Source organism: Variovorax sp., from assembly GCF_035634955.1.
Taxonomy (GTDB): domain Bacteria; phylum Pseudomonadota; class Gammaproteobacteria; order Burkholderiales; family Burkholderiaceae_C; genus Variovorax.
In genome coordinates this window covers 55,820-167,397 of record NZ_DASQBZ010000027.1, presented here as the reverse complement: position 1 = coordinate 167,397, position 111,578 = coordinate 55,820, and the positions used below count along the sequence as shown (strand labels likewise).

Annotated in this window: 110 protein-coding genes and 1 pseudogene (2 of these 111 running past the window's edge); 63 read left to right on the top strand and 48 right to left on the bottom strand. The window is 69.1% G+C overall.

The genetic code is table 11. From position 1 onward, the window contains the following. From VES41_RS18960 to VES41_RS18925, 8 genes are all read left to right on the top strand, one after another. Nucleotides 1–416: the 3' portion of an ABC transporter permease subunit gene (locus VES41_RS18960; protein ID WP_324820226.1), read on the top strand. It extends 487 nt beyond the left edge of the window; only the last 416 of its 903 coding nucleotides appear in the window; its start codon lies off the left edge, out of view; it ends in the stop codon at nucleotides 414–416. Between the two features lie 143 nt (nucleotides 417–559). Then, a complete protein-coding gene (locus tag VES41_RS18955; protein WP_324820224.1) occupies nucleotides 560–883 on the top strand; it encodes a hypothetical protein in 324 nt (107 codons plus the stop codon). Nucleotides 884–1,137: 254 nt separating this feature from the next. Then, a complete protein-coding gene (locus VES41_RS18950; protein ID WP_324820222.1) occupies nucleotides 1,138–1,725 on the top strand; it encodes a sigma-70 family RNA polymerase sigma factor in 588 nt (195 codons plus the stop codon). Further along, a complete protein-coding gene (locus VES41_RS18945) occupies nucleotides 1,725–2,738 on the top strand; it encodes a FecR family protein (RefSeq protein WP_324820220.1) in 1,014 nt (337 codons plus the stop codon). Before VES41_RS18950 ends, VES41_RS18945 begins: the two co-directional genes overlap by 1 nt. 196 nt (nucleotides 2,739–2,934) lie before the next feature. Then, nucleotides 2,935–5,451, top strand: a complete 2,517-nt coding sequence (locus VES41_RS18940) for a TonB-dependent siderophore receptor (protein ID WP_324820218.1) — start codon at nucleotides 2,935–2,937, stop codon at nucleotides 5,449–5,451. 40 nt (nucleotides 5,452–5,491) lie between these two features. Then, a complete protein-coding gene (locus tag VES41_RS18935) occupies nucleotides 5,492–6,682 on the top strand; it encodes an efflux RND transporter periplasmic adaptor subunit (protein ID WP_324820412.1) in 1,191 nt (396 codons plus the stop codon). Next, nucleotides 6,679–8,637, top strand: coding sequence for an ABC transporter permease (locus VES41_RS18930; RefSeq protein ID WP_324820216.1), 1,959 nt, complete (start codon nucleotides 6,679–6,681; stop codon nucleotides 8,635–8,637). The genes VES41_RS18935 and VES41_RS18930 overlap by 4 nt, the downstream gene beginning before the upstream one ends. Before the next feature lie 7 nt (nucleotides 8,638–8,644). After that, on the top strand, nucleotides 8,645–10,105 hold the full coding sequence (locus VES41_RS18925; protein ID WP_324820214.1) for an efflux transporter outer membrane subunit: 1,461 nt from the start codon (nucleotides 8,645–8,647) through the stop codon (nucleotides 10,103–10,105). A gap of 6 nt (nucleotides 10,106–10,111) precedes the next feature. Here the strand turns inward: VES41_RS18925 and VES41_RS18920 are convergent, their stop codons facing one another. The 8 genes from VES41_RS18920 to VES41_RS18885 all read right to left on the bottom strand — a co-directional run bounded on the left by VES41_RS18920 (nucleotide 10,112) and on the right by VES41_RS18885 (nucleotide 17,232). Beyond that, nucleotides 10,112–10,450: a DUF3325 family protein gene (locus tag VES41_RS18920; protein ID WP_324820212.1), complete on the bottom strand. Its 339-nt coding sequence runs from the start codon at nucleotides 10,448–10,450 to the stop codon at nucleotides 10,112–10,114. After that, nucleotides 10,443–12,125 carry a PepSY-associated TM helix domain-containing protein gene (locus VES41_RS18915; protein ID WP_324820210.1) on the bottom strand — a complete coding sequence of 561 codons (1,683 nt, stop codon included), beginning with the start codon at nucleotides 12,123–12,125 and terminating at the stop codon, nucleotides 10,443–10,445. Before VES41_RS18915 ends, VES41_RS18920 begins: the two co-directional genes overlap by 8 nt. Before the next feature lie 12 nt (nucleotides 12,126–12,137). Then, the gene (locus VES41_RS18910) at nucleotides 12,138–12,419 is read right to left on the bottom strand and encodes an iron uptake protein (RefSeq protein ID WP_324820208.1); all 282 of its coding nucleotides are present in this window, start codon (nucleotides 12,417–12,419) and stop codon (nucleotides 12,138–12,140) included. A 108-nt stretch (nucleotides 12,420–12,527) separates the two neighbouring features. Beyond that, nucleotides 12,528–13,088: a hypothetical protein gene (locus tag VES41_RS18905; RefSeq protein ID WP_324820205.1), complete on the bottom strand. Its 561-nt coding sequence runs from the start codon at nucleotides 13,086–13,088 to the stop codon at nucleotides 12,528–12,530. 99 nt (nucleotides 13,089–13,187) lie between these two features. After that, a complete protein-coding gene (locus VES41_RS18900; RefSeq protein ID WP_324820203.1) occupies nucleotides 13,188–14,036 on the bottom strand; it encodes a fumarylacetoacetate hydrolase family protein in 849 nt (282 codons plus the stop codon). A gap of 33 nt (nucleotides 14,037–14,069) precedes the next feature. Next, on the bottom strand, nucleotides 14,070–15,053 hold the full coding sequence (locus tag VES41_RS18895; RefSeq protein ID WP_324820201.1) for a tripartite tricarboxylate transporter substrate binding protein: 984 nt from the start codon (nucleotides 15,051–15,053) through the stop codon (nucleotides 14,070–14,072). Further along, on the bottom strand, nucleotides 15,050–16,414 hold the full coding sequence (locus VES41_RS18890; RefSeq protein ID WP_324820199.1) for a Rieske 2Fe-2S domain-containing protein: 1,365 nt from the start codon (nucleotides 16,412–16,414) through the stop codon (nucleotides 15,050–15,052). Before VES41_RS18890 ends, VES41_RS18895 begins: the two co-directional genes overlap by 4 nt. After that, nucleotides 16,408–17,232 carry a hydroxypyruvate isomerase family protein gene (locus tag VES41_RS18885; RefSeq protein WP_324820197.1) on the bottom strand — a complete coding sequence of 275 codons (825 nt, stop codon included), beginning with the start codon at nucleotides 17,230–17,232 and terminating at the stop codon, nucleotides 16,408–16,410. The genes VES41_RS18890 and VES41_RS18885 overlap by 7 nt, the downstream gene beginning before the upstream one ends. Before the next feature lie 87 nt (nucleotides 17,233–17,319). On the opposite strand from VES41_RS18885, the gene VES41_RS18880 reads away from it, so the two are divergent. Then, nucleotides 17,320–18,216: a LysR family transcriptional regulator gene (locus tag VES41_RS18880; protein ID WP_324820195.1), complete on the top strand. Its 897-nt coding sequence runs from the start codon at nucleotides 17,320–17,322 to the stop codon at nucleotides 18,214–18,216. Nucleotides 18,217–18,271: 55 nt separating this feature from the next. Here the strand turns inward: VES41_RS18880 and VES41_RS18875 are convergent, their stop codons facing one another. Beyond that, entirely contained in the window at nucleotides 18,272–18,661 is a 390-nt protein-coding gene (locus tag VES41_RS18875) for a YkvA family protein (protein ID WP_324820193.1), read from the bottom strand. A 105-nt stretch (nucleotides 18,662–18,766) separates the two neighbouring features. Between VES41_RS18875 and VES41_RS18870 the strand changes: the two genes are divergently transcribed. From VES41_RS18870 to VES41_RS18855, 4 genes are all read left to right on the top strand, one after another. Then, nucleotides 18,767–19,696, top strand: a complete 930-nt coding sequence (locus tag VES41_RS18870) for a sensor histidine kinase (RefSeq protein ID WP_324820191.1) — start codon at nucleotides 18,767–18,769, stop codon at nucleotides 19,694–19,696. Continuing rightward, entirely contained in the window at nucleotides 19,693–20,340 is a 648-nt protein-coding gene (locus VES41_RS18865) for a response regulator transcription factor (RefSeq protein WP_324820189.1), read from the top strand. Before VES41_RS18870 ends, VES41_RS18865 begins: the two co-directional genes overlap by 4 nt. 113 nt (nucleotides 20,341–20,453) lie before the next feature. Next, entirely contained in the window at nucleotides 20,454–23,012 is a 2,559-nt protein-coding gene (locus VES41_RS18860; protein WP_324820187.1) for a TonB-dependent receptor, read from the top strand. Between the two features lie 52 nt (nucleotides 23,013–23,064). Further along, nucleotides 23,065–24,990 carry a S9 family peptidase gene (locus VES41_RS18855; protein ID WP_324820185.1) on the top strand — a complete coding sequence of 642 codons (1,926 nt, stop codon included), beginning with the start codon at nucleotides 23,065–23,067 and terminating at the stop codon, nucleotides 24,988–24,990. Here VES41_RS18855 and VES41_RS18850 read toward each other — a convergent pair. Genes VES41_RS18850 through VES41_RS18800 form a run of 11 tightly spaced genes read right to left on the bottom strand, consistent with a single transcriptional unit; the run spans nucleotide 24,933 to nucleotide 35,182 of the window. After that, on the bottom strand, nucleotides 24,933–25,949 hold the full coding sequence (locus tag VES41_RS18850) for a vWA domain-containing protein (protein WP_324820182.1): 1,017 nt from the start codon (nucleotides 25,947–25,949) through the stop codon (nucleotides 24,933–24,935). The two genes, VES41_RS18855 and VES41_RS18850, sit on opposite strands and share 58 nt — an antisense overlap. Then, nucleotides 25,946–26,503 (bottom strand): MxaK protein, encoded by a 558-nt coding sequence (locus tag VES41_RS18845; RefSeq protein ID WP_324820180.1) that lies wholly within the window; start codon nucleotides 26,501–26,503, stop codon nucleotides 25,946–25,948. Before VES41_RS18845 ends, VES41_RS18850 begins: the two co-directional genes overlap by 4 nt. Further along, on the bottom strand, nucleotides 26,494–27,537 hold the full coding sequence (locus VES41_RS18840) for a vWA domain-containing protein (RefSeq protein WP_324820178.1): 1,044 nt from the start codon (nucleotides 27,535–27,537) through the stop codon (nucleotides 26,494–26,496). Before VES41_RS18840 ends, VES41_RS18845 begins: the two co-directional genes overlap by 10 nt. Nucleotides 27,538–27,595: 58 nt before the next feature. Further along, nucleotides 27,596–28,498 carry a hypothetical protein gene (locus VES41_RS18835; protein WP_324820176.1) on the bottom strand — a complete coding sequence of 301 codons (903 nt, stop codon included), beginning with the start codon at nucleotides 28,496–28,498 and terminating at the stop codon, nucleotides 27,596–27,598. A 7-nt stretch (nucleotides 28,499–28,505) separates the two neighbouring features. Beyond that, nucleotides 28,506–29,363, bottom strand: a complete 858-nt coding sequence (locus VES41_RS18830) for a DUF58 domain-containing protein (protein ID WP_324820174.1) — start codon at nucleotides 29,361–29,363, stop codon at nucleotides 28,506–28,508. A 25-nt stretch (nucleotides 29,364–29,388) separates the two neighbouring features. After that, nucleotides 29,389–30,411 carry a MoxR family ATPase gene (locus VES41_RS18825; RefSeq protein ID WP_324820172.1) on the bottom strand — a complete coding sequence of 341 codons (1,023 nt, stop codon included), beginning with the start codon at nucleotides 30,409–30,411 and terminating at the stop codon, nucleotides 29,389–29,391. A gap of 17 nt (nucleotides 30,412–30,428) precedes the next feature. Further along, on the bottom strand, nucleotides 30,429–31,424 hold the full coding sequence (locus VES41_RS18820; RefSeq protein WP_324820169.1) for a tripartite tricarboxylate transporter substrate binding protein: 996 nt from the start codon (nucleotides 31,422–31,424) through the stop codon (nucleotides 30,429–30,431). Then, complete coding sequence (locus VES41_RS18815; protein ID WP_414719183.1) at nucleotides 31,421–32,296, bottom strand: ABC transporter permease; 876 nt, start codon at nucleotides 32,294–32,296, stop codon at nucleotides 31,421–31,423. Before VES41_RS18815 ends, VES41_RS18820 begins: the two co-directional genes overlap by 4 nt. Beyond that, entirely contained in the window at nucleotides 32,278–33,444 is a 1,167-nt protein-coding gene (locus VES41_RS18810; RefSeq protein WP_324820167.1) for a branched-chain amino acid ABC transporter substrate-binding protein, read from the bottom strand. Before VES41_RS18810 ends, VES41_RS18815 begins: the two co-directional genes overlap by 19 nt. Continuing rightward, the gene (locus VES41_RS18805) at nucleotides 33,441–34,436 is read right to left on the bottom strand and encodes a PQQ-dependent catabolism-associated beta-propeller protein (protein WP_324820165.1); all 996 of its coding nucleotides are present in this window, start codon (nucleotides 34,434–34,436) and stop codon (nucleotides 33,441–33,443) included. The genes VES41_RS18810 and VES41_RS18805 overlap by 4 nt, the downstream gene beginning before the upstream one ends. Beyond that, on the bottom strand, nucleotides 34,433–35,182 hold the full coding sequence (locus VES41_RS18800; protein WP_324820408.1) for an ABC transporter ATP-binding protein: 750 nt from the start codon (nucleotides 35,180–35,182) through the stop codon (nucleotides 34,433–34,435). The genes VES41_RS18805 and VES41_RS18800 overlap by 4 nt, the downstream gene beginning before the upstream one ends. Nucleotides 35,183–35,582: 400 nt before the next feature. Between VES41_RS18800 and VES41_RS18795 the strand changes: the two genes are divergently transcribed. The 10 genes from VES41_RS18795 (at nucleotide 35,583) to VES41_RS18750 (ending at nucleotide 43,937) form a co-directional block, all read left to right on the top strand. Beyond that, nucleotides 35,583–37,403: a methanol/ethanol family PQQ-dependent dehydrogenase gene (locus VES41_RS18795; protein ID WP_324820163.1), complete on the top strand. Its 1,821-nt coding sequence runs from the start codon at nucleotides 35,583–35,585 to the stop codon at nucleotides 37,401–37,403. 145 nt (nucleotides 37,404–37,548) lie between these two features. Continuing rightward, entirely contained in the window at nucleotides 37,549–37,938 is a 390-nt protein-coding gene (locus tag VES41_RS18790) for a cytochrome c (protein WP_324820161.1), read from the top strand. Then, nucleotides 37,935–38,804 carry a quinoprotein dehydrogenase-associated putative ABC transporter substrate-binding protein gene (locus tag VES41_RS18785; protein ID WP_414719181.1) on the top strand — a complete coding sequence of 290 codons (870 nt, stop codon included), beginning with the start codon at nucleotides 37,935–37,937 and terminating at the stop codon, nucleotides 38,802–38,804. Before VES41_RS18790 ends, VES41_RS18785 begins: the two co-directional genes overlap by 4 nt. A gap of 24 nt (nucleotides 38,805–38,828) precedes the next feature. Beyond that, entirely contained in the window at nucleotides 38,829–39,566 is a 738-nt protein-coding gene (locus VES41_RS18780) for a hypothetical protein (RefSeq protein WP_324820159.1), read from the top strand. A 27-nt stretch (nucleotides 39,567–39,593) separates the two neighbouring features. Further along, nucleotides 39,594–40,010, top strand: coding sequence for a hypothetical protein (locus VES41_RS18775; protein ID WP_324820157.1), 417 nt, complete (start codon nucleotides 39,594–39,596; stop codon nucleotides 40,008–40,010). Between the two features lie 9 nt (nucleotides 40,011–40,019). Continuing rightward, nucleotides 40,020–41,066: a quinoprotein relay system zinc metallohydrolase 2 gene (locus VES41_RS18770; protein ID WP_324820155.1), complete on the top strand. Its 1,047-nt coding sequence runs from the start codon at nucleotides 40,020–40,022 to the stop codon at nucleotides 41,064–41,066. Beyond that, nucleotides 41,063–41,914 carry a quinoprotein dehydrogenase-associated SoxYZ-like carrier gene (locus VES41_RS18765; protein WP_324820153.1) on the top strand — a complete coding sequence of 284 codons (852 nt, stop codon included), beginning with the start codon at nucleotides 41,063–41,065 and terminating at the stop codon, nucleotides 41,912–41,914. The genes VES41_RS18770 and VES41_RS18765 overlap by 4 nt, the downstream gene beginning before the upstream one ends. Nucleotides 41,915–41,954: 40 nt before the next feature. Next, on the top strand, nucleotides 41,955–42,419 hold the full coding sequence (locus VES41_RS18760) for an SRPBCC family protein (protein WP_324820151.1): 465 nt from the start codon (nucleotides 41,955–41,957) through the stop codon (nucleotides 42,417–42,419). Nucleotides 42,420–42,433: 14 nt separating this feature from the next. After that, entirely contained in the window at nucleotides 42,434–43,447 is a 1,014-nt protein-coding gene (locus tag VES41_RS18755; protein WP_324820149.1) for an MBL fold metallo-hydrolase, read from the top strand. A 118-nt stretch (nucleotides 43,448–43,565) separates the two neighbouring features. Then, the gene (locus tag VES41_RS18750) at nucleotides 43,566–43,937 is read left to right on the top strand and encodes a hypothetical protein (RefSeq protein ID WP_324820147.1); all 372 of its coding nucleotides are present in this window, start codon (nucleotides 43,566–43,568) and stop codon (nucleotides 43,935–43,937) included. A 12-nt stretch (nucleotides 43,938–43,949) separates the two neighbouring features. On the opposite strand, the gene pqqE is transcribed toward VES41_RS18750, so the two are convergent. From pqqE to pqqA, 5 genes are read right to left on the bottom strand one after another with little or no spacing between them, the layout of a single operon-like run. Next, nucleotides 43,950–45,098: a pyrroloquinoline quinone biosynthesis protein PqqE gene (pqqE, locus tag VES41_RS18745; RefSeq protein ID WP_324820146.1), complete on the bottom strand. Its 1,149-nt coding sequence runs from the start codon at nucleotides 45,096–45,098 to the stop codon at nucleotides 43,950–43,952. Nucleotides 45,099–45,103: 5 nt separating this feature from the next. After that, a complete protein-coding gene (gene pqqD / locus VES41_RS18740; RefSeq protein ID WP_324820145.1) occupies nucleotides 45,104–45,379 on the bottom strand; it encodes a pyrroloquinoline quinone biosynthesis peptide chaperone PqqD in 276 nt (91 codons plus the stop codon). Continuing rightward, nucleotides 45,376–46,104 carry a pyrroloquinoline-quinone synthase PqqC gene (gene pqqC / locus VES41_RS18735; RefSeq protein WP_324820144.1) on the bottom strand — a complete coding sequence of 243 codons (729 nt, stop codon included), beginning with the start codon at nucleotides 46,102–46,104 and terminating at the stop codon, nucleotides 45,376–45,378. Before pqqC ends, pqqD begins: the two co-directional genes overlap by 4 nt. Before the next feature lie 8 nt (nucleotides 46,105–46,112). Then, nucleotides 46,113–47,033, bottom strand: coding sequence for a pyrroloquinoline quinone biosynthesis protein PqqB (gene pqqB / locus VES41_RS18730; RefSeq protein WP_324820142.1), 921 nt, complete (start codon nucleotides 47,031–47,033; stop codon nucleotides 46,113–46,115). A gap of 34 nt (nucleotides 47,034–47,067) precedes the next feature. Beyond that, the gene (gene pqqA / locus VES41_RS18725) at nucleotides 47,068–47,142 is read right to left on the bottom strand and encodes a pyrroloquinoline quinone precursor peptide PqqA (protein WP_324820405.1); all 75 of its coding nucleotides are present in this window, start codon (nucleotides 47,140–47,142) and stop codon (nucleotides 47,068–47,070) included. A gap of 190 nt (nucleotides 47,143–47,332) precedes the next feature. Here pqqA and VES41_RS18720 point away from each other — a divergent pair, with 190 nt between their 5' ends. From VES41_RS18720 to VES41_RS18710, 3 genes are all read left to right on the top strand, one after another. Next, nucleotides 47,333–48,703 carry a HAMP domain-containing protein gene (locus VES41_RS18720; RefSeq protein ID WP_324820140.1) on the top strand — a complete coding sequence of 457 codons (1,371 nt, stop codon included), beginning with the start codon at nucleotides 47,333–47,335 and terminating at the stop codon, nucleotides 48,701–48,703. After that, nucleotides 48,700–49,329, top strand: a complete 630-nt coding sequence (locus VES41_RS18715) for a response regulator transcription factor (RefSeq protein WP_324820138.1) — start codon at nucleotides 48,700–48,702, stop codon at nucleotides 49,327–49,329. Before VES41_RS18720 ends, VES41_RS18715 begins: the two co-directional genes overlap by 4 nt. A gap of 126 nt (nucleotides 49,330–49,455) precedes the next feature. After that, nucleotides 49,456–50,661, top strand: a complete 1,206-nt coding sequence (locus tag VES41_RS18710; RefSeq protein WP_324820136.1) for an SMP-30/gluconolactonase/LRE family protein — start codon at nucleotides 49,456–49,458, stop codon at nucleotides 50,659–50,661. A gap of 42 nt (nucleotides 50,662–50,703) precedes the next feature. On the opposite strand, the gene VES41_RS18705 is transcribed toward VES41_RS18710, so the two are convergent. Together VES41_RS18705 and VES41_RS18700 are read right to left on the bottom strand one after the other, a co-directional pair. Further along, nucleotides 50,704–51,594: an alpha/beta fold hydrolase gene (locus VES41_RS18705; RefSeq protein WP_324820134.1), complete on the bottom strand. Its 891-nt coding sequence runs from the start codon at nucleotides 51,592–51,594 to the stop codon at nucleotides 50,704–50,706. Between the two features lie 102 nt (nucleotides 51,595–51,696). Beyond that, the gene (locus VES41_RS18700) at nucleotides 51,697–52,104 is read right to left on the bottom strand and encodes a hypothetical protein (protein WP_324820132.1); all 408 of its coding nucleotides are present in this window, start codon (nucleotides 52,102–52,104) and stop codon (nucleotides 51,697–51,699) included. Between the two features lie 400 nt (nucleotides 52,105–52,504). Here VES41_RS18700 and VES41_RS18695 point away from each other — a divergent pair, with 400 nt between their 5' ends. Both VES41_RS18695 and VES41_RS18690 read left to right on the top strand, forming a co-directional pair. Next, nucleotides 52,505–54,109 carry a ThuA domain-containing protein gene (locus tag VES41_RS18695; RefSeq protein WP_324820130.1) on the top strand — a complete coding sequence of 535 codons (1,605 nt, stop codon included), beginning with the start codon at nucleotides 52,505–52,507 and terminating at the stop codon, nucleotides 54,107–54,109. A gap of 95 nt (nucleotides 54,110–54,204) precedes the next feature. Beyond that, entirely contained in the window at nucleotides 54,205–55,398 is a 1,194-nt protein-coding gene (locus VES41_RS18690) for a thioredoxin domain-containing protein (protein ID WP_324820128.1), read from the top strand. A gap of 46 nt (nucleotides 55,399–55,444) precedes the next feature. On the opposite strand, the gene VES41_RS18685 is transcribed toward VES41_RS18690, so the two are convergent. Beyond that, nucleotides 55,445–56,167: an IclR family transcriptional regulator gene (locus tag VES41_RS18685; RefSeq protein WP_324820126.1), complete on the bottom strand. Its 723-nt coding sequence runs from the start codon at nucleotides 56,165–56,167 to the stop codon at nucleotides 55,445–55,447. Nucleotides 56,168–56,383: 216 nt separating this feature from the next. On the opposite strand from VES41_RS18685, the gene VES41_RS18680 reads away from it, so the two are divergent. The 16 genes from VES41_RS18680 to VES41_RS18605 are packed head-to-tail and all read left to right on the top strand — an operon-like array spanning nucleotide 56,384 to nucleotide 71,683. Next, complete coding sequence (locus VES41_RS18680; RefSeq protein WP_324820124.1) at nucleotides 56,384–57,868, top strand: aldehyde dehydrogenase; 1,485 nt, start codon at nucleotides 56,384–56,386, stop codon at nucleotides 57,866–57,868. An 11-nt stretch (nucleotides 57,869–57,879) separates the two neighbouring features. Beyond that, entirely contained in the window at nucleotides 57,880–59,082 is a 1,203-nt protein-coding gene (locus tag VES41_RS18675) for a CaiB/BaiF CoA transferase family protein (RefSeq protein ID WP_414719189.1), read from the top strand. A gap of 1 nt (nucleotide 59,083) precedes the next feature. Continuing rightward, on the top strand, nucleotides 59,084–59,926 hold the full coding sequence (locus tag VES41_RS18670; RefSeq protein ID WP_324820120.1) for a citryl-CoA lyase: 843 nt from the start codon (nucleotides 59,084–59,086) through the stop codon (nucleotides 59,924–59,926). An 18-nt stretch (nucleotides 59,927–59,944) separates the two neighbouring features. Continuing rightward, the gene (locus VES41_RS18665; protein ID WP_324820119.1) at nucleotides 59,945–61,705 is read left to right on the top strand and encodes a thiamine pyrophosphate-binding protein; all 1,761 of its coding nucleotides are present in this window, start codon (nucleotides 59,945–59,947) and stop codon (nucleotides 61,703–61,705) included. Further along, nucleotides 61,689–62,129 (top strand): type II secretion system major pseudopilin GspG, encoded by a 441-nt coding sequence (gene gspG / locus VES41_RS18660; protein WP_324820116.1) that lies wholly within the window; start codon nucleotides 61,689–61,691, stop codon nucleotides 62,127–62,129. The genes VES41_RS18665 and gspG overlap by 17 nt, the downstream gene beginning before the upstream one ends. 5 nt (nucleotides 62,130–62,134) lie before the next feature. Further along, nucleotides 62,135–63,322: a type II secretion system F family protein gene (locus VES41_RS18655; protein ID WP_324820115.1), complete on the top strand. Its 1,188-nt coding sequence runs from the start codon at nucleotides 62,135–62,137 to the stop codon at nucleotides 63,320–63,322. A gap of 2 nt (nucleotides 63,323–63,324) precedes the next feature. Then, the gene (locus tag VES41_RS18650) at nucleotides 63,325–64,992 is read left to right on the top strand and encodes a GspE/PulE family protein (RefSeq protein ID WP_414719188.1); all 1,668 of its coding nucleotides are present in this window, start codon (nucleotides 63,325–63,327) and stop codon (nucleotides 64,990–64,992) included. Then, nucleotides 64,973–65,770: a hypothetical protein gene (locus VES41_RS18645; protein WP_324820111.1), complete on the top strand. Its 798-nt coding sequence runs from the start codon at nucleotides 64,973–64,975 to the stop codon at nucleotides 65,768–65,770. Before VES41_RS18650 ends, VES41_RS18645 begins: the two co-directional genes overlap by 20 nt. 1 nt (nucleotide 65,771) lies before the next feature. Then, a complete protein-coding gene (locus tag VES41_RS18640; protein ID WP_324820109.1) occupies nucleotides 65,772–66,293 on the top strand; it encodes a PilN domain-containing protein in 522 nt (173 codons plus the stop codon). Next, nucleotides 66,290–66,826: a hypothetical protein gene (locus VES41_RS18635; RefSeq protein ID WP_324820107.1), complete on the top strand. Its 537-nt coding sequence runs from the start codon at nucleotides 66,290–66,292 to the stop codon at nucleotides 66,824–66,826. The genes VES41_RS18640 and VES41_RS18635 overlap by 4 nt, the downstream gene beginning before the upstream one ends. Before the next feature lie 3 nt (nucleotides 66,827–66,829). Then, nucleotides 66,830–67,588, top strand: a complete 759-nt coding sequence (locus tag VES41_RS18630; protein ID WP_324820105.1) for a hypothetical protein — start codon at nucleotides 66,830–66,832, stop codon at nucleotides 67,586–67,588. 11 nt (nucleotides 67,589–67,599) lie between these two features. Further along, entirely contained in the window at nucleotides 67,600–69,819 is a 2,220-nt protein-coding gene (locus tag VES41_RS18625; RefSeq protein ID WP_324820103.1) for a secretin N-terminal domain-containing protein, read from the top strand. After that, a complete protein-coding gene (locus tag VES41_RS18620; RefSeq protein ID WP_324820100.1) occupies nucleotides 69,816–70,289 on the top strand; it encodes a type II secretion system protein in 474 nt (157 codons plus the stop codon). The genes VES41_RS18625 and VES41_RS18620 overlap by 4 nt, the downstream gene beginning before the upstream one ends. 7 nt (nucleotides 70,290–70,296) lie before the next feature. Then, the gene (locus VES41_RS18615; RefSeq protein WP_324820098.1) at nucleotides 70,297–70,683 is read left to right on the top strand and encodes a type II secretion system protein; all 387 of its coding nucleotides are present in this window, start codon (nucleotides 70,297–70,299) and stop codon (nucleotides 70,681–70,683) included. Next, nucleotides 70,655–71,185, top strand: a complete 531-nt coding sequence (locus VES41_RS18610) for a type II secretion system protein (protein ID WP_324820096.1) — start codon at nucleotides 70,655–70,657, stop codon at nucleotides 71,183–71,185. Before VES41_RS18615 ends, VES41_RS18610 begins: the two co-directional genes overlap by 29 nt. Before the next feature lie 36 nt (nucleotides 71,186–71,221). Continuing rightward, entirely contained in the window at nucleotides 71,222–71,683 is a 462-nt protein-coding gene (locus VES41_RS18605; protein WP_324820094.1) for a hypothetical protein, read from the top strand. A gap of 93 nt (nucleotides 71,684–71,776) precedes the next feature. On the opposite strand, the gene VES41_RS18600 is transcribed toward VES41_RS18605, so the two are convergent. Further along, nucleotides 71,777–74,203 (bottom strand): PQQ-binding-like beta-propeller repeat protein, encoded by a 2,427-nt coding sequence (locus VES41_RS18600; protein ID WP_324820092.1) that lies wholly within the window; start codon nucleotides 74,201–74,203, stop codon nucleotides 71,777–71,779. A gap of 364 nt (nucleotides 74,204–74,567) precedes the next feature. Beyond that, on the bottom strand, nucleotides 74,568–75,050 hold the full coding sequence (locus tag VES41_RS18595) for a hypothetical protein (RefSeq protein WP_324820090.1): 483 nt from the start codon (nucleotides 75,048–75,050) through the stop codon (nucleotides 74,568–74,570). A 257-nt stretch (nucleotides 75,051–75,307) separates the two neighbouring features. On the opposite strand from VES41_RS18595, the gene VES41_RS18590 reads away from it, so the two are divergent. From VES41_RS18590 to VES41_RS18575, 4 genes are all read left to right on the top strand, one after another. Continuing rightward, on the top strand, nucleotides 75,308–76,327 hold the full coding sequence (locus VES41_RS18590) for a TRAP transporter substrate-binding protein (protein ID WP_324820088.1): 1,020 nt from the start codon (nucleotides 75,308–75,310) through the stop codon (nucleotides 76,325–76,327). 146 nt (nucleotides 76,328–76,473) lie between these two features. Further along, nucleotides 76,474–77,037: a TRAP transporter small permease gene (locus VES41_RS18585; protein ID WP_324820086.1), complete on the top strand. Its 564-nt coding sequence runs from the start codon at nucleotides 76,474–76,476 to the stop codon at nucleotides 77,035–77,037. A 1-nt stretch (nucleotide 77,038) separates the two neighbouring features. Continuing rightward, entirely contained in the window at nucleotides 77,039–78,319 is a 1,281-nt protein-coding gene (locus VES41_RS18580) for a TRAP transporter large permease subunit (RefSeq protein WP_324820084.1), read from the top strand. 108 nt (nucleotides 78,320–78,427) lie between these two features. Next, complete coding sequence (locus VES41_RS18575) at nucleotides 78,428–79,492, top strand: hypothetical protein (protein ID WP_324820082.1); 1,065 nt, start codon at nucleotides 78,428–78,430, stop codon at nucleotides 79,490–79,492. A gap of 39 nt (nucleotides 79,493–79,531) precedes the next feature. Here VES41_RS18575 and VES41_RS18570 read toward each other — a convergent pair whose 3' ends face one another. Next, on the bottom strand, nucleotides 79,532–80,164 hold the full coding sequence (locus VES41_RS18570) for a dihydrofolate reductase family protein (RefSeq protein WP_324820080.1): 633 nt from the start codon (nucleotides 80,162–80,164) through the stop codon (nucleotides 79,532–79,534). Between the two features lie 212 nt (nucleotides 80,165–80,376). Here VES41_RS18570 and VES41_RS18565 point away from each other — a divergent pair, with 212 nt between their 5' ends. Continuing rightward, a complete protein-coding gene (locus VES41_RS18565; RefSeq protein WP_324820078.1) occupies nucleotides 80,377–80,547 on the top strand; it encodes a hypothetical protein in 171 nt (56 codons plus the stop codon). A 6-nt stretch (nucleotides 80,548–80,553) separates the two neighbouring features. On the opposite strand, the gene VES41_RS18560 is transcribed toward VES41_RS18565, so the two are convergent. Next, a complete protein-coding gene (locus tag VES41_RS18560) occupies nucleotides 80,554–81,156 on the bottom strand; it encodes a hypothetical protein (protein ID WP_324820076.1) in 603 nt (200 codons plus the stop codon). Between the two features lie 31 nt (nucleotides 81,157–81,187). Continuing rightward, nucleotides 81,188–81,676, bottom strand: coding sequence for a PA2169 family four-helix-bundle protein (locus VES41_RS18555; RefSeq protein ID WP_324820074.1), 489 nt, complete (start codon nucleotides 81,674–81,676; stop codon nucleotides 81,188–81,190). Between the two features lie 165 nt (nucleotides 81,677–81,841). Here VES41_RS18555 and VES41_RS18550 point away from each other — a divergent pair, with 165 nt between their 5' ends. The 3 genes from VES41_RS18550 (at nucleotide 81,842) to VES41_RS18540 (ending at nucleotide 84,090) form a co-directional block, all read left to right on the top strand. Next, complete coding sequence (locus tag VES41_RS18550) at nucleotides 81,842–82,258, top strand: CopG family transcriptional regulator (protein ID WP_324820072.1); 417 nt, start codon at nucleotides 81,842–81,844, stop codon at nucleotides 82,256–82,258. A gap of 23 nt (nucleotides 82,259–82,281) precedes the next feature. Next, nucleotides 82,282–83,442: a PHB depolymerase family esterase gene (locus VES41_RS18545; RefSeq protein ID WP_324820070.1), complete on the top strand. Its 1,161-nt coding sequence runs from the start codon at nucleotides 82,282–82,284 to the stop codon at nucleotides 83,440–83,442. A 156-nt stretch (nucleotides 83,443–83,598) separates the two neighbouring features. Further along, nucleotides 83,599–84,090, top strand: coding sequence for a GNAT family N-acetyltransferase (locus VES41_RS18540; RefSeq protein WP_324820403.1), 492 nt, complete (start codon nucleotides 83,599–83,601; stop codon nucleotides 84,088–84,090). A gap of 54 nt (nucleotides 84,091–84,144) precedes the next feature. Here VES41_RS18540 and VES41_RS18535 read toward each other — a convergent pair whose 3' ends face one another. Continuing rightward, nucleotides 84,145–84,537, bottom strand: a complete 393-nt coding sequence (locus VES41_RS18535; protein WP_324820401.1) for a carboxymuconolactone decarboxylase family protein — start codon at nucleotides 84,535–84,537, stop codon at nucleotides 84,145–84,147. A 111-nt stretch (nucleotides 84,538–84,648) separates the two neighbouring features. On the opposite strand from VES41_RS18535, the gene VES41_RS18530 reads away from it, so the two are divergent. Beyond that, a complete protein-coding gene (locus VES41_RS18530; RefSeq protein WP_324820068.1) occupies nucleotides 84,649–85,539 on the top strand; it encodes a LysR family transcriptional regulator in 891 nt (296 codons plus the stop codon). Between the two features lie 113 nt (nucleotides 85,540–85,652). Next, on the top strand, nucleotides 85,653–87,533 hold the full coding sequence (locus tag VES41_RS18525; protein ID WP_324820066.1) for an integrin: 1,881 nt from the start codon (nucleotides 85,653–85,655) through the stop codon (nucleotides 87,531–87,533). Nucleotides 87,534–87,582: 49 nt separating this feature from the next. Here VES41_RS18525 and VES41_RS18520 read toward each other — a convergent pair whose 3' ends face one another. Beyond that, the gene (locus VES41_RS18520) at nucleotides 87,583–88,560 is read right to left on the bottom strand and encodes a hypothetical protein (protein WP_324820064.1); all 978 of its coding nucleotides are present in this window, start codon (nucleotides 88,558–88,560) and stop codon (nucleotides 87,583–87,585) included. Nucleotides 88,561–88,714: 154 nt separating this feature from the next. On the opposite strand from VES41_RS18520, the gene VES41_RS18515 reads away from it, so the two are divergent. Continuing rightward, a complete protein-coding gene (locus tag VES41_RS18515; protein WP_324820061.1) occupies nucleotides 88,715–89,275 on the top strand; it encodes a dihydrofolate reductase family protein in 561 nt (186 codons plus the stop codon). Between the two features lie 8 nt (nucleotides 89,276–89,283). On the opposite strand, the gene VES41_RS18510 is transcribed toward VES41_RS18515, so the two are convergent. Then, on the bottom strand, nucleotides 89,284–89,922 hold the full coding sequence (locus tag VES41_RS18510; RefSeq protein ID WP_324820059.1) for an NAD(P)-dependent oxidoreductase: 639 nt from the start codon (nucleotides 89,920–89,922) through the stop codon (nucleotides 89,284–89,286). Further along, nucleotides 89,922–90,317, bottom strand: coding sequence for a DoxX family protein (locus VES41_RS18505; RefSeq protein ID WP_324820057.1), 396 nt, complete (start codon nucleotides 90,315–90,317; stop codon nucleotides 89,922–89,924). The genes VES41_RS18510 and VES41_RS18505 overlap by 1 nt, the downstream gene beginning before the upstream one ends. Before the next feature lie 89 nt (nucleotides 90,318–90,406). On the opposite strand from VES41_RS18505, the gene VES41_RS18500 reads away from it, so the two are divergent. Continuing rightward, nucleotides 90,407–90,844 carry a helix-turn-helix domain-containing protein gene (locus VES41_RS18500; RefSeq protein ID WP_324820055.1) on the top strand — a complete coding sequence of 146 codons (438 nt, stop codon included), beginning with the start codon at nucleotides 90,407–90,409 and terminating at the stop codon, nucleotides 90,842–90,844. Nucleotides 90,845–90,848: 4 nt separating this feature from the next. Here the strand turns inward: VES41_RS18500 and VES41_RS18495 are convergent, their stop codons facing one another. After that, nucleotides 90,849–92,453 (bottom strand): hypothetical protein, encoded by a 1,605-nt coding sequence (locus VES41_RS18495; RefSeq protein ID WP_324820053.1) that lies wholly within the window; start codon nucleotides 92,451–92,453, stop codon nucleotides 90,849–90,851. Between the two features lie 204 nt (nucleotides 92,454–92,657). Between VES41_RS18495 and VES41_RS18490 the strand changes: the two genes are divergently transcribed. From VES41_RS18490 to VES41_RS18475, 4 genes and pseudogenes are all read left to right on the top strand, one after another. Further along, complete coding sequence (locus VES41_RS18490; RefSeq protein WP_324820051.1) at nucleotides 92,658–93,773, top strand: helix-turn-helix transcriptional regulator; 1,116 nt, start codon at nucleotides 92,658–92,660, stop codon at nucleotides 93,771–93,773. A gap of 233 nt (nucleotides 93,774–94,006) precedes the next feature. Then, the gene (locus VES41_RS18485) at nucleotides 94,007–97,945 is read left to right on the top strand and encodes an autotransporter outer membrane beta-barrel domain-containing protein (RefSeq protein ID WP_324820049.1); all 3,939 of its coding nucleotides are present in this window, start codon (nucleotides 94,007–94,009) and stop codon (nucleotides 97,943–97,945) included. A 171-nt stretch (nucleotides 97,946–98,116) separates the two neighbouring features. After that, entirely contained in the window at nucleotides 98,117–99,208 is a 1,092-nt protein-coding gene (locus VES41_RS18480; RefSeq protein ID WP_324820047.1) for a DUF1254 domain-containing protein, read from the top strand. A gap of 18 nt (nucleotides 99,209–99,226) precedes the next feature. Continuing rightward, nucleotides 99,227–99,568: pseudogene (locus VES41_RS18475) on the top strand (DUF1214 domain-containing protein); the annotation flags it as partial. Between the two features lie 85 nt (nucleotides 99,569–99,653). Here VES41_RS18475 and VES41_RS18470 read toward each other — a convergent pair. From VES41_RS18470 to VES41_RS18445, 6 genes are all read right to left on the bottom strand, one after another. Then, complete coding sequence (locus VES41_RS18470) at nucleotides 99,654–100,370, bottom strand: HAD family hydrolase (RefSeq protein WP_324820045.1); 717 nt, start codon at nucleotides 100,368–100,370, stop codon at nucleotides 99,654–99,656. After that, nucleotides 100,367–101,191, bottom strand: coding sequence for a formylmethanofuran dehydrogenase subunit C (locus VES41_RS18465; RefSeq protein ID WP_324820043.1), 825 nt, complete (start codon nucleotides 101,189–101,191; stop codon nucleotides 100,367–100,369). The genes VES41_RS18470 and VES41_RS18465 overlap by 4 nt, the downstream gene beginning before the upstream one ends. 55 nt (nucleotides 101,192–101,246) lie before the next feature. Beyond that, nucleotides 101,247–102,170: a formylmethanofuran--tetrahydromethanopterin N-formyltransferase gene (gene fhcD / locus VES41_RS18460; RefSeq protein ID WP_324820041.1), complete on the bottom strand. Its 924-nt coding sequence runs from the start codon at nucleotides 102,168–102,170 to the stop codon at nucleotides 101,247–101,249. Next, nucleotides 102,167–103,828 carry a formylmethanofuran dehydrogenase subunit A gene (locus VES41_RS18455; RefSeq protein WP_324820039.1) on the bottom strand — a complete coding sequence of 554 codons (1,662 nt, stop codon included), beginning with the start codon at nucleotides 103,826–103,828 and terminating at the stop codon, nucleotides 102,167–102,169. The genes fhcD and VES41_RS18455 overlap by 4 nt, the downstream gene beginning before the upstream one ends. Next, nucleotides 103,825–105,120, bottom strand: coding sequence for a formylmethanofuran dehydrogenase (locus tag VES41_RS18450; protein ID WP_324820037.1), 1,296 nt, complete (start codon nucleotides 105,118–105,120; stop codon nucleotides 103,825–103,827). Before VES41_RS18450 ends, VES41_RS18455 begins: the two co-directional genes overlap by 4 nt. Nucleotides 105,121–105,319: 199 nt before the next feature. Next, nucleotides 105,320–106,093, bottom strand: a complete 774-nt coding sequence (locus VES41_RS18445; RefSeq protein WP_324820035.1) for a HisA/HisF-related TIM barrel protein — start codon at nucleotides 106,091–106,093, stop codon at nucleotides 105,320–105,322. A 32-nt stretch (nucleotides 106,094–106,125) separates the two neighbouring features. Here VES41_RS18445 and VES41_RS18440 point away from each other — a divergent pair, with 32 nt between their 5' ends. Genes VES41_RS18440 through VES41_RS18430 form a run of 3 tightly spaced genes read left to right on the top strand, consistent with a single transcriptional unit; the run spans nucleotide 106,126 to nucleotide 108,764 of the window. After that, nucleotides 106,126–107,094: an ATP-grasp domain-containing protein gene (locus VES41_RS18440; RefSeq protein ID WP_324820033.1), complete on the top strand. Its 969-nt coding sequence runs from the start codon at nucleotides 106,126–106,128 to the stop codon at nucleotides 107,092–107,094. After that, on the top strand, nucleotides 107,087–108,160 hold the full coding sequence (locus VES41_RS18435) for a hydantoinase/oxoprolinase family protein (protein WP_324820031.1): 1,074 nt from the start codon (nucleotides 107,087–107,089) through the stop codon (nucleotides 108,158–108,160). Before VES41_RS18440 ends, VES41_RS18435 begins: the two co-directional genes overlap by 8 nt. A gap of 7 nt (nucleotides 108,161–108,167) precedes the next feature. Continuing rightward, nucleotides 108,168–108,764, top strand: a complete 597-nt coding sequence (locus tag VES41_RS18430; protein WP_324820029.1) for an aspartate kinase — start codon at nucleotides 108,168–108,170, stop codon at nucleotides 108,762–108,764. Here the strand turns inward: VES41_RS18430 and VES41_RS18425 are convergent. The 4 genes in view from VES41_RS18425 to VES41_RS18410 are tightly spaced (each overlapping or abutting the next) and all read right to left on the bottom strand, a layout consistent with a single transcriptional unit that may run on beyond the window. Continuing rightward, on the bottom strand, nucleotides 108,701–109,435 hold the full coding sequence (locus VES41_RS18425; RefSeq protein ID WP_324820027.1) for a (5-formylfuran-3-yl)methyl phosphate synthase: 735 nt from the start codon (nucleotides 109,433–109,435) through the stop codon (nucleotides 108,701–108,703). The genes VES41_RS18430 and VES41_RS18425 overlap by 64 nt on opposite strands. Beyond that, nucleotides 109,432–110,028 carry a DUF447 domain-containing protein gene (locus VES41_RS18420; RefSeq protein ID WP_324820025.1) on the bottom strand — a complete coding sequence of 199 codons (597 nt, stop codon included), beginning with the start codon at nucleotides 110,026–110,028 and terminating at the stop codon, nucleotides 109,432–109,434. Before VES41_RS18420 ends, VES41_RS18425 begins: the two co-directional genes overlap by 4 nt. Then, nucleotides 110,025–111,389: a DUF6513 domain-containing protein gene (locus VES41_RS18415; RefSeq protein ID WP_324820024.1), complete on the bottom strand. Its 1,365-nt coding sequence runs from the start codon at nucleotides 111,387–111,389 to the stop codon at nucleotides 110,025–110,027. Before VES41_RS18415 ends, VES41_RS18420 begins: the two co-directional genes overlap by 4 nt. Then, a protein-coding gene (locus tag VES41_RS18410; RefSeq protein WP_324820399.1) for a flavoprotein crosses the window boundary here: on the bottom strand, nucleotides 111,368–111,578 show its 3' end. It continues 422 nt past the right edge of the window; the window shows 211 of its 633 coding nt (coding positions 423–633); its start codon lies off the right edge, out of view; it ends in the stop codon at nucleotides 111,368–111,370. The genes VES41_RS18415 and VES41_RS18410 overlap by 22 nt, the downstream gene beginning before the upstream one ends.

The following is a 111,578-nucleotide window of genomic DNA, read 5'->3' as shown; positions in this document are numbered from 1 at the left end:
GGTTCGGCATCGACGAGACGCCGAAGATCCTGCTGATCTACCTGAGCTGCTTCGCGCCACTGGCCCTGGCCGCGCGCTCGGGCATGCGCAGCGCGACGCAGGAACAGATCAACTGCGCGTATTCCATGGGCGCGAGCTACACCCAGGTGATCCGCCACGTGATCCTGCCCTCGGCACTGCCCGACATCCTGGTGGGCATGCGCATCGCGATCGGCTTCGGCTGGACCACGCTGGTGGCCGCCGAGATGGTCGCGGCCAACACGGGCCTGGGCCAGATGGTGCTCAACGCATCCAACTTCCTGCGCACCGACATCGTCGTCATGGGCATCGTGGTGATCGGTGTGGTGGCCTACCTGTTCGACCTGCTCATGCGCTGGATCGAACGCGTGGTGGCCCCATGGAAGGGGCGCATGTAGCAGCGTGCGTGCGCGGCATCGCCTACACGCACACGACCAGGCGTCAGCCCGGCGGCGCGCCGCTCTCCTACGCCCGCCGGACGGCCGCGCGACGAAGCTAGGGACTCCCAGGCTCAAAAAGCCCTCATCCAAAGGAGATCCCTATGCGCAAGCTTCTCTCTCTCGCCATGGCCGGCCTTTTCGTGACGGGCGCTGCCTATGCCCAGACGAATCCGCCCGGTTCCGCTGCACCTCCGCATACGCCGGGCATGTCGAACAGCCAGGCGCAGCAGGCCGGTGAAATGCACAAGAACATGCGTAGCGACCAGCCGGTGAACCCGCCGGGCGGCGACATGCCGAAGTCGCCGGAGGCCGGCAAGGTGCAGCCCGACAAGGCAGAGTCCAATGCCGATCAGCGTGTGATGAAGCGCGATCAGATGAAGCCGGGTGAACCTGCGCCGATGCAGGGCGGCACGCCCAAGCAGTAAGCACACAAGCTCTCCGTCACAGAAGCCGCCCTTGCGTTGCGAGGGCGGCTTTTTCTTTTCCGGGCATGCAATTCAAGTCAAGACGCACTGGCCCCCGCGACCTTTCACGGCTCCTACTGTAATTGCGAATAATTCGCATTACAATCGCCCTCCTTCGAGGTCCGATGAACGATGCCGCACTCTTGCTTTTCGACGTACAGCACTGCGACGCCTAGGCCGGGCCCGGTGCCGGGCCAGCGCCATCGGAACCGGGTATGAAGTGCGGCTATCCCGGGCAAGACCCGGAAGACTTCGCACGCGCCTACTTGCGATGGCGTGGCCCGCTGCTGCAGTTCCTGCGACGCCGCCTGGGCAACAGCAGTGACGCCGAGGACGTGGCGCAAGAGTCCTTCGCCCGGCTCGTCGCGACGCCCGCCGGCCCCCTGCCCGACAAGCAGGGGCCTTACATCTATCGCATCGCCGTCAACCTGCTGCGCGACGAGCACCGCAAACGCTCGACCGGCGGTCGTGTCGCGATGAATGCCATGGAAGACGAATGCGACGACGTCGACCGCACGCCCGACCACGCCGGCTGCTGTGCCACCGTCGTCGAGCATCGTCAACGCCTCTCCAGGCTGGAAGCGGCGTTGGCCGAACTGCCCGATCGCCAGCGCGAAGCCTTTGTGCTGTATCGCTTCGATGGCCTGACCCAGGCCGAAGTCGCCGAGTGCATGGGCATCTCGCGCAGGATGGCCGTCAAGCACCTGGGCCGCGCGCTCGCCTACTGTGAGCAGCGGGTCCGGTATTCGAGCGCGCTGCAGATGAAGCAGCACCTCGCCATCAGCGAGGCAACCGAAGCATGATGGACGCCCCGCTCTCCGATGCCCTGGTCGAGGCAGCAGCTGACTGGTACGTGCGGCGGCAGGACGCCGGTTGGACCAATGCTGACGAGCGCGAATTCGACGCCTGGACGCGGGCCGATGCGCGCCATGCGCAGGTCTACCGGCAACTCTCGCGCACCTGGGCCGATTTCTCGCACGTCAGCAGGCCCGATTCTGTCTCGGCGGCGCCGGCATCGGCTCCGACATCGACGCAGCCGGCCTGCGCGGGTGGCCGCGCCAGGCGGCACGAGCGGCCCCGCTTCGGCACGGCCTTGTCGTGGCGCCCCCTTGCCGCGGCGTTGTGCACCTTCTGCTTGTTCCTCGCCGGCGCATGGTATGCCTACGACCACACGCCGCGCTACCGCGTTGACCTGTCCACCGCACGCGGCGAGATCCGCGTGGTAAGCCTGCCGGACAGTTCGCGCATCACCTTGAACGCCGCAAGCCGGCTGCAGATCGCGTATTACCCGCGCCGGCGCCAGGTGGTGCTCGAACGCGGCGAGGCATTCTTCGAGGTGGCGCGCGACCCTTCCCGTCCGTTCACGGTGGCCGCCGGCGAAAACGCGGTGCGCGTGCTCGGCACGGTATTCGACGTGCGCGCGCAGCCGTCGAGCTTCCAGGTCGAGGTCGTCGAGGGTCGCGTGGAAGTGCAACCGGGCAAGGACGCCACCGGCGTCGTCCTGACGGCGCAGCAAGGCCTGCGCATGGACGCGGGCGGGCGCCCGCAGGCACTGCGGCCCGATGCGCAAGCCATCGGCGCATGGCGCAGCGGGCAGCTCGTGTTCCGGCGCACGCCACTGCCGGACGCGGCGCAGGAACTCTCGCGGCACCTCGGCGCCCCGGTCACGCTGTCAGGGCCCGGCCTCGGGGGCTTGACGGTCTCGGGCTTCGCATCCATCAGTGCCCCGCAGGCCTTCCTGGAATCCCTGCCTGATGTGATCCCCGTGCGCGTGAGCAAGCAGGGAACGGCGGGCTACGTGGTGACGGCGCGCTAGCGTCTCCGATCTTTTTTTGCGTCGCAAGCCTTCTCGCGGGTTCCCACTTTTCCCGCAACTTCGTCTTAGGTAGTGCAGGCCCGCGATCCGCAGGCTGCACGGCAGCCAGGCCATTCGCGCAGCTTCGAGCGACGCGATGCGGGCCCGGCCTTCGCCGGACATTTCAATGAACAACAGCACGGAACGAGGAATTGCAATGCACTGGGGCAAATTGAGCGGGGCCATGACGGCCATGCAGTTGGGTCGCGCGCGACATTCGCTCCGGCCCGTGGCGCTGGCGGCGATGGCATCGTCGTGCATGGTGATCGCCGTTCCGGCCGCGATGGCACAGCAGTCGCAGGTGCGGTTCGACATCCCGGCCCAGCCACTGGATGGGGCCCTGCGCGCCTTTGCACTGCAGTCGGGACAACAGGTGCTGTTCGACGAGTCGGTGGTCGCCGGACACCGGGCGCCTGCGCTCAATGGCGATTTCGCGCCGCGCGAGGCACTGGGCCGGCTGATCGAGGGATCCGGCATCACGGTGGCGACCTCGCGGCCGGGCGTCTACACCTTGCGGGCCGCCACGCCCGGCGCCCCGGGTGCTGCAGGTGCCGCCGCGGGCGCGGCCGGCGCGGCTGCCGCGCCCGCCACCCTGCCGAGCGTGGTGGTCGAGGCCGATGCGGACCGCAGCGGCACCACCGAGGGCACCGGCTCCTACACCACGCGTGCGATGAGCACGGCAACCCGGCTCGATCTGTCGGTGCGCGAGACGCCGCAATCGGTGAGCGTCATCACACGCAGCCAGATGGACGACCAGGGCATCACCGACCTGGGCGACGTGGTCAAGCAGGCCCCCGGACTGACTTTCGACCAGTCGGGCGACGTCGGCTCGGACTCGTCCGTCATCTATTCGCGCGGCTTCGAGATCGACAACTACATGGTCGACGGTGTCCCCATGCTCTACAGCAACTACAGCGGCGTCTTCCAGACGACCGACATGGCGCTGTACGACCGCGTGGAGGTGGTGCGTGGCGCCACCGGCCTGATGAGCGGGGTCGGCTCGCCCGGCGGCACGATCAACCTGGTGCGCAAGCGACCCACGCCGCAGTTTCAGGCCAATGCGAAGGTCGAGATCGGCTCCTGGGACTACTACCGCGCCGAGGCCGACATCTCGACGCCGCTGAACGAATCCGGCAGCGTGAGAGGCCGGCTGGTGGCCGCCTACCAGGACAACGACACGTCCATCGACAGGCAGCACGAGCGGCGCAGCATCCTGTACGGCGTCGTCGAGGCCGACCTGACGCCAAGGACCCTGGCCACCTTCGGCTTTACCGTGCTCGACGAGGATCTGACCGCCCATGCCCGCTCGGGCCGGCCGTTGTACTTCTCCGATGGAAGCCGCGCCATCTGGGCACGCTCGGACAGCGCCGCTGCCGACTGGGCCTACTCGAAGCGCAAGAGCAACGTCCTGTTCGCATCGGTCGAGCATCGCTTCGATTCCGACTGGATGCTCAAGGGCACGTTCAATCACTACCGCACCGAGTACGACGAGGTACTGGGCTATGCCGCCGGCGGCTACGCCGACCCGGCGACGGGCGCGGGCATGAACCTGTATGCCGGCCGCTGGGCGGGACAGCCCACGCAGGACAGTTTCGACATCTACGCCCGCGGCCCGTTCACGCTGGGCGGCCGCAGGCACGAACTGGTCGTCGGCGCGACCGCCTCGCGCACCACCGACGACACCCTGAACTACAACCTCTGGTGGTTCGACGACTGGGACAGCTCGATCCCCAACATCTTCACCTGGCAAGGCAGCATTCCGGCCCAACCCGTCAACCCTGCGACGGGTGACTGGCAGGACAAGGAGCGCACGCTCAGCGCCTATGCCACCACGCGGCTGAAGCCGACCGACGCACTGTCCGTGATCCTGGGCGCCCGCGTGACGAGTTGGCGCGAGGAACGCAGCACGTTCACCTATGCCACCGGAGAGTCGACCTACCAGAAGCGCGAGGCGGACGGCGAGGTCACGCCCTACGCCGGCTTGGTCTACGACATCGGCAGGAACTGGTCGGTCTACGGCAGTTTCACCAACATCTTCAAGCCGCAGAGCAAGAAGGACGCAGGCGGCAGCTACCTGGACCCGGAGGTCGGCGACGCCTACGAACTGGGCACCAAGGCCGCCTTCTTCGACGACCGCCTCAACTTCTCCGCGGCGGTCTACAAGGTGCAGCAGGACAACTTCGGGGTCGCCATCCCCAACACCTACGCGCCCGACGGTTCGCAGGCCTACGAACCCGCGTCCGGCACAAAGACCAAGGGCTTCGAGCTGGAGCTCGCCGGCCAGGTCACGCGCCAATGGCAGGTGGGCACCGCGTTCTCGCGCAACCTGATCCACGACAGCGAAGGCGAGCCGCTCAACACCAACCTGCCGCAGAACACGTTCAAGCTGTTCACCAGCTACCGCCTGCCCGAAGTCGGCAACGGCCTCATCCTCGGCGGCGGGTTGCGCTGGCAAAGCGGCATCTACAGCGACGGCATGGGACCGGGCGGCGTGCGTTTCGAGCAGGACGGCTATGCGGTGGTGGACCTGATGGCGCAATACGCCATCACACCGAAAGTGACCGCGGCCCTCAACCTCTACAACGTCACCGACAAGACCTACTACACCAGTGCCTGGTCGTCCTACTACGGTGCGCCGCGCAGCGCGCGCCTGAGCGTGAACGTGGCCTTCTGATGCGGCGGATCGACGCGGCGGGGGGCCACCTCCAATGCCAATGAAGCGAAGCGGGCGACGGGGCGTGATGCTGGCCGCCCTGGCGGTGCTGGGCGCCGCCGGCGCCCTGTTCCTTTTCAACCTGCAACCGGATACCGTCTACGACACGACGCCGGTCTCGCGCACCCGAATCGAGGCCAACGTCACTGCCATCGGCACATTGCAGCCGCTCCGCTACGTGGACGTAGGCGCGCAGGTCTCGGGCCAGATCACGCGCCTGCACGTGCAGCCGGGGGCGCAGGTGAAGAAGGGCCAGTTGCTGGTGGAGATCGACCCGAGCGTGCAGCAGGCCACCGTGGACGCTTCCCGCGCGGCGCTGGCCGGCTTGCGTGCGCAGCTGGCCGACCAGCGTGCCCAGCATCGCCTGGCCGAACAGCAGCATGCGCGCCAGCTGCAAATGGACCGCGACGGCGCCACGCGGCAGGAAGACCTGCAGACCGCAGAAGCCAATCGCCTTTCCGCGGGCGCGCGCATCGACCTGCTCAAGGCACAGATCGCGCAGACGCAGGCCACGCTGCAGGCCGACGAGGCGCGACTGGGCTACACCCGCATCTTCGCACCCATGGCCGGCACCATCGTCTCGCTGGCGGCGCGCGAAGGGCAGACACTCAATGCCACCTACCAGACGCCGCACATCCTTCGGGTGGCCGACCTGTCCGGAATGACCGTGTGGACCGACGTGTCCGAGGCAGACATCCGCCGCGTCAAGGCCGACATGCCGGTCTACTTCACCACGCTCGGAGGCCACGCCGACGAGACCCCGCGCCGCTGGCACAGCCGCGTGCGCCAAGTGCTGCCGGCGCCGCCGATGAACGAGGCGCCCGGCGCATCCGAGGGCAGCGCCAAGGGAAGCGCCTCGGCCGCCAGCAAGGCGGTGGTCTACACGGTGCTGTTCGACGTCGACAACGTCGATGGCGAGTTGATGCCGCAAATGACGGCGCAGGTGTCCTTCGTCACCGCGCTCGCCGCCGACGCACTGGCAGTTCCCCTGGCCGCGCTGACGACCGACCCGGCCCGGCCCGGCAGCGCCACCGTGCGCGTGCTCGCCGCCGACGGCCGGCCGGTCACGCGGGCGCTTCGCACCGGCGTGCGCAACCGCCACCTCGTCGAGGTGCGCGAGGGGCTGGCCGAAGGCGAGCGCGTCGTCACCGGGGAACGTCCGCGCAACCGGATCCGGAGCTTCACGCTTTGACAACGGTGCCGGCACTCATCGAGCTGATCGACGTCAGGAAGCGCTACGGCGGCAACGGAAAGCCCAAGGTCGAGGTGCTGCGCGGACTGTCGCTGCGCATCGACGCCGGGGAGTTCGTCGCCATCGTGGGCGCCTCCGGCTCGGGCAAGTCGACGCTGATGCACATCCTGGGCTGCCTGGACAGGCCCAGCGCCGGCCGTTACCTGCTCAACGGGCGCGACGTCGCCGAACTCGACGCCGACGATCTGGCCTGGCTGCGTCGCGAGGCGTTCGGCTTCGTGTTCCAGGGCTACCACCTCATCGCCAGCGACAGCGCGCGCGAGAACGTGGAGGTGCCGGCCATCTATGCCGGCGTGCCCGATGCCGAACGCGGCGCGCGAGCCACCTCGCTTCTCGAACGCCTCGGCATGGGCGACAAGCAGGACAACCGCCCGCACCAGCTTTCCGGCGGCCAGCAGCAGCGGGTGTCGATCGCGCGCGCGCTGATGAACGGCGGCTCGATCATCCTGGCCGACGAACCCACCGGCGCGCTGGACAGCCGTGTCGGCGCCGAGGTGATGCGCCTGCTGCGCGAGTTGGCGGAGGCCGGCCACACGGTGATCCTGATCACCCATGACCACGGGGTGGCGTCGCAGGCGAGCCGCACGATCGAGATCATGGACGGCCGCATCGTCGCGGACCGCGCCACCGAGGCGCGCAATGCCGAACCCGCGCTGGCGGCGCCGGTAGTCTGTGCGACCGGCGCGCGCCAACAGCACGCGAGCCTGTGGGCCGACCTGCAGGAGGCGGCCCGGACCGCATGGCGCGGCATGCGCCAGAACCGGGCCCGCACCGGCCTGACCCTGCTGGGCGTCATCATCGGCGTCGCATCCGTCATCGTGATGCTCGCCATCGGCGAGGGCGCGCGCCAGCGCGTGGTCGAGCAGATGGGCACCATGGGTACCACCGTCATGTACCTGGGCAGTACGCAACCGTCCAGCGGCGGCCCGATCGGCACCATCACGCCAGAAGACCTGGAGGCGCTGGCCGGCCTGCCCCAGATCAATCGCGTGATGCCCGTCATCGGCGATCCGATACCGGTGCGACAGGGCAGCGCCGAGAAGCTCATCTATGTCTTCGCGGCCGGCGAGGCCATGCCGCTCATCCACCACTGGCCACTGGCGCAGGGCCGGTTCTTCACCGATGCGGAAGATCGCGACCTGGCGCCGCTGGTCGTGCTGGGCCACAAGGCAGGCCGTCATTTCTTTCCCGACCACCCCGACCCGGTCGGGCGCCACCTGCTGATCGGGCAAGGGCCCTTCGAGGTCGTGGGCGTGCTGGCCGAGCGCGGCGCCGACTCCGGCGCGCAGGACTATGACGACATGGTTTTCATTCCTTACCACGCGGGGCGCGCACGGGTGTACCGGACGCAGACGCAGCCCGACTACGTCGTGATCGAAGCGGCGTCGACCGATCAGGTGCAGGCCGCGGAGGCCGCCATCCGGACATTGCTTCGCGAACGTCATGGCCGCGAGGACTTCAGCATCGGCAATGCCGCCGCCAAGCTGCAGGCCGAAGCCGCCACGCGCGGGACGATGGCCATGATGCTCGGCCTCGTCGCGGCGGTCTCGCTGGTGGTCGGCGGCATCGGCGTGATGAACGTGATGCTCATGACGGTGCGCGAACGCACCCGCGAGATCGGCATCCGCATGGCCACCGGTGCCCGTCAGCGCGACATCCTGCGCCAGTTCCTGACGGAGGCGGTGCTGGTGACGGTGCTGGGCGGCGCCGCAGGCGTGTGTGCCGGGCTGGCGGTGGGCGCGACATTGATCGCGTTCGACGTGCCGGTGATCTTCTCGCTGACGGCCATGCTCGGCGCCTTCACCTGTGCGGTGGCGACCGGGCTGGTGTTCGGCTACATGCCGGCTCGGCGCGCCTCCGCGCTCGACCCGGTGGTCGCGTTGACGTCCGAGTAGGCTGACGATGGGCTCGATCTTCCACGACTACCGGCGCAAGGTCGGACAGCGCCTCGCGCTCGCGATGATGACGCCGGCGTGCGCTTGGCTTGCCGGTTGCGCCAGCCCCCAAGAAGCGTCCCAGGTGCCGGACCCTGTGACGCCAGGCACCTGGTCGCAGCCGGCACCTGCGACTGCGGCGCCCCCTCCCCCTGGCGTTGCGCTTCCCACGGTCGATGCGGCATGGTGGAGCCGCTTCGGCAGTCCGGAACTCGACAGCCTGGTCGAGCGCGCGCAGCGACAGAGCCTGGACCTGGCCGCGGCCGTCGCCCGCGTGCGCCAGGCACAGGCTGTCGCGCACGCGGCCGGCGCGGCGCTGCTGCCGGAACTGCAGGCAGGCCTCGACGCGCAGCGCGAAGACCGCCTGCGGGACTCGGCGGCGCTGGTGGAAGGCGCGCGCTTTGGCGCCACCCTCGCCGCGAGCTACGAGGTCGACTTCTGGGGCGGCAACCGCGCCGCGCGCGATGCCGGGCTGGCGACGCTGCAGGCCAGCCGTTTCGATCGCGACACGGTTCGCCTCGCGCTCACGGCCGCTGTCTCGTCGGCGTGGCTGCAGGCCGTGTCGGCCCGCGAGCGCCTGGACATCGCACAACGCAACCTCGCAAGCGCACAGCAGGTGCTGTCCATCGTCGAAGCCAGGCGCCGCGCCGGCGCCGCAGTGGCGCTGGAGGTGGCGCAGCAGCGCGGGCTGGTGGCCGCGCAGCGGCGCGCACTGGCCGCCGTGCGGCAGGAGGATCGGGACGCCCGCGCGACCATCGCGCTGCTGCTGGGCCAGATGGAACCAGTGGAACTGCAGGCCGATTCGTTGCGATCGGTGCGTACGCCGTCGATCGGGCCCGGCCTGCCCAGCGAACTTGTCGCGCGGCGCCCCGACATCGCGCGTGCCCAGGCGCGCCTGGCCGCCGCCGACGCCGACGTCACGGCCGCGCGCGCCGCGATGCTGCCGAGCGTGCGGCTGGGCGCCGGGATCGGCACCGGCGGCGATCGCTGGCGCGCCGTGCTCGACGACCCGATCTACAGCGTTGCAGCCGCACTGGTCGCGCCGATCTTCGATGCCGGCCGCCTGGCGGCGGGACATGCCCAGGCACAGGCGCGCCGCGAGGAACTGCTGGCCGACTACCGCGGCGCCATCGTGGCCGCGTTCGACGACGTGGAGCGGGCGCTCAATGCGCTCTCCGGTGCGCGCGCCGAGGCCGCAGCACAGGCAGATGAACTGCAGCAGGCGCGCCATGCGCTGGACCTGGCCGAGGCACGCTATCGCGCCGGGGCCGAGCCGATGCTGACGTTGCTGGACGCACAGCGCACGCTGTACGCGGCGCAGGACCTGGCGGTGCAACTGCACCAGCGCGAACTGCAGTCCGCTGTCGCGCTCTACCGTGCCCTTGGCGGCGGCTGGTCGGCCGAAGCGACGGAACTGTCGGCCCGGTAAGCGAGACTACTCACCCGGCCGGCCGCCGCGCATCGGCATCCACGCCAGCAACGGCCGCAGTGCGGCCGGGCGCCAGGCCAGCGTGAAGGCCACCGTGGCCGCCGCCACCGCCAGCGTCATGACCCATACGAGCGCGGCCATCGAAGGATGGTCGGCGTACAAGCACAACGCCAGGGCAGCCATCAGGCCGAGACTGCCGATGAACCTCAGCAGGGCGGCGCGTTTGCCGCCGAGCGGTTCGCTGCCGCGGATCTGCTCCCAGTGCGCCTCCAGCGAAAGTGCCAGCCAACCGGCACCGGCGAGGTTGGCCAGAAGCGCCGCAAGTTGAAGCCAGCCATCATGCATGGGCAGCTTTCACAGGGTTCGGTGCAGCCCGCACGCCGGCGGACTGCGCAGCGGCGCGTTCACGCCGGAGCAGGCGCCGCGCGGCCAACATCGCGAGGCCGGCACTGGCGAGCAGGGCCAGGTCGAGCCCGGCTACCGGCCAGTAGCCCTGGATGAGCGTCTTCGCGAGGTGGTCGCCCGTGGTCACCCAGTTGAGCACGACCGCCGCCAGTGCCAGCACCGCCAGCGCCCAGCACTGTTCGCGCCAGGCTGGCGCGATGCGCCCTGCCGCCACCGGCGCGCTGCGCCATGCAGCATGCGCAAACGCGAACAGCCACGCCCCCCAGAAGATGCCCTTCTCCCAGTCGGCGCGATGCGCCAGTGCATCCGGCAGCACGCGATTGGCCACCAGCATCGACACCATGGCCAGCAGCATGCCGGTGACTGTCGTCACGGCCAGCGCGTCGACCCAGCGCGCCCCGCCGTGGCCCTGGCGCACATGCTGGGCCTTGCGCTTCTCGACGAAGAACAGGAAACCGGTCGCGATGCAGACGCAGCCGGCCAGCCCGCCGAACACGTAGAACCAGCGCAGCAGCCAGTGCTCGAAGTGCTGCAGGTGCAAGCCGGTGAGAAAAGTGTTGATGCTCGACACCACCGTCGGCGGCGGCTCCTCCAGGATCACCCTGCCTGTAGCGGCCTCGAAGTGCACCGCCTGGCCCACCAGCGCGACGCGGTCGCTGCCGGCGCGGTAGATGCTGACGTAGCCATTGGCGTCGCCCACGTGGTTGACCTGCAGGAAGCCGACCTCGCCAGGCATGTCGCGCGCGGCCCAGCGGCGCTTGGCCTCCAGCACCATGGCGTCCACCGAGGCCATGGTCGCCGGCACGCCCGAGGGCTTGAAGGCCAGGCCCTTGGCCTGCGCCTGCGCCATTTCGTGCGCCTGTGCCTGCGGCTTGAGCATGGTCTCGGACACCGGCAGGTAGATGCCGGCAAAGATGGTCAGGCCTGACAGGGCGAAGATGAAATGGAACGGCAGGGCCACCACGCCCGTCAGGTTGTGCAGGTCCAGCACGCTTCGGCGGATGTGCTTGCCGGGACGGAAGGTGAACATCTCGCGGAAGATCTTGCGGTGCATCACCACGCCGCTGACCAGCGCCGCCAGCATCACCAGCGCCGCCAGGCCGACGATCCAGTACCCGAGGCTCTGCCATTCCAGGTGCAGGCTGTAGTGCAGCGGGTAGAAGAACTCGCTGCCGATCTTGAGCTGGTCGTGCGGCAGAACCTTCCCATTGCGCGGGTCGATGGTCACGTGGCCGTGCACGTGGTCGTCCGGGTCGTTCGGGTTGTTGGTCACCGCGTACTCGGCGTACATCTGCAGCACAGGGTCGCGGTGCGTGGTGTAGGCGCTCCAGTTCATCAGCGGCAGCGCAGCCGGCAGCGGACCGCCGACGCGCTCGCGCGCCGCCTCGAGTTCTTCCTCTTCCGGCTCGATGGCCTCGAAGATGGGCTTGAGCATGTGGTCGAACGACGGCATCACCTGCGGCGCGAAGCGCGTCTGCGGGATCGCCCAGCGATCGATCTCGCGATCGAACACCGACACGGCGCCGAAGAAGAACGCGATCATCAGCACGTAGCCGAGCACCAGCCCGAACCACGTGTGCAGCCACGCCATCGAGAAGCGGAAGGAAGAAAACACGCCGCCCCCGGTTCAGTTCGTTGCGCGCAGGAGCAACCACGCCAGCGTCGTCATCGCGGCGCCACCGCCCGCGAGCACGCCCCACACCCGCGCCAGGCTTGCCGGCACGTACGCCCAGCAGAAGCACGCCAGGAACACCAGGAATGCAAGCAGGAAGCACAACGTGCGGGCATCGTCATAGGGCATGCCGGCCAGCAGGAGGATGGCGATGCCCAGCGTGGCAAACCCCCAGACGAAGGCGTAGCCACCCAGCAGGCTGGCGGCCACGCGCGAGGCAATGTGAAACGGGCTCATGGGAAATCTGCAAGCCTCGCAGCGCGGCGCGCACCCTCGGGGGCGGCCTGCCGAAGCTCATGCCTTGGTGAATGCGTTAGGAATGATTCGCATTCTAGATGGACGAGCCTAGGCGCGGACGGCCTGCATCACCGGATGGAACATCGCCGTCGAATAAGGAGCGCACGTGCAGTTGCGCGCCAGCACCTCGTTGGGGTCCTCGGATACGGCAAAGTGCTTCCCGTCGTTGGCACGGCACCAGGCGCACTCGTCGCCGGTGCCCACCAGCGCGAGCATCATGCCGCCGCAGAACTGCCGCATCTGCAAGACGGCGTCGTGGCGCGCCTTCTGAAGCGTGGCATCCCGGTACAGTTCGCCGGCGAAGGTGGACAGCGTCCGGCGCGGCGCCAGTGGCGCGCGCAGCAGTTCCGCCGCGCGGATGTCCAATGCCGCATCCGCGAGTTCCTTGGCGCGGCGCCGGCCCTCGTCGAGCGGCTGGCCCGGCACCCGACCGTGCTGCCGGAGATAGTCCTCGACAGTGGCCTGCCCGCGTGGCGTCAGCGCACGGCTGCGGCGCACGGCCAGCGCGAGGTACTGGTCGAAGGGACGCTCTTGCGGCTCGGCGCCAGGGATCGGCGATTGAGGTCGGGCGGAGGCCTCGTTCCCCGACAGAAAACTGAAAAGCTTCATCGTGCCCACCAAAGATCAGTAGTTCCTTGGTAGTACATGATGCCAGGGATTTCGCCCGCCGTCGCCCCTCGTGCCGCGAGTGGCGCGGAGGGCGATGCCTCATTCGCGCCGCACCGGGTTGACCAGCGTCCCGACCCCTTCGACCTCGACCTCCACGACGTCACCCGGCCGCATGAACAGCGATGGCTGCCGCTTGAATCCGACACCTCCCGGCGTGCCGGTCACGATCACATCGCCCGGCTCGAGGGAAGTGAACGTCGAGATGTAGCTGATCAGCCGGGGAATCGGGAAGATCAACTGCGCGGTGGTGGCGTGCTGGACCACTTGCCCGTTCAACCGCGTGCTCAGCGCGAGCTCCTGTCCGTCCGCGACCTCGCCTCGCGTCACCAGCCAGGGACCGAAGGCCCCGGTGGCGGGAAAGTTCTTGCCCGGCGTCCATTGGGTCGTGTGGGCCTGCCAATCGCGTATCGATCCGTCGTTGTATGGCGCGTAGCCGGCCACGTGCTCCCACGCCGCGTCTTCGCCGATGCGGCGCCCCGCCTTGCCGACAACGACGGCGATCTCTCCCTCGTAGTCGAGCGAACCGGATTCCCGCGGAAGGACGATCGGTTGCCGGTGCCCGACCTGCGACGAGGCCACGCGCAGGAACACCGTGGGTTGGGCGGTGGTCTCCCGCCTGGCCTCGATCCGATGCTCGTCGTAGTTCAGCCCCACGCAGAAGATACGGGTCGCATCCGGAATCACGGGCAGATATTCGACCTCTTCGAGGCCGACGGTCGCGGCCCGGGAGTTCACGAACCCCTCGATTTCATGCAGCTCCATTCGCGCCAGAGCGCTTCGAAGCGTGGGGTGGCGCCCTTCGGTGGCCGCCTGCAGGTCGACGATGCGCTCGCCGGAGACGGCACCCCAGCTCGGGGCGCCCAGGTGGGAATAGCTCAGAAGTTTCATGTGTGTTCGCAATTCGGCCCGCTCGGCGGCCGATCAGTCGATGGTGATGCCCGCTGCCTTCACGATCTTTCCCCACTTGTCGTACTCGGAGCGGAAGAACCGCTGGAACTGCTCCGGCGTTCCACCACGCACGGCTGCGCCTTGGGACGAGAGGACGTCACGCACGCTCGCCTCCTGAAGGGCCGCGTTCGTGGCCTTGGAAAGCGCATCGACGATCGGCTGGGGCGTGTTGGCCGGAGCAAGCAGGCCGAACCAGGTCCCGGCCTCGAACCCTGCGACGCCTGCTTCCTGCATGGTCGGCACCTGTGGGAACTGGGGCGAACGCTCGGTCGACGTGATGGCGATCGCACGCAGTTTTCCGGCCTTGACCAGCGGCGCCGAAGTGCTGAACACGTCGAACATCACGTCGATCTGTCCGGCCACGAGGTCCACCAGCGCGGGCCCGCTGCCTTTGTAGGGGACGTGGACCATGTCGACGCCGGCGAGGCTCTTGAAGTATTCGCCGGCAAGATGCGCCGCGCTTCCGTTGCCGAACGAACCATAGGTCAACTTGCCCGGCCGTGCCTTTGCCTCGCGCACGAGGTCGCCGACGCTGGCGATCTTCAACGCCGGATTGGCCACCAGCAGCAGCGGCTGGGTCGCCACCAGCGTTATCGGTTCGAGACCGTTCACGGGGTCGTACCCGAGCTTGGGGTAGGTGTGGGGCGTCACCGTCAATGGGCCGGCCGCGCTGAACAGCAGCGTGTAGCCGTCCGCCGGTGCCTTCGCCACGAACTCGTGGCCGATGGCGCCGCCGGCGCCGGCACGGTTCTCGACCACGACAGGCTGGCCAAGCCGCTCGGTCAGCGACTTCGCCAGCAGCCGCGCCGTGGCATCGGTCGAACCGCCGGCGGCATAGGGAACGATCAGCTTGACAGGCTTGTCCGGGTATCCCTGGGCAAATGCACCGGTCGCGACGACCAGTGCCAGGGCGGCAAGCGCCAGGTTGCGTCGCCAATGAACCAGAGTCGAAATCATCGTGTTGTCTCCTTGTCGATCTGTCTGGGAACGCTTGCACTCGTCGCGCCCGCCGTCGCGTTGGACCCGATTCGGCCGAACGGGTCGCCGAAGCGCTCCAGCATCACCTGCTCGAAAGGCACGCCTTCAGAGGCGAACCAGCTGCCCGACCGCAAGGTGTAGGCGTCGTGCCTCAGCGGCGCCTGCGGTTCGGTTCCCGCCGCCAGCGCCTTCGCGCCGGTCAGCACGGCGCGGCGGAACCGCACCACCGCCGCGTCGGACGCGGACAGGTGCTCCTGCGTGCGATCGGCGATGCGTCCCTGGCTGTCCTGGATCATCGCGTCCTGCTCGGCGACGCCGCGAACGCCGGTGAAGCTGATGTGCTTCTGGTGCTGCCGGTCGATGAGGTACTCGTTCGCCCTGTTGCGGATCGGAATGAAGTTCGCATCGACTTCCGCGACCACGCCGTGGCCGCCGCTGAACTTGCTCACCTCGTCTTCGGTCAACGGGCGGTCGGGATTCCAGGCATAGGTATAGATCCAGCAGTTCTCGTCATCGATCGGCACCCAGGTGTAGCCGAAATGGGTTTCGCCGGGCAGCGTCGAAGGCGTCGTGCTGTGGGCCGGAAGCGCGTACTGGGCACTGCGCCAGTAGCGAACGCCGTCGTCGGCCCGCCGCGCGCCACCGACGACGAAGCCGACTTCGTGCTCGAGGATGGAGAACTTCGGCAGGGGATCCTCCCGGATCCAGCGCAGGCGCTTCTCGTCCGCCGGCGCGTCCGGATTGGCATTGGACGGAACGCCCGGCGCAGGCATGTGAAGAAACGAGAAATGCGAAGTGTCGAGCGCGCCTTCGATGGACTGCGCCCAGTTGCATTCCTGAAGCTTCTTGGTGACGAAGCGGTGCGAGGCAGGCAACGCGCCGAACTCGAGGCGCGGCACTTCCGGAAGCGCTCTCTCCCAGGGGTCCGGGCCAAGGTAGGCCCAGACGATGTCCCCGTACTCGCGCGTCGGATAGGCCTTCAGCCGCAGCGAATCGTGGTAGCTCGCACCCGGTGGCACGTTGGGGAGTTCGAGCGGTCGTCCTTGAACGTCGAACTGCCAGCCGTGGAACACGCAGCGAATCGCGCAGTTCTCGTTGCGCCCGAAGTACAGGTCGGCCCCGCGGTGCGGGCATTTCGACGCGACCAGGCCCACGACGCCGTCGCTGTTTCGAAAGGCCACCAGCTTCTCGCCCATGACGTTGACCCGCATGGGTGCACCGTCGCGCTCCGGCAACTCGCGCGACAGCGCGATCGGCTGCCAGAAGCGGCGAAAGAACTGGCCCATCGGCGTGTCCACACCCGTGCGTGTGAGCAACTCATTGTCGGCGGCACTCAGCATGTTGCCTTCTCCCGGGTGGTTGCCAACGACTTTCGAGGGTCGCGAATGCCGTACGGCGCACCCCACCCGATCGTGTCCAGGGTCTCGCCGGAAGGCTCGTACTCGCAGCCGATCCAACCTTGCCAGCCCAGCGCCTCGATGAGCTCGAACAGATAGGGGAAATGGATCTCGCCCGTCCCGGGCTCGTGCCGGCCCGGCACGTTGCCCACCTGGATATGTCCGATGTGCGGCCAGGCCGAGCGCATGCGGTCGGCGATGGCGCCCTCTTCCATCTGGATGTGGAAGGTGTCGAAGCACAGCTTCACGTTGTCGCGGCCGAGCGCCTCGACGACTTCGACGCCCTCGTCGATGCGGTGGTACAGAAAGGCGGGAAACCGTGCGCGGCAGCAGGGCTCGAGGATGAGCGTCAGGCCGTGCGCGCCTGCCTCGTCCGCTGCCCAGGCCAGGTTTTCCAGGAACAGGCCCATGCAGCGCCCGCGGTCCAGTTCCGCGCCGATGTTGCCCGGCATCACGTGGATGTTCGGGCCGCCGATCTGCACGGCATAGTCCACAGCCGCATGAATGCTCGCCCTGAAGTCCTTCTCGCGGCCCGGCAGCGCGGCGAGCCCGCGTTCTCCCGCGTTCCAGTCGAACGGCGAAAGGATCTGGACCATCGACAGGTCGTTGTCGCGAAGCCGGGCGGCGATCTCCCGCGCCGGGTACTCGTAGGGAAATGCGACCTCGACTCCCTTGAACCCGGCCTCCGCGGCCGCCTGGTACCGCTCGAGCATGGGAAGGTCGGTGAACAGCCACCGCAGATTGGGATCGAATCGCAACATCGTGAGGTCTCCTTGTTGCGGTCAATCCTAGGATCGGCTTATTGTTGAGGCAAGCCAGCAATTCTTAGCACTGATTGAGTTTTTCTTATGAATATCGGGAACGTCTCGCTGCGCCAGGTGCGGGCCTTCGTCGCGGTCGCGGATGCCGGCGGATTCGCAGCCGCCGCGCGGCGCCTGCATCTCACGCCATCGGCGCTGAGCCTGCTCATCAAGGAGCTCGAGACGAACATCGAAGTCCGCCTGTTCGATCGGAGCACGCGCACGACCGAACTCTCCATTGCCGGCAGCGAGTTCTATCCGCTGGCCCGCAAGGTCCTCATCGATCTCGAGCAGGCGCTGGTGAGCACACAGGACCTGCAGCAGAAGCGGCGCGGCACGGTGCGCATCGCCTGCACCCCTCTGTACGCGGCCACCACCGTTCCGGAACTGATCCGCCGGTACCGGCAGAGATTTCCGGCAGTGACCGTCTACGTCCTCGATTCGTTGAACCAGCAGGCGCTGGCGCGCGTCGCCACCGGCGAGGCGGACATCGGCGTCGCCCCACAGCGGCAGGCGCCGCCCGAACTCGAACAGCACAGCCTGATGCAGGACCGCGTGTGGATGGTCTGCAGGCCGGACCATCCTCTTGCCGCGCACAAGCGCGTGAGCTGGGCGCAGGTCCTCAGGCACCCCTTCGTCAGCCTGACACCCGATTTCACCAAGCGCCTGCAAGCCGACCTGTTCCAGTATTCCTCCACGCTCGTTCTCAATCCCGCGCACGAGGTTTCATTCATCACCACCGCGCTCGGCATGGTGCAAAGCGGCTTCGGTGTAACGGCCCAGCCGAGCCGTTCCCTGTCGCTTCTCCCGGCCTTCGGCCTCGTCGCGCGCCCCCTGATCTCCCCTGTCGTGAACCGGCACCTGTCCCTCTTCTGCCTCGGCGGCCGGGATCTTTCGCCGGCAGCCGACAGCCTTCGCTCGTTCCTGCTCGAAGAGTCGGTATGAGGCAGCGCCCTGGAGCCTATGAAGCGGCGGCAGACGCCCTGCGCGCTGCGGCACCTCAGCGCCGCATGAACCACCACAGCCCCAGCGCAAGCGCCGCCAGCCACACCGCCACCACCAGCGCGGCACCCAGGCGGCTGCGAGGCCGGGCGCGCTGCGCGTGCAGCCACGCGTCGGCCTGCGCGCGGCACTGCGCGAGGACGTCCGGCGGCAGCAGGCGCACGGCCAGCCAGACCAGGCCGGGCAGCAGCACCAGTTCGTCGAGGTAGCCCAGCACCGGAATGAAGTCCGGGATCAGGTCGATCGGGCTGAGGGCATACGCCGCCACCACGATCCCGATGGCCTTGGCGTACCAGGGCGTGCGAGGGTCCTTGACGGCGAAGCCGAGCGCGACGCCATCGCGTGCGATGCGCCGGGCCCAGTTCTTGAGCGTCCCGCCGAGCTTCATGGAAGCGCGAGCATGCCAAAAAGCGGCGGGCTCGCCGGCGGCGCGTTTGGTCCCTAATATCGGCGTTCCCGTGCCCGCCTGCGAACCGACCCCGGAATTCACGCCATGAAACCTCCCGGTCCCTCTGCGTCGCCTGCCCGCCCAGCCGCTGCCAGCCGCAGCGACCTGCTGTGGGTCGTCCTGCTGCCCGTAGCGGTGTTCGCGCTGTCGACGCACTTCGAGCTGCACGAGCGCCTGTCGTCGCTCACCACGCCGCTGGAGCGATGGCAGGTCGACGAGTTGCCGCTGGCGCTGCTGGCACTGTCTGTCGGCCTCGCCTGGTACGCCTGGCGCCGGCGCGGCGAGGCGGCGCGGCTGCTGGAGCGCAACCGCGAGCTCACGCGCCAGCTGATCGCCGTGCAGGAGCGCGAGCGCGTGGCGCTGGCGCGCGAGCTGCACGACGAGCTCGCCCAGCATTGCACCGCGATCCGCATCGAGGCGACCTACATCCAGCGCGCGCAGGCGCTCGACCAGATCGGCGCCGCCGCCCGCCGGGCCGCCGCCTCGGCCGAACTGCTGCAGGCCGGCGTGCGGCGGCTGCTGCGGCGCCTGCGGCCGGCCGACCTGGACGAGCTGGGCCTGGTGGCGGCCATGCAGTCGCTGTGCGACGACTGGGCGGCCCGCAGCGGCGTGGCCTGCCGCTTCCATCCGCAGGGCGCCCTGCGCGATTGCGGCGAGGCGATGGACACGACCATCTACCGCGTGGCACAGGAGGCGCTGGTCAACGTGATGCGCCACGCGCAGGCGACCCAGGTCGAGATCGCCCTGGTGGCCAGCCCCGGCACCGTCGTGCTGCACATCCAGGACGATGGCCGCGGCCTGGCCGCGGACGCGCCCGCGCAGGGCTTCGGCTTGCTCGGGGCGACCGAGCGCGCGGCCGCGCTGGGCGGCAGCCTGGAGACGCGCAGCGCCCCCGGTTGCGGCACCCAGGTGCGCATGTGCCTGCCGCTCGGCACGGCCGGCGTGGCGGCCACCAACGAGCTGGCCGCAGCATGATCCGGCTGCTGCTGGTCGACGACCACCCGGTGGTGCGCACCGGCTACCGGCACCTGCTCGAACAGGACGGCGACATGACGGTGGTGGCGCAGGCCGGCAGCGTCGACGAGGGCTACGCGCTGTTCGCCGCTCACGAGCCCGACATCACCATCACCGACGTCGCCATGCCCGGCAGCAGCGGCCTGGACCTGATCCACCGCCTGCGCGAGCGCTCGGCGCAGGCGCGCACGCTGGTCTTCAGCATGCACGACAGCGAGACGCTGGTGCACCGGGCCTTCGAACTCGGGGCGCTGGGCTTCGTCTCCAAGAGCTGCGCGCCCGACAGCCTGATCGAGGCGGTGCACAGCGCGCTGGCCGGCCGCCGCTACCTCAGCCCCGGGCTGCCGCAGCACTGGCTGCACAGCGCGGCGCGGGCGCCGGCGTTCGCGCAACTCACGCCGCGCGAGTTCGAGGTGTTCCGGCTGCTGTCGCGCGGCGAATCGCCCGCCGAGTGCGCGCGCCTGCTGCACCTGAGCCCCAAGACCGTCTCCAACCTGCAGAGCCAGATCAAGGAAAAGCTGGGCACCGGCACCAGCGCCGCCATGGCGCACCTGGCGATCCGCCACGGCCTGATCTCGCCCGCGAGCCCTCCAGGGAACCCCTGAGTCACGGCGGGAAATCTTCCCTGTCGAACGCCGGGTCGCGCCTGTAGCTTGCGCATGGCGCCGCGCGGCCGTCATGCGCGCGCTCCTGCACGAAACAACGAGAGGGAACCGCCATGCCACGCTCGCCCCGCGCACCCGCCGTCGCCCACCGGACGGCGCCCGTCGCCGCCGCTGCCCTGTTGCTGTGCCACATGCTTGCGGCCCGGGCACAGGCGCCGGAGCCACCGCCCCCCGCCGCCGTCAGCGAACTGCCCACCGTCCAGGTGATCGAGGCGGCCCCGCTGCCCGGTCTGGAACTGCCGCGCGACCAGGTGCCCGGCAACGTGCAGACCGCGACCGACGCCGACATGGAGCGCATGCACGCGCCCGACCTGACGAACTTCATGTCACGCGCCATGGGCAGCGTCACGGTCAACGAGACCCAGGCCAACCCGTTCCAGCCCGACGTGAACTACCGCGGCTTCACCGCCTCGCCCCTGCTGGGCACGCCGCAGGGGCTGTCGGTGTTCCTCGACGGGGTGCGGCTGAACCAGCCCTTCGGCGACGTGGTGAGCTGGGACCTGTTCCCGCGCAACGCGATCTCCTCGCTCACCCTGGTGCCGGGCAGCAACCCGCTGTTCGGCCTCAACACGCTCGGCGGCGCCCTGTCGCTGCAGACCAAGGACGGCATCCACAATCCCGGCACGATGGTGGAGATCCTGGGCGGCCAGTACGGGCGCGTGGGCGCCCAGTTCGAGACCGGCGGGCACAGCGAAAGCAACGGCATGCACTGGTACGTGACCGGGAACGCCTACCACGAGGACGGCTGGCGCACCGCGTCGCCATCGGACCTGCGCCAGCTGTTCGCCAAGGTCGGGCAGCGCACGGGCAATGGCGACGTCTCGCTGTCGATGGCGCTGGCCGACAACGACCTCACCGGCAACGGCTCGCAGGAAGCCGGCGCGCTGCAGCGCGACTGGTCCAGCGTGCGCACCATCCCCGACGAGACCAAGAACCGAGCCCTGTTCCTCAACCTCGCCACCACGCAGGCGCTGAGCGACAGGCTCAGCTTCTCGGGCAACGCCTACTACCGCGACATCAAGACCAACACGTTCAACGGGGACATGAACGACGAGTCGCTCGACCAGGCCATCTACCAGCCCAACGCCGCCGAGCGCGCGGCGCTGGCAGAGGCCGGCTACAGCGGCTTTCCGACCAGCGGCGAGAACGCCGGCAACACGCCCTTCCCCAAGTGGCGCTGCATCGCGAACATCCTGCTCAACGACGAACCGAACGAGAAGTGCAACGGCCTCGTCAACGAGACCCAGACACGGCAGAAGAACTACGGTCTGGCCGGCCAGTTCTCGCTCGACGCCGTCACCGGCAGCATCGGCCACAAGCTGGTTGCCGGCGCCGCCTACGACGCCAGCCGGGTCAGCTTCACGCAGGGCGCGCAGTTCGGCTACATCAACCCCGACCGCTCCATCGCCACCGTGGCCGGCCCCGGCGCCTTTGCCGACGGCACGCAGGAATCCGAGGACGCGTTCGATGCGCGAGTGGACCTGTCGAGCCGCTCGCACACCGGCAGCCTCTACCTGAGCGACACCATGGCGCTGCGTCCCGACACGCACCTGACGCTGGCCGGACGCTACAACCACACCACGGTGCGCAACGCCGACGCGCTCACGCCCGGCGGCGGCCCCGGCTCGCTCGACGGCGAACACACCTTCAGCCGCTTCAACCCGGCCGTCGGCATCACCTGGGCGCCAAGCGAATCGGTCACCTTCTACGGCGGCGCCAACCAGGGCAGCCGCGCCCCCACCGCCATCGAGCTGGGCTGCGCCGATCCGGAAAGCCCCTGCAAGCTGCCCAACGCCTTCGCCGGCGACCCGCCGCTCAAGCAGGTGGTCACCACCACCTTCGAGGCCGGCCTGCGCGGCGCGGTGGCCGGTCAGGTGCTGTGGAACTTCGGCGTGTTCCGCTCCGACAACAAGGACGACCTGCTCTTCGTCAGCGATGACTCGAGCGGCTTCGGGTACTTCAAGAACTTCGGCAAGACGCGGCGCCAGGGCATCGAGATGGGCCTGCACGTCAAGCCCGCGGCCGCCTGGACCGTGGGCGGCAACCTCAGCCTGCTGGACGCCACGTACCGCACCGCCGAGACCGTGGGCGGCACCGGCAACAGCAGCAACAGCGCAGCCGCGGACGGCGCGCCGGGCACCGAGGGCACCATCGATATCCGGCCGGGCGACCGTATCCCGCTGCTGCCGCGCCAGGTGCTCAAGCTCTATGTCGACTGGGAGCCCACCGCCTTGTGGCACGTCGGGCTCGACATGACCGCCGCCAGCGGCACCGCGGTGCGCGGCAACGAGAACGGGCAGGATGCGCCCGACGGGCTCTACTACACCGGCTCGGGCCGCACCAGCGGCTACGCGGTGTTCAACCTCGGCGTCGACTACAAGCCCAGGCCCGGTTGGAAGGTGTTCCTGCAGGTCACCAACCTGTTCGACCGGAAGTACGCCACCGCCGGCCAGCTCGGGGCCAACGGCTTCACCTCCGACGGCGCCTACATCGCCCGTGCGCTGCCCGCCAACGCCAACGGCGACTACCCGGTACCGCAAGGCACCCTCTACTCGCCCGGCGCGCCGCGCACCGCGTGGGTGGGCCTGCGCTACACCTACAAGGGAAGCTAAGCCCGCGCGGCGTGCCATCATCCGGTCCCTCACCACGAGGAGCGCCGCGAGAATGAGCACCCCCGCACCGTACGGCACCTGGCAGTCGCCTCTCGGCGCCGACCGGGTGTCGACGTCGATGGTCGAACTGCTCGACGTGCAGTTCGACGAAGGCGGCGCCCCCTACTGGATCGAGGGCCGGCCGCAAGAGGGCGGACGCCACGTGCTGGTGCGCCAACCGGCCGCGGGCGACCCGGTCGACGTGTTGCCACCCGGCTTCTCCGCCCGCACGCGCGTGCACGAATACGGCGGCGGCGCGGCCACGTTCGGGGCCGGCGCGATCTGCTTTGCCGATTTCGAGGATCAGCGCCTGTACCGCCAGGCGGGCAGCGGCCCGCCGCAGGCGCTGACGCCGCCCGGGCTGCGCTATGCCGACGGCCGCATCGACACCGCCCGCCGGCTCTGGCTCGGCGTGCGCGAGGACCACCGCGAAGCGGACACCCAGCCCCGCAACACGATCGTCGCCGTCGCGCTCGATGCCCCAGGGCCGCAGCCGGGCACGGTGCTGGTCGAAGGCGACGACTTCTACGCCGCGCCACGGCTGAGCCCGGACGGCCGGCGGCTGGCCTGGCTGGCCTGGCGCCATCCCCTCATGCCGTGGGTCGGCACGCAGCTGTGGGTGGGCGACTTCGACGGCGGCGCGGTGCACCACGCACGACGGGTGGCCGGCGGCGAGCAAGAATCGGTGTTCCAGCCCGAATGGGCGCCGGACGGCACGCTGTACTTCGTGTCCGACCGCACCGGCTGGTGGAACCTGTACCGGCTCGACGACAGCGGCGCGGCCATCAACGTCTGCCCGCGCGCGGCGGAGTTCGGCCGCGCGCAATGGCGCCTGGGCATGTCGACCTACGCCTTCCTCAGCGCCCGCCAGGCCGTGTGCGCCTACACCGAGGGCGGCACCGGCACCCTGGCACTGCTCGACCTGGAAAGCGGCGCGCTCGCACCGCTGGCGCTGCCGTTCAGCGACTTCGCCTCGGTGCGGGCGCACGGCGGCAAGGTGGCGTTCATCGGCGGCTCGCCTGTCGCCTCCAGTGCCGTGGTCCTGTTCGACCCGCTCACCCGCGCCGCCACCGTGCTGCGCCAGGCTACGGCCGTCGCCGACGACCCGGCGCTGCGCAGGCACCTGTCGGCGCCGCAGCCGATCGAGTTTCCGACGGCGAACGGCCGCACCGCGTTCGCCCTGTACTACCCGCCCGCGAATGCCGACTTCCATGCCGACGCCGCCGAGCTGCCGCCGCTGCTGGTGCGCTGCCACGGCGGCCCCACGTCGTCGGCCACGCGCGCGCTCGACCTGCGCACGCAGTTCTGGACCAGCCGGGGCATCGCGGTGGTCGACGTCGACTACGGCGGCAGCACCGGCTACGGGCGCGCCTACCGCGAGCGCCTGCACCAGGCCTGGGGCATCGTCGACGTGGAAGACTGCGCCGCCGCCGTGCGGCACCTGGTGGCGCGCGGGCTGGCCGACCCGGCGCGCACGGTGATCAGCGGCGGCAGCGCCGGCGGCTTCACGGTGCTCAGCTGCCTGACGAGTGCCGACGCCGCGGTGCGCGGCCTGTTCGGCGCCGGCGCCAGCCACTACGGCGTCAGCGATCCACAGGCCCTGGCGCGGGACACGCACAAGTTCGAATCGCGCTATCTCGACTGGCTGATCGCGCCGTCGGACTGGGCCGAACGCTCACCGGTGCGCCATGCCGACCGGATGTCCGCGCCGGTGGTCTTCTTCCAGGGCGCGCAGGACCGGGTCGTGCCCCCGAGCCAGACCGAGGCGATGGTGTCGGCCCTGCGCCGCAAGGGCATCACCGCGCAGTACACGCTGTTCGCAGGGGAACAGCACGGCTTTCGCCAGGCGGCCAACATCCGGTGGGCGCTGGACGCGGAGTTCTACTTCTTCGACACGCTGGTCTTTCGCGCCGGGCGGCGCAGCCACGGCAACGCATAGCGCGCCGCCAGCAGGCACAGGGCGAGTGCCGCCAGCGCGGCGCGGCCGCTGGCGTGCGCCGGCAGCGGCCGGGCCAGCGCCGGCGCCGTCAGCGCCCGCGCCAGGTCTTCGGGCGCCTGCAGTCGCAGGTAGGCCATGCCCTGCTCGCCGGCCAGGCGCTGCAGGTACCCTTCGCGCAGCGCCGACAGGTGCTCCATGCCGGGCGTGGCGCCCAGCGCAGGCGCGGCCGCGACGCCGTCGGCCGGGCCGTCCACCATCTTCTCGCCCTGCACGCTGGCGCCGCGGCCCAGGCTGTGCGGGTCGGTCTGCATCACCTCGTCGGCGCGCCAGAACCCCAGCGGCCGGCCCTGCGGATCGCGCTTGGGAATCGGCGACGGCACGCGGTCACCCACGCCGACGATCAGCCCGGGCACTTCGCCGGGCTTGTCGTCGAACCTGGGCCGGTACGACGGGCTCAGCGGCGGCGCCTCGTGCCCGTCGGTGACGAACACCAGCGTGGGCTTCTCGGGCAGGTCGCGGGCAATGCCGATCGCGCTGTGCAGCCCCTTGGCCACCTCGCTGTTGCCCGACCACGCCATGCGCGAGTCGATGCGCGCCAGCGTCGCGCGCAACTCGTCCAGGTGGCCGCAGACCTCGATCGGGGCGAACAGCAGCAACGACCGGTACTCGGTGAAGATCGCCCACCCGACCTTGGAGCCGCATGGCAGGCGCAGCAACGCACCGCGCAGCGCATGCCTGGCGAGATCGAGGCGCGACACCGGACGGCCGTCGATCTGCGCGTCGGTCACGTTCATGCTCTGCGTCACATCCAGCACCACCACGTGGTCGAAGCGGTCGCGTTCCATCGTCACGCCCGGATCGAACAGCGCGGCCGCCAGCAGCAAGGCCGCGGCGGCGAGCAGCCAGCGCCCGCCGCCGGGCCGCCACCACGCGCGCGGGCCGTCGCCGGGCGCGGTCATGGCAAGCCCGGCGAATAGCCGCGCATGGTGGTGGCGGCGCGCTCGGCGTTGCGCTGGACTTCCGGCGGCGCCGCGTCCAGCTCCTCGGGGTCGGCGAGCAGCCGCTGGGCCCGCTCGAGGTTGTAGCGCGCGTCCCAGTGCTGCGGATCGACGCGCAGCACGTTGCGGTAGCCCTCCTTGGCCAGCTCGATCAGCGCGATCGCCTTGCCCGGCTCGCCGCCGCCCTGCACCGCGATGGCCTGGCGCATCAGCAGGTTGGCGCTGTTGAAGCGTGCCGCCTGCCCCAGCGGCGAATCGCCCTCCAGGCTGCGGTACAGGCGCAGCGCGGCGTCTTCGCGCGCCGCGTCGGCGCCGCCTGCGGCCAGCGCGCGCGCCCGCGCGAACATCACCTGCGGCGGCGCGCGCCTGTCGTCTGCCGGGAAGGTGCCGGACGCGATCACCTCGTTCCAGCGCGTCTGCCGCGCCAGGAACACGCCGTCGATGGCGGCCGCCGCGCACACCAGCGCCAGCAGCGCCATCGCGCCGAGCGTCAGCCGCCGCGCATTCAGGCCCATCGCCGGATCTCCGCCAGGCTCGCCGCCAGCAGCAGCACGACAGCGCCGAGCGCGACGCCGAACATGTGCCCCGACAGGTCGCGCCGCGGCATGGTGTCCAGGTAGGTGATGGGCAGCTTCTCCAGGCGGTCCACCTCGTCGATGGCCCGCTTGAGCGCCTCCGGGTCGCTGGCTTCGTAGGCGCGGTAAGGCGTCTCGAGCGATCCGAAGAAGCGGTGCAGCGCGTACTCGGGCACCGTGTCCACGCTGGCGGCCGCCTCGCCTTGTTCCAGTACCAGGCCCGGGCTGTTGGCCGAGCGCAGGTAGATCCAGTAGATGGCCACGCGGTGCTTGCGCGCCAGGTAGGCGATGCGCTCGCGCGCGCCCGGGTCGAGGCGGTCGCCGCCGTCGGACACCAGCATGACGATGCGCGAGCCGGCGTAGGGGCGCTCGGCGAAGGAGCCCAGCGCTTCCTCCAGCGCCAGGCCGATGTTGGTCTCCGACAGGCCCCGGCCGACGTCGCCGGCGGCAATGGCGGCCTGCACCGCGTCGCTCTTCTGGGTGAACTCCAGCACGCGGATCGGCAGCGTGCTGAAGACGATCACGCCGAAGCGGTCGTCCTTGCGCCGGCTGACGAATTCGGACAGCAGCTCGCGCGCGACCTTGCCCTTGGACTCGCGCTGCCGGCCCGGCGAGCGGCCCATGTAGTAGTCGATCACCTCGGGTCCCGTGCCGCGCGCAAGCGCCGGCGGCGGGCGGGCGCCGGCAAAGCCCTGGTCCATGCTGCGGCTGCGGTCGAGCACCAGCACGATCTCGGCGCCCCGCCCGACACGCTCGACGCCGTATTCCGGCCGATACGGACCCGCCAGCCCGACCACGAGCGCCGCCAGCGCCAGGACGCCGACGATGCGCAGCCCCCACGCCAGCAGCGCCGAAGCGCGGTCGCGCGGCGCCAGCGCCACCCAGGCGTTGCCGAACGCGAGGCCGGGCTCGCGCAGCAGCGGCAGGGCCGCCAGCGGCAGCAGCCAGAGCCAGCGCGGGTCGTCGAAGCTCATGGCGCAGGCCTCGCGCGGCGCGCTGCAGCATTGCCTTCGGGGCACCCGGCCGCGGGTTTCATGCCGCACCCCTTTCGGCATCGCGGCAGCGGCGGCAGAACTCGACCAGCCAGCGCCGGTCGGCCGGGCCCCGGCCCTCGCCGAAGAACTCGTGGCGCGAGGCCTGGAAGAAGGCGGCCAGCTCGCCGCGCAAGGGCGCGAACTGCGGACGCCGGCGCACGAAGCGGTCGATGTCCTGCTCGAAGAACACCTCGCCCATGCTCCTGTCCAGCGCGCCATGCACTTCGCGCAAGGCCTGCTGCCACTGGCCCGGCGGCGTGTCCGGCGCCAGCGTGCGCACCTGGCGCCAGGCCATGGTGAAGGGCCGGTGCCTGCGCGTCCACCACGGCAGGCCGACGTACACGTGCGCGAGCCAACCCAGCAGCAGCAGCGCCGCGACGCCGTAGCCCGCCAGTCTCAGCCTGGCCGGCCGGGTGTCGAGCAGCGGCGGGGCCGCGTCGGGGCGCAGTTCGCCCAGGCCGCGCCGGCTCGGCGCGTCCGCCGGCACCAGCGGCGACACCGTCACGGGCCAGGCTTCGACCAGCAGTTCCTGCGCCCGCGGCTGCCCCTGGAAGCGCAGGCGGAAGCTGGGCATCTCCAGCACGCGCGGCTCGCGCGGCGACAGGAAGACCTGGTAGGCCAGCCTCAATTCGTGGCGCCGCCCGCCGTCGATCCCGCCGTCGAGCCGCGTGACGCTGCGCAATTCGAGGGCGCGCCCCCGCGCGCCGGGGCGGGGCACGCTGTCCTCGTCGAGCACCAGTCCGTCCGGCACGTCGACCGTGACGGTGCGCGCCACCACGTCGCCGAGCTGCCAGCCGAAGGCGCGCGGCTCCTGCGTGCGCAGGTCCAGCTGTGCCGCGCAGGCGGCCGCGGCCAGCCAGCCCGGCAAGGCGGCCCAGCAGGTGCGCGCGCCGGCTTTCATGTGCGTCCTAGGTGTGGAAATGGCGCGTGAGCGCGTCGGCGTCATAGGCGCCCTCGATGAAGTGGGCCCTGCGCCGGTATTTCTCGAAGACCTGCAGCAGCGCCGCGCGGCGGGCGTCTCTCGCGGCCTGCCACTTCTCGCGCAGCCAGGGGCGCCACCACACCAGCCTGGGCGCCCCGCCTTCCGGGTCGCGCACGCGCACCAGTCCGCTGCGCGCATGAAGGTCGAATTCCACCGGGTCCCACAACACCACCGGCACCAGTTCGTGATGGGCCAGCGACGCCAGCACGGCCTCCACACGCGGCAGCGGCAGGTGGAAGTCGGACACCAGGAACACCAGCGAACGCTGCCGTCCCAGGTGCACGGCAGCCAGGGCCAGCGCGTCGGCCGACGTGCCTTGCAGATCGAGCGCGCGCAGCCGGCCCGCCAGCGCGGCACCCACGCCGCGCACGCGCGTGGGCGGCTGCAGCAGGTCCTCGCGCACCTCGCCGTCGCAGCCGATGAAGCCGAAGCTGTCGCCCTGGCGCCAGGCCGACCAGGCCAGGCTGTCGACAAGATCGGCCATCACGTCCAGCTTGCGGCGCGTGGCGGCGAAGCCCATCGACGCCGACAGGTCGGCCACCAGCACCACCTGGATCGCCTTGCGCTGGCTGTAGACGCGGACCACCCATTGGCCGAAGGGATCGCGCAGGCTGGCGTGCAGGTCGAGGCGCCGCGCGTCGGGCACGTCGAGCAGCGGCGCATGCCCGCGCAACTCGAAGCCGCCCTCGCCCCGCGTGCTGCGGTGCGACCCGGGGAAATGGCCCGGCGCCGGCGAACCCATGCGGTAGTGAAGCTCCTGCGGCACCGATGGCGGCTGCATCATCGCGGGTCTCCTCGCATGGCCGGGCTCACGGCGCCGCAACGCTCGACACGATGGCGCGCATCAGGCGCGGCGAGATGTCCTGGCGGCGCATCTCGTACACCGGCTGGTAGCACAGGCGATGCGCGATGGCCGGCTCGAACACGGCCTGGACATCCTCGGGCGTGACATGCCCGCGCCCGTCCAGCCAGGCGGCCACCCGCGCTGCGCGCAGCAGCAGGCTCATGCCGCGCGGGCTGGCCCCGGCCAACATCAGTTGCGCGGTATCCAGATCCGGCAGGCGCACGCCGAAGTCGGCCGGCGCCGCCGTCGCGCTCCACAGGTGCAGGGCATAGGCCTGCAATGCCTCCGACGCCTGCACGCCACGCTGGATCAGCTCGCCCACCTGGTTGAGCTCGCGGTGGTCGACCAGCGCGCCGCCCAGGTCGCCGATGAGCCGCTCGGTGTCGTGAAAGCGCGGCTCCACCATGAGCGTGCGGCGCTCGGCGTCGCCGGCCGGCGCGTCGATCGCCACCTCGAGCATGAAGCGGTCGCGCGCGGCGGCCGAGATCTCGAAAGTCTCCTCGCGCTCGACCCGGTTGCGGTCGGCAAAGACCGTCAGGTGCGGGAAGCGGAACTCGCGGTTGAACGCGGACACGCTGCGCTCGGCCATCACGCGCAGCAGCAGCGAATGCACCTGCGGGCGCGCCCGGTTGATCTCGTTGAAGAAGAAGATCGCCAGGCTCTCGCCGTGCCGGATCAGCGGCCCAGGCTCGACCGCCGGCTTGCCATCGGCGCTGATGTAGGTGTAGTAGACCAGGTCGCCGGGCATCAGGTCGATGGTGCCCTCGATGCGGGCGAAATCGCCGCCCAGCACCTGCGCGAAGGCGCGCAGCAGCGTGGTCTTGCCCACCCCCACGTCGCCCTGCAGCAGCACGTGGCCGCGCGCGAACACGGCGGTATTGATCAGGCGGATGGCCCGCGCCTGGCCGACCACCGCCCTGGCGACCTCGGCCTCGAGCCGCAGCGCGCGCGCCCGCCAGTCGCTCATCAGGGCATCGTCACGGTTCATCGGTGTCTCCGGTGTCGTCAACTGCCCGTGCTGCGGGTGTTCTTCATGCGCTCGGCCGCCGCCCGCTCGCGCTCGTACTCTTCGCGGCAGGCCCGCGCGTAGTCGTGCGGCCCGAGGTAGGTGACCTCCTGGTCGTAGCGCGCCAGGTCCTCGATGAAGCGCGGGTCGAACATCGCCTGCCTGAAGGCGTCGTGCAGCACCTTCACCACCTCGTCGGGCAGCCCCCGCGGGCCGGACAGGCCGTAGGGCGACATGGCGACGATGCCGTAGCCCAGCTCGCGCAGCGTCGGCACCTGCGACCAGCGCCGGGAGCGCTCCTGGCCCAGCGTCGCCAGCAGGCGCAGGCGCCCGGCGTCCACCTCGGGCCCGAAGCCGGTGGAGTTGACGCCCACCATGACCTGCCCCGACTCGACCGCCAGCGTCAGTTCGGACGTGCCCTTGTAGGGCACGTGGATGTAGCGCAGCCCGCGCTCGGTGAACAGGGTCTCGAGCACCAGGTGCGGCGTGGTGCCGATGCCGTTGGTGGCGATGGTCAGCTCGCCCGGGCGCGAGCGCGCGAAGGCGAACAGCTGGTCCATGGCGCGCAGCGGGCTGGCGGCGCGCACCAGCACGCCGAAGGTCACGCCCGAGACCTGGATGATCGGCGTAACGTCTCGCACCGGGTCCCACAGCACCTTGGTGACGAACGGGGCGCGGAAGACCGGCTGCGGCATCTGCGCGATGGTGTAGCCGTTGGGCTCGGCCTGCGTCAGCACCGGCATGGCCAGCGTGCCGCCGGCGCCGGGGCGATTGGCGACGATCACCGGCTGGCCGAGCGCCGGCGCCGCCAGTTCGGCCAGCAGGCGCAGCGACAGGTCGGTCGCCCCGCCCGCGGCCCAGGGCACCCACATCGTGACGGGGCGTGACGGAAAGGGCTCGCCGGTCCACGCGCCCACCGGCGGCCCGAGCGTCACGCCGCCCAGGGCCAGCGCTGCCGCGCCGCCGGCCAGCCAGCGGCGCCGGTCGCGGTTCACGGGCCGCCCCGCCTGGTCAGGCCGCCGAAGCCGCGCTGCGGGTCGTAGCCCCAGCAAGCCAGCAGGAAGAAGGCCGCCAGGCAGCCCAGCACGATCCACGGCGCCGCGCCCGGGTCCTTGCCGTAGAGCGCGAAGCGCATCCACTCGACCGCCTGGGTGAACGGGTTGAAGCGCGCGAGCTGATAGACCCATTCGGCGCCCGACTCCTGCAGCTTCCATAGCGGATAGAGCGCCGTGGACATGAAATACATCGGGAAGATGACGAAGTTCATCGTGCCGGCGAAGTTCTCCAGCTGCTTGATGTAGACCGACAGCAGCAGGCCCAGCGCGCCCAGCATCAGGGCGCCGCAGGCCAGCGCCAGCAGCGCGTGCAGACCGCCCAGCGTGAACACCGGCAGCTCGGTGCCCAGCAGCGCGGCGACCAGCACGAACGCCAGCGCTTGCAGCACCGACAGCAACGCGGTCGCGCAGAGCTTGCAGAACAGCAGCCAGGCGCGCGGCAGCGGCGCGGTGAGCAGCAGCCGCATCAGGCCCATCTCGCGGTCGTACACCATGGCCAGCGACGACTGCATGCCGTTGAACAGCAGCACCATGCCCACCAGGCCCGGCGCGATGTAGACGTCGTAGGGAATGTAGGTGTCGTACGGCTCGACGATCGCGACGCCGAACACGTTGCGAAAGCCGGCCGCGAACACCGCCAGCCACAGCAGCGGCCGCACCAGCGCAGACACCAGCCGGCCGGTCTGCTGCGAGAACTTGAACAGCTCGCGCACGACGATCGCCCGCATGCCCTGCAGGGCGTGCGGCAGCGCGGCGCGGCGCGCGGGCTGCGCCGGCACGGCCGGCGGCTGGATCAGGGCATCGTCTTGCACTTCTTCTCCGGGGCGTCGGCGCCCAGCGTGTCCAGCACGTTGCTCGGGTGCAGCAGGCCTTCGACGGGCGCCTGCGAGATCACGCCCTGCCCGTCGGTGAGCAGCAGCGTCTGGCGCAGCTGCCCGTCCCACGGCCGAAAGCTCAGCGAGGTGCCCTTGGATCCGTCCAGCGGGGTCGCGCCGAGCGCCTTGGCCCAGGCCGCCGCAGGCCCCTTGGGCGCCGCGGTGGCGACGGCGACCAGCGCCTTGCCGGCCATCCAGGCGGCCCAATCGTTCGCCGTCATGGGCCGGCCGACGGCCTTGGCGAAACGGCGCGACACCTGCGGCGCGCCATAGCGCTCGAACTGCGCATGCCAGGCCAGCGCCACCAGCCCCGCGTCGCCCACCACGGGACGCGGCAGCACGGTGCGGTAGGGCAGCCCGCGCGCGAACTCGCCGTCGCTGTCGACCACCCACACCGCGTCGTAGGTGCTGCCCGCCGTCAGCAGCAGCGGATTGGCCAGGTCGCGCTCGCGCGGGTCGCCCGAGAGCTTGAACGACTTGCTGGCCACCACCTGCAGGCCGTAGCGCTTGAGCGAGGCCTGCGCAGCGGCCGCCCGAAGCTGGTCCTGCGGGCTCGGGCCGACCAGCAGCAGCACCTTGGTCCACTTGCGCGAGACCAGGGTCTGCGCCAGCGCGTCGGCGCGCATGCGTTCGCTGGGCAGGATGTGAAACAGCTGCGACCGGCAGTCCTGCTCGCGCAGGCGGTCGGCGGCCTCGCCGACGTTGAGCACGGGCACCTTCACGGCGTCGGCCGCGGCCAGCGTCCAGTCGGCCGGAAGGTCCGTCACCAGCACCGCCGCGCCCGCCTTCTCGGCCGCCTGCGCCGCGCTGCGCGCCGCCGCGGCCGAATCGGCCGTCTTCGTCTCCAGCTCGACGGCGGCATCGACCGCCTGCAGCTCGAACTGCCCCTCCTCCAGCGCCACCTGCAGGCCATCGCCGGCCGGGCCGCCGGAGTGGCCGAGGTAATGGCGCTCCAGGCGCGAGCGGTCCATCCGCGCATCCGGGTCCGGCACGAGCAGCGTGGCCTTCAGCGTGGCGGCCGCGGCGAACGCCACCGGCCCCAGCGCCAGCAGCGCCGACGCCGCGCAACGGGCCGTACGGTTCATTCGACCACCACCAGGCCGTAGGGCACGCGCCCGACCGGAATGCTCTTGATCGGCTTGGCGGCCGCGACGTCGACGACCGTGACGTCGTCGCTCAGGCCGTTGACCACGTACAGCCGCGCCTCGGCCTTGTCGAGCGTCACGTTCCAGGCCCGCTTGCCCACCAGCACCAGGTCGGTGACCTTGCGCTGCGGCACGTCGACGAAGGCGACGTGGTTGGCCCGCCCCAGCGCCACGAACGCGCGCTTGCCGTCGCGCGACATCTGGATGCCCACCGGCGTGATGTCCTCGCTGCGCGCACCCTTGACCTGGAACTTCAGCGTGCCGGTCACGGCCCGGGTGGCGGTGTCGATGATGCTGACGCTGGCGTCGAGCTCGTTGCTGACCCACAGCTCCTTGCCGTCGGGCGTGAAGGCCATGCGGCGCGGGCGTTTGCCGACCTTCACGTTCTTCACCACCTTGGCGCTGGCCACGTCGATGACGTGCACCAGGCTCGCCACCTCGGAGGTGACGTACAGCGTGCCGCCGTCCGCGCTGACCTTGACACCTTCGGGCTCCTGGCCGACCTTGATGGTCTTGAGGACCTTGCCGTTGGCCGAATCGATGAAGCTGACCGCGCCCTCGTCCTCGTTCGACACGTAGATCGTCCTGCCGTCCGGCGACAGGTCGAAGGCCTCGGGCTCGTCGCCCAGCGGAATGCGCCGCACCGACTTGCCGGTGGCCGGGTCGATCACGTCTGCCGCATTGGATTCGGTACAGGCCAGCATGATCTGCCCCTGCGCCGTCAGCTGGATGTGGCGGCCCCGCTTGCACGTGGGAATGGTGCCCTTGACGGTCAGCGTTCCCAGGTCGATCAGCGTGATCGCCGGATCCTTCTCGCTGGAGACGTACGCCGTGCCCTGCCCCAGCGCCGCCCCGGCCAGGCACAGGCCGCCCAGCATGGACGCGGCCAGGCGCACCGCGCGCGATGCAGGTCGTTTCCTCGTTGTACTCATGTCACGGTCTCCTTGTTCCTGGCGTTGCGTTCGTCGCTCGTGCGCGCGATGAAGCCGGCCTCCAGCGTGGGCCCGCCCAGCGCCTCGGTCACCTGCGCCGGCGTGCCGTCGGCCAGCAGCGCGCCCTTGTGCAGCACCAGCACCCGGTCGGCTCCGCCGGCCTCTTCGACCATGTGCGTCGCCCACAGCACGCAGACGCCGCGCTCGCGCACGTCGGCGTGGATGGCGCGCAGCAGGTCCTGGCGCGAACGCGGGTCCAGCCCCACCGTGGCCTCGTCCATGAGCAGTACCGACGGCTGGTGCAGCCAGGCGCGCACCAGCTCCACCTTGCGCCGGTTGCCGCCGGACAGTTCGCGCACGCGGCGATCGAGGTCGGCCTCGATGCCCAGGCGCGCGCAACCGGCCTGGATGCGCTCGGCGGCGAGCCGGCGCGGCAGCCCGTGCAGGTCGGCCTGGAACAGCAGGTTTCGGCGCACGCTCAGGTCGAGGTCGAGCGACAACTGCTGGAACACCACGCCGATATGGCGCAGTGCCGCGGTAGCCGCACGCGCCATCGAATGGCCGGCTACCTCCACCTCGCCCTCGTCGGCCGCGAACAGCCCGGTGAGCACCTGGAACAGCGTGGACTTGCCCGCGCCGTTGGGGCCGAGCAGCGCCACGAACTGCCCCGCCGACAGGCTGACCGACAGGTTCTGCAACGCCGCCCGCGCGCCGTAGCGCTTGGTCAGGCCGGCGGTGCGCAGCATGGTCGTCGGTTCGGGCGTCAATGGCATGAGATGGAGCCGATCAAGCAATAGACGGGCCGCGAGTCACGCCCGTGGGACAGCGTGTCCGGGACGTGTGCCAGGCGGCCTGCCGGTGAAACACTCTGTGTCGAAAGTGGTTGCCACAAATCCGGCGCAGCAACCCCTACGAGAGCGCGGAACCCGGTGCGGTGTCAAGGGAAAACCGCCCGTGGCGCAACCGTCCGCGAAGGCCCGACGTTCATCGCGCCGATGCACGTCTTCAATAGGGTTTCCACCTAACGCGGCGCGGGCGCGCAACTTGCATTTGGGGCAGATGCCGGCGCCCTCACCGGGGCGCGGCGGTCGCCCTTTCGGCGCTTCCGCGCGGGCGGGCTGTTGGCTTCAGAACAAGGAGACTTCCATGCGAATTTGCGGGCTATTCCGGGCGCGCCCATGGCGTTGGCTTGCCGGGGCGTTACTCGTGGTTCCGACGCTGGCCTTGGCCAATGCGGATGTCGAGAAGAACATCGCCGACTCGAAGAACTGGGCTGTGCAGGCTGGGGACATGTACAACCAGCGCTACAGCAAGCTCGATCAGATCAACGCCGGCAACGTCGGCAAGATGCAGGTCGCGTGGACGTTCTCCACCGGCGTGCTGCGCGGGCACGAAGGCTCGCCGCTGGTCATCGGCGACATGATGTACCTGCACTCGCCGTTTCCCAACAAGGTCTTCGCGATCGACCTGAACACGCAGAAGATCGTCTGGAAATACGAGCCCAAGCAGGACCCTGCCGTGATCCCGCAGATGTGCTGCGACACGGTCAACCGCGGCCTGGCCTACGCCGAAGGCAAGATCATCCTGCAGCAGGCCGACAGCAACCTGGTGGCTTTCGATGCCAAGACCGGGAAAGTGCTGTGGACAGTCAAGAACGGCGATCCGAAGCTCGGCGCCGTGAACACCAACGCGCCGCACGTCTTCAAGGACAAGGTCATCACCGGGATCAGCGGCGGCGAGTGGGGCGTGCGCGGCTTCCTGGCCGCCTACGACCTGAACTCCGGCAAGCAGGTCTGGAAGGCCTTCAGCACCGGCCCCGACGCCGAGATGCTGATGGACCCCGACAAGACCATGACCTGGACCGACGGCAAGATGGCGCCGGTGGGCAAGGACTCGTCGCTCAAGACCTGGAAGGACGACCAGTGGAAGATCGGCGGCGGCACCACGTGGGGCTGGTTCAGCTACGACAAGGAGCTCAACCTCGTCTACTACGGCACGGGCAATCCGTCGACCTGGAACCCGGCGCAGCGTCCTGGCGACAACAAGTGGTCGATGACCATCTTCGCGCGCGACGTCGACACCGGCATGGCCAAGTGGGCCTACCAGATGACCCCGTATGACGAATGGGACTTCGACGGCGTCAACGAGATGATCCTGGCCGACATCGACGTCAAGGGCAAGCCGACCAAGGCGCTGGTGCACTTCGACCGCAATGGCTTCGGCTACACGCTCGACCGCGTGTCCGGCGCGCTGCTGGTCGCCGAAAAGTACGACCCGCAGGTCAACTGGGCCACCCACGTCGACATGAAGACCGGCCGCCCGCAGGTGGTGGCCAAGTACTCCACCGCCAAGGGCGGGCCGGACGTCAACACCAAGGGCATCTGCCCGGCCGCGCTGGGCACCAAGGACCAGCAGCCGGCGGCGTTCGACCCCGAGACCAAGCTGTTCTACGTGCCGACCAACCACGTGTGCATGGACTACGAGCCGTTCAAGGTCGAGTACACCGCCGGCCAGCCCTACGTGGGCGCCACGCTGTCGATGTTCCCTGCCCCGGGAAGCCACGGCGGCATGGGCAACGTGATCGCCTGGGACGCGGGCAACGGCAAGATCGTGCAGACGAAGCCGGAGAAGTTCTCGGTCTGGAGCGGCGTGCTCAACACCGCCGGCGGGCTGTCCTGCTTCGGCACGCTCGAGGGCTACCTCAAGTGCGTCGACAAGAAGGACATCAACAAGGAACTGTTCAAGTTCAAGACGCCCTCGGGGATCATCGGCAACGTGTTCACCTACGAGCACAAGGGCAAGCAGTACATGGGCGTGTTCTCGGGCATCGGCGGCTGGGCCGGCATCGGCATGGCGGCAGGCCTGGACAAGGACACGGACGGCCTCGGCGCCGTGGGCGGGTACCGCGAACTCAACCAGTACACCGAACTCGGAGGATCATTGACCGTCTTCGCCCTGCCGAACTGAAAGCGTCAGGAGACAAGTGCGCGTGCCGGACAGCCCACTCCGGCACCCGCATTCCAGCGCCGGGTTTGCGCCGGCCTGATCCGGGGAGACGGCATGCCTCACGCAAGCCGTCTGCCATTCCTTCAATAACATGGATCAAGAACCGATGAGTTGGAAAAAGGCATTGCTGGGTGCTTGCGCGATCTTTTGCATTGCAGGCGCCGCACATTCAGAGGACAAGGCGAAAGTGGTCGACGGCTACAAGGTCGACAGCGAGACGATGAAGGGCTTCCGGGCCTGGCGCGCGGCGGCGTGCGACCGCTGCCACGGCGCCAACCAGGAGGGCCTGGTCGGTCCGTCGCTGGTCAACAGCCTCAAGACGCTGTCCAAGGACGACTTCATCAAGACCGTTCGCGACGGGCGGCTGGAGAAAGGCATGCAGAGCTTCGGCAACAGCCCCGTGGTGATGCAGAACATCAACCAGCTTTACATGTACCTCAAGGGCCGCTCGGACGGCACGATCACCCGGGCGAAGGTCGAAGAACTACCCCAATGACTGCCTCAGCAACCCGTTGCGCCCGCGGCGCCATGGCCCTGGCGCTGGCGGCCGCTGCGTGGAATGCGGCGGCGCAGCAGGAAGCGCCGGCGCCGCGCACGGCGCTGCGCGTCTGCCAGGACCCGAACAACCTGCCCTTCTCCAACACGAAGGGCGAGGGCATCGAGAACCGGATCGCCGAGGTGTTCGGCAAGTCGATGGGGCTGCCGGTGGTGTACTACTCCTTCCCGCAGCGCCTGGCCTTCATCCGCAACACGCTGCGCTTCAAGCTGCCGGGGCAGGACTACCCCTGCGACATCGTGATGGGCGTGCCGGCCGGCTACGACCAGGTTTCGGTCACCAAGCCCTACTACCACTCCACCTACGCGCTGGTGTTTCCCCAGGGCAAGGGTCTCGACGGCGTCAGGTCGGGCGAGGACTTCCTCAAGCTCGACCCGGCCGTGCTCGCCAAGCTGCGCATCGGGTTGTACGACGCTTCGCCCGCATCGGCGTGGCTCAACAAGCACAACCTGGTCGATCGGGGCGTGCCCTACAAGATCATGAACGCCGACCCGGCCCAGTACCCGGGTCAGATCATCGAGAACGACCTGGCCAGCGGCAAGCTCGACGCCGCCATCGTCTGGGGCCCGATCGCCGGCTACTACGCCAGGCGCGTCAAGTCGCCCGCGCTGACGGTGGTGCCGCTCAAGTCCGAGCGCGGGGTGCAGTTCGACTACCAGATGGCAATGGGCGTGCGCTACGGCGAGCGCGAATGGAAGCAGCAGGTCGAGGGCCTCATCGAGGCCAACCGCGCGCAGATCCAGGCCATCCTGGCCGAGTTCGCCGTGCCGCAGGTCGATGCGTCCTTCGAGACGCCCAGGCAGTAGGCACGGGCTGCAACCGCGCGCGCGATGACCATTGCCGCCTTCGACTTCCGCCGGGCAACCGCGTCGCTGCTCGCCGGGCCGGCGCTGGCCGCGGCATGGCTGCTGGCGTGCACGCCTGCGGGCGCGGCCAACGACTTCTCGGAGGCCGAGAAGGCGCTGTTCCTGGGCACGCCGCTGGTCACGCTGCACCCGCCGTTGACGCTGGACTACACCTTCCGCAAGAGCGGCACGCTGGAAGCCCCGTTCGACGACAGCGTGAAGCTCGACCTGAAGGCCCGCGAGGACGGGCAATGCTGCGCGGTGGCCGCACGCTTTCTCGGCGGCGATCGCGCCCTCAAGCTGCCGGAGGTCGACAACGCCCAGGGCAACCCGGCGCTGATGTATTTCCTGGAGCGTGACATCCGCGAGATGCAGCGCCTGACGGGCGGCCAGCCGAACTACTTTCGCAAGCGCATCCGCATGGCCGTCTACCAGGGCGCCACCATGCGCGCGCTGACGCTGCCCTACCGGGGCGCCAACGTCGCGGTCCGGGAATTCACCATCGCGCCCTACGCCGACGATCCGAACCGCGCACGCTTCGAGAAGCTGGCCGGCAAGCACTACGCCTTCTACATGTCCGATGCGGTGCCCGGTGGCCTGTATGCCATCCGCGCGCGCATCGACGCCGCCGGCGGCAATGCCGCGCCGCTGATGCAGGAGGAAATGCTGATCGAGGGCGCCCAGACCCCGCCGTCCATGCCACCGTCCACGACCAGGCCCTGAAAGACGCGGCAACTGCAAGGAACACCCATGCCCATGCCATCGATCCGTCCGCGCGCCTGCGCCCTGCTGCTCGTGGCGCTGGGCGCTTGTGCGGGCGCGTTCGCCGCACCGGCGGCGCCGCGCGCCAAGCCGGCCGCCGCGCCGCCTGCCAACGATTTCCCCACTGTGGATCGCGTGCTGTACGTGCAGGAGTGCATGACCGCCCACCCCGGGCCGGTCTTCGAGATGACCAACAAGTGCGCCTGCACGCTCGACAAGCTCGCCGCGAGCGTCAAGTACCAGGACTACGTGACGATGAGCACCATCGTCAAGGCGATGTCCATCGGCGGCGAACGTGGCGGCGCGATCCGTGACGTGCCGTCCTACGAACCGCAGGTCAAGCGCTACAAGGAGCTCGTGTCCAAAGCCGAAAAGTCCTGCTTCATCCTCCCGGAGCCGCGCTAGGAGGCATGCATGCCCGGCCGCCCCCGCAAGCCGCAAGGCGCCTGGCGCGCCCGGCTGCTCGCGGGCGCCCTGGCGGCGATGCTGATGGCGCCTGCCGCCGCGGCCGTGGCGGCCGGCGCCGCTACGGCCGCGCTGGCCGTGACCGAGGTGCGGCCCGGCGTGTTCGTGCACTTCGGCATGCTGCAGGACTGGGCGCCTGAAAATGGCGGCGACGTGGCCAATCTGGCCTTCGTGACGGGCAGCCGCTGCGTCGCCGTGATCGACACCGGCGGCACGCCAGCGGTCGGCGAGGCGCTGCGCGCGGCAGTTGCGCGCGCCACGCCGCTGCCGGTGTGCTACGTCATCAACACGCACGCGCATCCGGATCACCTGCTGGGCAACGTGGCCTTCCGTAGCGGCGCCGAGCCGCCTCCCCGCTTCGTCGCCAGCGCCCGCCTGGCGCCGGCGCTGGCAGCGCGTGCAACGTCCTACCTGAACGCCTTAGCGCGCGATTTCGGGCTGCGGCTGGAAGCACGGGACCTGGTGTACCCCGACATCGCGGTCGAGCGCACGGCGCAGCTCGACCTGGGTGGCCGCGTGCTCGACCTGCGCGCCTGGCCGACGGCGCACACCGACAACGACCTGACCGTGTACGACCCGCAGACCCGCACGCTGTTCGCGTCCGATCTGCTGTTCGTGCGCCACATGCCCGCCCTGGACGGCAGCCTGCGCGGCTGGCTGGCGGCGATGGCCGAGTTGCGCCAGGTGCCGGCGTCGCTGGTCGTGCCCGGCCACGGGCCGGCCGATGGCGACGGCCGCGCTGCGTTCGACGCGCAATTCGCCTACCTGGACAGCCTGCTGCGCGCCGTGCGCACGGCCCTCCGCGAGGGGCTGAGCCTGCCGCAGGCCGTCGAGCGCATCGGCGTGCCCGGCGGCGCGCCATGGCTGCTGGCCGACCGTTTCCACCGCCGCAACGTCACGGCCGCCTACGCCGAGCTGGAGTGGGAAGACAACGCGCCAGCGCCATCGCCTCCCGCGCCCGCCGGCCCTGGCGCCGCCACGGGAGCGCGCCCGTGACGGGGCCTGCCGAGCAACGGCGCCGCGCCTGGCTGCGCGCCGCGGGCGCCGGCGCCCTGCTCGCGGCCTGGCGCCCCGCCGGCGCGCAGCTCAAGACCGCCGACAACCCCGAGGCCAACCCGGTCTGGCAGAAGCTGCGGGCGAGCCTGTTCCAGTCGCGCCCGATCGCGCCCGCGGCCGACTGGTTCAGCCTCGTCCTGCCGGCGCGCGCGGAGGACGCGGCCATCGTGCCCGTGGCCATCCAGACCCGGCCGCCCGCGTCCTCGCCCGCCACCACCATCGAGAAACTCTGGCTCATCATCGACAACAACCCGTCGCCGCTGGCGGGGGTGTTCGAGTTCACGCCCGAGAGCGGGCGCGCCGACCTGGAAACGCGCGTGCGCATCGACGAATACACGCACGTGCGCGCCATTGCGCAGACCGGCGACGGCCAGTTCCAGATGGCTCTGGGTTTCGTCAAGGCCTCGGGTGGCTGCTCGGCGCCGCCCAGCAAGGACCTGAAAGCGGCGCAGGCCACGCTCGGGCGCATGCGGCTGCAGGTGCAGCCGCCGGCCGCACCGGGCGCACCGCAGCTGGTGCAGCTCATGATCAGCCACCCGAACAGCTCGGGCCTGGCGCTCGATCCGGTGAGCCGGCTCTATTCGCCGCCGCACTTCGTGCGCGAGTTGAAGGTCACGCTGGACGGCCGCACGGTGCTGGCGGCCGACCTCGATTTCGCCATCAGCGAGAACCCGAATTTCCGCTTCTACGTGCTGCCGCGCAGCGACGGCGAGCTGCGCGCCGAGATCGTCGACAACCAGGACCTGAAGTTCCACACCCAGGTGATGCTGCGGCGCGCCAGTCCGTAGGCCGCCCGGACCGGGCACCCAACACAAGGAGACCATGACCATGACGACTTCCGCGAGCAAGCTCAGCGCCTACGACAAGATCACCATCGACGCGCCGGCCAGCGCGGTGTGGGCCAGGATCCGCAACTTCGACGCGCTCAAGGACTGGCTGCCGCCGGTGGCCGAATGCCCGGCCGACAAGGGCAATGCGCCGGGCTCGGTGCGCCGCATCAAGCTGCACGGCGGCGGCGAGGTCGACGAGACGCTGCTCAGCCATGACGAAGCCGGCATGCAGTACAGCTACTCGGCCGCCGATGGCGGCGCGCTGCCCGTGACCGGCTACCAGTCGACCGTGCGCGTGAGCCCGCAGGGCCAGCAGGCGCTGGTCGAGTGGCGCGGCGAGTTCTACCGCGCCGACCGCGGCGAGAACCCGGCCGCCGACAAGAACGACGAGACCGCGACCGGTGCCATCCAGGGCATCTACAAGGGCGGCCTGGCGGCCTTGAAGAATCTGGTCGAGGGCTGAGCGCAAGACGGCCGGTGCCCACGCACGGCACCGCGACACGCGACGTCATGCGGCACCTGCGCCTGCTTTCGATCCTGCCCCGCCTGCTCGCGGCATGCATGCTCGGCGCGTGCGCGCTGGGTTCGAGCGGCGGCGGCACCGGTACGCCGGCCGCCGGCAGCGTCATCGCTTTGCGCCCCGGCGTCTACATGGTGCAGGGGGCAAGCGGCGCGGTGGACGCCCGGACGCTCGGGCGCGTGGGCAACGCGGGTTTCATCGTCGGCGATGCGGGCGTGCTGGCCATCGACACCGGCACCTCGTACCGGCACGGGCAGGCGCTGCTGGCCGCCATTCGCCGCACGACGGACCGGCCGGTGCGCCTGGCGCTGATCACGCACGCGCAAAAGGACTTCCTTTTCGGCGCCACCGCCTTCCAGGAGCAGGGCATTCCGGTGATGATGCATCGCGCCGCCGCGGACCTGATGCGCTCGCGCTGCGAACGCTGCCTGGCAATGCTCCGGCGCACCCTGGGCGAGGACGAGATGCGCGGCTCGGCCGTGCCCGCGCCGGATCAGGAGGTCTCGGGCAGCCAGTCCCTGGACGTAACCGGACGCCCGGTCGAACTGCTCTACTTCGGCCACTCCAGCGGGCCCGGCGACGTGGCGGTGCTCGACCGGCAAAGCGGCGTGCTCTTCGCCGGCGGGCTGGTGGATGCGCAGCGCATTCCGGATGCGCAGGACGGCGAGATCGACGGCTGGCTGCGCGGCCTGCGGGCGTTGCGCGCGCAGCCCGCCAGCGTGATCGTGCCCGGCCACGGCCCGGCCACCGACGCACGCGCCATCGACGCGCAGGAAAACTACCTGCGCCAGCTCGACGACCGCGTGCGCGCACTACTGCAGGCCGGCACCGCCCTGAGTGCCGTGCCCGATGCGGCCGGCCTGCCGTACTTCGCCGGCTGGGACCAGTACCAGACGCAGCATCCGCGCAACGCGTCGATGCTGTTCGTGCGCCTGCAACGCGAGCAGTTGCAGCAGCAGCCGGCGCGATAGGAAACGGCCGGGACAGCATCTCAGGCCCCCGTCCCACACCAGGCGCGGCGGGGCGCGCACAACGCTCGCGCGATGGCCGGCGTCCAATGGGTTCAAGCTGGACTTACAGGAGACCATCATGTCCATGACGAGAACCGCATTGCTGGCAAGCGGCCTGGCATTTGCATCGCTTTGCGCCACGGCCCAGACCGCGGCGCCCCAGACCGCGGCGCCGCCGACCCATCCGGCAGCAGGCCCTGCCGACACCGGATCGACCGGCCCCACGATGCCACCCTCGCACCCGGCCACGAGCGGCGGCGCTGCCAACCCCTCGGTCAACGGCTACAAGGCCTCGCCGCCCTCGCCCGATGACGCGAAGCACGGTGGCAACGGCCGCGGCACGTCGAAGCCCGCCCCCGACGCCAGCAGCACGCAAGGCGATCCGACGAGTACGGATTCGATGACCAAGGACAACATGCCCAAGCACCCGGCCACGCCCAAGCAGCAGTGAGGCGATGCTCGATCAGCGAGTCGTCGCCGTCAGCCTGCGCGAGTTGGCCGGATCGCGGAACACAAGCGGATGCTCGGTGACTTCACGCGGGCGCGCGACGGTCGCATCCGCGCGCGCCACCGCATCCTCCACCAGCGCGTGGTGCGGGCTCTTGCTGCACACCGGGTCGGCCATGGCCGGGTCTTGCGCCAGCAGGTAGGCCTGGCAGCGGCAGCCACCCAGATCGACCTCGCGCATGTCGCAGCTGGAGCATGGCTCTTTCATCCACCCGGTACCGCGATACCGGTTGAAGCCTTCGGAATCGAACCAGATCTCGCGCAGGCTCGTCTCGCGCACGTTGGGAAATGCCAGGCCCGGCAGCATCCTCGCCGTGTGGCATGGCAAGGCGGTGCCGTCGGGCGTGACCGTCAGCAGGGTGCTGCCCCATCCGTTGACGCATTTCTTGACCTTGCCCTCGTGGTAGTCGGGGGCGACGAAGAAGATGCGCATGCGCCCGTCCATGCGGGCGCGCCAGGCATCCGTGACCGCCTCGGCCCGCTGCAGTTGCTCGCGGGTCGGCAGCAACTGGTCGCGGTTGAGAAAGGCCCACGAGTAGTACTGCGTGTTGGCCAGCTCCAGGTACTCCGCGCCGAGGTCTGCGGCCATGCCGATGATGCGGTCGATGTGGTCGATGTTCATGCGGTGGATCACCACGTTGAGCACCATCGGCCAGCCCTGCGCCTTGATGAGCCGCGCCACCCGGCTCTTGAGTTCGAAGGTCCGGGTGTGCGAGAGAAAGTCGTTCATCTCCCGCGTCGAATCCTGGAAGGACAACTGCACGTGGTCCAGGCCCGCGGCCTTCAAGGCGGCGGCGCGCTCGGCGCTCAGGCCCACGCCCGAGGTCAGCAGGTTGGTGTAGTAGCCCAGGCGGTGCGCCTCGGCCACGATCTCCTCGAGGTCGTCGCGCACCAGCGGCTCGCCGCCCGAAAGGCCGAGCTGCACGGCGCCCAGCTCGCGGCCCTGGCGCAGCACGCGCATCCAGTCATCGGTCGTGAGTTCGTCCTGCCGGCTGGCGAAGTCGAGCGGGTTGAAGCAGAAGACGCAATGCAGCGGACAACGGTAGGTCACCTCCGCCAGCAGCCACAACGGCGGGCCGGGGGGCGCTGGCGCGCGGTCGGTCATGGCGCCTAGTCCCAGGCAAGCCAGCGCTGCTGGCCGGCCAGTTCGACGAAGGCTCGCACGTCCGGTCCAAGGCCGGGCGTGGAGAAGGCCGTTTCGAGTTCCTGGACGATGGCTGCCAGGCTGCGCTGGCCGTCGCAGCGCTTGAGGATCTCGCCGCTGCTCTGGTTGAGGCGGACCATGCCTTCGGGGTAGAGCAGCACGTGGCTGTTCTGCGCCGGCTCCCACTGCAGCCTGAAGCCGCTGCCGATGCGCGGCCGGGTGGCGTCGCCGGGCGGCGTCATGACGTCACCCCGTACTTGAGCGCCATCGCATCGCTCATGGCCCAGAGGATGTCGAGCTTGAGCTGCAGCACCTCCAGCGCCCGTTCCTGCTGGGCGCGGGTGGTGAAGTGCGCCAGCGTCACTGCCAGCCCCTGCTCCACGTCGCGGCGCGCCCGGCTCACCCTGCTGCGGAAATAGGCCATGCCCTCCGCCTCGATCCAGGGATAGTGCTGCGGCCAGTTGGCCAGCCGCTGCTGGTGGATCTCGGGCGCGAAAAGTTCGGTGAGCGACGAGCACACGGCTTCCTGCCATGGTGCGCGGCGCGCGAAGTTCACGTACGCGTCGACGGCGAAGCGCATGGCCGGCGCCACGTGCCGCAAGTCCAGCACCTCCTCGCGCGTGAGGCCCACGGCGGTGGCCAGGCGCAGCCAGGTCTCGATGCCGCCCTCGTCGCTCACGCCGTTGAGCTCGAAGCCGTCGTGGTCGAGGATGCGCTGGACCCATCCGCGGCGGACCTCGCGGTCGGGGCAGTTGGACAGCACCGCCGCGTCCTTGATGGGAATGGCGATCTGGTAGTAGAAGCGGTTGGCCACCCAGCCGCGCACCTGCTCGGGCGTGGCGCGCCCGGTGTTGAGCATCACGTTGAACGGGTGGTGGATGTGATAGGCGCGGCCGCGTTCGCGCAGCCGCGCCTCGAACTCCTCGCGCGACCAGGGGGCGGACTGCGGTTCCCGGGGGGCTTGCATGGCTTGGCTCATGGTCGGATCTGCATGCCGTCCTCGCAGACTTCGACACCGGCGCGGGCGAGCTCGGCGCGTTCGGGAGAGTCCTCGTCGAGGATCGGGTTGGTGTTGTTGATGTGAATGAGCAGGCGCCGCGTCGTTGCCGGAAGCCTCGCCAGCCACTCCAGCATGCCGCCCGGGCCGGACTGCGGCAGGTGGCCGATGTCGCGCGCTGTCTTGGCCGACAGGCCCAGCCGCGGCATCTCGTCGTCGGTCCAGAAGGTGCCGTCGACCAGCACGCAGTCGGCGCAGGCCATCGCTTCGAACACCGCCGGCGTGATCTGTCCGAGGCCGGGCGCGTAGAAGACGCTGCGCCCGCTGGCGCGGTCGCGCATCAGCATGCCGATGTTGTCGCCCGCCACCGGCCGCTCGCGATGCGGCGAATAGGGCGCGGCCTTGGAATCGAGCGGCAGCGCGCGAAACTCGATGTGCGCGATGCCGGGGACCTCGAACGCGCTGCCGTCCAGCGCGATGGCATGTCGATCGACGCCGCAATAGTGGCCCAGCACGCGCAGGATCGGATTGCCCTGCGTCAGGTCTTCGGCGACCGGGTCGGTGCACCACAGCGGCAGCGGACTGCGTCGCTCGCGCAGCATGAACAGGCCGGTGGCATGGTCGACCTGCCCGTCCATCAGCACGACGGCGGCAATGGCCGAGTCGCGCACCGCGCGCGCGGGCTGCAGCGCCGGCGTGCTGCGGATCTGCTGCAGGACGTCGGGCGAGGCGTTGAACAGCACGCCGTCGGCGCCGTCGTCAGGGGCGACGAAGATGGACGACTGCGTGCGCGCCTTCGCCTTGATGGTTCCGGCGCGCACGCCTGCGCAGTTGCGGCAGTTGCAGTTCCACTGCGGAAAGCCACCGCCGGCGGCCGAACCGAGAACGGTGATGCGCATCGGCGGTGCCTGGGCCCTTGAAAGGCGCCGCCCTTCAGCGGGCGGCCACGTACATCGTGATTTCGAAGCCGAAGCGGAAGTCGGTGGCGCTAGGTGTTTCCCATTTCATCAGCGGTCTCCTTGGGGTTCAGGGTGGTGATGCGGAGGCCGGACGGCACCCGCGGAACCCATGTTCTCCCTTCGGAAGCGGCGCGGACAGCCGCCCGATCATGATTCGCGCCTCATGATTTTCATGATTCGAGCGCAGCCCAGGGCGAGCCGCTAACATCGGCCGCCTGTCCCCTCCACGGCCCCGCCCGATGAGCCTTCGGCTGAAGATCAACCTCATCGTCGTCACGCTGACGGTGATCCTCGCTGCCATCGTGCTGGCGCTCGAACTGCGCAGCATGCGCGACTCGGTCCACGAGGAAGTGGTGGCCGCCAACCGCGTCGCGTCGCTGCTGCTGCAGGGCACCGCCATGCGCTACGCCGCGCAGGGCACGCCGGCCATGCTGGCCTTTCTGCAGAGCGTGGGCCGGGTGCGCTCGAACGACATCGCGCTGTTCGACACTCACGGCCGGGAGCTCTACCGCTCGCCCTCGCCCACCTACAAGGCCGGCCGCGACGCGCCGGACTGGTTCAGCGCACTGATCGCGCCCGAGCCCTCGGTGCAGACCATCGAGTTCCCGGACGGCAAGCTCGTGGTGCGCGCCAATGCCACGCGCGCCGAGGTCGATGCCTGGGACTACGTGGCGACGCTGGCCGCAGGCGTGCTGGCCTTCCTGGTGGTGGTCAACGGCATGGTGTTCTTGCTCGTCGGGCGGGCGCTGCGTCCGCTGGGGCAGATCGTGCAGGCGCTCGAGCGCCTGCAGGCCGGTCAGTTCGACGCCAAGCTGCCGCCATTGGCCGGTGCCGAGGCCGCCGCCATCGGCGCCGCCTTCAACCGCATGGTTGACGAGCTGCAAGGCCACATCGAGACCGAGCGCCGCGCGGTGCGCGCCGAGCTGCAGCTGTCCGACAGCCGCGAGCTGACGCGCTGGATCGACAAGCACGTCGAGGCCGAGCGCCGCACGATCGCGCGCGAGCTGCATGACGAGTTCGGCCAGTCGGTAACGGCCATGCGCAGCATGGCGCTGTCGATCGCGCAGCGGGTGCATGCCCTGGACCCGCAGGCCGAACAGGCCGCGCGGCTGATCGCCGACGAGTCATCGCGCCTGTACGACGCCATGCACGGCATCATCCCGCGCCTGACGCCGCTGGTGCTGGACAACTTCGGGCTGGCAGAGGCGCTGGAGGACCTGGCCGAGCGCACCCGGCGCGCGCATGCCGGCGTGCAGCTCACGGTGCAGGCCGAACCCGGTGGCGCGGCGCTGGGCGCCGACGCCGCGCTCGCCCTGTACCGCGCCGCCCAGGAGGGCCTGACCAACGCGCTGCGGCACGGCCAGGCCCGGCACCTGCGGCTGTCGCTCACCTGCCGCGGCGGCGATGCGATGCTGGAACTGCTCGACGACGGCAACGGCCTGCCGTCGGGCGAGCTGGCGCGCGACAACCACCACGGGCTGCGCTGGCTGGCCGAACGGGTCCACGGGCTGGGCGGCAGTTTCGAGCTGGAGGCCGCCTCGCCACGCGGCGTGCGGTTGCGCGTGCGCCTGCCCCTGTCGTCCGGCGCCACCCAGGAGAGCGCCGCATGACGCGCGTGCTGCTGGTCGACGACCATGCCCTGGTGCGCATGGGCTTTCGCATGCTGCTGGCCGACGCGAGCTTCGAGGTGGTGGGCGAGGTCGACAGCGGGGAGCAGGCCTGCGCCGAGTACCCGCGCCTGAAGCCGGACGTGGTGGTGATGGACCTGGCGATGCCCGGCATCGGCGGGCTCGAGGCGGTGCGACGCCTGCTGGCCCAGGATCCGAAGGCGCGCATCCTGGCCCTGTCGGCGTACGAGGACACGGCGCATCCACGCCGCGTGCTGCGCGCCGGCGCACTGGGCTACCTGCGCAAGCGCAGCGCGCCCGAGACGCTGGCCGCGGCCGTCACCGCCGTGGCCAGCGGCCAGCGCTACATGGACGCGGCAACCGCCCAGGCCCTGGCCGTGGCGCAGCTCGATGGCGACGCCAGCCCGGCCGACACGCTCAGCGAGCGCGAGTTCTCGGTCTTCATCCAGCTCGCGCGCGGCCAGAGCGTGGCCCAGATCGCGCAGGCCCTGAACCTGTCGCCCAGTACGGTGGGCACGCACCTGTACCGCGTCAAGCAGAAGCTGGGCGCGAGCAACCAGTCGGAGCTGACGCTGGTCGCATTGCGCTGGGGGCTGATCGAGGCTTGAGCCAGCCGTCCGGCGCGCCGGGGTCGCGTTTTGCGCCACAAGCGCATAGGATGCGTTCCGCTTTCCATCTGATGGGGGTGCGCCATGCTGCCAACTGATTTTGGGCCGGTGCCGGACCGCACCGCGATGCGTCGTCGCTTCCTGCGCGGCGCCGGCGCCGCCGTCGCGGGCGCCGTCGTGCTACCCCGCTGGGCGGGTGCGCAATCGGACGCCGCAACGGCGGCGAACGCGCCCGTCGGTCCGCCGAGCACCGTCACGCAGCCACCGCGCGATTTCAGCCGCCGCGGCGCGCCCACCACCTATTTCACCGATCCCGACGTACTCACGGTCGACCCGGCCTTCGACGGCCTGCGCCAACCCAACGCGGCGATCCAGCGGCTGTGGACCGGCGCGCTGTGGTCCGAAGGACCGGCGTGGAACTCGGTCGGCCGTTTCCTCGTGTGGAGCGACATCCCGAACAACCGGCAGTTGCGCTGGAGCGAGGACGACGGGCACGTGAGCGTGTTTCGCGCGCCTTCGAACAACAGCAACGGCAACAGCTTCGACTACCAGGGCCGGCAGCTGTCGTGCGAGCACCTCACCCGGCGCGTGGTGCGCTACGAGCTCGACGGCTCGACCACCGTGCTGGCGTCGACTTTCAACGGCAAGCGGCTCAACTCGCCGAACGACGTGGTGCCGCATCCGGACGGCAGCTACTGGTTCACCGACCCGCCCTATGGCGCCCAGCTCTACGAGGGCACGGTCGACGCGCCCGGCGGCCCTGCGAACAAGGCGGGCCGCCTGAATCCGAAGCTCGGGCAGCCGCCCGAGATCGGCAGCTACCAGCGCGAGTTGCCGACGGCGGTGTATCGCCTCGACAAGAGCGGCACGCTCACCCAGGTGGCTGGCGAAGACCTGGTGCCCGACCCCAATGGCCTGTGCTTCTCGCCCGACTTCAAGAAGCTCTACATCGTCAGCACCGGACAGGGACCGGGCGACACGATCGCCGGCGGCAAGGGCGACATGTACGTGTTCGACGTCGGGGCGGACAACACACTGAGCAACGGCAAGCGGTTCCACGACTTCATGATCGACGGCGTGAAGTGCGGCCCCGACGGCGTGCGCGCCGACGTCGACGGCAATCTCTGGTGCTCGAGCAATGCCGGGCGCCGCGTCGGCTACAGCGGCGTGACGGTATGGACGCCCGACGGCAAGCTCATCGGACGCATCCGGCTGCCGGAGGTCTGCGGCAACATCTGCTTCGGCGGACCCAAGCGCAACCGGCTGTTCATGGCCGCGAGCCAGTCGCTCTATGCCGTATACACGGCCACGCAGGGCGCGGCGCCCAGCTAGCCGGAGCCGCGCGCGTCCGGCCCTCCGGCCACCGGCGCAACGTCAATCGCGTCCCAGCCAATCCAGCAGCAGTCGATTGACGGCGTCTGCAGCCTCGTATTGGACCCAGTGTCCGGCCCCGGCAAAGGAGCGAACCTCGCTGTGCTGGCGGCGCGTTGTCAGCGCTTTCGCGACGAAGTCGGGATCGAGTGTCACGTCGTGCTCGCCCCATGCAAGCAGCAGCGCACCATCGTGCTGTTCCAGAATCGACGCCATGCCACCCGCACGCGAGATGGTCTTGCTGTGAAAGCGCGTGCGCAGGCAGGCTTTCCCGTGGATCTGGAGCGCAGCCTCGTCGATGGTTGCCGGCTCGTGCAGCATGTGCATCAGCAGGTTGTGCCGCATCACTGCATTCCATTCGTGGCTGCCCGGCGGGAGCCCGCGCCACGACTGAAGCTCACCGCGGGGTCGGCGCGGGCCGCCGTGCGCAGCCGGGCCGAACAGGCCCAGGTGCGAGACGTTGCCACGACGCGCAGCCAGTCGCGCGGCCACGAGGCTTCCGAAGGAAAAGCCGACCAGGCGCAGCGGCACGTGTGGCGGTGCCAATGCGTCGAGCGCCTGCAGCGTGGCGTCGACCAGGGCATCGAGCGAGGTGCCCGCCGGCTCGTCGGAATCACCGTAGCCCGGCATGTCGGGCACCCAGACCGTGTAGCGCGTGGCCAGCGCCTCGACGTTGCGCGCCCAGTGCAGCCACGACCCGTGTCCACCGTGCAGCAGCACCAGCGGCTCGCCATTGCCGAAGCGCCGCCAGCACATCCGGCCGCCGTCGAAGGCCGCGCGCTCGACGCGTGCGGTCGAGGCCAGTGTGTCCGGCGAAGGCCAGGTCTTGGGTTCGCGCGCCATGGCCGGCGCTTCCTCACGGTCGCGGCGGCCCTCCTCGGGCGAAAGTTGCATGGTGGGTGTCCTTCAAGGGTTTCGCGGTGCTTCCGCCAATGCCCGGAAGAATAGCGACGCGCGACGGTCGCTTGGTTGCATGCACCTGGGCGCGACCCGGCGCTACCGCTCGGACGCCACCTTGATCTGCGAAGCGAAGATTCCGTTGTTGCGCACCCAGGACGAATGGCTGCGCAGCGGCCTGAGGAAAAGCACGTTCACCGCCCACCAATAGACTGCCGCCAGGCTTCCGAAAAGCGCGAAAGCCAGCGTCTCGGTGCGATCGGTGCTGACATACACCCAGCCCAGCACCGCCGCGATCATCCAGAGGAAAAAATAGCATTTGACCCACAGCACCGCCGATTTGAGGTGCGAAAAGTCGCGGGTTCTTTTTGTCATCCAGATGCCGCCGGCCAATGCTGCCGCCGGGAAAAGCCCGACCACGAAAACGCAGGCCGGAATTAGCAGAACCCCAAAAGCCACGACCTTTGCCAAAGCGGCATTCGAGAGGGGTTGATTTTTCGTTTCCATTCGAGTGGTCGCGGTTTTTATTGAAGAAATAAGCCAGGGTCGACGTGCCTTGCCGAGGCCGCGGCCTGCCAGATGCCATGGCGGGCCGCGAGCCAGCGGTAGAACTATGGTTCTATGGCAATCGTAACATTTACTTACCTATGTCGCGCAACTGTTAGCTGAGTTTGTGCAGCCCGCTGTGAGCCGCCGTCCACGGGGCGTAGCGGGTGCGACATTCCTCTTAGGTGAAAACCCTAGGTTCTGGGTTTTCCCGAATGACGCGGAACTTACCAATCGTAAAACTCTCACCACGGAAATGAAACTCCGTTCTGGTGGAGAGAACGCTCAATAAAGCCACCATCGATGCGCGCCGCCTCCCAGCAGATCTCATCAACTCCATCGCCAAGAAAAAAGGACAAACATGAAGAAACTCAACGCAATGAGTCTCGCCATTTCGGCGTTGACTCTGGGGCTGGCCGCCTCCTCGGCTTTGGCGCTGACCGCCGAAGAGCAGGCGCAGGTGAATGCCGCCGGCCAGGCTGCCGCCCAGGCCGTCAAGCAACAAGCTGCAGACCAGGCCGAGGCGCTGCTCAATACCGCCAAGACGCAGGGCGACGCGCTGCTCGCCGCCGCAAAGGAAAAGGGTGATGCCCTGATTGCCGCCGCCAAGGCCGCGTCCTATTCCGACTCTGCAGCCAAGGCCGCCGCCCTGGCCGAAGCCCAGTTGGCGAAATCGAACCTCGTCCTCGACGCCCAGGCGCAAAAGGACAAGCTGGTCGCCGAAGCCAAGGCACAGGGCGCGCAGGTCAAGTCCCAGTCCACCATCGACGCCGACGCCGCCAAGACCACCGCGAAGGCGATCACCACGTTCGACATCGGCCACCCCTGGCTGAAGGCCGCCGAGCCGACGGTGAAGGTCCAGTTCAACAGCAACGGCCCTGCCGAAAGCATGGACCCGACGTACAACGTCTGCCGTGGCATCGACCCGCGCTGCTTCCACCCGTGGAAGGGCAACATCAAGAACCGGATCCTGATCTACTCGCGCACGGCGGGTCCGCGCCATGCCAACCTGGGCCCGGCCCAGACCACCGCTGGCAGCGTGACGGGTTCGGCCAACATCCCCGACGCCAACGTCTACCAGAAGACTGTCGCCAAGTGGATGGAAGAACAAGGCGTCACGGTCACCTGGACCGAAGACGTCAACGTGCTGGCCGGCCTGAGCATCAACACCTACGACGCCCTGGTCATGGCCAGCCCGACCCGCGACACGTTCACCAAGCACGGCACGTTCGTCGCCGAAGGCGCCAAGGGCTACACCAACCTGGCCGGCACGGCCATCGGCACGGGCAACAACCCGGGCGGCAACCTGTCGTCGAGCAACCTGAACACCGACCAGGCCAAGACGTCGCTGCGCAACTTCATGCGCTCGGGCGGCGGCTTCGCCGGCATGCACAACGTGTTCGGCGCCGAGTACAACTGGCCCTACTACGAAGGCCTGCTCGGCAATGCCAACTATATGGACCACGGCTCGGCCCAGGCCGGCGACATCGTCATCGTGAACCAGGCAGACGTCTCGACCGCCGGCCTGCCCAAGCAGTTCCGCTTCGCAGACGAGTGGTACAACTTCGCGCCGTTCCCGACCAAGGTCCGCTTCCTGGCCGCCGTGGACGACAACACGCTGGCGACGGGCCGTGGCGGCACGAACCCGGGCCACTCGTTCCACCCGGTCACGTGGTGCCAGTACTACGACGGCGGCAAGGCGTGGATCACCTCGCTGGGCCACTTCAGCAACGCATTCGACCCGAATGCGACCAGCAACAGCAACTCGGGCATCTCGGCGACCACGCAGGCCTACTTCAAGCAGCACGTGGTGCACGGCCTGCTGTCGATCATGGGCCGCGAGCCGTTCTGCCAGGGCGTCGACAACCGCCCCGACGCCAACGGCAACGTCCGCGACGACAAGTGGTTCCACCCGCTGCAGAGCGCGGCCCAACCCGAACCCGGTACGTGGGCGGACGTGCGCTGAGTTCCGACTGACCGGCTCGGCAACATGAACGCGGCGGGGATGGCAACATCCCCGCCGCGTTCTTCCGTTGAAAACGCCCACACGGGCAAGCCCCCATGAAACAGAAGCATCGAGACCGCAAGTCTGCGAACCATCCGGAGCAGCCGATCATTTCGCTGCTGCGCAAGCCGCCGCTCCAGGCCCGCGCCCCGGTCGTCATTCCCGGCGTGACCGCAGGCGTGTTCGAGCTGACACGCCACAACCACGAATCGGCGATGGAAGGCCGGCCCCTGGCGGTCGTGCACTTCTGGGCGCCCTCGTCGGCGTACTGCCGCGAATTCGCACCCGCGTTCGCCGCCGCCTCGGCCCGCCACCTGGGCGTCCTGTTCGCCAGTGTCAACGTCGAGGAGCAGCCGGAGATCGGCTCGCGCTTCGGCATCGCGTCGGTCCCCACGCTCATGATCGTGCGCGAGGGCATCATCGTGCACGTGCATGAAGGCCCGCTGCCCGCCGGCGCGCTGGACGCCGCGCTCGACGCCGCGCGGGCGCTCGACATGGCGCACATGGCCCGCCAGATGGCCGACGCGGCCGGCGACACGCCCGAAGCCGCCGCCGGCCCGCCGTCGCTCGAAGCCTATCTACGCCCGTCGGTGCGCGACGCGCTGGCGCAGATCGCTCCGCGGCTGGCGGACGGCAAGCTGGTCCTGATACGCGACGCCTTCGAAGCGGACTTTGCCGAGCGCATGCATCGCAGCCTCGACCAGAGCACGGCCTGGCGCGTGCAGGAGGGCTACGAGACGCATTTCCACTATCACTACCACGACCTCTCGAACGCCCAGGCCTACCCCGAGGACATCACCGCGTGTTCCGGCATCTTCGATTCGCCGCAGACCAAGGCATGGATCACTCGGCTGTCGGGCCGCAGCTGCACCGGGCCCACGGAGTTCTTCGCCAACTGGTATCTGCCGGGCGACTACCTGCACCCGCACAACGACGTGGCGGCCAACGACGCCGATTCGCATCGCCAGGTGACCTTCGTGTGGTACCTGTCCAAGGAATGGCGCCCCGAGTGGGGCGGCTCGTTCTTCTGGTGTCCGACGAGCAGCTACCTGCCGGCTGCATTCAACACCCTGGCCCTTTTCAACGTGGGAGCCGGTGGCACCCACCTGGTCAGCCACGTGTCGCCGTTCGCCAAGGGCAAGCGCCTGGCCATCAGCGGATGGTGGACCGGGCAGGTGGCGCCGCCCGCAGCGGCCTGGACAGGACCGGAACAGATCCGCGCCGGCGACGCGGAATTCGAAGTCTATTGAGGCGACGCGCCGGCGGCGGGATCGCGGCACGCGGCGCGCCGCAGGCTCACTTTGCGGCCGGCTGCGGCTGCCAGCCGGCGAATGCCGCCGGGTTGCCGCCGAAGGTGGCGGTGAGCTCGCGGGCATGCCTGAAAAGCGGCGGCAGGATCTTCTCCGCGCCAAGCGCCTCGATGCGGTAGCGCGGACCCGAGACGTTGATGGCGCCGACCAGCCGGTTGCCATGGCCGAAGATGGGGGCGGCAAAGGCCGCCGTTTCCGGGTCGCGCTCGCCGAACGAAGCTGAATACATCTGCTCGCGCACGGTGTCGAACCGCTTGCCCGCCGCGCCATTGAAGGCGCACAGCACGTGGCCCGAAGCCCCGCTGGTGAGCGCGAAGCGATCCCCCTCGCGCACCGAATCGCGCACGGCGCGCGAAGACTCGACGCGATGCAGCACCACGCGCCAGTCGCCGTCGACGACATAGAAGGAGGCGCCCTCCTCCAATTCCTGGACCAGGCTGCGCAGCACCGGCAGCACCAGGTCGCTGGCATTGAAGTGCTTCTGGTAGAGCGAGCCCAGGTACAGCACCTTGGAGCCGAGGCGGTAGCAGCCGTCCGCGTCGCGCAGCACGTAGCCGAACCTTTCCAGGGACTTGATCAGGCGCAGCAAGGTGCTCTTATATAGACCAGTCCGCTTGGCCAGCTCGGCCAGCGTCGTCTTCTCGCCGGTCAGGGCATCGAGGATCGTCAAGGCGCGGTCGACGGCCGCCACACCGGTGTCTTCATTCATTCGGACTCCTCCAGATAGGTATCGGGGGCATCGGCATCGCAACCGGACGCGTCACCCCAAGGGCATTGATTGTCCCGCGCGTGCCGGGATTCATAGTTTGCCCTAGGTGTTTCCAAAATAGAACTCTATTATGATGGACGGAACGGTTGACCAAGGCCACTCCAGAGCCGAAACCACAGCAATGACCCTCTTTTCCGGGCCCACGGCCCCCGAACGATGAGCACTCCAGCGCTTCCCAGATACGAGCACTACATAGACGGCGCGAGCGTGCCGCCTGCGTCCGGCCAGTACCTGCCGACCGACGATCCCTACACCGGCCAGACCTGGGGCGAGATCGCCCGCGGCAACGCCGACGACGCGGCGCTGGCCGTCGCGGCTGCGCAACGGGCCTTTGCCGGCCCGTGGTCCCAGCTGACGCCGTCGGAGCGCGGCCGGCTCCTGTGGAAGCTCGCCGACCTGGTCACGGCCAATGCCGACCGCCTGGCGCTGATCGAGCAGCGCGACAACGGCAAGCTCGCCACCGAAGTGGTCGCGCAGGTGCGCTACATGGCGGACTACTTCCGCTACTACGCCGGCCTGGCCGACAAGGTGCACAGCGACGTCATTCCCACCGACAAGAAAGGCGTGTTCGCCTATACGCGCTACGAGGCCAAGGGCGTGGTGGCGATCATCACCCCGTGGAACTCGCCGCTGACGCTGACCAGCTGGAAGCTCGCCCCCGCGCTGGCCGCAGGCTGCACGGCGGTGATCAAGCCGTCGGAATTCACCTCGGCCTCGATGCTGGAGTTCGCCGCGCTGTTCGACCAGGCGGGCTTTCCCAAGGGCGTCGTCAACGTCGTCACGGGGCTGGGCCAGGAAATCGGCGAACCCCTGGTCACGCACCCGGACGTGGCGCACATCGGCTTCACCGGCGGCTCGGTCGCGGGTCGCAAGATCTACGAGATCGCGGCGCGCAACTTCAAGACCGTGACGCTGGAGCTCGGCGGCAAGTCGCCCAACATCGTGTTCGACGACGCCGACCTCGACCAGGCCGTCAAGGGCGTGGTGTCGGGCATCTTCGCCGCCTCGGGCCAGAGCTGCCAGGCGGGATCGCGCCTGTTGCTGCAGCGCGGCATCCACGACCGCTTCCTCGAGAAGCTCACGGCCTTCATGAGCGACGTGAAGCTCGGCGACCCGAAGGACCCCGCCACGCAGATGGGGCCGATCTCGACCCGGCCGCAGTTCGAGAAGATCATGGGCTACATCGAGATCGCCAAGAACGAAGGTGCCCGGCTGGTGATCGGCGGGCGCAGCCGGCCCGACCTGGGCTGCGGCCAGTTCGTCGAGCCGACCATCTTCGCCGACGTGCGCAATGACATGCGCATCGCGCAGGAAGAGGTCTTCGGCCCGGTGCTGGTGGTGATTCCGTTCGACGACGAGCAGGACGCGATCCGCATCGGCAACGACGTCGACTTCGGCCTCGCCGCCGCCGTGTGGACGCAGAACCTCAAGCGGGCGATGCTGATGACCGAGAAGATCAAGGCCGGCACGGTGTGGGTCAACAACTACCGCGCAACGAGCTTCACGTCGCCGTTCGGCGGCTACAAGGAGTCCGGCATCGGGCGCGAATCGGGCACCGAGGCGATCAAGGAGTACCTGCACACCAAGTGCGTGTGGGTCTCGTCGGACCTGGACGTTCCCAACCCGTTCATCCGCCGATGAGCAGCACGACCATGAACAAGGCGCTCGCGGGCTTCCGCGTGCTCGACCTGACCAACGTGCTGGCCGGCCCGCTGTGCGCCTACCAGCTGGCGCTGATGGGCGCCGAGGTGATCAAGGTCGAGGCACCCGACAGCGGCGACCTCGCGCGCCAGCTCGGAAACGACCGCGCGCTCAACACGAAGCTGATGGGGTCGTCCTTCCTCGCACAGAACGCGGGCAAGAAGTCGATCACGGCGAACCTGAAATCGCCGCAGGGCAAGGAACTGCTGCGACGGCTGGTCGCATCGGCCGACGTGCTGGTCGAGAACTTCCGTCCCGGCGTGATGACGCGCCTGGGCCTGGGCTACGACGAACTGCGCAAGCACAACCCGAAGCTCGTCTACTGCGCGATCACCGGGTTCGGCCAGGAAGGCCCGATGCGCGACGCCCCCGCCTACGACCAGATCATCCAGGGCCTGAGCGGCATGATGAGCGTGACCGGCGACGCGCACAGCGCACCGCTGCGCGCCGGCTACCCCGTGGCCGACACCGTCAGCGGCATGGTCGGCGCGTTCGCCGTGTGCGCCGCGCTGCTGCGCCGCAACGCAACCGGCGAAGGCGCTTTCATCGACGTGTCGATGCTCGACTCCGCGCTGGTCGCCATGGGCTGGGTGGTGTCGAACTACCTGATCGCCGGCACCGAGCCGCAGCCGCACGGCAACGACAACTTCACCGCCGCGCCGTCGGGCACCTTCCGCACCGGCTCGGGACCGCTGAACATCGCGGCGAACAAGCAGGACCAGTTCGAGACGCTCGCGCGCGTGATCGGCCGTCCCGACATGGCGCAGGACCCGCGCTTCACCGAGCGCGAAAGCCGCAAGCAGCACCGCGCCGCGCTCACGCAGGAGATCGAGGCAGCCCTTGCCACGCGGCCGGCGAGCGAGTGGGAGCAACTGCTGACCCGCGCCGGCGTTCCTGCCGGCAGCGTGCTCAAGATTCCCGACGTGCTGCGCTCGGAGCAACTGACCCAGCGCGAATTCGTGCAGACCTTCGGCAACGTGCCGGGCGCCGAACGCGAAGTGCGCGTGGGGCGTACCGGCTTCAAGCTCTCCGGCGGCGATCCGCACGCCGAGGCACCGCCGCCGGTGCTCGGCGCGCACACCGACGACATCCTCGGCGGGCTCGGCTATACGCCCAGCCAGATCGCCGAACTGCGCGAGAACAAGGCGATCTGACATGGCCGACCTCACCCAACGCCCCCCCGAGCAGCTGGTCAAGCAGGCCAGCGACTGGTGGTCCACGAGCATCGTGGACATCGAGCCGGGCAAGATCCAGTTCCGCGGCTACCCGATCCAGGACCTGATCGGCCGCGTGAGCTATCCCGACATGGCGTGGCTGCTGCTGCGCGGCGAACTGCCCACGCGCGAACAGTCGGCGCTGCTCGAAGCGGCGATGGTCGCCGGTGTCGACCACGGCCCGCATGCCCCGTCCATCGCGATCTCCCGCATGGCCGTCAGCTGCGGCCTGCCGGTCAACGGCGCGATGGCCAGCGCGGTCAACGTGCTCGACGACGTCCATGGCGGCGCCGGCCAGCAGTGCATGGAACTCATGTACGCCATCGACCGCATCGCGGGCGACGGCGAGCCGCTGGTGGCGCACGTCGTCGCCGGCCTCGATGCCTTCGTCGCCGAGCACGGCAAGATCATCCCGGGCTTCGGCCACCGGTTCCACGGCATCGATCCGCGGGCCGTCAAGCTGATGAAGATGGTCGACGAAGCGCGCGACAGCGGCTTCGTCTCGGGCCGCTTCGCGGTCATCGGCAAGCTCATCGACGAGGAACTCACGCGCCGCAAGGGCGCGCCGATCCCGATGAACATCGACGGCGCCACCGCCGCCATCTATTGCGAACTGGGCTTCGCGCCCGAGCTCGGGCGCGGCCTGTTCGTGCTCTCCCGCTCGATCGGGATCCTGGCCCATGCGTGGGAGCAGAAGCAGCAGAACGCCCGCATCAAGGGACCGATGCCGCCTTCCATCCCCTACACCTACACGGGCCCCGCCACGCGCACATTCAACCGCTGACATCCGAGAGACATCATCATGAAGCAGACCATCGCCAAGCAACTCGTCCGCGAGCTCGAACGCCGCGGCGTCGAATACCTTTTCGGCCTGTGCGGCCACACCAACATCGCCGTGATCGCCGCGCTCGACGGCGCCAAGGTCAAGTTCATGAACACGCGCCACGAGCAGGTCGCCGCCCACATGGCCGACGGCTACGCGCGGGCCAAGAAGAAGACGGCCGTGCTGCTGTCGCACCTCGGCCCCGGCCTGACCAACGCGGCCACCGGCGTGGCGAACGCGGCCCTCGATTCGATCCCGATGGTGGTGATCGCCGGCGACATCCCGACGCATTATTACGGCAAGCATCCGCACCAGGAAGTGAACCTGCATGCCGACGCGGCGCAGAACGAGATCTACCGCCCGTTCGTCAAGCGCGCCTGGCGCGTCGACCGGCCGGACATGTTCGCGCAGATCCTCGACAAGGCGTTCCAGCTGGCCGAAAGCGGCCGCCCGGGCCCGGTGCTGGTGTCGGTGCCGATGGACATCTTCTCGGCCGAGGTCGATACGCAGCAGTTCGAGCGGCTGAGCCACCACACGCCGCATCTGCTCAAGCCCTCGCTCGACGAGGTCGTCGCCGAGAAGATCGTGCGCACCATCGCCGATGCGAAGAACCCGGTGATCTACGCCGGCGGCGGCATCCTGCTGGCCGACGCGGCGCAGGAGCTGCGCCAGCTGGCCGAGCATTTCTCGCTGCCGGTGGCGCACAGCCTCATGGGCAAGGGCGCGCTGCCGGACGACCATCCGCTCGTGCTGGGCATGACGGGGTTCTGGGGCACACGGTTCGTCAACGACAAGTGCCTGGGCGCCGACTGGGTGGTCGGCCTGGGTACGAGCTTCCGCGAGGCCGACTGCAGCTCCTGGGAGCCGGAGTACACCTTCAGCTTCCCGCCGTCGAAGCTGATCCATATCGACATCGATCCGAACGAGATCGGGCGCAACTTCCCCACCGAGATCGGCGTCGTCACCGACCTGAAGCAGGCGCTGGTGGTGCTCAACCGCGTGGCGCGCCGCCTCTATCCCGAAGGCCGCAAGAACGAAGCCCTGGTCAAGGAGATCGCGCAGTACCACTCGGACTTCGTCAAGGGCAACGAGAAGCTCGCGCAGAACGACGCCTATCCCATGCAGCCCGAGCGCATCCTGGCCGCGGTGCGCCGCGTGCTGCCGCGCGACGCGATCATCACGACCGACGTGGGCTGGAACAAGAACGGCGTGGGCCAGCAGTTCCCGATCTACACGCCCGGCAGCATCCTGACGCCCGGCGGCTTTGCAACCATGGGTTTCGGCGCGCCGGCCGCGCTCGGCGCCAAGCTGGCCTGTCCGGACAAGGTGGTCGTGGCGCTGGTCGGTGATGGCGGCTTCGGCCAGAACCCCGCCATGCTGGCGACCGCCGTGGAAAGCGACATCGCCGTGGTGTGGGTGGTGATGAACAACCACGCCTTCGGCACCATCGCGGGACTGGAGAAGGCCCACTACGACACCACCTTCGGCACGGTGTTCACCAAGGACGGCAAGCCCTACTCGCCGGACTTCGCCGCCATCGCCCGCGCCTACGGCGCCGAAGGCGTCAAGGTCGAGTCGGCCGCCGGGTTCGAAACCGTGCTGCAACAGGCGATCGGCGCGGGCAAGCCGTTCGTCATCGATGTTTCGATGCTGAACAACCCGGTGCCCACCGCCGGCCACTGGAACATCAACGACATCTATTCGCCGGGCAAGAAGGTGTCCCATGCCTCGACCGATTGAAGCCCGGCAGGGAGCCCGCCGTCTGCGCGGGTTCACGCTGCTCGAACTGCTGGTGGTGATGGTCATCATCGGCCTGCTCGCGGCGTACGTCGCGCCGCGCTACTTCTCGCAGGTCGGCAAGTCGGAGGTGCGCAGCGCCCAGGCGCAGATCGACGGTCTGCGCAAGGCGCTAGACACCTACCGGCTCGACACCGGCGCCTACCCGACGACCGAGCAGGGGCTCGCCGCGCTGAACGCGCGGCCGGCCAACACGGCGAAGTGGAGCGGCCCCTATCTGCAGCGCCCGGTGCCGCTCGACCCGTGGGGCAAGCCGTACCAGTACAAGGCGCCCGGCGCCCACGACGAGTTCGATCTGTTCTCCTTCGGCAAGGACGGACAGCCCGGCGGCACCGGCGACGCGGCCGACATCACCAGCTGGGAATAGGACACATGCGCTTCGATGTGCGCGCTCTGGACGGGCAGCGGCGGGTTGTCTCGCTGTCGCTCGACGCCGCCGACGCCGCCTCGGCGACAGCGCAGGCGCAGGCCCAGGGGCTTGCGGTGCTGTCGGCGAAGAAGCGCGCCGACGCGGGCGCCGCCTTCGGCCAGCTGATGAAGCAGAATTTCCCGCTGCTGCAGTTCACGCAGGAGCTGGTCGCCCTGCTGCGCGCCGGTCTCTCGCTGCCGGAGACGCTCGAAGTGATGGTCGAGAAGGAAACCCGCGCCGAGGCCCGGCAGGTGTTCGAGCAGATCCGCGGCGCGCTCTACGAGGGCCGCTCGTTCTCCCAGGCGCTGCAGGGCAACGCGCGCCACTTCCCCGAGCTGTACATCGCCACCGTGCGCGCCTCGGAGCGCACGGGCGACCTGCCCGAGGCGCTGATGCGCTTCATCGAATACAAGGAACGGCTCGACCTGGTGCGCAAGAAGGTCGTCTCGGCCTCGATCTATCCGGTGGTGCTGCTCGCGGTGGGCGCGCTCGTCACGCTGTTCCTGCTCGGCTACGTGGTGCCGCGCTTCTCGGAGATCTACGCTGAGTCGGGGCGCGAGCTGCCGTGGCTGTCGCAGTTGCTCATCGACTGGGGCCGCATGATCAACAAGCACAGCATGGCGGTCGGCGCCGTGGCGCTGGTGCTGCTGGCGTTGATCGTCGCTTCGGCGCGGCGCATCCCTGCCCTGTTCGGGCGGCTGATGCGGCGCATTCCGGCGGCGCGGCGGCGCCTGCTGGTCTACCACCTGGCGCGCTTCTACCGCACGCTGGCAATGCTGCTGCGCGGCGGCATCCCGATGGTTCCGGCGCTGGGCATGCTGGCGACGCTGCTGCCGGAGGACCTGCGGGCGCAACTGCTGGCGGCCACGCAGCGCATCCGCGAGGGCGTCGCCACGTCGCAGGCGATGGGCGAGACCGGCCTGACGACACCGGTTGCCGCGCGCATGCTGCGCGTGGGCGAGCGCAGCGGGGACATGGCCACGATGATGGACCGCATCGCCGCCTTCCACGACGAGGAGCTGGCGCGCTGGGTCGACTGGTTCACCAAGCTGTTCGAGCCCCTGCTGATGGCGCTGATAGGCGTGGTGATCGGCGGCATCGTGGTGATGATGTACATGCCGATCTTCGAACTCGCCGGGAGCCTGAATTGACGATCGCCGCAGACCTGTTCGCGCAGGCGCGGCGCCTCGCGCCAAGCCGCGGCCACACGATCGTGGCGACGCTCGAGGAGCTCGCGGGCCTGGAGCCCGAGGCCTTCACGCAGGAGCTTGCGCAGTCGCTGCGCCTGCCCTGCGCAAGCATCCAGGACCTGCACCGTTGGACGCCGGCTTTCGAACTGCTGCCGTTCTCCGACTGCATGGCCGCGCAGCTGATCGCGCTGACCGACGACGAAGGTGCGCTGCGCCTGGTGACCGGCGACCCGTTCCGCGAGGACAGCGCCGCCGCCGCCGAAGACCGCATCGAGCAGGCCGGGCAGGCGGCGCAGCTCACGCTGGCACACCATGCCGACGTGGCCGCCTACCTCGCACGCCACGAGGAGGGCCTGTCGGCAATGGCCAGCCTGCCGGCGGACGTGCGCGGCACGCGCGAGCGGGACGTCGACGTGGAAGCCCTGTCGTTCCAGAGCATCACCGAGGACTCCAGCCCGGTGGTGCGGCTGGTGCGCTCGACGCTCTATGACGCGCTCAAGGCCGACGTCTCGGACATCCACCTCGAGACCGGATCGCACGGCCTGGCGATCAAGTACCGCATCGACGGCGTGCTGGTGGCCATCGGCACCGTCGGCGACGCCGAGGTGGCCGAGCAGGCCATCTCGCGCATCAAGGTGATGGCCCAGCTCGACATCGCCGAGCGCCGCGTGCCGCAGGACGGCCGCTTCACCGTCGGCGTGCGCGGGCGCGAGATCGACTTCCGCGTCTCGATCATGCCCTCGACCATGGGCGAGGACGCGGTGCTGCGTATTCTCGACAAGCAGCGCCTGGCCGACGCGGCGCGCGGGCTCACGCTCGACTCGCTCGGCTTCTCCGAACCCGACCGCGTGCTGATCCGCAAGCTCGGGCGCGAGCCCTACGGCATGCTGCTGGTGACCGGCCCGACCGGCTCGGGCAAGACCACCACGCTGTACGCGACACTGACCGAGACGCACGACGGGCGCGACAAGGTCATCACGATCGAGGACCCGGTCGAATACCAGCTGGCCGGCGTGTTGCAGATCCCGGTCAACGAGCGCAAGGGCCTGACCTTCGCGCGCGGCCTGCGCTCGATCCTGCGGCACGACCCGGACCGCGTGATGGTCGGCGAGATCCGCGACGCCGAGACGGCGCAGATCGCGGTGCAGGCGGCGCTGACCGGCCACCTCGTGTTCACCACGGTCCACGCGAACAACGTGTTCGACGTGCTCGGCCGGTTCACGCACATGGAGGTCGATCCGTACAGCTTCGCCGCGGCGCTCAACGGCATCGTCGCGCAGCGGCTGGTGCGGCTGAACTGCCCGAATTGCAGCGTGCCGGCGGCGCCGACCGAGGAGCTTCTGAGCGAGTCGGGCATTCCGCTGCAGCAGGCCGCGGGCTTCCGCTTCATGGCCGGCCAGGGCTGCGGGCAGTGCCGCAGCACGGGCTTCAAGGGGCGGCGCGCCATTGCCGAAATCATGATCCTGACCGACGAGCTGCGCGAAATGATCGTGGCGCGCGAGCCGATCCGCAATCTCAAGGAGGCCGCGCGCCGCGGCGGCACGCGCTTCCTGCGCGATGCGGCGGTCGAGCTGGTTCAGGACGGTCTCACGAGCCTGGAGGAAATCAACCGTGTCACCTTCGTGGCGTGATCGCGTCGAAGTCTTCGTCGGGGCGCGGGAGCTGCGCCTGGCGGTGTCGCCGCGCGGCTGGCGCGCACGCGAATCGGTGCGCATCGTGCGCGAAACGCAGGATGCGGCCGCCGACCTCGCGGCGGCACTGGCCGAGTCGGCGCATCGCGGTTGCGATGTGCGCATCGTGCTGTCGAACTTCCACGTGCGCTACGCGGCTGTCGGCGATGCCGGGCTGCTGGCCGGCGCGGCCGAGCGCGAAGCCGCCGGGCGCCAGGTGCTGCGCTCGGTGTACGGCGAGGCGGCCGATGAATGGCGCGTCGTGATGGATGCGGACAGCACCGGGGTCGCCCCGGTCGCCGGCGCGGCGCGCTCGCTGATCGACGGCTTGCGCCATGCCTGCGCCAGCGTCGGTGCCAGCCGGGTGCGGATCCAGCCGCTGCTCGCCTGCGCGATGAACGGCGCCCTGCTCGCGCTCGACAAGGACGAAATCGGCCAGGCGGGGTGGTTCGGCGTGCTCGAAGACGACCGTCTGGTGCTGGCGACGCTCGACGGCGACGGCATCCGGGCCGTGCGCGGCCTGCGCGTGCGCCAGGACGCGGGCGGCGAGATCGCGGCGCTTCTGCAACGGGCGCGGCTGCTCGATGCCGACGCCTCGGGCCGATCGATGCTGGTGCTGGCGAGCGACCGCACCGTGCCGCTGGCGCTCGGCCCGGAATCCGAACTGCGGGTGCGAACGGTTCCGCTGGACGGCACGCTGCAAAACCCGATCGGGCGCCTTGACGCCATGGAGCTCTGACGTGCGTCCCTTGCGCATGGATTTCATCGACAACCGCGTGGCGATGTCCCCGGTCGCGCTGGCCAGCCTGGCCCTGGGCGCGGTCGCGCTCATCGTCGCGGTATGGGCCTATTCGTCGGCCAGCGCCGAGCATGAAGCCCTTGCCGCCGCGGCCGACGTCGCGCCGGCGGTGGACCCGATGGCCGGCGAGAGCCAGGCCCGCCGGCGCCTGCGCGAGGCGGTCGCGAAGCGTTCGGCCAAGGTGCTGGCCAATCTCACCGTGCCCTGGCCGACGCTCTTCACCGCGCTCGAAGCCGCCGCCGGCGACGGCGTCGTGCTGACCGGGCTCATGCCCGAGGCCGAGAACCGCCGCGTGCGCATCAGCGGCGAGGCGCGCCACTTCCAGGACATCCCGATGTACACCAAGAAGCTGCTCGGGACCGGCGCCTTCGCCAACGTGCTGCTTCTGTCGCACGACACGCTCGACAACCGCCGCATCGCCTTCACGCTGCAGGCGGACTGGACGGAGGCCGCCGCGCCATGATGAACAGGATCGACCTCGCCGCGGCGCGCCAGTGGCTGGTGCGCCACCGCGACGTCTGGCCCCACGCCGCCGGCGCGCTGCTGCTGGTGGCCGCCGCGCTGCTGTGGGCCACCGCCCTGCGCCCGCTGTCGGCCGACAACGACCGCCTGCGCGAACTGGTGGCCGAAGCGGCGCACCGCCCGCGCGCCGCCGTCGCGCCGAGCCCGGCGGAACAGTTCAGCGCCCTGGAGGCCAGCCTTGCGCGTCCGGACGACGCCGTGAGCATGGTGTCGGTGATCTACCGGCTGGGCATCGCCAACGGCCTGCAGATTCCCACCGGCGAGTACCAGCTCGAGCGCGTGCCTGACGACCGCATGCAGCGCTACCGCCTCAACCTGCCCGCCAACGGCAGCTATCCGCAGATCCGCGCCTTCATCCTCCAGGCGCTGCAGACGCTGCCGATCGCCGTCGACGACATCCAGGTGCGGCGCGAGTCGACCAGCGACAAGCTGCGGGTGCGGCTGCGCCTGTCCCTCTACATGCTTCCCGCCTGAGCCATGAAGATCACCGCCAAGGTTCGATGGAGCTTGTACGCAGTCGCCGGACTGGCAACCGCGGCGGCGATGTGGCTGGTCAATCCGCGCGACGGAGACAACACCGTCATGCCGGTGCGCGCATCCTCGTCGTCCGGGCGACCCGCCCCGACCGCGGACGCCACGGCCGAGCGCCCCACGCCGGCGACCAGCGACGCGATCGCGCGGCTCAAGCGGCAGATCGCTGCGGCCATCGGCCACGACGGCATCGATCCCTTCCGCGACGGACCGACCGCCGAAGAGTTGCGCGCCGCTGCCGCGGCGCAGGCGGCGGCGGTGGCGGCGCAGGCCGTGGCGTCGGCCCAGCAGGAGCGCGCCGAAGCGGCCGCCCCGCTGCCGCCGCCCCCGCCGCCGGTGCCGCCCTTCCGCTACCTGGGGCACTGGAAGGACCAGGGCCGCACGCTGGCGTTCCTGCAGTCGGGCGACCGCGTCGTCGAGGTCCGGGGCCCTGGCCCGGTGGACGGCGGTCCGTGGACGGTCGTCAAGCTCGGCGACGACCTGGTGACGCTGCACATGCCCAAGGGGCCGACCCACACCCTGTCGTTCGACGCGCCGGGCAGCGATGCACCCGCGGCCGCCGTGGCAGGAGGCACACCCGCCCCGGCACCCGCGCCGGGTGCTCCCGCCACGCTTGCGCGGGCCGCCCAGTCCACCACGCCCGCCCAAGGAACGCCTCCCGGTTCCGCCGGCCCCGAACACGCTCCCGGCTGGGAAGAAAACTAAGTGACGCCCGAATGATCCCCCCACAAAAGTTCGCCCGCTGCCGCGTCTCGCTGGCCACCATCGCCCTGGCCCTGCTTGCCGGCTGCGCCACCGGGCCCGACCGCACGCGCTCCGATGAAGGCGCGCGCCTGATCGCCGAAGGCCGGCTCGAGGAAGGCCTTGCCCTGATGGAGCAGAACGTCAAGGCCCACCCGCGCGACCGCGAGCTCTATACCGAGTACCAGGTGCAGCGCAACAGCACCGTCCACCTGCTCATGCGCGACGCCGACCGCATGCGGTCGCTCGACAACCTCGACGCCGCCGAGGCGGACTACCGCATCATCCTGCGCATCGATCCGCAGTCGGACCAGGGCCGCTCGGGGCTGGATGCCGTCAGCCGCGCCCGCGTGCAGAACTCGCGCATGCGCGAAGGCCAGGCCGCGCTGCAGGCCGGCGACCTGGTGCGCGCCGAGCAGGTGGCCCGGCTCGTCCTGTCCGAAGAGCCGAACAACCGGGACGCCCGCGCGCTGGCGAAGGCCGTGACGGCGCGGCAGCCCGACGACGCCACGCCGGCGCGCCTGCGCGAGGCCTTCAAGCGCCCGGTGACGCTGGAGCTGCGCGACGCGCCGCTGGCGACCATCTTCAGCATCCTGTCGAAGACCGCCGAGGTGAACTTCGTGCTGGACCGCGACGTCAAGTCCGACGCGCGCACCAGCATCTTCGTGCGCGACTGCTCGATCGAGGACGTGCTCAAGATCCTGCTGATGACCAATCAGCTCAACCGCAAGGTGCTCAATGACAACTCGCTGCTGATCTACCCCGCCACGCAGGCCAAGCAGCGCGAGCACCAGGAGCTGGTCATGCGCAGCTTCTACGTGGCCAACGCGGAGGCCAAGCAGACCGCCGCGATGATCAAGGCGATGGTCAAGACCAAGGACATCTTCGTCGACGACAAGCTCAACCTGGTGATCATGCGCGACACGCCCGAGGCCGTGCACCTGGCCGAACAGCTGGTCGCCACGCAGGATCTGGGCGAGCCCGAAGTGATGCTCGACCTGGAAGTGCTCGAAGTGTCCTCCTCGCTCGCCCAGACCCTGGGCGTGGAGTACCCGACGTCGATCGGCGTCTACGGCACGGACGCTGCCGGCGTCATCGCCGACCAGGTCCAGCTCAATGGCGACGGCAAGACCACCAAGCTGCGCGCCTTCACGTCCAACCCGCTGATGCTGCTGAACCTGTCGAAGACCGACGGCAGCAGCAACATCCTGGCCAACCCGCGCATCCGCGTGAAGAACCGCGAGAAGGCGCACGTCCACATCGGCGAACGCGTGCCGGTGATCACGACGACGTCGACGGCCAACGTGGGCGTGTCGTCGTCGGTGAACTACCTGGAGACCGGTCTCAAGCTCGACGTGGAGCCGAACGTGTTCCTCGACCAGGACGTGGCGATCAAGGTGGAGCTGGAGGTGTCGAACATTCTCGAACAGCTCAACGTGTCCGGCACCGTGGCCTACCGCCTGGGCACGCGCAACGCCGCCACCACGCTGCGGCTGCGCGATGGCGAGACGCAGGTGCTCGCCGGCCTGATCGACAACGAGGACCGCAAGAACAACACCGGCGTGCCCGGCGCGAGCGACCTGCCGATGCTCGGCCGCCTGTTCCGCAACGAAGGCACCAACGGCGCCAAGTCGGAAATCGTGCTGCTGGTGACGCCGCACATCGTGCGCAACGTGATGCGGTCCGAGCTGGTGCGGGCGCAGTTCCCCGCCGGCACCGACGCCGTGCCGGGCGCGGCGCCGCTGCGGGTGGGCAGGATGAACCGGCTGGAGATCAGCGCCGGCGGCGACGCGCCCACGCTGGCGCCGGCCAAGCCGGGTGCGGCTGCGGCGAGCCAGCAGGCGCTGGAGGTCGCCGTCAGCGCGCCGCCGGAAGTGAAGGTCGGCGACACCGTCACGCTGGACCTGAAGCTGCCCGAAGGCACGACCGCCGCGACCGCGAAGGTGCAGGTCAACTACGACCCGGCCGTGCTCAAGCCGGTGGGCGCCGCGCCCGAAGCCGGCGCCGAACAGGGGCAGCTGACGGTCGGCCTTTCGACCTCCGGCATTGCCGGCGGGGAGCCGCCGCGCCCGGCGTCGGTGCGGTTCCAGGTGCTTTCCAAGAAGCCGACGAGCACCGACATCGACATGCTCGTCGTCGAGTCCAACGCGCGGGTGTCGGTGCCGCGCACCTTCAGCCTTTCGGTGATCCAGTGAGAACGCGCGGTTTCACGCTGATCGAGCTGCTGGTCACGCTGGCCATCCTGGGGCTGCTGGCGACCGCCGCGGCACCGATGGCGGAGTTGACCGCGCGGCGCGTCAGGGAAACCGAACTGCGCCACGCGCTGCGCGAGATCCGCACCGCCATCGACGCCTACAAGCAGGCCGGCGAGGAAGGCCGCATCGCCCGCGCCGCGGACGCCACGGGCTACCCGGCCTCGCTCAGGCAGCTGGTGGACGGCGTGCCGCAGGAGAACGATGCCGCCAAGCGGCGCATCTACTTCCTGCGCCGCGTGCCGCCCGATCCGTTCTACGTCGGCCCCGCCGTCAGCCGCCCCGAGGACACCTGGGGGCTGCGCGCCTATTCCTCGCCGCCGGACCGCCCCCAATCGGGCAAGGATGTGTTCGATGTCTACTCGACGTCCCAGGCCATCGGCCTCAACGGCACGCCCTACAGCCAGTGGTAGCCCCACCATGCGCAGAACACACGGCTTCACGCTGATCGAGCTGCTGGTCGTGATGGCCATCATCGCCACGCTGCTGTCGGTGGCGCTGCCGCGCTACTTCGGATCGCTCGAGCACGCCAAGGAGGCCACGCTCAAGCAATCGCTGGTGGTCATGCGCGACGCCATCGGCCAGTACTACGCCGACAAGGGCCGCTACCCCGAGCAGCTCGAGGACCTGGCAACGCAGCGCTACCTGCGCGAAGTGCCGGTCGACCCGTTCACCGGCTCGCGCGACACGTGGCAGATCCAGCAGCCGCCGTCGGATTCCGCCAACCCCACCGGCAACGTGTACGACATCCACAGCGGCGCGCAAGGACGCACCAGCGATGGCATCACCGACTTTTCGGCCCTGTAGGCCCGGGCAGCGCGGCCAGGCGGGCTACACCTACATCGGCCTGATGTTCCTGGTCGCGGTCATGGGCATCACGCTTGCTGCCGCGGGCATGGTCTGGCGCACCCAGGCGCAGCGCGAGCACGAAGCGGAGCTGCTGTTCATCGGCCGCCAGTTCACCGCTGCGATCGCCCGCTACTACGAAAACACGCCGGTCGGCCAGCGCCCGGGCTTTCCGGCCAAGCTCGAAGACCTGCTGGACGACCGCCGCTGGCCGGTGCCCAGGCGGCACCTGCGCCGGATCTTCATCGACCCCATGACGGCAAGCACCGAATGGGGGCTGGTGCGCACGCCGGCGCCGGACAACCGCATCATGGGCGTCTACAGCCTGTCGAAGGAGACCCCGTTGAAGCGGACCGGTTTCGGCTGGCCGTACGACGCCGGGGACATCGCGGACATCACGGCGGCGCTGACCTACCAGGACTGGCGCTTCATCTACGTGGCGCCCGGCGACAGAGGGAACTGATTCCCCGCCTTACCGAACCCGAAAGAAAGAACACGCATGAAACCGATCTTCCCGTTGCGCAAGTCGTTGCTGGTGCTGGCTCTGTGCCTTCCCGTGGCGGCCGTCCAGGCCCTGGCCGGGGTCGACGACGAGGGCGAGATCAGTAGCGGCGCCGGCGAAGACGTGCGCTACAACGGCGTGTGGAACGTCCGCTTCGACGGCGGCGGCAGCGCCGTACTGGTGTTTTCGCCCCAGGGAGAGTCGTGGCTCGAGAAGGGCCGCCCCGGCATGCCGAAGGTCTGCCAGGGCAAGCCCCTGCCCATGACGATCCAGGGCGGCACGGACAAGGGCGTCCAGTTCACCGTCTTCGCATCGCCCATCGACAAGTCCTGCCCGGACGTCACCTATATCTTCAGGGTGGTTCCCGGCGCCAAGGTCCAGACGCTCAAGGCCAGGCTCGAGGGCGGCGGCGCCGCGACGATGACGCTGGCGCCCGCCAGCCAGGGCAAGCCGCACTGAGTCGCAAGCCCGCTGGCGTCTGCCCGGTTGCCGCCGAGCGGCGGCGGGCCGGGCAAGGGGCCCCGCGCAGTAAGCGCGGGGCCGTTCACTCGCTCAGTACACCGTCACCTTGCCCGTGGAGAGCGGGTTCTTGCAGTCGTTGTAGTAGAAGTCGCCCTTCTTGTTGAAGGTGTACGCGAACGACTCGCCCGGCTGCAGGTGCGGGTCGAACAGGCCTTCGAAGAACTGCGTGGCGCAGTACTCGCGGCTGTTGCCCTCGGGGTTGGTGAACGTCACCGTGGTGCCCAGCGGCACGCGCAGGTTGTTCGGGTAGTTGCCCGCCGTCTGCGTCAACGTGGCTTCGGCGCTCGTCGCCGTGGTGCGACCCAGCAGCACGATGTTGTTGACGGTCGAGCCCTCGGTGGCCGTGCCGCCCACGCCGCGGCGCGTGTCGATCGGTGCCGGAGCCGCCGCCTGCGCCACCGTGCCGCCGAGCTTGAAGGCCCACAGCTTGTCGCCGCGCGTGACCTGGTTGCCGTAGGGAATGCCGGTGCCGCCCGCGTAGATGGCAACGTACTGCTCGCCGTCGATCTCGTACGAGACCGGACTGGCGCTGATGCCCGCACCAGTCTGGAAGCGCCACAGTTCCTTGCCGTTCTTGGCGTTGAGCGCCAGCAGGTTGCCGTCGGGCATGCCGATGAAGCCGACGTTGCCCGCGGTGCTCAGGAAGCCGTTGCCGTGCGCCAGGTCATAGGGCTCCGGAACACGCCACTCGACTTCGTTGGTGCTGGCATTGACCGCCACGATGCCGCCGGACTGGTATTGGCCGATGGCGCGCTGGCCGTTGGAGCCCGCTTCCGTGTAGTGCGCAGCGGGGCTGACCGCGTAGCCGGTGTAGAACAGACCCGTCTTCGGGCTGAAGGACTGGGCGTTCCAGTTGGCGCCGCCGTTGTGGCTCGGCGTCGTCAGGATCGGCTTCTTTTCGCCCAGGTTCTGCATCCAGAAGGCGTCGTACATGCAACCCTGCGCATAGTTGGGAACCGCGCGGTTCGGGTTGCCGGGGATCGGGCCGCCGAGGTCGGACGGCGCAACGCAATCCTCCAGGTAGCCGCCCTGGTTCGGGTACGGCTGGGTCGCCCAGGTGAGCTGCCGCTCGTCCTGCGGTACGGGGCGCTCGGTGATGCCCAGGGGCGCTTCGCCGGTCTTGCGGTCGAGGATGAAGTACATGCCCGACTTGCTGCCGTAGGCCAGCACCTTGCGGTCGGCGCCGTAGATCTTCACGTCGGCGAACACGGGCGCCATCACGTTGTCCATGTCCCAGATGCCGTGGTGGACGGACTGGAAGTGCCATTTGTACTGGCCGGTCTTGGCGTCCAGCGCAACGATCGAACTGGTGTAGAGGTTGGTGCCCTGGCGGGTCGCGCCGTTCTGCGAGGAGCCGCAGCTGCGCGCATTGCCGAAGGTGTAGTACACCATGCCCAGCTCGAGGTCGACCGCCGGGTGCATCCACGGTGCACCGCCGCCCACGCGGGCGCACGCCTCGGCGGCCACGGGGTCGCTGCCCCAGGTGGGGATGACGCCGGTCGGGTCGTCGCCGTTGCGCGGCGTGCTGTAGAAGTGCCACTTCTCGGCGCCGGTCTTGGCGTCGAACGCCAGGGCGGTGCCGACGCTGCCGTCGTTCGAGCCCGCGTACACCACGCCGTCGGCGTACACCACCGCCGCCTTCTGGACGGTGCCGTAGTCGGCCTTGGCCTTGACCTTCCAGATTTCCGCGCCGGTTTCCTCGTCGACCGCGGTCAGGTAGCCGCTGGCGATGGTGAACACCTTGCCGTCGCCGACGGCCGCGCCGCGACGCACGCCGGTGCCGCCGAGGTTGTAGGTCCACTTGATGGCGCCGGTCTTGCCGTCGATGGCATGGAGGTGGCCCTGGGCGGTCTCCATGAAGATCACGCCCTTGGAGACGATGGGCGAGCTCTGGTTGTCGCCGGTCGTGGCGCCGCCTTCGAGGTTGACCTGCCACACCGCGCCGAGCTGGCTGACGTTGTCCTTGTTGATCTGGGCCAGCACGCTGTAGTTCTGGTTACCCAGGTTGCCGCCGACCTTGGGATGGTCCTTGACCGCGTCCTTGACCGCCTGCTTGGCCGCGGCGGCGTCGACGGTGCCCTGCGCCTTCACTTCGGCCTTGTCTCCCTTGGCGTCGAGCATGAGCGCGTCCTTCTTCGCCTGCGCTGCGGCGATCAGGTCCGCCTTCTGCAGCTGGGCGTCCGCCACCGCGGCCGCCTTGGCTGCCGAGTTCGGGTAGCTGGCGGCCCTGGCGGCCGCGACCAGCGCGTCGCCATCGGTCTTGGCGGCGGCGACGAGCGCGTCGCCCTCGGCCTTGGCGGCATCCACGAGCGCCTGGCCGTCGGCCCTTGCCTGTGCCTTGACGGCCTGCGCGGCGGCCTGGGCCTCGGCATTGACATTGGCAGCCAGCGCAGAAGCGCCGGCCATGCCCATCACCGCTGCCGCGATCGCGAGCGTGATCGGGGAGAGTTTCTTCATGTTGTATCCCTCGGGAGGAAAAGAGTTATGGAGGTGCGGGGCGCTGGGGAACGTCAGTCCCTTGTCTGGTCAGACGCCGCGACACGAACACCGGCAGGGACGCCGGCAACGACAACGAACCGGGTGGGAAGCCTGGCCTGTGGCTTCGGATGTCTCCTTGTTTTTCTTTGGAACCGACGGGGCGGATTGCCGGATGGGTTGCGTTCTCTTAGATAGAACGTCATTCCATTTCAGAATTCTAGACGCGGAAGCCCGCGCGACAACTAGGGTTGTCACCAGAGCGGGCGTTTTTGTGGGGGAGCGGAGATGAAGCAGGCGGCCGGAGGCCGCCGCGAAATGCCTGCCGGGGGAAGGCGCTGGCTGGTTAGGAGGTCTTCTGCCTGCGCACCAGTTTCATGGTGGCCGGACCATTGCCCCTGGCCGTGGCCTTCAAGGTCTTGGCGGTGGCGTCGACGGGATTGAACCGGTAGCTGATGTTGGGGCACTTGGGATCGACCGTCGAGGCGAAGACGGTGAACGACAGGCCCAGGTCCGGATGGGTGAGCTGCACCGTCAACGGCAGCTTCTTGCCCTGGCAGACGGCCGGCATCTTCGAGCGCCCTTTCTCGGTCCAGAAGCCGTCCCAGTCGCGCAGGTCGAGCACGGCGGTGCCGCCATGCTCGAAGCGGACGTTCCACACGCCGGCGAACACGGGCGCGTCGTCCTTTCTGTCGCTGCCGTGGGAAGGCGCCTGCCTGTCGCCTCCGTCGCCGTTGATGTCTTCGTCGTGGTCGTGCTGTGCGAACACGGCGGCCGGCAGGCACAGGGCCAGCAGCAGGAGGGATTTGCGCAGAGTAATGAAGGGCATGGTCGGTCGCGTTCTCTCAGTCAGAACTTGGTTTCAAAATGAGCCGCGAAGGTACGGGACGCGCCTGCGCGCGTCAACGGGGACGATCCGAAGTCGCACGAAGTACTCAAAAAAGGGGTTTTCCCTCGTGCACACAAAATCAGAACATAGTTATGCTGCGCGGAACGAAACGAAACGTAGCGCCCAAAGTCCGTCGCCCGTTCCCACCAAGACACATTCATCCAACCAAGCGATCCATCGCCATCTGAGGAGCCACCATGAAACGCCTGTTCTTCCGCACCACCCTGTGCGCCGCCCTGCTCGCCTTTGGCGCTGCGGCCTCACACGCGCAGGACATCAAGGAACGCACGATCAAGTTCGGCCACATCAACAACACCGACCACCCGGTGAGCCTGGGCGAGCACAAGTTCGCAGAACTGGTGGCTGCCAAGAGCGGCGGCAAGATGAAGGTACAGGAGTACCCGGCCTCGCAACTGGGCAACGAATTTCAGCAGCAGTCTGCGCTACAGGGAGGCGTGCAGGAAATGAGCACGCCGGCGACGACGTCGCTTGCAGGCATCGTCAAGGAGTTCGGCCTGATCGACTTCCCGTTCGCCGTGTCCACCTTCGAGCAAGCCGACGCGCTGCTCGACGGCCCGCTGGGGCAGGCGCTGATCGCCAAGCTGCCCGAGAAGGGCCTGGTCGCCCTTGGGTATTGGGACCTGGGCTTCCGCAACGCGACCAACAGCAAGCATCCGATCGCCAAGGTCGAAGACTTCGAAGGCCTCAAGCTGCGTGTGATTCCCAACCCGGTCTTCCTCGAAGCGTTCAAGTCCTTCAAGGCCAACCCCGTGCCCCTGCCTTTCGCCGAGCTCTACAACGCGCTGGAGTCGAAGGCGGTAGACGGCCAGGAGAACCCCTTCTCGGTCATCGAATCGAACAAGTTCTTCGAAGTGCAGAAGTACCTGAGCGGAACCAACCACGTCTACGCCGCCAACATCCTGCTGGTGAGCAAGAAGTTCTGGGACGGCCTGACGCCCACCGAGCAGCGCATCATGAAGGAAGCGGCCGATGAGGCGCGCAGCTACCAGCGCACCGTCAGCCGCGCAGCGGCGCAGAAGTCGTTGGCCAACCTCAAGGCCAAGGGCATGGTCTACAACGACGTCGCCCCGGCGGAGACGGACCGCATGCGCGCGCTGGTCAAGCCCGTGACCGAAAAGTTCGCGGCCAGCTACGACCCGGCCATCGTGAAGCTCTACAACGACGAACTGGCCCGCATCCGCGCCAACGCGAAGTAATCCGTCGGCACGCTTCACGTCGAACCTGCCGAAGCGCGGCGCCCCCGGCGACCAGACCTGGCCCGAACGGGCGCGGCGCAGCGCTTCACTGAATGACTTGGGGTGGGCTTTTGTCCCACCTTTCTTTTTCCCAGGTGCTTCCTCCCATGACATCCACTCTCGCGCCGCTCTCGCCCGAAGAGCGCGGTGCCGACGAACTCTGGTTCGACCGCGCCCTGCGTCGCTACTGCCGCTTCCTCGAGTACGCGATCGCCGCCTGCCTCGCCGGCATGGTGGCGCTGGTCTTCACCAACGTGATCCTGCGCTACGTGTTCAATTCCGGCCTCGACCTCGCGGAGGAGTTGTCGCGCTGGCTGTTCGTGTGGCTGACCTTCCTCGGCGCCGTAGTGGGCATGCACCGCCACGCCCACCTGGGCACCGAAGTGCTGGTCGGGCATCTCGGGCCGGCTGGGCGCAAGGTCTGCCTGGTCATCGGCTACGCGCTGATGTTCATGGTGTGCTGGCAACTGTTCAGCGGTTCCTGGACGCAGACGGTCATCAACTGGGACGTTTCCGCGCCGTCGAGCGGCTGGTCCATGGCATGGGTCTATGGCGTGGGACTGGTCTTCAGCGTATCGGCCGCGGTTGTCCTTGCGGCAGACCTCTACAAGCTGCTCACGGGTCGCGTCAGCGACGACGAACTGATCATCATCAAGGAATCGGAAGGCTGAAATGACGCTGCTGGTTTTCGTCGGCTCCCTGCTCGCCGCCATGGCGGTCGGCATCCCGATTTCCTTCGCGCTCCTGGTTTGCGGAAGCGCGCTCATGGCATACCTGCACATGCTGGATCCACAGATCCTGGCGCAGAACGTCATCAACGGTGCCAACAGCTACCCGCTGCTGGCCGTGCCCTTCTTCCTGCTTGCCGGCGAAGTGATGAACGTGGGCGGCCTGTCCAAGCGCATCGTCAACGTGGCCATGGTCATGGTCGGCCACGTCCGCGGTGGCCTGGGCTATGTCTCGATCGTCGCCGCCTGCCTGCTCGCAGCACTGTCGGGCTCAGCGATCGCCGATGCTGCTGCGCTGTCGTACCTGCTGCTGCCGATGATGGTCGCCGCCGGCCACGACAAGGCGCGCTCGGCCGGCCTGATCGCCGCGGCGGGCAGCATCGCGCCGGTATTTCCGCCGAGCATCGGCCTGGTTGTCTTCGGCGTCATTGCGAACGTCTCAATCGCCAAACTGTTCTTCGCCGGGATCTTTCCAGGCCTCATGCTGGCCGCCTCGCTGTGGATCACCTGGGGCTGGCTTGCACGCCACGAGAAGATCGAACCGCCGCCCAAGGCCAGTTGGGGCGAGCGTCTGCGTGCCATTCGCGATGCAGCCTGGGCATTGGTGATGCCATTCATCATCATCATCGGCCTGCGTATGGGGGTCTTCACCCCGACCGAGGCAGGCGTCGTCGCGGCGGTGTACGCCGTCATCGTGTCGACGTTCGTGTATCGCGAGTTCAAGTTCTCGCAGCTGCTCGAGGTGTTCATCTCGGCCGCGCGCACGACCGCGCTGATCATGTTCATCATCGCTGCATCCGCCGTGAGTGCCTGGCTGATCACCGTCGCCAACATTCCGGGACAGGTGGTGGGGCTGCTGAGCCCCCTGCTCGACAGTCCGCGCCTGCTGATGGCCTGTGTCATGGTGATAGTGATGATCGTCGGCACGGCCCTCGACATGACGCCGACGATCCTGATCCTGAGTCCGGTGCTGATGCCGCTGATCAATGCCGCGGGCATCGACCCGGTCTACTTCGGCGTGCTGTTCATCATCAACAACGCCATCGGGCTCATCACACCGCCGGTGGGCGTGGTCCTGAACACCGTGGCCGGTGTCGGCAAGGTCACCATGGACTCGGTCACGCGCGGTGTGATGCCGTTCATGGCGGTGCTATTTGTCATCATGTTCGCGATGGTCATGGTGCCCGAACTCGTGACCGTACCGGCGCACTGGTTCTACAAGTAGCTCCGCGCCCGAGCTCTCCAGGCTCCCTCGGCAGAACAGCGGCGACGCCCCATGTCCCGACGTGAGATGGGCCGTCCACCACAAACTCAGAACTCAACCAAGATGCACATGAAGAAACTGGTATTTGCAAACGCCGTCGCCGCCATGCTGGCAACCTTCGCCCTCGTCGGCTGCGGAGGCGGAAGCGGCGAGGAAGGCGCCGTCTCCACGGCGGTGACCACGACCGAGCCGGACCCGGTGCAGGAAGCGCCGGCGCCCGGCAAGACTCCCGTCCCCACGGAGGCCGCCGGTCCCGGCGTGACGCTGACGCTGACCGATTGCGCGCGGGTGACGGGCAATCCGGTCCCCGCGCCCGAGATCAGCGGCGCCGACATGCAGGAGGTCAATGACGTTCTCATGAGCCACGACGCCGCGCACAGCTTCGACGTGTTCCAGCGCTCGCCGGCGGAGGTGATGTGGTGGGTTCGAAGCTCCGGCCGGGCGGTGACGCTTGCCGCGCTCGGAACCGGTGTTCACGAAACCAACCACGTCCTGGATTTCCTGCTGTCGGGCATCTGCAATGAAGACCGCTACGCCCGATACCTGCTCGACGGGCAGGTCCACGTGACCGGCACGCGCATGGGAGACACCGCCAACCGCGTGATCGTGGACAGCACGTACCCGGCGGCGCTGAAGGTATCGCGCGCCGCGCGATACAGCCTCTACATCACGGAGACCGCCGGCAACTCGCGCAACGACTTCTCGTCGCTCCTCGACGAGTTCAATGCGTATGCGGGCGCGGCCGCACTCGAAGCGTCGGTGCGCAGCGACCCCGACATGGGCTACCTCTACCAGGCAAACGTCATGTCCGACGAGAACATCGGCGGCATGGTCGACTTCATGCTGTTCATGCAGCACTACCTGCTGGCCGCCAGGACCAGCAGCCCGCAGACGTATGCGGCCATTCAGGGGCAACCGGACACGCTCGCATTCATGCAGGTGCTCTGGACCCGCGCGGAATCGCTGCTGGCGCGTGCCTACCCGTACTCGACCGCCGCCACCGGCAAGGGCGGCACGATCGTCCCGGCGGATGTGTTCGCCGAGATCTATTCGCCGCAGATGCTCTCTGAGCTGGACGCGCTGGGCATCACCCACAAGGTGGCGGCCGACTGGGCCGGCACCTATCTCCACTAGGACGGCGCCGCCGGGGCGGGCGAAACACGCCCCGGCTGGTCAGGGCTGACGCGCGTAGCGCAGGTGCGTGGCGGCAGGGCCGGCCAGGACGCTCTCGATGCGAAACTGCGGCGCGGCATCTCCCAGGTGCTCGAAGAGCCGCCGGCCGCTGCCGAAGAACACGGGCGCCAGCGCGATTTCCAGTTCGTCGACGACTCCCAGTGCCAGGTACTGCTGGATCACGTCGGCTCCGCCCGAGATGCGAACGTCGCGGCTGCCCGCGGCTTCCCGGGCCAGTGCCAGGGCACGCTGCGGCCCGTCGTTGACGAAGTGGAAGGTCGTCCCGCCGGGACGCACCCACGGATCGCGCTTCTCGTTGGTGAGCACGTAGACCGGCGTGTGGAACGGCGCTTCTTCCGGCCAGGCGGCCTCGCCCTGGTCGAACATGCGCTTGCCCATGATGTTCGCGCCGGTGCGCTCGAAGGTGGCGCGCACCAGGTCGTTGACCGGCCCGGTCTCGCCGCCTGCGACCTTGAGGACGTTCTCGCGAAAGTACTGCTGCCCGAGTATCCAGGCCATCATCGCGCCCCACTTGGCGCCCCAGTTCTTGTAGCCGGGGTTGTCCATGGTCATCCCCTCGGGGGCCATGTAGCCGTCTAGGCTGAGGCCGATGTTGACGAAAACCTTGCTCATGCGTGGATCCTGTTTGTGTACGGCGTCCACAATTCTAGCCAGTCCCTGCGTTTCGCGCCGTGACATCGACCCGGCGGGGTCCGCAGCGAGCGACAGCGTGCAGGACTACGTCAGGTCAGCGCGCGCCGCCGACACATGGCGAGACCCGCACCGACAGGTCGTTACAACGATCGGCCGCATGCTTGGGGCAGTTCCCGACACCGCCGCCATCCATGACCGATTTCCTTCTCCTGCTGAGTCTGCTGACGCTGGCCATCAGCTTTGCCGCCGCCGCACTCCTGCGCGGGATGGTCCGCTTGATCCAGCAGTTCGTGGCCACCCGCACGACCGCCGGACAGGGGCGCGGGTTGGCGCACCCCTTCACGGCGGTTCGGAACGGATAGGGTTGCCTACAGCAGGCCTGAGCCCTGCGCTGCATTCACGACCGCACCGGTCAGTTCGAGGACCTGGGCGGTGAAATCCCTCGACGGCTCTGCGACGAAGGTCGTGCTCCAGACCAAGCGATTCTGGGAAATGTCCGTGAGCCGCCCCTGGGCCGCAAAGCCGGTGCTTCCCCAGCCGCCGGTGCCGTTCGGCAAATCGATGCCGACGCCGGCGCCACCGCCTCTTCCCCAGCTGAAGCCGCCCAGGCCGATCGAGGCACCGGAGAAACCGCCACCGCCGATGGCGGCCGGCGTGAGCGCCACGACCAGCACTGACCTTGCGCCAACACCGGCAGCCTCGGCCGCCAGCTGGGCGTCCAGGTCCCTGCCGCTGGCGAGCGAAGACTCTCGTGCCACGAGGGGTTGCGCACCGCGCTTTTGCAATTCGCTGAGCAGCGACGCCTGGCAGTTCTGCCGCATCGCAATGTCCCACGCTTCGCAAGCGACAAGGACCTTGTCTGTGCGCAAAAGCCCCGACTTCGCACCCAGCGCCGGGTCGATCCAGTGACCCGACTGTTGCGGCGACGAGGCACAGCCGACCAGGGAAATGGCCGCGAGCGCAGCGGCCACGCCGAAAAACTGCGCGGACGCCTGCCGACGCCTAGGACTTCTGCTCGCGGGCGGCATTTCGCAGATCGCGGATCTGATCGTGGTTGCGCTGCGCGCCGTCGGCCTGTCGTTGCACCGCCGCGCGCACGTCGGCCGGAAGGTTCTGCTTGAGCGCCTTCCGATATTGGGCCACGGCCGCGTCCTCTCCGCGCTCGCAGGATTCGAGCATCGACAGTTCGCTGTCGGCGCCGACCGTGCCTTTCACGTGCACCCAGCCGCGGTGCAAGGCGCCAGCGGCCGTGCCGCCGTCGGCCGGCGTGCCACCGTATTGGCCGATCAGCGCTACCAGTTCCTGCTCTCCGTCGCGGCAGGAATCGGCCCGGCTGACGAACAGTTGCTTCATGGAAGCAGATTCGACCTCTTCGGCGCAAGCCAGGAATCCCTTGCGCCCGTCACGCGTGATCTCGAGCAGATCATTGAGCACGTCGACCACGTCGTCGTTGGAAAGCGGGTCGCCGGAAATTGCGGATTCGTCAGTCATGGTGCGTCCTCTATAGGAAAGCCGGGCAGGGTTACCCAGCCAAACACCAGCATGGCTTCCGGCCAGTCCGAGGGAGGTGGGACCGCGCGACCTGTCGCTGTAGGTTGATGCGAGGCTTGCCACTTTACATTGACCATCCACTTGGATGGTTGTAGGATGCCCTTCATGCCCAAGAAAAGCGCAACCCTGGCCACCAAGCCCGCCGATGAAAAGATCACCATCAACGTTGGTTGCGTCGATCTTGGGCAGATCGACCTGCTGGTGCAGGAAGGCTTCTATTCGAATCGCTCCGATCTCGTCCGTACCGCCATTCGCAACCACCTGGCCACGCACGCCGAGACGGTCCGAAGCACGGTTGCGCGCAAGGACCTGGCCCTGGGCATCCAGCACTACGGCGTGGCCGAGCTCGAAGCCGCCAAGGCCGCGCGCGAAAAGCTTCAGATCCGCGTTCTCGGCCTGGCCGTCATTGCGCGCGACGTGTCGCCGGCGCTTGCTCTTGCAACCATCGAATCCATCACCGTGCTGGGCGCGCTCCATGCCAGTGCACCGGTCAAGGCGGCACTTGCCGGCCGGCTGCGGTGAAACATCAAACCATGGGCCATCACATGACCATCGACTTCGCACGAATTTCCGATGCCACGCGCCTGGTGCGCTCCGGTCAACTGCGCGCCGCAACCGCGTCGATCCAGGCAGCGCTTTCGGGCCGCGCCGCGCCTCCGGCCGCTCCGGCCACTGCGTTCGCGGCAGCGCCCGACGTCATCGACGTACCGTCGCGCGTCCTTCCGCCTGAAGTGCATCAAAGCGGCGATTCGCCGCAGCGCGACGAGCGCGACGCCGAGCACGCGCCGGAAGTTGCCGCCACAGGCGGCGCGCGGGCGCCGAGTGCCGGCCAGCGCTTCGTGGCAGGCAGCTTCAGCAACGGACACGACCGCCGCGACTACAAGTTCTTCGTTCCGGCACAGGCAGGCGAACGCCCCTTGCCGCTGGTGGTGATGCTGCACGGGTGTACGCAGGATCCCGATGACTTCGCCGCCGGGACCGGCATGAACGAGCTGGCGGAATCACGTGGGTTCTATGTGCTGTATCCCGCCCAATCGCGCCAGGCCAATCCGCAAGGCTGTTGGAACTGGTTCAAGCACACTCATCAGCAACGCGAACGCGGCGAGCCCGCGCTGCTGGCCGGAATGACCCGGCAGCTGATGGCGCAGCACCGGATCGACCCCGACCGGGTCTACGTGGCCGGCCTTTCGGCAGGTGGCGCCATGGCTGCCATCCTGGGCGAGACATACCCGGACCTGTATGCAGCCGTGGGCGTTCATTCCGGGCTGGCGTCCGGCAGCGCGCTGGATCTGCCGTCCGCACTCTCGGCCATGAAAGGTGCGGCCAGGTCACCGGCCGGCATGCCGAGCGGCGTGCCGACCATCGTCTTCCACGGAGACGCCGACGGCACGGTGCACGTGCGCAACGGCGAACACGTCATTGCCGCCAGCATCGGTGCCACGGCCTCGGTGGAAGTGTCGGCCGTCGAAGACCCGAGTGTGCGCAACGCCACGCGCGCCGTCTATCGCGCCGCGGACGGCCGGATCATCGCGGAGCGCTGGACGGTGCACGGGGCGTCCCACGCATGGTCGGGCGGCAAGGCGCAAGGGTCGTACACGGACCGGCAAGGCCCCGACGCCAGTGCGCAGATGCTGCGGTTCTTCTTCGAACACCCGCGCCGCGAGCGTGACGCGCAGGAGCCCGGTGGGTCCCGGCGCTACGCCTGAGGGTGCCTCGCCACGCGTTCCGCCTGGTGCATCGGGTCAGATCTCGTGATCTGCGGGAAGGATCATGACCTGCGGGATTCTCACGTGGGCGGGTTGCTCGAGCACGAACATCACCATGCGCGCGACGTCGTTCGAGCCGCAACGCTGGGGGACTTCATGAAGATCCGTCGGTTCAGGTCCGGTGATGAAGCTGCGTTGTTCCGCGTGTACTTCACGGCCATCCATGACATCGCCTCGCGCGACTACTCGCCCGAGCAGATCCAGGCCTGGGCGCCGCCCGACCTCGACATGGACCTGTGGGCGAACCGGATTCAAGGCATCCAGCCTTTCGTGGTCGAGCTCGACGGCGGCGAGATCGTCGGCTATGCGGACCTCCAACCCAACGGCTATGTCGACCACTTCTTCGTCTCGGGCGCTCATCCGCGCCAGGGGATCGGGACGCTGCTGATGGCTCGCATCCACGAAGAGGCCGAGTCCCTCGGCCTTGCCGAATTGAGCGCGGAGGTGAGCACGACCGCCGAGCCCTTCTTCGCTCTCCATGGGTTCGAGGTCGTCGAGCGAAGGCAGCCGGTGCTCCGGGGCGTCACGCTTCGCAATGCCTTGATGCGCAAGGCGCTTGGGCGACAAGGTGGGGACGCATCGGGTTGAATGCCTCGTGCCCGGCCGGGTTCGGCCCAGGCCTCGTTCACCCGGCGCAAGACGTCAGTCCAGCGGCAGCTCGATTCCTGACTCTGCGAACACCTCGCGCACCACGGACAGGCCGTTCAGCGCCGCCGGAAATCCGGCGTAGACCGCCATCTGCATCACGACCTCGACCACCTCTGATGGTTTGCACCCGACGTGCAACGCGGCATGGACATGCACGCGCAATTGGGGCTGCGCGTTGCCCAGTGCGCACAGCGCCGCAACCGTCGCCAGTTCGCGCTCTCGCAAGCCCAGGCCTTCCCTGGCGTAGATGTCGCCGAACGAAAACTCGAGCACATAGCGCGCAAAGTCAGGGAACGACTTCGCCAGCCCCTCGACGACCTCCACGCCAGCCGGACCGTCCACGGCGGTCAGCATGCGGGAGCCGCGTTCGTAGCGGTCGGCGCTCATTTCGTTGCGGGTGGAATGGGTCATGAATGCTCCGGAAAAAAAGTTGATGAAGGCCACTGTAGGACTGGCGTGTGCCCCGCGGAATGACCAAGTTCGTGATACCTTTTTGATATGTCAAACCTCCTGGATTCGCGGGCACTGGCGCTATTTCTTGCCGTCGCGGACGCGCTGAGCTTCCGCCAGGCGGCCGAGGCGCTGCACCTGTCCCAGCCGCCGTTGAGTCGGGCGATCCGAGAGCTCGAGGAACGGTTGGGGACGCGGTTGTTCGACCGCAACACGAAGGGGGTGAACCTGACGGCGGCCGGGCAGCGGCTGGTGCCGTATGCGCGCAGCATCGGCAGGCTGTTGCGCGAGGCCGAGGCCGAACTGGCGACAGGGGGCTTGCCGGCCACCCTTCGGCTCGGCCTGACCAGCGCTGCGGAGCCGAGCTGGTTCCGCGGACTGGCGCAACGGGTGCAATCGACTCATCCCGGGACAACGGTGTCGACCGTGTCCGATACCTCGCCCCGGCTGGTGCGCCAGCTTCGCGCCGGCAAGCTGGACGCCGCCTTCGTGGCGCTGCCCACGGATGCGCATGGGCTGGACGTCCTGGCGCTCGATCGGCTGCCGATGGTGGTCGCGATGCAGTCCTCGCATCCACTTGCAAGGCGCAGGGCGGTCAGGCTCGCCGACTTGGCGCGTGAACCGGTCTTCTGGTTCGAGCGTGCGCGGCAGCCCGCGTTCTACGACTACTGCCAGAAGGTCTTCTCGCGCCATGACTTCGCGCCATCGAAGCTGAGGGAACCGACCGACCATCATGTGCTGCTGAGCGACGTGGCCAGCGGACGCGGCGTGGCGCTGCTGCCCAGATCCTTCACCGGCTTGAGACGGGCGGGCGTCGTGTACAGGGCGCTGGCCGAGGGCGAAGAACTCGCCGTCGGTATCGGGCTCGTCACGCGCCGGGACCGGCAGCCATTGCGGGACATGCTGACTGCGGCTGCGGGAGCGCGCGGACAACCGTAGCGCGTCCAAGGCGCAAGTTTCAGGCGCGCGTCACAAGGTCGATCGCGTCGCGGGCCGAAGCGGGCACTTCCGCCACGCGGTTACAGTCATCCACCTTTTGTTACAGGGTCGTCATGACTTCCGATGCCTTGATCGCCCCGCGCGCCGGTTTCTCGAGCCCGGCCGCCAACCGCCTGGAGTGCCAGGCCTTGGCCATGCTTGCGGCAGCGACACTTCTGGCTGGCTGCGGCGGCGATGCGCGCGACCCCGGGCCGGCGCCCGCGCCGCCGGTGCAGACCACGCCGCCCGTGCAGGCCTCGCCGCAGGAGCCGGGCTTGCCGGTCGGCGCACCAGCCGTGCCGGCCAGCGCGCCGGCCGACTTCGTGGTGGGCTATGCGGCGCAGCGCTACGACTTCAGCTGGAGCCCGGTGGCAGGTGCCACGTACTACCAGGTGCAGGAGGACCCTGACGGCAGCGGTCCGGCACCCGCCAACCAGGTCGGCGCCGACGTGGGCGTGACCGCACTCCAGTACACCGTCGCACTGCATCTGCGCCTGAACGCCAGCTACACCGTGCGCGCGTGCAACGCGTCGGGCTGCGGGCCGGCATCGGCCCAGGTCGTGCCGGATCCGACCAAGGCCATCGGGCAAGTCAAGGCGCCCGGGCCGGCGACCGGCGATCTGTTTGGCGCCTACATGGCCCTGTCGGCCGATGGCACGACGCTTGCCGTCGCCGCGACTCAGGAGGCGAGCAACGCCACCGGCATCGATGGCGACCAGGCCGACGACAGCGCACCAGCGGCCGGCGCGGTGTACGTGTACACGCGCACGAACGGCGCCTGGGTCCCGCAGGCCTATGTGAAAGCCTCCAACACGGAAGCTGGCGATTGGTTCGGTTCCAGCGTGGCCTTGTCGGCAGATGGCACGACACTGGCGGTCGGCGCCCCCGGCGAGGACAGCAGCGCCCACGGCGTCGATGTCAGCCAGTCGGACAACAGCGCGGCCGACACCGGCGCGGTGTACGTCTACGCCCGCACGAATGGCGCCTGGGCCCAGCAGGCCTACGTGAAAGGCTCGACGGCGCCAGGCAGCTACTTTGGCACCAGCGTGGCGTTGTCTGCCGACGGCACCGTGCTGGCGGTCGGGGCGCTTTCCGAGCCGAGCGGCGCCACCGGCATCGACGGCAACCAGTTCGACACGAGCGCACCCGGCGCCGGTGCGGCGTACCTGTACACCCGCGCCAGCGGCACGTGGGCGCAGCAGGCCTACGTGAAGGCATCGAACGCCGACGTCGGCGATGGCTTCGGGCTTACCGTGGCGCTGTCTGCAGACGGCAGCATGCTTGCGGTCGGGGCGCCGTACGAGAGCAGCGGGACGTCCGGCGTCAAGCCCGGCGGGTATGCGGACCCCGACAACGGTGCGGCATCCGCCGGTGCGGCGTACGTATTTGCCCACGCGAACGGCACCTGGGTCCAGCAGGCCTACGTGAAGGCGTCCAACCCGGCCGCCGGCGCAATTTTCGGCATCGGACTTGCCCTGTCCGCTGACGGCAGCACGCTGGCGGTCTCGGCACCGGGCGAAGCCAGCAACGCCACCGGCATCGACGGCGACCAGTCGGACACCAGCGCCCGCCTGGCTGGCGCGGCCTATGTCTACAGACGCGCGAATGGCGACTGGACCCAGCAGAGCTACGTCAAGGCCTCTATCGCCGGTGCCTTCGAATGCTTCGGCATGAGCCTGGCCTTGTCGGGGGACGGGGCGACGCTGGCGGTCGGCGAGAACTGCGCGCGCGCTGGCAGCCTGACCTTGAGCGACCCCGGTGCAGCGTATGTGTACACGCGCACGAGCGGGGCCTGGGCCCAACTGGCCCGCGTGGAGGGCACGGACTCGAGTGCAGCCTTTGCATTCTCCCTGGCGCTCTCGGCCGACGGCCGCACGCTGGCGGTCGCGCAGCCTGCACAAGCCCATGCGCCCGGCTCTACTGCAGACGGCGTCGACACCGTTCATTTGTACTGAGCCCGGCCATGGTGCCGGCAGCCGCGTCGGACGCGCGCGCGCCGGCGTCTCAGAAAGGCAGGCTGATGCCGATCGACCACCCGCGCACGTTGTCGCCGCGCAGGTAGCTGCCGGACACCCGGGCGCGGGCCGGCTGCCCCGGCGACAACGAGAGCGGCACTTCGAAGCCGCCGCCGAGCTCGGCCACCGTGTCGAAGCCCAGCGCGTGGCGGTTGGCGCCGAAGAAGCCGGCCACGCCGCCAAAGGCCAGCCAATCGAGCGGTCGTCCGGCAAGATGCAGCCCGGTACTGCGCACGAACTCGCCGCGCAGCGAATACAAGCTGGCGGTTTCGCGGAACGACTGCACCGGGTCAGTCTCTCCGAAGCTCGTGATCCAGGTATGCGCCAGGCGCGCGTGCACAGACGTGCGCCCTCCTGCGGCCAGCGCATTCCACTGCAGGCCCAGGCTCGGCGTGACGAGATACGCATCGGTGTGCCAGTTGAACAGCAGGCCGTCGAGCAGCGGGCGCAGCGGCTGCGCGTCGCCGTCGAAGCTCGCATGGTTGTCCAGCCGCGCCAGGCCGACGTCCAGCGCCGGCTCGAGCGCGAAGCCCTGCCCCATGCGCACGCTGGCCAGCACGCCGGCCGATGCGCTGTAGGCCTGCCAGCGGCTGCGGATGACGCCCGACTGCGGCGCCGCCAGCGGCAACTCGTCCCGCAACTGCAAGTAGCCGCCGGCAGCGCGCCAGTACAGGTCGGTGTCGGGCGTCAAGGCCATCCAGCGCCGTTGCAACGGCAGGCGGAACACGTCCAGGCGCCCGGTGCTGCCCCCAGGCTGGTCGGGCCCGATGCGGTAGTTGGCCGCGCTGATGTCGGGCGCGGCCGAGAGGTTGATCATCTGGGCATAGCCTGCCCCGAGCCGAGCGCCGGCCACGGTATCGCGCAGGGCGTCGCGCGGCGCAGCGCCGGTCTGCGCCTCGGCACCGCCGGCGATCGTGCAACAGGCCGCGGCCAAAGCCGCGGCGCGCCGCGCGGCGCCATGCCTCATGTGTGTTGCTCGTACTCGCATCGTTCTCCCTTGTTGGCCGATGGGTGGCTGGCAGCGGAAAGCACCGGTCCGCGCACAACCCATGGGGCGAATACTGCACTGGTCTTGCGCCCATTCGTCGTCCAAGCGAGCGATCGGAGGTAGATTCATCGGCATGGGACGCCTGACATTCAGCATCAACGTGACCCTCGACGGCTGCATCGACCACCGTGAGGGGATCGCCGACGACGAGACGCACGCCTTCTTCACCGCCCTCATGGACGAGGCGGGCGCGATGCTGTGGGGCCGCGTCACCTACGAACTGATGGAGGGCTACTGGCCGGCAGTCGCCCGCGGCGAGCAGCAGGCGCCGCCAGCGCTGCGCGAGTGGGCGGTCAAGCTGGACGCCAAGCCGAAGTACGTCGTGTCGTCGACACGGGAGCAATTCCCGTGGAACAACAGCCACCACGTTGCCGGCGACCTGCACGCGGGCGTGCAGAAGCTCAAGGACGCGACCCCGGCCGGCGTGCTCGTCGGCAGCGGCAAGCTTGCGGCCGCGCTCGATCGGCTGGACCTGATCGACGAATACAAGCTGCTCATCCACCCCCGGATCGCCGGCCACGGCCCGACCCTGTACGAAGGCGGGCTGCCCGGCACGCGACGGCTGGAGCTGGTCTCCGCCAGGCCGCTTCGCTGCGGTGCGGTCGCCATGCACTACCGGCGCGCGCGCGGCTGACGACCGCCTCAGGATCCGTTGCTGACCGCGGGCGACTTGCCGATCCAGCGCACGTCGTTCAGTTGCGCCACAAGAAATTCGGCTAGAGGCTCGCGCGACATCGAGAACAGCTTGATCGAAGGGTCACCCACGTAGCCAGTCGCGGCGGGGTGGCCACAAGGTTTGTCGGAGAGCATCGGCAGGCGTACCAGGGTCCAGTCGAGCGTCGAAGTGCGGATCGCTTCGGCAACACCCAGAATCTCGTCGTACGCATTCCCGGCGAAGGCCTTGACCAGGCGCATGGCGAGCCAGAAGGAAACACTGAAACGATCGTGGCGGTCCTGCGCGCTCGTCGTGGCGGTTGCGATCAGTCGCCGGACGCCAGCCTGCGCCATCGTCTGAACGATGTGCCGCATGCCATCGGCCACGGGCGTACCCTTGGATTTGCCGGTCGGGCCCAGCACGCTGATGACGGCATCATGACCTTCGACCGCATGGCGGATCGCGGCAACATCGGTCAACTCGCCGACGATCACATGAAGCCCGGTCGCGGGCTCCAGCTTGGCCGCACTGCGCGCGTAAGCCGTCACCTCGTGCCCGGCAGCCAGCGCCTTGCGAAGGACCAACCGCCCGGTCGGTCCCGTTGCGCCGAAGACCACGACCCGCATCAGGCGCTCCTCACCAGCGCCCAGCTGCCGTACGGCGAAGGCTTGGCACGCGCGGCATTCTGCGTGAAGAACGAGATCAGCAGCGCGATCAAGCCGACGATGGCTGGCACGAAGCCTCCATCGCCCGCATTGATGTGCGCCGAGAACGCCAGCAGCAGGTGGTAGAACATGCCTGCATAGGCCAGGTCCGTCAGGGCCCTGTTGAAGCGCCACACCACGGTGATGGCACCGGCCAGCTTGACCACCGCAAGAATGGGCACCAGATAGGCCGGATAGCCGAGCTTGGCGAACGCCTGCTGGATGCCTGCGATATTGCTCAGGTACATCGTGCCGCCGGCGACGTACAACATGGCCAGCAGCGCGGTGCTCGCCCAGTAAACCCACTTGATCTTCATGTTCGAACTCTTCTTCACGGCCGATGCCAGGTATATATTGATAACCAAGGCTATGTTAGATACCGTCACGGCACCGCACAAGAAGGCACATGAAAGTAACCACCCCACCCATCGTCGACTCCCACGAACTGGCGAAGCGACTGCATGAAACAGGCGGGCATGAGGCCCTGAAAGGCGACTGCCGTCCGGTGGCGGAGATCCTTGTTCGCATTGGCGACAAGTGGAGCGTGCTGATCGTGATGCTGCTGGGCGCAGGTCCGAGGCGGTTCAACGAAATCAGGCGGCTAGTGGACGGCATCTCGCAACGAATGCTGACGCTGACGCTGCGCGGGCTGGAACGCGATGGGCTGGTCACGCGCACCGTGTTCCCGACGATCCCGCCGCGCGTGGACTACGCGCTCACGGATCTCGGGCATTCGCTGCGTCAGCCCATCACCGCATTGGGCGAGTGGGCCTATGCGAATCGGCCAAGCATCGAAGCGGCCCGAACAGCGTTCGATCGGGCGGCTGCCAAAAGGAACGGGTAGACGATCAGCGTGCGATGGGCGCACTCCCAAGTCCCAGCTGCGGCCTCATGGCCTCCCAGGCGACGCCATTGACGCGGTGGGAAACGTAGCCGTTGAACTGTGAAGCCGACTTCGTTCGGCGCGCCACGTAGACCGCCCCGGCGTACTCTCCATAGGTGCGTACCGTACTGATCGGTGAGTCGGGATAGCCAATGAACTCCAGCACCCTGGCAGTCCCCGCGGTCTTGATCTCGACCGTACCCGTCGCAAGAACGGCGCAGTTGCTGACCACGCCGCTTACGAAGTCGCAGCGGTAGTACTGCACGGCCTTGGCGCCATCTATCGAAGCCACCCTCAGGTTGTGCACGTTGTCGTCGATCAGGCCGAGGCTGGCCGAGCCTGCGCCGGTTGCGAGGTTGACACCCGATACCGGCAGCGCGGCGATCAATGCCTCCAGGTTGGAGTACCCGGTCTTCTCGTTGGGGTCGAACAAGCTGATCGAGTAGGGCTGGCTCAGATTCACGCCGCGGCGCAAGGTCAGCAGCGAGCCGGGAGGAAAGACGGCATTCGGATCGGCGAAGGCCACCGCGGGATTCACGCCCGCAATGGAATTTCCCTCGCCGGCCTGCATTTCTGCAACCACGTCCGCCATCTTGCGTCCCGCAATGTCCGTGGAAGCGCCGTGGCTCATCGTAAGCGTGCTGTCTTCGCAAAAGTCACTACGACTCGGCGTTCCCAAGGATGATGTGAAGGAGGCGTTCTCGTCGCAACGCACCCACCCGCCGGAGCCCAACCGCACCTGCGGGTACAGCGTGTCGTGCGGGGTTGCCGCTCCATTGGTCTTGCCTTCGCGCAGATCCGTCAGGCGACGCCTGCCGGTGCTGGGGTCGGCGACGCCATCGGTGGGATAGGTCTGCGCGAAGTAGTTGTCCGGGTTGGTAAAGGTCAGGCTGGCCAACTGGTCAGAAGGCGCGACGGTTGCGGCTGTCGGGTCGACTACGCGAAGGGCCACGCCGCTGTGCAGTGCGTCCGCTGTCACCAACGCGGCGGCAAAGGCGTTGTCCTCGAAACGCGTGGGGTCCACCACAGCAACGTTCTGGTAGTCGTACAGCTGCGCGGTCTCGGGTAAGCCCAGTTGCAGCAGCACCGCCGCCTCGGCGCGCTCGAGCGCAAGGCCTGAATCCACACCAGCCTGTATCAGCGTGGTCAACGGATTGACCTGCGCGCGCTTGCCGCTGGGCGCACTCATCGTGAATGGCTTGCTGAAGGCCGGCAGTGAAGGATTGTTGCCATTCACCTGCGCCACCAATGGGGCCGCCGCGAGTTCGTCGCCTTCGGCCTGGCTGGACGGCGTGTAGCTGAATTCGTAGGCGCCGTCGGTGCCGGTCTCGGCGGATGCCGGCTCGCCTGCATCGCAGGTGTTGTTGCGATTGCGGTCCACGCAGACTGTCGCGCCGCCCACCGGCCCCAGCACGACCACTTTGCCGGCGATGGTCGCGGACGCCGGCGTCGAGGGACCAGCCTGCGACCCTTGCGAGGAGTCGCTACCACCGCTCCCGCCGCAGGCTGTCAGGGCCAGCAGTGCCGCGCATGCCAGGGCCCTTCTTTCGAATTGCTCGTATCGGGTCATACCTTCTCCTGTCAGGTGACGTTGCAACATGTAACCGTGTCAGGCAAAAGTATTCTTAGTCGGCCTTTCTGACGCATCATGCGAATTGATAACGAAAGACCGAGACCGGTCGACGCGACTCCTTTCGTTGGGGGAGGCCATGCGCCACCGCCCTGTTTTGAATGCGCAAGGAGCACGGGCTCGTCCGGGTGGGCAGGAGGGACGATGAGGAATCAGAGCATCTTGAAAAATGCCGGTCAGGATGACCTTGTCTTGGCGCGCGCCGTCGAGGCGGCGCACTCGCTGGCCGACCCTTCGCCGCCATGGCGCGAGATCCTGACCTGCGGGCGCGAGTTGGTCGGCGCCGAGGGCGCCACCTTCATCGTTTTCGAGGGGCGCCGGCTGGTCACTTTCGAGTCGGTCGGCAACGACCCGGCGACCGAGCGGGCCTACGTGGAGCACTACAGCAGCCACGACATCATGCTCGAGCCCGAGCGGCCACGCCCTGGGGGCACATGGCTCGACACCGAGGACAAGCTGTCGAGCATCGACCGTCATCGCAATGAGTACTACGTCGACTTCATGTGTCGCTACCGCATGCGTCAGATCCAGTCCCTGGTTCTGGAGGAAGGCAGGCGATCTGCTTCCATTTCCTTCCAGCGTTCAACGATCCGTGCCGACGGCGCGGCCCTGCGCGCAAGTCCGCGCATCGCCCGCTATGCGCAAGCCGTGCAAGCCTCCCTGGTGTGTCGCCACGACCGTTCCAGTCGTTGGCTTGAGGCCTTGGAGGGCACGGCGACAGCATTTGGCGAAGGGGTGATGCTGATCGACAACTGCGCGCGCGTGCTGCGGCAATGCCCGCGCACCGCGGCGCTTCTTGAGGAATCCCGCAGCGGGTTGGGCATGCGCAAAGGGGTGCTTTGGCATGCAGACTTGCGCGTGCGGGACGCATTGGCGAGTGCATTGGCGCGTCTGCACTTCGGCACCGGCGACACGAGGGTGCTGAGCCTGGGCAGCTCAGGCGGGCGTGGTGGGTGCAGGCTGGAGTTGGCGCGGGCACCGGAGGCCCTGCGGCTGGGAGGCGAGTCGATGGTCATCGCACGCGTGAAGCTGCACCGACACTTCGCGGCCGACCCGGCATTGCTCTGCGCCTCCTTCGGCCTGACCGATGCAGAGGCGCGGGTGCTCTGCGCACTGGTCGAAGGACAGACTCCGGCGGCTCACGCGCGCGCGCAGGGCGTGACCATCAACACCGTGCGTCGACAGATCGCCGTGCTGATGCAGAAGATGGATTGCAACCGCCAGGCAGACCTGATCCGCCTGGCGTTGTCGTCGAGCTGACCCGTCTGCACTGCGTGCGTAGGCGTTGGAGGCACGCAGCGGTCTTGCTGGACGTGGTCAGCGGTAGGTCCGCTGTCGCGCACTGGAGAAGTGGAGCCGAAGCGGGCAGTCAGGGAAGCATCTGAGGCCTCGTATGTAGCGTTGACACGCCGCTGAACTGGGTCTCAAATCCGCCCCCGACACCGTCCTGTGTGCGCTTCACGAAGGGTGCCAGCTCAACTGGAGGAGGCTGTATGCGCAACGCCAGCTACGGGGAGACAACGAGCCTTTTTCCTCTGCTTGCAGCCGGGGCGTTTTGGGGCTGGTCGGGCAGCTGGGCTCAGTGCGTCAATCCCATAGCAAGCAGTTGTACGGTAGCGCCCGCGACGACCATCACGGCGACAACGGCCAACCCCATCGCACTGGACGTTCGAGCGGGTGGAGACGCCACAGCCAATAACGACTCCATCAATCTCACGAACCCGAGTACAGGCGCCATCAGCGTGACAGCCGGTGGACGAGCGACGTTCAACGCCAGCACCGTGCAGACGACCGCCTTGGGTGCGCAGGCGGCGAATCAGTTCGGCTTCCGCGTCTCCGGGGTCGGAAGCCTGTTGACCTCCGCAGGCTCGAGCGTCCGTCTGCAGCCGACCAATACCGCCGTGGCGGGAGGGCTTACCGGCGCCTTGGTAAGCGACCAAGGCACGGCGCAACTGACGGGAGCGACGGTCCTGGTCAATGGCAACGGCAACGCGACGGGCATTCGTGGCGTGGTCGCGACCGGTACGGGCAGCAGCGTGCAGTTCTCCGGCGGCTCTATCACCACGGCCTCGCGGGGCGCCGTCGCAGTGCAAGCAGAGGCCGGCGGCCTGATAACGCTCGACGCAGGGGCAACGGTCTCGACAAGTGGGGCTCAGACGACGACCTTGCCAACGTTGGCCGGACACGGCCTGTACGCCGTCGACGCGGGCAGCCGAATCGTCGGCACCGGAATATCGGTCACGGCTGCTGCGACCTTGGCCAATGCTGCACGCGCAGAAAGCGGCGCCTCCATCCAGTTGACCAACAGCACTCTGAACGGGACTGGAGCCGGCAACGCGGCGAACGCGAGCGGTGGCATCCGGGTGCTCTCCGGCTCCACTGGCAATCTCGTCGGAACAACTTCCACGGGCGGCGACGTCAACTTCGCGCATGCGGCATCTGTGGAGGACGCTGGGTCCCGGCTCGACGCATCCGCCGGCAGTGCATTCAGGGCAACGGGCCCTCGCTCAAACGGACTGCTTGTCGGAAATGGCGGATTGGCCGTCTTCCAGGATACGAGCATCTCTTCGGAGAAATCCAACGCGGTCCAGGCAACCGGGCCCGTTTCGCGCGTCGAGCTTACGAACACGACGGTGCAATCGTCGGCTGCCACCGGCGCGGGTGTTCGTGTCGAGCTGGGTTCCACCATGTCGCTGACCGGCGGTTCGGCCACGACGCTCGGCGTGAATGGCCCTTCCCTGTACGTCGCGGGCGCGTCGGCAACGGCCAACGGCACGGCATTCGTCACCAGCGGCAGCGGTAATGCGATGGGTGTCCTCGCTGACCTGAACGCCAACGTTCAATTGACGAATGGCTCGGTGGCGACTTCGGGAAACGATGACGGACAAGCTCGCCGTGCGATTGCTCTCGTCGCGCGCAATCCGGGTGCCGTTCTGACCGCCACGGGCACGACCGTAAGTACCACCGGCACGGAGGCGATGGGCGTCAACGCCGATGATGGGGGCAGTGTCGTGCTGAGCGGCACGCGCATCACGACGCAGGAACGCACAGCGTTGGGCATGTTTGCCGTCGTCGAGCAAAACGGACCTCAATTTCCGGCGAGCATCACTGGCACTGGGGTCAATGTCGAGACCTTTGGTCTGAACGCCTGGGGCGTTGCCGCACAACAGAGCTATCAAGCGCCTGCGACGATTTCGCTGGCGCAGGCTGCAGTGACCACGCACGGAGACGGCGCGGTGGGCTTGCGGGCAAACTGGGTCGAGTTGTCCGCAGCGATTGCGCCTGCCGGCGGCGCGGCCATCACTGCGACGGACAGCACAGTCACGACCACAGGCAGTTTGGCTCATGGCGCGCTGGCAAGAAAACCGTCCGCCAGCATCGAACTGACCCGCAGCAATATCCAGACGTCAGGGGCGGGCTCGCATGGTGCCGTCGTCATCGACGGCGGCGCGGTGCTTGGGAGCAACTCCGCTGTTAGCGCCACCGGCGACAGCGCGGCCGCCCTGTACGCCATCGGGCTGCCCGGCGTAGAAGGCAGGGCGTCCACTGCAACATTCACGGAAAGCCAACTGACCAACCGCAGCGGGCCGACGATTGGCGTCACGGGCGCTGCCAACATCTCGCTTTCCGGAGCCACCGTAGGGGGCAGCGGCCTGTGGCTTCACGTCGGCCCCGAAGCCGACTTCCCACCTCTGAGTGCCGACCTGCCGCTCACCGGGTCTCCTGACCTGGTAGACGGAACGCCACCGCCGGGCCCCGACACGACAGTCATCGCAAAGGCCCAGCCGCGACTGCAGGCGCCGGGAGCAACGGCCGACGCGGCAAACCTTGCGCTTTCCAGTTCCACCGTCAACGGCGCGGCCACGACGGCCGCCGGTGCAACGTCGAACGTCACGCTCACCAACGGGACGACATGGAATCTCACAGGCAACTCGAATCTCACCAACCTCAGCAGCGCAGCCAGCCAGATTCTGTTCTCAGCGCCTGTTGCCGGAACGTTCAAGACACTGACAGTGGCGAATTACAACGGTGGAGCGGGCAGCGTCATCGGATTGAACACGTACCTCGGTGTCGATGGCTCGCCTTCGGACAGGCTCATCATCAACGGCGGCGCAGCGACGGGCAATAGTGGATTGAAGTTCACCAACGCGGGAGGCCCAGGCGCGGCGACTTCGAGCAATGGCATCCTGGTTGTGGACACGACCGCCGGCGGCACTACCGCGGGCACGGCCTTCTCGATGGTCGGTCGCACCGTGCAGGGCCCCTACGAATATCAGCTCTTCAGAGGGTCTGCCGACGGCACCAATGCGCAGGCTTGGTACCTCAGGTCGCAACAGCCGGCGCCCCCGCCTGGTCCTCCCGATCCGCCTGTTGACCCGCCGCCTCCCGCGCCCCCGACGCCCCCCGTCCCGCCCGCGCCGCCTGCGCCGCCTGCGCCGCCCGCGCCGCTATATCGGCCGGAGGTCGGGGCGTACTTGTCCAATCAGCGGCAGGCCGCAGCCATGTTCCTTCACAGCCTGCACGACCGCCTCGGAGAGCCACAGTGGGTCGAAACGCAATCCTTTGACAAGCCTGATGACAAGCGGCGCTCGGGTTGGTTGCGCATCGTGGGCAAAGACACGGACGCCGGCAGCAAGGATGGCAACTTCGATGTGGACACGCGGAGCTGGCTCATCCAGGGCGGGGGGGATGTCGCTCAATGGTCAGTCTTCAAGGACAAGGATACAAGCCCGCCGGACCGACTGCATCTGGGCCTGATGCTGGGCTATGGCAGCGCCACGAGCGATGCCACGGCATTCGGCAATCCGGCCAAGGCGCAAGGGGAGACCGAGGGATGGAGCGTGGGGGCCTACGGTACCTGGTACCAGAACGACAAGGACCCACAGAAGCTCGGCTGGTACACCGATGTCTGGCTCAACTACGGTTGGTACAAGAACAAGGTCCAGGGCGATGCACTTCCCGAGGTTCGTTACGACTCGCGGGGTTTGGCCGTTTCCGCCGAGACAGGCTATGCGATGCGCGTGCGAGACGACAGTGACTGGATTGTCGAACCCCAAGCGCAGCTCATCTTTGCCAAGGACTGGCAGGACGCTGTGACGGAGCCCAACGGAACTCAGGTGCGCGGTGATGACGGCAGCGGCTGGGTTGGCCGGCTGGGTGTGCGTGTGCACCGGACCTGGGTTCACGAGGACGGTCGTCGAACTCAGCCGTACCTGACGCTCAACTGGTGGCACGACGACACCTCGGACGGCACCACGTTGAACCAGATAGCCTTCCAGCAGCTCTATCCCAGCAACCGCTACGAGGTGAAGCTCGGCGCCAACACGCAGCTGGACAAGGGCTGGAGCGGCTGGGCCAATCTAGGGTACCAGTGGGGTAGCCAGGGATTCCATGGCTACTCGGCTCGCATTGGCGCCAAGAAGACTTGGTAGCCGGCACCTCGCAGTGCCTTGGCGGCGGACCGGTTGGATCCAGTCCATCTGCGTAGCCCGCTTCTGCCGATGCGGCCGCCGTGTCTAGCGCAGTGAGCTCAGGGCCACCGATGGTGGTGTAACCTGCCATTCGGAACTCCCTACAGAGCACAAACTCGTGAGGTCAGAGCGATGATTGGCGTACAAAAGAACGCGTGTCGGTGTCTGATGGTCAGCGCAGCACTGCTGCCCTTTGGACCTGCCATCGGCCAGGAGGGCTACCAGTTCAAGGGCGGCTTCCCGACGCCGGCCACGGTGAGGAAGGCATATGACGATGCGGACCTGACGCGTGCCATCCAAACCTACAAGTTCTTCTATCCATCGGTGTCGATTGCTGCCACCTGGGACGGGAATGAGAAGGCTGGCCTGGTGCCCAACAAGACCGCCATGCTTTTGATGGGAAGTCCCTATCAGACCGTGTTCACCCCGAACTCGGATACTCCCTACGCCGGTATCAATGTGGACCTGTCCAACGGCCCGATGGTGGTGGAGTTGCCTCCTGGCCCGCTCATCTGCGTGGTCAACGATATGAACCAGCGATGGGTGATGGACATGGGTCTCCCAGGGCCCGATGAGGGGAAGGGTGGCAAGCACTTGATTCTCCCTCCCGGGTACAAGGGTGATGTGCCGGCTGGCTACTTTGTGGCGACTGCCACGTCCAACCGGGCCCTCATGTTGATGCGCGTCATTCCCGCGAATGGCGACGTGGACGGGGCCATCGCGAGGCTCAAGACCATCAAGTTCTATCCGCTCAACCGGCCGGCCGACTGGCCTGAACTCGCCTGGGCGCCCATCGGCGACCGACCGGGCGAGTTCACGCCGGGGCCGTGGGAGAACAACATCGGTTACTGGAAGCGCTTGCATCAATTGATCGATGCAGAGCCGCCATATGAAGCCTATCGAATGAACTACGGGGAACTTGCGGCTCTGGGCATCGAGAAAGGCAAGCAGTTCGAGCCGGATGCGCGTATGAAAGCCATTCTCGAGAAGGCCGCTCGCATCGCCAATGCTCAGATGCGAGTGCAGTCGTTCGCCGACCGCCGGCCAGACCGCGTCATGTGGCCGGACAGAAAGTGGGAGTGGGCGACGCTGAGGCCCGAGAACGGCACGTTCGACCTGCCCACATACAAAGACCTGGACGCTCGCGCGAAGTGGTTCTACCAAGCGCAAATCGAGTCGCCCGCGATGTTCCGGCGCACGGCAGCTGCCGGGTCGCTCTACTAGCTTGGTACACGAGACGCGTCCGGAGCCTACCTGGACGGAGCCAAGACGTACAAGCTCACGGTGCCCCTGCCGGTGCCGGGCAAGCTCTTTTGGTCGGTCACCCTTTACGACCCGCACACTCGTAGCGAATTGCTCACTGACCAGGGAAAGGCAGCACTGCGCTCGATGGTCGAACTCAAGGACGCTGGGGGTAGTTCCGTCGACCTGTACTTCGGCCCTAAACCTCCCCCCGGACAAGAGGCTCGCTGGCTCAAGACCACTCCCGGCAAAGGCTGGTTCACGTACTTCCGTATCTACGGCCCTGAGCAAGCGGCCTTCGATGGAAGCTGGAAGCCAGCAGACTTCGAACTGGTTCGGTAGTTTCGCCTTTCACCGCTGCTGACAACGCGCGGAACACTGTTGTGCGTCGGGAATGACCGCTTTGTCCGACCCGCTTGGAGGCCGCTCAGGGCGCATTCCCGCCATCACCCAACCCCGCCCCCGCCCGCTCCAGATCGAGCACAGGCCAGCCCCGCTCCAGCGCAAGCGCACGCAGGCGCTCGTCGGGACACACGGCCACCGGATGCGACACCGCTTCGAGCAACGGCAGGTCGCCGATCGAGTCGGAATAGAACCAGGATTCCTCGAAGTCGGCCAGGTCGCACGCCGACTCGCGCAGCCACTGCCGCACGCGGCTGACCTTGTGCTGGCGGTAGCAGGGCTCGCCGTCGATCTCGCCGGTGTAGGGCGCGTCCTCCACGCCATCGACGGTGGCGGTGCGGGTGGAGATGAGCGTGTCGATGCCCAGCACGCGCGCCATCGGCTGCGCGATCAACCCCGTGGTTGCGGTGACCAGCGCGCACAGGTCGCCGCGCGCCTGGTGCTTTTCGACCAGGGCGCGGCTCGCGGCCGGGATGCGCGGCGCCATGCGCCGCTCGAATTCGGCCTGCCACTGCGCGACGAGTTGGCGCGGATGCCGCAGCAGGGGTTGCATGGTGCTGCGATGCATCGCATGGATGTCCAGCGTGCCGGCGATGTACAGATGGCAGTAGGCCAGGTACTGCGGCTCGGCCTCGGGCGGCAGCACGCCGCGCTCGATGAGGAACTGCGTCCAGGCCATGCCGCTGTCGAACGGGATCAGCGTCAGGTCGAGGTCGAACAGGGCCAGGCGACGGTGCTTCATGGCTGGCCTGGCACGATGAGCTCGCCGCGCCCGTCGGCGGCCAGGTCGCCCAGGTGCCGCTGGATCGTCCTGCCCGGCAGCGATGCGAACACGCCGCCGTGGCGTGCCAGGTCCCGCGCCAGCAGCTGCCAGAACACATCGGCGGCCCCCAGCGCCGGCACGAAGGTGGCGGGAATCTCGGCCGCCCCGGCGCCGGCGGCCAGCACGATGCTGCCGCGCCGCATGCCAAAGCCGGCATGCGCGCCGACGCGTCCGCCGACCGCGACGGTGCCGGCCACCAGGCGCGACGCGAGAAAGTCGCCCGCATCCCCGTGCACGATGGCGCTGCCGCGTCGCATGCGGTCCGCGAAGCGGGCACCGGCGCTGCCCCGCACGACGAACGTGCCGCCGCGCATGCCGTCCATGCTGCCCGGCAGCGCGCCGGCGGCAAAGTCGCCGACGTTGCCCTGCACCGTGAAAGTCCCGCCCGCCATCTCGCACGCCGCGAGCAGCCCGGCGTCGCCCTGCACGCGCAGTTGGCCGGCGCGCATGCCCTCACCAGCGTGGTGGCCCACGCCGCCTTCGACGAGCATGCGTCCGCCGTCGAGCCCGCAGCCGACGCGGTCGAAGCGCGACAGGTCGCCCTCGAAGGTCAGCGTGCCGTCTTCCGTCCCCGGCGCCAGCCTGAAGAACTCGCCCAGTTCCAGCCGGGCGTTGCCGTAGCCGACCGGCAGCCGCTCGACCTGCGCCGCCGCCAGCCCGCGCAGGGCCGCAGGCGTGATCCCGCGCAGGTCGACCCGCAATGCGGGCGCGGCCTTGAGCACGAGGCGCCAGCCGCTCACGAAACACCCCCCGCGCCGCGCGCTGCGGCGTCCGCCTTGCGGGCGGCCCGGCGGCTCACGCCCCGCCCTCCCCCAGCAACCGGTGCAGGTGAAAGTGGAAGGGCCCGAGCTTGCCGCCGTAGTTGCCCGCCGAGATGCGCACCAGCCCCTTGCCAGCGCCCAGCGCAATGCCCGCCTCCAGGCCGGCGCGCATTGCCGCGCCCACGTCGGCCTCGGCCAGGCCGTCGATGACGATCTCCATCACGCAGCGCGTCGCGGTCGTGAGTTCGCTCGCGCCCACCAGGCCGAACAGGCCGGGGCAGAACGCGTCGTTGGTCGACGCGCCGAGCGCGGCGTACTTGCTGCCCACCTTGGACCCCGACCGCACCACGCCACCCGGAAACGGAAGGATCACGTTCGGCAGCGCCTGCATCGCGGCCACCGCGGCTTCGGCCACCGACAGCGCGCTGTCGGCATCGGTGCACAGGAACAGCAGGTTGCCGCCCCCCACGCCCTTGACCACCGCGGTGGTTTCCTGCGCGACGAACTCGCCATCCATGACCGGCACGCGCCAGTAGCGCACGCCGTCGATCATCTTCGAAACCTGCCAGCCGTCGCCGAAGAAGCGCAGGTTCCTGCCCAGCGCAATGGCCTCGCCCTCGGCGATGCCGGCGTAGACCGCGGTGGTCGGGCAGGTCAGCACGCACTGGCCGACGCGCCGCTCCACCTGCTTGGCCAGTTCCTTGCCCGACATGGCGAACAGCAGCAGGCTCAGCCCGGGGCGGCCGTCCGGGGTCTCGGCGGGGTCGAGCACGCGCTCGATGCCGGCCTCGCAGCCGCAGCCGATCACCGAGGTCGCCAGGCCGGTCGCGCTCACGGCCGCATGGCGCGCCCAGGTCGCGTTGCGGGCGGTCACGAGGATGCGCGTGGCCTTCATCGGGAAGGCCTCGGCGAAGGTGTCGTCGATCTGCACCCCGTTGCGCACGAGCGCCGCGGTCATGGTGCCGCACGCCCGTCGGGGAAGCACGCCGCCGGCAGCAGGCGCCCGCCGTTGCAGCAGCGGCACAACTCGTCATGGCCGATCGCGATGTGATCGAAGTTCACCGAGCCGTGCGCTGCAAGGTGGGCACGCAGCCGCTTCTCGATGCCGCGGTCGTAGTCGGGCTCGACGAAATGCGTGCCGCCCACCGGCGTGGCGACCACGCGTCCGCCGCGCGCGACGAGCGTGCCGTCCTTGAACACGTACTCGGGCACCTGGAACATGGCCTCGCGGTCGGCATGCTCGCGGTAGACGGCGATGTCCGCCGCGGCGCCCACGCCCAGGTGGCCGCGATCGGGCAGGCCCAGCAGCCGCGCCGGCGCGGCGCGCGTCATGATGGCGATCTCGTGCAGGCTCAGTTCGCGCGTGATCGAGCGCAGCGCACAGTTGGCCGCCACCTCCGGGTGCAGCCTGGCCAGCTGTTCCTCGCGGAAGGCGCGGTCCATCAGCAGCCGGATCAAGTGCGGGTAGCTGGTGAACGGGCCGCCGTTGGGATGATCGGTGGTCAGCACCACACGCCAGGGGTCGCGCACGAGCAGGAACAGCTCCAGCCCGATCACCCACTGCAACGCATTCACGTAGCTCTGCTCGCGGTAGCGGAACGGCACGACGCCGCAGCCGGCCTCGCATTCGAGGTCGGCGCCGACCCACTTGCGCGGCGAACCGAAGCCGGCCTGCGCATGCTGGCGCATGGTGTCACCCGATGCCGTGACGGTCTGGCCGAAGATGATCTGGCCCACGTCGATGCTGATGGCCGGGTTGGCATTGACCGCCTCGGCCAGCTCCAGCGCGGCCGACGAGAACTTCCTCGGGCCGTCCGTGCCGTAGGCATGGAACTGCACGTGGGTCAGGTGCGCCGGCAGCCCTTCCAGCGCCCGGATCGTCTCCAGCGTCGAGGCGATGTTGCCGGCCACGCCCAGGTTGCTGCCGTGGATGTGCAGCGGATGCGGCACGCCCAGTTCGCGCAGCGCGCGCGCCAGCGTGTGCACCACCTGGCGCGGCGTCACCTGCCAGTGCACGTGCCGCTCGTCGACGTCGAGCTTGCGCTGGTTGAACTTGAAGGCCGAGATGCCCGCCGGATTGACCACCTTCACGCCCATCGCCCGCGTCGCGCGCAGGGTCCAGCCCATGTAGTCGCGGATGGCCTCGAAGTTGCCACCCGCCGCCCCGCCCTCGGCAAGAAGCTGCAGGAAGAACTCGTCGTTGCCCAGCATCACGTAGGCGCCGTGGTCCAGGATCGGCGTGTCGCCCATCTCCATGTGGGCGTGGCGCGCGTTGCTCGCCACCATCGCCGGCTCGAACGCTGCGGTGTAGCCCATCTGCGCATAGCGGTGGCCGGTGTCCAGCGTGCCGGGGACGCAGCCGCCGCACTGCGCGTCGCCGCGGTGCGATTCGGGCATGAGCAGGCGCGCCAGGTTGACCTTGCCGCCGCCGATGTGCGTGTGCAGGTCGATGCCGCCGGCCATCACCACGCAGCCGCTGGCGTCGATCGTCTCGTCCACCGGCGCGCGCGGGTCGAGCGAGACGATGCGCCCGTCCTGCACGCACAGGTCGCGCACGCCGTCCGCGGGACCGGCCGGGTCGATGACGAGGCCACCGGCCAGTCGCATGCTGCTCATGGCGCAGCCTTCGCGCGCAGGGCCTGCACGCGCCGGGCCAGTGCGTCCAGCACTGCCGCCAGCTCCGGCAGCGTGTCGCGGTAGACCGGCACCAGCGGCAGCACCGCCCCGCCATCGGCGCGGAACAGGTGGCCCGCCGAGCCGATGCCCGGCGTCGACACCGGGACGAACACGCTGCCCTCGCGCTGCGCCGACGCCGCCAGCTCCGGATGCCCCAGCACGACGAGCGGCACAGTCGTCGCCGGCGGCGCGCAGTCCGGGTCGAAGCTGGAAACCCACAGCAGGCTGTCGACGGCGTCATCGGCCAGCAGCCGCGCGGTGCCCAGGCACGCCGGATCGTGCTCGCGCCCGGCGGGTCCGGCACGCGAGCGCAGCGGCAGGCCCGAAAGCCAGGTGAACACGGCGTTGACCGTGCCCGCGCCGTTGCCGCCGCCCAGCCACATGGCGGCGGCGCGCGTGCTTGCGTTGAGCGTGCCGACGATGCGGTGGACCGCCTCGACCACCAGCGCGCCATGCGCCGGCAGCCTGGCCGACTGGCCGACCAGCACGGCGTAGCGCGCGGCCTGCAGCCGCCCGGCCAGCGCATCGATGGCCGGCGCCGCCGCAGGCACGGTGCGTCCCGCCACCCGGGCGCCCAGCAGCGCCACCGTGTCGAACAGGTCGCCCTGCAGCGCCACGTACTCGGTGGTGAGCGCGCCGCGCGCGGCAAGCGTCGCCAGCGCCGCCTGGTCGCCCGGCGTTCCCCCCAGCAGCACCAGGTGAGTCGCGTCGGGGCTGCCCACGCCGCAGCGCGCCAGCCACTCGGCTGCCTCGCCGGCGGGCAGGCCGTCCACGCAAACGACGAGATCGGCACGGTTGCGCACCTCGGCCAGCGTGGTGCCGTAGCCGCCCCGGTCCTGCAGCGGGCGCAGGGTGTGCATCAGCGCGTCGCCCTGGGCGGCGTCGCAGATGGCGCCCGAACCTTCGGCAAGGCGGTACAACGCCCGCGCGCCCGCCACGTCGGTGCCCAGGCCGCCGAAGAGCGGCTGGCGGCTCGCGGCCAGGATGTCGGCCGCGGCCTCGATCGCTTGCTCCGGCGCAGCCGGTCGGCCGTCGACGAGCGGCGTGGCCGTCGACGGCATGGCGCCGAATCGCGACAAGGCGCGGCGCGCGCCGGCGCATTCGCCCGCGGCCAGCTCCAGCACGCGGCCTGAGGCATCGGCCCGGACCGCCAGCGTGTCGCACAGCAACAGGCAGAACGGCGAGGTCCAGCGCACCGCGCCGTCCTCCGTGGCAAGCAGGGGGTCGCTCATTGCTCCGGCACCGCAAGCGATGTGCCACCTGTTCCCGCCGCGCCAGGCCGCGCGCGCTGCGCGCCGACCCGTCAGAAAAGTGACACTGTGTGGCGCGTGCTGTTGCAGTTCCGGCCTTTGCGGGTCGTGCCGGGTCCAGCCACGCGCCCTGGCGCGCTGGCACGAAACGTGATGCGCCAGCGCCAATGACGCGTTCGATTCATCCGCCGTCCGGGGGCGACGCTGGCCCGGAGCCTGCCGACCGCACGACCCCATCGGCGCCGGCCTGGCGCGGCAGGCCGCCGTCGTGCAAGGCGCTGGCCACCAGCCATGCGCCCGCGCCCGCCCGGCGCGCGGCGTCCAGGTCGGCCGCATTGCGGATGCCGCCGGCACCGACCAGGAACGCGCCCGGCGCGCGGGCCCGCACCTCGGCCAGCGTCTGCAGGTCCGGGCCGGCGCCAGCGCCGACCCGCTCGAGCGTCATCACGATCACGCGTGTGGGCCAGTGCGCGGGTGTGTCCCAGCAGCCGGCCACGTCCAGCCTGCGGCCGTCGCGCCGGTCGAGCGACAGCACGCCGCTTGCGCCCGGCCCCCCGCGGCCGGCGTCGAAGCACTCGGCGAGTGCCTCGCGCGAGGCCAGCGATTCGCTGCCGAAGACCGGCACCCACTGCGCCTCGTCCACGTCGAGTGCGCGCTGCAGCGCGTCGGCCGCGGCGCGGTCCGCAAAGCCGGCGTCGAGCCACAACTCCAGCCCCGGCATGGCCTGCAGCAGCGCGCGCAGCACCGTCACCTGCGCCGGCCGGCCTTGCAGCGCGTCGAGATCGGCCACGTACAGCTGGCGCGTGGCGCAGTGCGCGCACAACGCCCGCGCCACCGTGGCCGGATCGCTGCCGTCGCACAGGCGCGAGACGATGGGCCGGTACGACTGGCGGTCGCCGCGCACGGCACGCACCACCTGCCCGTGCAGGAGGTCGATGACGGGAATGAGCTTCATGTCGGACCAATGAGGAGATCTGCGTGGCAACGATGACCCGAGTCTTCGTGTATGAGTCCCTGAGCGGTGGCGCGGACACGGGTGGCGAGGCGGCCGGAGAACTGCTGGCGATGGGCCAGGCCATGCGCGACGCCGTGGTGGCCGACCTGCTGGCGCTGCAAACCTATCACGTGTCGGTCGCCACCTGCAAGCTGGCGGCGGCACCGGCGCCCCTGGCGCGGCCGGTGACGCCGCACGAAGGCGAATCGGCCGCGCACTTCGTGCGCCGCCAGGCCGGCGCGCACGACCTGGCCTGGGTGATCGCCCCCGAGACCGACGGCCTGCTGGCCGCCCTGCACCCCTGCGTCGAGCCGCGGCGCTGGCTGGGCTGCGACCTGTCCGCCATCGAGGTGGCGACGTCCAAGCACGCCACGCTGGCGGCGCTGGCCGCGGCCGGTATCGCCACCCCGCTGGCGTTCGAGGATTCGCCGGAGGTCGACCGCTGGGTCGTCAAGCCCGACGACGGAGCCGGCGCGCTGGCCACCCGCGTGCATCGCGGGCGCGCGGCCGCCTGGGCCGACTGGCGCGTGCGTGCGGCGGCCGGCGAACACGCCGTGATGGAACCGTGGATCGAAGGCTGCGCGCTCAGCCTGTCGCTGATGTGCGGCCCGCGGCAGGCCAAGCTGCTCTGTGTCAACCAACAGCAGCTGCATGCCGATGCGCAGGGCTGGCTGTCATTTCGCGGCGTGCAGGGGAACGCCGTGCCGCCAGCCGACGCGCGCTTCGGCGCCCTGGCTGCACTGGCGGCGCAGGTGCACGGCGCCATCCCGGGCCTGCGCGGCTTCGTCGGCATCGACCTGGTCTGGCATGCGCGCCTCGGCCCGGTGGTCATCGAGGTGAACCCGCGCGTGACCTGCGCCTACGTCGGCCTGTCCAGCACGCTCGGGCGCAACCTGGCCGCCGACGCGATCGCCTGCCACGACCGGGCCCGCGCCGCGGCGGCAGCCTCCTGCCATGCCTGAAAAGCGCAGCGTCATCGGCTGGGACATCGGCGGCGCGCACGTCAAGGCCTGCCTGGTGCAGGACGGGCAGGTGGTCGACGTGGCGCAATGGGCCTGCCCGCTGTGGCAGGGCCTGGACCGGCTCGAGCCGGTGCTGCAGGCGGCCTGGCAGCGCTGGCGCGCCATGGCCCAGGCACGGCACGCCATCACCATGACCGGCGAGATGGTCGACCTGTTCGCCGACCGCGAACGCGGCGTGCTGGCAATCGCCGACGCATTCGCGCGCGCACTCGAAGGCCCCCTGCGCTTCTTCGCCGGCGACGCCGGCTGGCTGCGCGACACCGAGCTGCCGGCCCATTGGCGCGAGGTGGCCTCCGCCAACTGGCTGGCCACGGCGCGCCATGCGGCGCGCGTGCTGGGCACGGGGTTGCTGGTCGACATCGGCAGCACCACCACCGACCTGGTGGCCCTGCGGGACGGCCGCGTGCCCACCACCAGCCGCACCGACGCGCAGCGCCTGGCCAGCGGCGAGCTGGCCTACCACGGCGTCGTGCGCACGCCGCTGTGCGCGGTGGCGCACCGCATCGACTGGCGCGGGCAGCCGCACAACGTCATGAACGAGTTCTTCGCCACCAGCGCCGACGTCTACCGCCTGACCGGCGAACTCGATCCGGCCCACGATTTGCACCCCGCCGCCGACAACGCAACCAAGGACGAGCCCGCCACGCAGCAGCGCCTGGCCCGCATGATCGGCCTGGACGCGCGCGACGGCACGCGCGCGGATTGGCTGGCCTTCGCACGCACCTGGCGCGCGCTGCAGGTCCGGCTGCTGGCCGGCGAGGCGCGGCGCGTGTTGTCGGCGCAGCCCTTGCCCGGCGACGCCGCCATCGTCTGCGCCGGCTGCGGCGCCTTCCTGGCCGATGCGGTCGCCGCGGGTGCCTTCGGCGACGCGCAGGCACGGCGGCACCTGCGCTACGGCCACGACGTCGCGCAGGCGTCGCCGTCCGCCCTCGCCGGCGTGCGCGACCGGGCCCAGGTGTGCGCGCCCAGCGTGGCCGTGGCCTCGCTCCTGTTCCTGGACGGCTGAGCAGCCCATGTGGATCGTCAAGATCGGCGGCAGCCTCAACACCCATCCACTCCTGCAGGAGTGGCTCGCCCTGCTCACCGAGTGCGGCGGCGGGCGCGTGATCCTGGTGTGCGGCGGCGGCGCCTTCGCCGACGCGGTGCGCCACGCCCAGGCGCACTGGCGCATCAGCGACCTGAGCGCGCACAACATGGCGGTGCTGGCCATGGCGCAGACCGCTTACCTCATGCACGGCCTGAACCCGGCGCTGCAGCTCACGCGCAGCCGCGCCGACATCCATCGCGTGCTGCACAAGGGACAGACCGCGCTGTGGCTGCCCTTCGAACTTCAGCGCAAGCGCGCGAGCGACCGCACCAACTGGGACGTCACCTCGGACAGCATCGCGCTCGACCTGGCCTTGAGCCTCAACGCCGAGCGGCTGGTGCTGGTCAAGTCATGCGCCATCGACCCGACGCTGAGCCTGTCCGAACTGGGCGAGCAGGGCATCGTCGACCAGCGCTTCGGCGCGCTGTCGGAAGGCGCCGCGTTCCCGATCGACGTGGTTCACTGCGCCGAGGTGGGCCGCGTGCGCGCGCTGCTGCTGGGCGGCGGTCGGTACGTCGCCTGATCGCGCAGCAGGCCGACCAGTGCGTGCAGGCGCGCCGGATCCAGCGCGCCGCTGCGGTCGCCCGCGCAGACCGCACTGCGAAACCCCGCGAAGTCGGGCGCCAGTTCGCGCAGCTGCGGCGCGTGCGCCGCACGCAGCGCCCCCGCCAGCCCGACCATCGTGCCGGCCGCGCGCGCCGTGGCGATGAAGCGCTGCAGCACGTGCGTCGGCAGCGCGTCGAACAGGCTGCCGCGCAGCTTGTCCTGCGTGTCGGCCATCACGCCCGGGAAACCCAGCGCACAGGCGTGGGCCACGTCGGCCATCTCCAGCCCCCGGTCGGCGATGAACACCGGCACCACGGGCCAGGCACAGGCGGCCAGCGCATCGAGCACCGGCCGCGCCGCCGGCGTGCGCTCGATGCCCACCTTGACGTAGTCGACGCCGCACCGGCCGACCGCCTCGACGCACCGGATGATGCGCGGCGCCTCGTGCATCGGCACGTCGCCGATGGTGGCGCTGACCAGGCGGCTGCCACCGCTGCGGCGCAGGGCCGCGACGATCGCGCCGATGGCCCCGGTCGGCAGGCCGCCCAGGGCGCCCTGCCCCGGCTCCTTGAGGTCGATGAAGTCGACACCGGCGCCGGCCGCCAGCATGGCCTCGTCGACGCTGCGCACGCTGACCAGCAACTTCATGGCGCCAGCCCCTGCGGGATGTCGGCGCGCTCGGCCGCGCGGTGACGCTGCACCGCCTCGCGCAACCAGCCCCAGGCTTCCCGCTCGGCCGCGCCGGCGGTCTTGTCGATGGCGATCTGCAGGTAGGCCATCTCGCTGTCGACCTTGTCCGCGGGCAGCATGCGAAGCCGGCTCACCAGCACCGCGCCCTCGATCACGGCGGCCTGCGCCCGGTTGAAGCCTGCAAAGACGGCATGGACCGCCTCGTGCACGCGCGCCATGTGCAGCACCGGTCGCTGCACGTCGTCGATGCGCTCGGCCAGGCGCAACTCGACGTGGCTGAGCGCGCAGGCCAGGCGCACGCCGGCGACCCGCTCGGCCGGCTGCGTCGGCCAGTCGCGCCGGCCGGTGACGCAGCCGGCGAAGACGCGCGTGTCGGTGACGATGTTGAGCACGGCCGCGCCGGTCGCCAGCACGTTGTCGAGCGTGGTCGATGGCTTGAAGGGCATCAGCAGCACCTGCTCGCCGCGGTAGCGCACGCCCATGGGTGCGACGTGCGGCCGGCCGTCGGCGGCGACCGTGGTCAGCACGGTTTCGAAGATCACGTCGTTCATCTGCCTTCCGTCGCGCAGCCCCAGTCCAGCGGCTGGTCCTGCGCATAGCGCTTGCCCAGCTGGTGGGCGATCTGGGCGCGGGCCAGCTCGACGCCCATGTAGAAGGCGTGCGCCGCGTCCCCTTCCAGGCCCAGCTGCGGCCACAGTTCGAACGGGTCGCGGCCCAGCCGCATGCCGTCGCGGTTGTAGACGTGCAGGCCGGCGCCGGACACCTGGACGCGGAAGTTCGGGTCGCGCACCTGCTCCGCCGTCGCCTGGATTTCCTCGCTCGTGTCGAGGAACGGCCGCCGCGCGTGCACAGTCATCAATGCGTCGCTCAGGCCCTTGGGCAACTGCGCATGGCCGCGCGCGGCATGCATGATGCGGCGCGCCCAATCGGCTTCCCTGACCGCGCGGCGCGCGTGCGGGCTGACCTGCGTGGTCAGCACGGCCGCCACGTCGAGCTCGGCGCACATGCCCAGCAGCAGCGCGTTGATGCCGCTGGTGTCGGCCTCGGTCAGCTCCGTGAGGTTGCCGATGCCCATCATGATCGGCGCCTGCGGAAAGCGCTCGCGCAGCCGGTGGTACCGGACGATGGACGCGGTCAGGCCGAACGGAATGGGCTCGAGGATCGGGTCGGCCAGGAAGGCCCGGCCCTCGCGCTGCATCTGCTCCACCGCTTCGAACAGCGAGGCCTCGTCCGCCGGCGAGCGGCCGATCAGCACCGGCGTGGCGGCCACTTCCTGCGCCACCCACAAGGTGTCGGGCGTCAGGCTCAGCAGGTAGTCGGCGCCGGCGCGCCCGCCGCGCAGCAGCTCATGCGTGTCCAGCGAATCCACGCTGACCGCGAAGCCCTGCGCCTTGAGCGCCTGCACGCTGTCCTCCAGGTGGGCGAAGGGCGTCTGCGGCAGGCAGCCCAGGTCGATCACGTCGGCGCCGTCGGCGCGCAGCCGCGCAGCGCGTGCCAGGATGGCCGGCACGTCCATCCGCGGGGCGTCGACGATCTCGGCGAAGATGGCCACGCGGTAGTCGTCCAGCGCGATGGGCCGCGCGGCACGGTCGAAGAAGGGCGGCAGGTCCTTCACCTCCTCTGGGCCGCGCTGCACCGGCACGCCGAAGTGCGCCGCCAGCGCGTCCAGGTCGCCGCGGCAGCGGCCCGGCACCAGGATGCGGTCGACGCGGCGCGGGCCGTCCCCCGGCGCGCCGGTGCCGGTCAGCGGCAGGGCGAGGCGCCGACGGATCATGTCGGCCGTCATCAGCCCGGCCACCTGCAGCCCGAGGTCGCGCGTTTCCCAGGTGAAGGGCGCGCCCTCGATGCCGGCCAGCACACGCTCCAGGCTCGGCTTGGCCAGGTGTCCGGTCAGGAAGAGGATGTGTTCCATGCCAGGGCCAGTTCCTTCAATCGCAGCGCCAGCGCGGCCTCGAGTTCGGCGGGCGACGCGACGACGCGGCACAGGTCGATGGCACGCAGCCGTTGCACGTTCTCCAGCTCGATGCCGCGCGGGCGCACGGTCACCCAGTCGTGCGGCGACTTCGTCACCACCACGGGTTCGGTGTCGCATGCAAACACG

Coding starts and splice junctions, on each gene's coding strand:
- VES41_RS18955 (WP_324820224.1), top strand. CDS start 560: ATGCGCAAGCTTCTCTCTCTCGCCATGGCCGGCCTTTTCGTGACGGGC.
- VES41_RS18950 (WP_324820222.1), top strand. CDS start 1,138: ATGAAGTGCGGCTATCCCGGGCAAGACCCGGAAGACTTCGCACGCGCC.
- VES41_RS18945 (WP_324820220.1), top strand. CDS start 1,725: ATGGACGCCCCGCTCTCCGATGCCCTGGTCGAGGCAGCAGCTGACTGG.
- VES41_RS18940 (WP_324820218.1), top strand. CDS start 2,935: ATGCACTGGGGCAAATTGAGCGGGGCCATGACGGCCATGCAGTTGGGT.
- VES41_RS18935 (WP_324820412.1), top strand. CDS start 5,492: ATGAAGCGAAGCGGGCGACGGGGCGTGATGCTGGCCGCCCTGGCGGTG.
- VES41_RS18925 (WP_324820214.1), top strand. CDS start 8,645: ATGGGCTCGATCTTCCACGACTACCGGCGCAAGGTCGGACAGCGCCTC.
- VES41_RS18920 (WP_324820212.1), bottom strand. CDS start 10,450: ATGCATGATGGCTGGCTTCAACTTGCGGCGCTTCTGGCCAACCTCGCC.
- VES41_RS18910 (WP_324820208.1), bottom strand. CDS start 12,419: ATGAGCCCGTTTCACATTGCCTCGCGCGTGGCCGCCAGCCTGCTGGGT.
- VES41_RS18905 (WP_324820205.1), bottom strand. CDS start 13,088: ATGAAGCTTTTCAGTTTTCTGTCGGGGAACGAGGCCTCCGCCCGACCT.
- VES41_RS18900 (WP_324820203.1), bottom strand. CDS start 14,036: ATGAAACTTCTGAGCTATTCCCACCTGGGCGCCCCGAGCTGGGGTGCC.
- VES41_RS18895 (WP_324820201.1), bottom strand. CDS start 15,053: ATGATTTCGACTCTGGTTCATTGGCGACGCAACCTGGCGCTTGCCGCC.
- VES41_RS18890 (WP_324820199.1), bottom strand. CDS start 16,414: ATGCTGAGTGCCGCCGACAATGAGTTGCTCACACGCACGGGTGTGGAC.
- VES41_RS18885 (WP_324820197.1), bottom strand. CDS start 17,232: ATGTTGCGATTCGATCCCAATCTGCGGTGGCTGTTCACCGACCTTCCC.
- VES41_RS18880 (WP_324820195.1), top strand. CDS start 17,320: ATGAATATCGGGAACGTCTCGCTGCGCCAGGTGCGGGCCTTCGTCGCG.
- VES41_RS18875 (WP_324820193.1), bottom strand. CDS start 18,661: ATGAAGCTCGGCGGGACGCTCAAGAACTGGGCCCGGCGCATCGCACGC.
- VES41_RS18870 (WP_324820191.1), top strand. CDS start 18,767: ATGAAACCTCCCGGTCCCTCTGCGTCGCCTGCCCGCCCAGCCGCTGCC.
- VES41_RS18865 (WP_324820189.1), top strand. CDS start 19,693: ATGATCCGGCTGCTGCTGGTCGACGACCACCCGGTGGTGCGCACCGGC.
- VES41_RS18860 (WP_324820187.1), top strand. CDS start 20,454: ATGCCACGCTCGCCCCGCGCACCCGCCGTCGCCCACCGGACGGCGCCC.
- VES41_RS18855 (WP_324820185.1), top strand. CDS start 23,065: ATGAGCACCCCCGCACCGTACGGCACCTGGCAGTCGCCTCTCGGCGCC.
- VES41_RS18850 (WP_324820182.1), bottom strand. CDS start 25,949: ATGACCGCGCCCGGCGACGGCCCGCGCGCGTGGTGGCGGCCCGGCGGC.
- VES41_RS18845 (WP_324820180.1), bottom strand. CDS start 26,503: ATGGGCCTGAATGCGCGGCGGCTGACGCTCGGCGCGATGGCGCTGCTG.
- VES41_RS18840 (WP_324820178.1), bottom strand. CDS start 27,537: ATGAGCTTCGACGACCCGCGCTGGCTCTGGCTGCTGCCGCTGGCGGCC.
- VES41_RS18835 (WP_324820176.1), bottom strand. CDS start 28,498: ATGAAAGCCGGCGCGCGCACCTGCTGGGCCGCCTTGCCGGGCTGGCTG.
- VES41_RS18830 (WP_324820174.1), bottom strand. CDS start 29,363: ATGATGCAGCCGCCATCGGTGCCGCAGGAGCTTCACTACCGCATGGGT.
- VES41_RS18825 (WP_324820172.1), bottom strand. CDS start 30,411: ATGAACCGTGACGATGCCCTGATGAGCGACTGGCGGGCGCGCGCGCTG.
- VES41_RS18810 (WP_324820167.1), bottom strand. CDS start 33,444: ATGAACCGTACGGCCCGTTGCGCGGCGTCGGCGCTGCTGGCGCTGGGG.
- VES41_RS18805 (WP_324820165.1), bottom strand. CDS start 34,436: ATGAGTACAACGAGGAAACGACCTGCATCGCGCGCGGTGCGCCTGGCC.
- VES41_RS18800 (WP_324820408.1), bottom strand. CDS start 35,182: ATGCTGCGCACCGCCGGCCTGACCAAGCGCTACGGCGCGCGGGCGGCG.
- VES41_RS18795 (WP_324820163.1), top strand. CDS start 35,583: ATGCGAATTTGCGGGCTATTCCGGGCGCGCCCATGGCGTTGGCTTGCC.
- VES41_RS18790 (WP_324820161.1), top strand. CDS start 37,549: ATGAGTTGGAAAAAGGCATTGCTGGGTGCTTGCGCGATCTTTTGCATT.
- VES41_RS18785 (WP_414719181.1), top strand. CDS start 37,935: ATGACTGCCTCAGCAACCCGTTGCGCCCGCGGCGCCATGGCCCTGGCG.
- VES41_RS18780 (WP_324820159.1), top strand. CDS start 38,829: ATGACCATTGCCGCCTTCGACTTCCGCCGGGCAACCGCGTCGCTGCTC.
- VES41_RS18775 (WP_324820157.1), top strand. CDS start 39,594: ATGCCCATGCCATCGATCCGTCCGCGCGCCTGCGCCCTGCTGCTCGTG.
- VES41_RS18770 (WP_324820155.1), top strand. CDS start 40,020: ATGCCCGGCCGCCCCCGCAAGCCGCAAGGCGCCTGGCGCGCCCGGCTG.
- VES41_RS18760 (WP_324820151.1), top strand. CDS start 41,955: ATGACGACTTCCGCGAGCAAGCTCAGCGCCTACGACAAGATCACCATC.
- VES41_RS18750 (WP_324820147.1), top strand. CDS start 43,566: ATGTCCATGACGAGAACCGCATTGCTGGCAAGCGGCCTGGCATTTGCA.
- pqqE (WP_324820146.1), bottom strand. CDS start 45,098: ATGACCGACCGCGCGCCAGCGCCCCCCGGCCCGCCGTTGTGGCTGCTG.
- pqqD (WP_324820145.1), bottom strand. CDS start 45,379: ATGACGCCGCCCGGCGACGCCACCCGGCCGCGCATCGGCAGCGGCTTC.
- pqqC (WP_324820144.1), bottom strand. CDS start 46,104: ATGCAAGCCCCCCGGGAACCGCAGTCCGCCCCCTGGTCGCGCGAGGAG.
- pqqB (WP_324820142.1), bottom strand. CDS start 47,033: ATGCGCATCACCGTTCTCGGTTCGGCCGCCGGCGGTGGCTTTCCGCAG.
- VES41_RS18720 (WP_324820140.1), top strand. CDS start 47,333: ATGAGCCTTCGGCTGAAGATCAACCTCATCGTCGTCACGCTGACGGTG.
- VES41_RS18715 (WP_324820138.1), top strand. CDS start 48,700: ATGACGCGCGTGCTGCTGGTCGACGACCATGCCCTGGTGCGCATGGGC.
- VES41_RS18710 (WP_324820136.1), top strand. CDS start 49,456: ATGCGTCGTCGCTTCCTGCGCGGCGCCGGCGCCGCCGTCGCGGGCGCC.
- VES41_RS18705 (WP_324820134.1), bottom strand. CDS start 51,594: ATGCAACTTTCGCCCGAGGAGGGCCGCCGCGACCGTGAGGAAGCGCCG.
- VES41_RS18700 (WP_324820132.1), bottom strand. CDS start 52,104: ATGGAAACGAAAAATCAACCCCTCTCGAATGCCGCTTTGGCAAAGGTC.
- VES41_RS18695 (WP_324820130.1), top strand. CDS start 52,505: ATGAAGAAACTCAACGCAATGAGTCTCGCCATTTCGGCGTTGACTCTG.
- VES41_RS18690 (WP_324820128.1), top strand. CDS start 54,205: ATGAAACAGAAGCATCGAGACCGCAAGTCTGCGAACCATCCGGAGCAG.
- VES41_RS18685 (WP_324820126.1), bottom strand. CDS start 56,167: ATGAATGAAGACACCGGTGTGGCGGCCGTCGACCGCGCCTTGACGATC.
- VES41_RS18680 (WP_324820124.1), top strand. CDS start 56,384: ATGAGCACTCCAGCGCTTCCCAGATACGAGCACTACATAGACGGCGCG.
- VES41_RS18675 (WP_414719189.1), top strand. CDS start 57,880: ATGAACAAGGCGCTCGCGGGCTTCCGCGTGCTCGACCTGACCAACGTG.
- VES41_RS18670 (WP_324820120.1), top strand. CDS start 59,084: ATGGCCGACCTCACCCAACGCCCCCCCGAGCAGCTGGTCAAGCAGGCC.
- VES41_RS18665 (WP_324820119.1), top strand. CDS start 59,945: ATGAAGCAGACCATCGCCAAGCAACTCGTCCGCGAGCTCGAACGCCGC.
- gspG (WP_324820116.1), top strand. CDS start 61,689: ATGCCTCGACCGATTGAAGCCCGGCAGGGAGCCCGCCGTCTGCGCGGG.
- VES41_RS18655 (WP_324820115.1), top strand. CDS start 62,135: ATGCGCTTCGATGTGCGCGCTCTGGACGGGCAGCGGCGGGTTGTCTCG.
- VES41_RS18635 (WP_324820107.1), top strand. CDS start 66,290: ATGATGAACAGGATCGACCTCGCCGCGGCGCGCCAGTGGCTGGTGCGC.
- VES41_RS18630 (WP_324820105.1), top strand. CDS start 66,830: ATGAAGATCACCGCCAAGGTTCGATGGAGCTTGTACGCAGTCGCCGGA.
- VES41_RS18625 (WP_324820103.1), top strand. CDS start 67,600: ATGATCCCCCCACAAAAGTTCGCCCGCTGCCGCGTCTCGCTGGCCACC.
- VES41_RS18615 (WP_324820098.1), top strand. CDS start 70,297: ATGCGCAGAACACACGGCTTCACGCTGATCGAGCTGCTGGTCGTGATG.
- VES41_RS18610 (WP_324820096.1), top strand. CDS start 70,655: ATGGCATCACCGACTTTTCGGCCCTGTAGGCCCGGGCAGCGCGGCCAG.
- VES41_RS18605 (WP_324820094.1), top strand. CDS start 71,222: ATGAAACCGATCTTCCCGTTGCGCAAGTCGTTGCTGGTGCTGGCTCTG.
- VES41_RS18600 (WP_324820092.1), bottom strand. CDS start 74,203: ATGAAGAAACTCTCCCCGATCACGCTCGCGATCGCGGCAGCGGTGATG.
- VES41_RS18595 (WP_324820090.1), bottom strand. CDS start 75,050: ATGCCCTTCATTACTCTGCGCAAATCCCTCCTGCTGCTGGCCCTGTGC.
- VES41_RS18590 (WP_324820088.1), top strand. CDS start 75,308: ATGAAACGCCTGTTCTTCCGCACCACCCTGTGCGCCGCCCTGCTCGCC.
- VES41_RS18585 (WP_324820086.1), top strand. CDS start 76,474: ATGACATCCACTCTCGCGCCGCTCTCGCCCGAAGAGCGCGGTGCCGAC.
- VES41_RS18580 (WP_324820084.1), top strand. CDS start 77,039: ATGACGCTGCTGGTTTTCGTCGGCTCCCTGCTCGCCGCCATGGCGGTC.
- VES41_RS18575 (WP_324820082.1), top strand. CDS start 78,428: ATGAAGAAACTGGTATTTGCAAACGCCGTCGCCGCCATGCTGGCAACC.
- VES41_RS18570 (WP_324820080.1), bottom strand. CDS start 80,164: ATGAGCAAGGTTTTCGTCAACATCGGCCTCAGCCTAGACGGCTACATG.
- VES41_RS18565 (WP_324820078.1), top strand. CDS start 80,377: ATGACCGATTTCCTTCTCCTGCTGAGTCTGCTGACGCTGGCCATCAGC.
- VES41_RS18555 (WP_324820074.1), bottom strand. CDS start 81,676: ATGACTGACGAATCCGCAATTTCCGGCGACCCGCTTTCCAACGACGAC.
- VES41_RS18550 (WP_324820072.1), top strand. CDS start 81,842: ATGCCCAAGAAAAGCGCAACCCTGGCCACCAAGCCCGCCGATGAAAAG.
- VES41_RS18545 (WP_324820070.1), top strand. CDS start 82,282: ATGACCATCGACTTCGCACGAATTTCCGATGCCACGCGCCTGGTGCGC.
- VES41_RS18540 (WP_324820403.1), top strand. CDS start 83,599: ATGAAGATCCGTCGGTTCAGGTCCGGTGATGAAGCTGCGTTGTTCCGC.
- VES41_RS18535 (WP_324820401.1), bottom strand. CDS start 84,537: ATGAGCGCCGACCGCTACGAACGCGGCTCCCGCATGCTGACCGCCGTG.
- VES41_RS18530 (WP_324820068.1), top strand. CDS start 84,649: ATGTCAAACCTCCTGGATTCGCGGGCACTGGCGCTATTTCTTGCCGTC.
- VES41_RS18525 (WP_324820066.1), top strand. CDS start 85,653: ATGACTTCCGATGCCTTGATCGCCCCGCGCGCCGGTTTCTCGAGCCCG.
- VES41_RS18520 (WP_324820064.1), bottom strand. CDS start 88,560: ATGAGGCATGGCGCCGCGCGGCGCGCCGCGGCTTTGGCCGCGGCCTGT.
- VES41_RS18515 (WP_324820061.1), top strand. CDS start 88,715: ATGGGACGCCTGACATTCAGCATCAACGTGACCCTCGACGGCTGCATC.
- VES41_RS18510 (WP_324820059.1), bottom strand. CDS start 89,922: ATGCGGGTCGTGGTCTTCGGCGCAACGGGACCGACCGGGCGGTTGGTC.
- VES41_RS18505 (WP_324820057.1), bottom strand. CDS start 90,317: ATGAAGATCAAGTGGGTTTACTGGGCGAGCACCGCGCTGCTGGCCATG.
- VES41_RS18500 (WP_324820055.1), top strand. CDS start 90,407: ATGAAAGTAACCACCCCACCCATCGTCGACTCCCACGAACTGGCGAAG.
- VES41_RS18495 (WP_324820053.1), bottom strand. CDS start 92,453: ATGACCCGATACGAGCAATTCGAAAGAAGGGCCCTGGCATGCGCGGCA.
- VES41_RS18490 (WP_324820051.1), top strand. CDS start 92,658: ATGAGGAATCAGAGCATCTTGAAAAATGCCGGTCAGGATGACCTTGTC.
- VES41_RS18485 (WP_324820049.1), top strand. CDS start 94,007: ATGCGCAACGCCAGCTACGGGGAGACAACGAGCCTTTTTCCTCTGCTT.
- VES41_RS18480 (WP_324820047.1), top strand. CDS start 98,117: ATGATTGGCGTACAAAAGAACGCGTGTCGGTGTCTGATGGTCAGCGCA.
- VES41_RS18470 (WP_324820045.1), bottom strand. CDS start 100,370: ATGAAGCACCGTCGCCTGGCCCTGTTCGACCTCGACCTGACGCTGATC.
- fhcD (WP_324820041.1), bottom strand. CDS start 102,170: ATGACCGCGGCGCTCGTGCGCAACGGGGTGCAGATCGACGACACCTTC.
- VES41_RS18455 (WP_324820039.1), bottom strand. CDS start 103,828: ATGAGCAGCATGCGACTGGCCGGTGGCCTCGTCATCGACCCGGCCGGT.
- VES41_RS18450 (WP_324820037.1), bottom strand. CDS start 105,120: ATGAGCGACCCCCTGCTTGCCACGGAGGACGGCGCGGTGCGCTGGACC.
- VES41_RS18445 (WP_324820035.1), bottom strand. CDS start 106,093: ATGAAGCTCATTCCCGTCATCGACCTCCTGCACGGGCAGGTGGTGCGT.
- VES41_RS18440 (WP_324820033.1), top strand. CDS start 106,126: ATGACCCGAGTCTTCGTGTATGAGTCCCTGAGCGGTGGCGCGGACACG.
- VES41_RS18435 (WP_324820031.1), top strand. CDS start 107,087: ATGCCTGAAAAGCGCAGCGTCATCGGCTGGGACATCGGCGGCGCGCAC.
- VES41_RS18430 (WP_324820029.1), top strand. CDS start 108,168: ATGTGGATCGTCAAGATCGGCGGCAGCCTCAACACCCATCCACTCCTG.
- VES41_RS18425 (WP_324820027.1), bottom strand. CDS start 109,435: ATGAAGTTGCTGGTCAGCGTGCGCAGCGTCGACGAGGCCATGCTGGCG.
- VES41_RS18420 (WP_324820025.1), bottom strand. CDS start 110,028: ATGAACGACGTGATCTTCGAAACCGTGCTGACCACGGTCGCCGCCGAC.
- VES41_RS18415 (WP_324820024.1), bottom strand. CDS start 111,389: ATGGAACACATCCTCTTCCTGACCGGACACCTGGCCAAGCCGAGCCTG.